The sequence below is a fragment of the Mammaliicoccus sp. FSL K6-3158 genome (assembly GCF_038005105.1).
GTDB classification, from domain to species: Bacteria; Bacillota; Bacilli; order Staphylococcales; family Staphylococcaceae; genus Mammaliicoccus; species Mammaliicoccus sciuri.
Genome location: NZ_JBBOSL010000001.1, coordinates 2,536,998 through 2,652,340, shown reverse-complemented (window position 1 = coordinate 2,652,340; position 115,343 = coordinate 2,536,998). Strand labels below are relative to the sequence as shown.

The window sequence follows — 115,343 nt, the reverse complement described above, 5'->3', positions numbered from 1 at the left end:
TTAGCTAATAAATATTTACTTGAAAATACAACTTCTACAAAAACAATTAATCGTTTCAAAGAAGTGTATGAAATCTTTAGTGAAGTTCTCGGTGTACCATTAGTAGGTAAACAACAAAATGAATTACTTGATGAAGAAATTGAAGCATTAATTGAAGAACGTAATGAAGCAAGAAAAGCTAAGAACTTCCAGAGAGCGGACGAAATTAGAGATGCACTAAAAGAACAAAATATTATTCTTGAAGACACAGCTCAAGGTGTGAGGTTTAGACGTGGATAAATTAACAATTAAAATGTTAAATCCGTTATCCTTAGCTTATATGGGTGATTCGATATTAGATACGTATGTCAGAAAGCATATTATCCTTAAAATAAAAGGTAAACCTAATCGATTACATCAATTGTCTAAACAATATGTTTCTGCAAAGGGACAAGCTTATGCACTTAATATTTTGATGGAAAATGAATTTTTTACAGAAGAAGAATTAGAAATTATACAACGAGGTCGTAACGCAAAAAGTTATACGAAAGCGAAGAATACGGATATACAAACGTATAGAAAAAGTTCAGCGATTGAAGCGGTCATTGGTTATTTATTCTTAATAGATGAAACAGAACGCTTAGAAGAACTCGTTAATAAAATGATTGAAATAACAGAAGAAAGGGTGGGAGCCAATGGATGAATCGATTATAGTTGGTAGACATGCGGTCAAAGAAGCGATAACTTCAGGTCATACGATTAATAAAGTATTAATTCAAGAAGGTATCAACAAGAAACAAATTGGTGAAATTTTGAAAATTGCAAAATCTGAAAAAATAGTCGTCCAAACTGTACCTAAATCAAAAATTGACTATTTAACAGATGTTCCACATCAAGGTATCGCTGCTCAAATTGCGCCATATCCATATAAAGAATTAGAAGATTTCATTTCAGAAACTAAAGATATTGACCATGTACCTTGTTTATTGATGTTAGATGGTTTAGAAGATCCCCATAATTTAGGTTCTATTATGAGAACAGCTGATGCAATAGGTATTGATGGCATTATTATTCCGAAGAGAAGGTCTGTACAGTTAAATGCAACAGTAGCAAAAGCTTCAACCGGTGCCATTCAACATGTTCCAGTTATTCGTGTGACGAATTTACCGCAAACAATTGAAAGACTTCAAGAAGTAGGGTATTGGGTCGCGGGTACAGATGCAAAGAATGCGACTGATTATAGACAAATGGATGCTGGAATGCCACTTGTTATCGTTATAGGCAGCGAAGGCGAAGGTATGAGTCGACTAGTGAAAGATAAGTGTGATTTTTATATTAAATTACCAATGGTTGGACACGTTAATAGCTTAAATGCTTCTGTTGCAGCGAGTCTGCTTATGTATGAAGTATATAGAAAAAGGCATCCAATAGGACAATCATAATGAAAGATATCTATTTAATTATTGATGGCTATAACTTAATAGGACAATCAAACGAATTGTCTTCCATTGCTCAAGTTTCTTTAGAAGAAGCGAGAGATAAATTGTTAATCACACTTATCAATTATAATACCCAACATGATGGCGAAATGATTGTTGTTTTTGATGCTTATGGTGTAGAAGGTACTGAATCAGTAGAATTTAAGCACGGTGTGAAAGTTGTTTATACGAAAGGAAAAGAAACAGCAGATAGTTATATTGAAAGATTAACGTATGAATTATATCGAAAGCATATTACGCATATTACAGTAGTCACAAGTGATATGAGTGAACAACATGCTATTTTTGGTTCTGGTGCGTATAGAATCTCATCTAGAGAAATGTGGTCAACAATTGCAAATCAAGAATCTGTTGTGACAAAGCACCTATCAGAAATTAAAACTAAGACACCTAGAAATAGATTGAACTTGCCAGATGAAGTGTTACAGCAATTTGAAAAATGGAGAAGAAATAATCGATAAATATGATTTTTTGGAGTTTGATTTATAAGGAACGCGCCCTGTAAAATATGCTCAAAACGATAACAAGGGATGAGCTTGATGAATGATTTGAATATGGACAAGCAGTTGTTAAAATGGATTGATGATATTCAGCGTGGTGACAAAGAAGCGTTTAATCAATTATTAAATGTTTTCGAAAGTGACATTCAGAAGCGGGTAAGCACATTGAGACTACCTTATAATGATAAAGAGGACATCGCACAAATTATAAGATTTAAGTTGTATAAGCAAGCACTCACATTTGATTGTGACAAGCATGATTCGTTTATACATTGTGTGAATGTCATTATTAAAAATGCTAAAATTGATTATATAAGAAGAGTTAAAAGTACAAAGTATCAAATATTAAAAGCGTCATTAAGTATTGATGAAACAAATAGTGATTCGGTTAATTTAATAGAATGTCTTAGAGATGGTCATGGCCAGGATTTTGAAGATCAAATGTTAACAGAATGTTCGCTATCCTATTTGATGGATTCTAATAAGCTATCACCTATTGAATCGGACATTCTAAAATTAACAGTACAAGGAAAAACAAAAAAAGAAATATCAAATGAACTAGATGTACCAGTAAAACATGTATATAACGCACAATACAGATTAAAAAAGAAACTGAACAAGGCTGAAATTACTTCAGCTTTGTTTGACAATTAGGTGTTTTGTTTTGTATATTAATCTAGGATTAGAATGAATTAGGTGATAAGATGAGAAAAGTCCCTTTAAATTGCGAGAAATGCGGAGCTAGAAATTATACAGTCCCTAAAAAAGATACAGATCAACGATTAGAGCTAAAAAAGTTTTGTAAAACTTGTAATACGCATACATTGCATAAAGAATCCATCTAAAAGGAGGAAAATCAATGGCTAAAAAAGAAAACTTCTTTCAAGGCGTAAAATCAGAAATGCAGAAAACAAGTTGGCCAACTGGCAAAGAACTTGTTAAATATACAACAATAGTAGTGTGTACAGTAATCTTTTTCTTAATCTTTTTCTATGCATTAGATTTAGGAATTACAGAATTAATTAATTTGATTAGATAGTAAGGAGTGGCAAAATGTCAGAAGAGATAGGCGCTAAACGATGGTATGCAGTGCACACTTATTCAGGTTATGAAAATAAAGTCAAAACAAACCTAGAAAAGCGTGTTGATACAATGAACATGCAAGAACAAATTTTTAGAGTTGTGATTCCAGAAGAGGAAGAAACATCTATTAAAGATGGTAAAGCGAAGACACAAATCAAGAAGACTTTCCCTGGATACGTATTAGTTGAGTTAATTATGACTGATGAATCATGGTATGTCGTAAGAAATACACCTGGTGTTACAGGTTTCGTCGGTTCTGCTGGTGCAGGATCTAAACCAAATCCATTATTACCAGATGAAGCGAAATTTATCCTTAAACAAATGGGTATGGCAGAAAAAACAGTCGACGTAGAAGTTGAATTAGGTGAACAAGTTCGCGTAACAAGTGGACCATTTAGTAACCAAGTTGGTGAAATCAAAGAAATCGATGTTGAGAAGTATAAATTAACAGTACTTGTTGACATGTTCGGTAGAGAAACACCAGTCGAAGTTGAATTCGATCAAATTGAAAAGTTGTAAAAAAACACTTGAAATTTCATGATTTCAATGTTATTATTTAAAGGTCGCGCTCGGACTATGCGCAACCATTTCGTCACGAAATGAAGAGTGGGAGGGTAAAATATCATTACCCCATGACCACATCACGATATCAAGGAGGTGCACATCGTGGCTAAAAAAGTAGTTAAAGTTGTTAAATTGCAAATTCCTGCAGGTAAAGCAAACCCAGCACCACCAGTTGGTCCTGCATTAGGTCAAGCCGGTGTGAATATTATGGGATTCTGTAAAGAATTCAACGCTCGTACACAAGAGCAAGCAGGTTTAATCATTCCAGTTGAAATTACAGTATTTGAAGACCGTTCATTTACTTTCATCACTAAGACACCACCTGCAGCAGTATTACTTAAAAAAGCAGCTAAAGTAGAAAAAGGTTCTGGTGAACCTAACAAAACTAAAGTTGCTACAGTAACTCAAGACCAAGTACGTGAAATTGCTAACACTAAAATGCCTGACTTAAACGCGGCATCTGAAGAAGCAGCTATGCGTATCGTTGAAGGTACTGCACGCAGCATGGGTATTGTCGTAGAATAATTGAGTTTTAAAGTTTAAGCAGGCGGCTATTTCGCTGTCTGCTATTGCATTGTCTTTATGATAATGCACGTGGGAGGTAACATTCCGCTAAAACCACTAAAGGAGGAAAACAAAATGGCTAAAAAAGGTAAAAAGTATCAAGAAGCAGTTGCTAAAATCGATCGTACTGCAACATACGCTGTTGAAGAAGCGATTAAATTAGCAAAAGAAACAAGTACTGTTAACTTTGATGCATCTGTAGAAGTTGCATTTCGTTTAGGCATTGATACACGTAAGAATGACCAACAAATCCGTGGCGCTGTAGTATTACCACACGGTACTGGTAAAACACAACGTGTATTAGTATTCGCTAAAGGCGATAAAATCAAAGAAGCAGAAGAAGCTGGAGCAGATTATGTAGGTGAAGAATACATTAACAAAATCAACCAAGGTTGGTTCGACTTTGATGTAATCGTTGCAACACCTGACATGATGGGTGAAGTTGGTAAACTTGGTCGTGTATTAGGACCTAAAGGTTTAATGCCAAACCCTAAAACTGGTACAGTAACAATGGATATCAAAAAAGCAGTAGAAGAAATTAAAGCAGGTAAAGTAGAATACCGTGCTGAAAAATCTGGTATTGTTCATGCATCTATTGGTAAAGTATCATTTGACGAGCAACAATTAGTTGATAACTTCAAAACAATTCAAGATACATTAACTAAAGCTAAACCAGCATCATCTAAAGGTACTTATTTCAAATCTGTTGCTGTTACAACAACAATGGGTCCTGGTATCAAAGTTGATACTTCAAGCTTTAAATTATAATATAAAAATATTGACTTCAACTCCAAAACGCGTTATAGTTTTGGATGTGTAATATTTAACCTAAGACAGTAGGAGTTCAATTTTGAACTTAAAAAGCGATCCTACCGAGGCTTAAATTGACTTGAACGTATAAAATTCAAGCACTTTTTGCCGTGGGTAAAAAGTGCTTTTTTGTTGAGAAACCTCATCATAAAAGCACGGACAATTAATATGGAGGTGTAGAGATGTCTAATTCAAAAATCGTTGAAGCTAAACAACAAAAAGTTGATTTAATTACTGAACAACTTAAAAATTCTGTTTCAACAATTATTGTTGACTACCGTGGTTTAACAGTTGCGCAAGTTACTGAATTACGTAAACAATTACGTGAAGCAGGTATCGAATATAAAGTTTACAAAAACACTTTAGTTCGTCGTGCTGCTGAAGCTGCTGGTATCGAAGGTTTAGAAGAAACATTAACTGGTCCTAACGCAATTGCTTTTTCAAACGAAGAAGTTGTTGAACCAGCTAAAATTCTTGCTGACTTCGCTAAAGAAAACGAAGCGTTAGAAATCAAAGCAGGTGTTATTGAAGGACAAGTTGTATCTGCAGAAGAAGTTAACACTATCGGTTCATTACCATCAAAAGACGGTCTTGTATCAATGTTACTATCTGTATTACAAGCTCCAGTTCGTAACTTTGCTTATGCAGTTAAAGCTGTTGGAGAACAAAAAGAAGAAAGTGCTGAATAATTCAGCAACAAATAAAACTATTTAATGGAGGATATATATCATGTCTAATGAAAAAATTATTGAAGCAATTAAAGAAATGTCAGTATTAGAATTAAATGACTTAGTAAAAGCTATCGAAGAAGAATTTGGTGTAACAGCAGCAGCTCCTGTAGCAGCAGCTGGCGCAGCTGGTGGAGACGCAGCAGCTGAAAAAACTGAATTCGACGTTGAATTAACTTCAGCTGGAGATTCAAAAATTAAAGTTGTTAAAGCGGTTAAAGAAGCAACTGGCTTAGGCTTAAAAGAAGCTAAAGAAATCGTAGACAACGCTCCTAAAGTTGTTAAAGAAGGTTTATCTAAAGAAGACGCTGAAGCTTTAAAAGAAAAATTAGAAGAAGTTGGCGCATCTGTAGAATTAAAATAATCTCTGTATTAAATCAAAAAACCCGTTATTATCATGATAACGGGTTTTTATTTACTCATTTAATCAATAAAGAGGTGGCGTAATGAGTCATTATTTTGATAACGATCCAAACGTGAAGTCGGAACGAGAAAGTTTCGATTATTTTTATCGCGATAACAAACTCTCTCTTCAGACAGATCATGGTGTTTTCTCAAAAGGGAAAATAGACTTTGGGTCTGATTTACTCGTAACAACTTTCTTAAATGCAAATCCCCCTGGTCCTAAAAAGAAAATATTGGATGTGGGCTGTGGTTATGGCCCGATAGGTTTAATGTGTGCGAAAGTACTTCCACATAGTGAAGTAACTATGGTAGATGTGAATGAACGCGCATTGGATTTGGCAAAAGATAATCAACAATCTAACAACATTCAAAATGCTCAGTTGAAAGCAAGTGACTGTTTAGATGATGTATTAGATTTAGAGTTTGATTTTGTATTAACAAACCCTCCGATAAGAGCAGGGAAGGAAATTGTTCATAAAATTCTTGAGCAAAGCATCGAAGTATTATCGAGTGGCGGACAGCTTTTAGTTGTTATTCAGAAGAAGCAAGGTATGCCTTCTGCAAAGAAAAAAATGCAAGATATTTTTGGTAATGCAGAAATAATCGAAAAAAGCAAGGGTTATTACATTTTAAAAAGTGTAAAAGCTTGATTTTGGTGTTTTGTTCTGATATAGTAATAGAATGTTAAAAATTATATTCAATAAGTGTGTACTTTTGCGTCGCCCTTAATTGAATGTTAGGAATAAGTCGTACGAAATAGAAAATGGAATCATTGACTTTCCGTTTTCTTTTTGTCTTATTATATTTATTTTGTAAGGCGCAAAGTTATATTCACAATATTTGAGGGGTGAATCTGTTGACAGGTCAACTTATCCAGTATGGAAGACATCGTGTTCGTAGAAGTTATGCGAGAATTTCCGAGATTTTAGAACTACCTAACTTAATAGAGATTCAAACGAAATCATATGAATGGTTTCTAAAAGAAGGTTTACTAGAAATGTTCCGCGACATTTCTCCAATTGATGATTTTACAGGTAACCTTTCTTTAGAGTTCGTAGATTACCGTCTAGGTGAACCAAAGTATGATTTAGAAGAATCTAAAAACCGTGATGCAACATATGCAGCACCATTACGCGTTAAAGTCCGTTTAATTAACAAAGAAACAGGCGAAGTGAAAGATCAAGAAGTATTCATGGGTGATTTCCCATTAATGACTGACACTGGTACTTTTGTAATAAACGGTGCAGAACGTGTTATTGTATCTCAACTTGTACGTTCACCATCCGTTTACTTCAACGAAAAAGTTGATAAAAACGGTAAAGTGAGTTTTGGAACTACTGTAATCCCTAACCGTGGTGCATGGTTAGAGTATGAAACAGATGCTAAAGATGTTCCTTACGTAAGAATAGACAGAACACGTAAATTACCAATTACAGTATTAATCCGTGCTTTAGGATTCTCATCAGATCAAGAAATCATTGATTTACTTGGTGACAATGAGTATTTAAGAAATGCGTTAGACAAAGATAATACTGAAACAACAGACCAAGCATTGCTTGAAATTTATGAGCGTTTACGTCCGGGAGAACCACCAACAGTAGAGAACGCTAAAAGTCTATTATATTCACGTTTCTTTGACCCAAAACGTTATGATTTAGCGGCAGTAGGTCGTTACAAAATGAATAAAAAATTACATCTTAAACATCGTTTGTTCAACCAAACTTTAGCTGAGCCTATCGTTGACGTTGAAACAGGTGAAATTGCGGCTGAAGAAGGTACTGTTTTAGACCGTCGTAATTTAGATAAAATCATCGATGTTTTAGAATCAAACGCTAATATTCATGTTTATGAACTTAATAGTGGTGTCTTAGATGAGCCAGTAGAAGTTCAAACAGTTAAAATTTATATTCCTGGTGATGAAGAAAAACGTACGACAACAGTGATTGGTAATGCATTCCCTGATGAAGCAGTGAAATGTATTACACCAGCAGATATTATTTCTTCACTATCATATTTCTTTAACTTGTTACATGGTGTAGGTTACACAGATGATATCGACCATTTAGGTAATCGTCGTCTACGTTCAGTAGGAGAATTACTACAGAACCAATTCAGAATTGGTTTATCACGTATGGAACGTGTTGTGCGTGAACGTATGTCAATTCAAGACACTGATTCAATCACACCTCAACAATTAATTAATATTCGTCCAGTAATTGCATCTATTAAAGAATTCTTTGGTAGCTCTCAATTATCTCAATTCATGGACCAAGCAAACCCATTAGCAGAGTTGACGCATAAACGTCGTCTATCAGCATTAGGACCGGGTGGTTTAACTCGTGAGCGTGCTGGTATGGAAGTACGTGACGTTCACTACTCTCACTATGGTCGTATGTGTCCAATTGAAACGCCTGAGGGACCAAACATTGGTTTAATCAACTCATTATCAAGTTATGCAAGAGTTAATGAATTTGGTTTCATTGAAACACCTTATCGTAAGGTAAACATCGAGACAAACCAAGTTACTGACAGAATCGACTACTTAACAGCTGACGAAGAAGACAGCTATGTAGTTGCACAAGCAAACTCTGTACTTGATGAAACAGGTAAATTCGTTGATGATGAAGTTCTTTGTCGTTTCCGTGGGGACAACACTACGAAACCTAAAGAACGCATGGACTACATGGATGTATCTCCTAAACAAGTTGTTTCTGCAGCGACAGCATGTATTCCATTCTTAGAAAACGATGACTCTAACCGTGCGCTTATGGGTGCAAACATGCAACGTCAAGCGGTACCTTTAATGAACCCAGAAGCACCATTTGTTGGTACTGGTATGGAACACGTAACTGCACGTGATTCAGGTGCAGCTGTTGTTGCTAAGTACAAAGGTAGAGTTGAGCACGTAGAAGCAAAAGAAATCCTTGTTAGACGTATTGTTGAAGAGAATGGTAAAGAGATCGAAACTGAATTAGATCGTTACCCATTATCAAAATTTAAACGTAGTAACTCAGGTACTTGTTACAATCAACGTCCAATCATTGCGAGTGGAGATATTGTTACTAAAGGTGAAATTTTAGCTGATGGTCCTTCAATGGAACTTGGTGAAATGGCACTTGGACGTAACGTAGTAGTTGGTTTCATGACTTGGGACGGTTATAACTATGAGGATGCTGTAATCATGAGTGAACGTCTTGTTAAAGATGATGTTTATACTTCAATTCACGTTGAAGAATATGAATCAGAAGCTCGTGACACTAAATTAGGACCTGAAGAAATCACACGTGATATTCCTAACGTTTCTGACAATGCACTTAAGAACTTAGATGATCGTGGTATCGTTTATGTTGGTGCTGAAGTTAAAGACGGAGATATCCTAGTTGGTAAAGTAACGCCTAAAGGTGTAACTGAATTAACAGCTGAAGAAAGATTATTACATGCAATCTTTGGTGAAAAAGCTCGTGAAGTTCGTGATACATCATTACGTGTACCTCATGGTGCAGGTGGTATTGTATTAGATGTTAAAGTATTTAACAGAGAAGAAGGCGATGATTCATTATCTCCAGGTGTAAACCAATTAGTACGTGTATACATCGTTCAAAAACGTAAAATACATGTCGGAGATAAAATGTGTGGTCGTCACGGTAACAAAGGTGTTATCTCACGTATCTTACCTGAAGAAGATATGCCTTACTTACCAGATGGAACACCAATTGACATCATGTTAAACCCATTAGGTGTACCTTCTCGTATGAATATCGGACAAGTATTAGAACTTCATCTTGGAATGGCAGCTAAGAATTTAGGTATTCATGTTGCTTCACCAGTATTTGATGGTGCAAACGATGATGATGTTTGGTCAACTATTGAAGAAGCAGGTATGGCTCGTGATGGTAAAACTGTACTATACGATGGTCGTACTGGTGAACCGTTTGATAACCGTGTATCTGTAGGTGTAATGTACATGCTTAAACTTGCACACATGGTAGACGATAAATTACATGCGCGTTCTACTGGACCATACTCACTTGTTACACAACAACCACTTGGCGGTAAAGCTCAGTTTGGTGGACAACGTTTCGGTGAGATGGAAGTATGGGCACTTGAAGCTTACGGTGCAGCATATACTTTACAAGAGATTTTAACTTATAAATCTGATGACACAGTAGGTCGTGTTAAAACTTACGAATCTATCGTAAAAGGAGAAAACATCCCTAAACCGGGAGTTCCTGAATCATTCCGCGTATTAATGAAAGAGTTACAAAGTTTAGGTCTAGACGTTAAAGTTATGGACGAACACGATAACGAAATCGAAATGCGTGATTTAGAAGATGAAGATATGATGGACAAGAAAGTTGATTTAGGTGTTTCACAAGATGCATCAATAGAAGGGCAACAAGTAACTGACTAAAAGTTAATAAAGCGCATTTGATTAAACATTTGCGCTTTACATTTGTTATACATTATCAATCAACCGGCACAACTAATTTAAATTGAAGGAGGTAGGCTCCTTGATTGATGTAAATAATTTCCATTACATGAAAATAGGACTTGCTTCACCTGAAAAGATCCGTTCTTGGTCATTTGGTGAAGTGAAAAAACCAGAAACAATTAACTACCGTACGTTAAAACCTGAAAGAGATGGTTTATTCTGTGAGAAAATTTTTGGTCCAACTAAGGACTGGGAATGTAGTTGTGGTAAATATAAAAGAGTACGCTATAAAGGCATGGTCTGTGACCGTTGTGGTGTAGAGGTTACTAAGTCAAAAGTGCGTCGTGAAAGAATGGGGCATATTGAATTAGCAGCACCAGTTTCACACATTTGGTACTTCAAAGGTATCCCAAGTCGTATGGGACTTTTACTTGATATGTCACCACGTTCACTTGAAGAAGTTATATACTTTGCTTCTTACACTGTAATTGATCCAGGTCCAACTGGATTAGAGAAGAAACAATTATTAACTGAAGGTGAATTCCGTGAGTATTATGATAAATATCCAGGTAAATTCACAGCAAAAATGGGTGCAGAAGCAATCCGTGACTTATTAAGCGATATCGATTTAGATAAAGAATTAAAAGAATTACGTGAAGAATTAGAATCAGCAACAGGACAAAGATTGACAAGAGCAATTAAACGTCTAGAAGTTGTTGAGTCATTCCGTCACTCAGGTAATGACCCATCTTGGATGATCTTAGATGTATTACCAATTATTCCACCTGAAATTCGTCCAATGGTTCAATTAGACGGTGGACGTTTCGCAACAAGTGATTTAAATGATTTATACCGTCGTGTTATCAACCGTAATAATCGTTTGAAACGTTTATTAGATTTAGGTGCACCTGGTATTATCGTTCAAAATGAAAAACGTATGTTACAAGAAGCTGTAGATGCTTTAATTGATAATGGTCGTCGTGGTCGTCCAGTTACTGGACCAGGTAACCGTCCATTAAAATCATTGTCACATATGTTAAAAGGTAAACAAGGTCGTTTCCGTCAAAACTTACTTGGTAAACGTGTTGACTATTCAGGTCGTTCAGTTATCGTAGTTGGACCAAACCTTAAAATGTATCAATGTGGTTTACCGAAAGAAATGGCGTTAGAATTGTTCAAACCTTTCATTATGAAAGAACTTGTTGAACGCGAAATTGCAACGAACATCAAGAATGCAAAAGGTAAAATAGAAAGAATGGAAGAAGAAGTTTGGGATGTACTAGAAGATGTTATTAAAGAACATCCAGTACTATTAAACCGTGCACCAACGCTTCACCGTTTAGGTATTCAAGCATTTGAACCTACACTAGTTGAAGGTCGTGCAATCAGACTTCATCCACTTGTAACAACTGCTTATAACGCTGACTTTGATGGTGACCAAATGGCTGTCCATGTTCCATTATCAAAAGAAGCACAAGCAGAAGCACGTATGTTAATGCTTGCAGCTCAAAACATCTTGAACCCTAAAGATGGTAAACCAGTCGTAACACCTTCTCAAGATATGGTATTAGGTAACTATTACTTAACACTTGAACGTAAAGGCGCTACAGGAGCTGGTGAAATCTTTAGTGAAACAGATGAAGTTATTAAAGCGTATGTAAATGGCTATGTTCATTTACACTCACGTATAGCTGTTCATGCAAGATCATTAAAGAACCCAACATTTACAGAAGAACAAAACAATAAATTACTTATCACATCTGTTGGTAAGATTATATTCAATGAAATTATGCCGGATTCATTCCCGTACATTAATGAACCAACGAATTTCAACTTAGAAAAATCAACACCTGACAAATACTTTATTGCACCTACTGATATTCCAGAAGGTGGATTAATCGAGTACTTACAAGATGTTGAACTTGTTAAACCATTTAACAAGAAATTCTTAGGTCAAATCATTGCGGAAATCTTTAATAAATTCCACATTACAGATACATCAGTAATGCTTGATAAGATGAAAGATTTAGGATTTAAATACTCATCTAAAGCTGGTATTACAGTTGGGGTTTCTGACATCGTGGTACTTCCTGATAAACAAGAAATTATTGGAGAAGCAGAAATCAAAGTAGATAAAGTACAAAAACAATTTACCCGTGGTTTAATTACTGAAAGCGAACGTTATGCTGCTGTAATTGAAATTTGGACAAAAGCTAAAGATGATATTCAAGCTAAATTAATGATGTCATTAGACAGCTTAAACCCAATCTTCATGATGAGTGACTCTGGTGCCCGTGGTAACGCATCAAACTTCACTCAATTAGCTGGTATGCGTGGTCTGATGGCTAACCCATCTGGTCGAATTATCGAGTTACCTATTAAATCATCATTCCGTGAAGGTTTAACAGTACTTGAATACTTCATCTCTACTCACGGTGCGCGTAAAGGTCTTGCCGATACAGCACTGAAAACTGCCGATTCAGGCTACTTAACACGTCGTCTAGTTGACGTAGCACAAGATGTTATCGTTAGAGAAGAAGACTGTGGAACTGACCGTGGATTACTTGTTTCAGATATTAGAGAAGGATCAGAGTTAATCGAACCATTCATTGAACGTATTGAAGGTCGTTACTCTAAAGAAACATTACGTCATCCTGAAACAGATGAAGTAATTATTAAAGTTAATGAATTAATAACTGCTGATATTGCTAAACAAATAGTTGATGCAGGTATTACTGAAATGCATATTCGCTCTGCATTTACATGTAACACTCGTCACGGTGTATGTGAAAAATGTTATGGTAAGAACTTAGCAACTGGTGAACAAGTTGAAGTTGGTGAAGCAGTTGGTACAATTGCTGCACAATCAATCGGTGAACCAGGTACTCAGCTTACAATGCGTACATTCCATACAGGTGGTGTAGCAGGTGCCGATATCACTCAAGGTTTACCTCGTATTCAAGAGCTATTTGAAGCACGTAACCCTAAAGGGCAAGCTGTTATTTCTGAAATTAATGGTGAAGTAACTGAAATTACGATCGTTAAAGATCGTCAACAAGAAATTAAAGTTAAAGGCGAAAATGAAATCCGTACTTATAACGCGCCAGGTACTGCTCGACTTAAAGTTGAAGAAGGTCAATACGTAGAACGTGGTGAAGTTATGACTGAAGGTTCAATCGAACCTAAAGGATTACTAGCTGTTGCAGGCTTAAATGCTACTCAAAAATACTTACTTAAAGAAGTACAAAAAGTTTACCGTATGCAAGGTGTTGAAATTTCAGATAAACACGTTGAAGTTATGGTTAGACAAATGCTTCGTAAAGTAAGAATTATTGAAGCAGGAGATACTAAATTATTACCAGGTGCATTAGTTGATATTCATACATTTACTGATGCAAACAGAGAAGTATTTGCGACGCGTAAACGTCCAGCAACTGCTAAACCTGTATTACTTGGTATTACGAAAGCATCTCTTGAGACTGAAAGTTTCTTATCAGCTGCTTCATTCCAAGAAACAACAAGAGTACTTACAGATGCTGCTATTAAAGGTAAGCGTGATGACTTACTTGGACTTAAAGAAAATGTTATCATCGGTAAATTGATCCCTGCCGGAACAGGCATGAGAAGATATACTGGTGTTGACTTTGAAAAAGTTGAAAAAGAAGTAGTACCTGAAGAACAAGTTGTGACTGACTAATATATATGGGCTGTTCTAGGTTCCTAGAACAGCTTGTATTTTATTATAAAAACACCTTAAAAATGATTGACTTTATAACTGTGCAATGTTATTATTGTTAAGGTTGATGAAAGCAGACGCTTTGGAGGATATGAAATGTCTAATGAAAAAGCCTTAAGCTTAAATCAAGACAGTTATGTCATTGGTTTAAAACAGACCACTAAAGCATTATTGAAGCATGATGTACGTCAAGTAATCATTGCTCAAGATGTCAATATTCATATTTTGTCGAAAGTGTTAACAATAGCATTTGAGACAGGCGTTCCGATAAGTTATAGTCCTAGTCGACAAGAACTTGGATCACGCTATGGAATAGAAGTTAATGCGACAGTTGTTGCATTGCTTAAATAAATGTGTAAGCTGTGCTTACTATTTTTATTTGACTTAAAATGAACCACCTGGATGTGTGGAATTAAGAAATGAAGAGAGGAGGACATTAAAGATGCCTACTATTAACCAATTAGTACGTAAACCTCGTACTAGTAAATCACAAAAATCAACTGCACCAGCATTAAACAGAGGTTACAATAGCATGAAGAAAAAAATGACTACTGTATACTCTCCTCAAAAACGTGGTGTATGTACTCGTGTAGGAACTATGACACCTAAAAAACCTAACTCAGCGTTACGTAAATATGCTCGTGTTCGTTTATCAAACAACATCGAAGTAAACGCGTATATCCCTGGTATTGGCCACAACTTACAAGAACACAGTGTTGTACTTATTCGTGGTGGACGTGTAAAAGACTTACCTGGTGTGCGTTACCATATCGTACGTGGTGCTTTAGACACTTCTGGTGTTGACGGTCGTATGCAAAGCCGTTCACTTTATGGTGCTAAAAAACCTAAAGCTGCTAAAAAATAATTTGACATTAAATTTCTGTAAATAACAGTTTTTTAAATGACGATAAATCAATTAAACTTTATAATGAGGAAGGAGGATTACGATTATGCCTCGTAAAGGTCCAGTTGCAAAAAGAGATGTTTTACCAGATCCAATTCACAACTCTAAATTAGTAACAAAATTAATCAACAAAATCATGCTTGATGGTAAACGTGGTACTGCTCAAAGAATTCTTTATTCTGCATTCGAACTTGTTCAAGAACGTTCAGGTAAAGATGCTATGGAAGTATTCGATGAAGCTATCAACAACATCATGCCTGTACTTGAAGTTAAAGCTCGCCGTGTAGGTGGTTCAAACTATCAAGTACCTGTAGAAGTACGTCCAGAACGTCGTACTACTTTAGGTTTACGTTGGTTAGTTAACTACGCGCGTCTTCGTGGTGAAAAAACTATGGAAGAGCGTTTAGCTAATGAAATCTTAGATGCTGCCAATAACACTGGTGGTGCTGTTAAGAAACGTGAAGACACTCACAAAATGGCAGAAGCTAACAAAGCGTTTGCTCATTACCGTTGGTAAGATAGAACTTAGAACCCTAAGCGTTAAAATTATAAAGAGGCTTATTTATAGGTCATCTATAGTTTTTTAAACACTTAGGGTATCAAAGTATCTATATAAACAACAACCAAATATCCAATGTTTTGGAAGGAGTAAGAATACTATGGCAAGAGATTTTTCTTTGAAAAACACTCGTAATATCGGTATCATGGCTCACATCGATGCTGGTAAAACTACTACTACTGAACGTATTCTTTATTACACAGGCCGTATCCATAAAATTGGTGAAACACATGAAGGTGCTTCACAAATGGACTGGATGGAACAAGAGCAAGAGCGTGGTATTACAATCACTTCTGCTGCGACTACTGCACAATGGGATGGTCACCGTGTAAACATCATCGATACACCAGGACACGTAGACTTCACAGTTGAAGTTGAACGTTCATTACGTGTACTTGATGGTGCTGTAACTGTTCTTGATGCGCAATCAGGTGTTGAACCTCAAACTGAAACAGTTTGGCGTCAAGCTACAACTTACGGAGTACCTCGTATTGTATTCATTAATAAAATGGACAAAATGGGTGCTAACTTTGAATATTCAGTTGGTACACTACATGAGCGTTTACAAGCAAATGCTCACCCAATTCAGTTACCAATTGGTGCGGAAGACGATTTCAACGCTATTATTGATTTAGTAGAAATGAAATGTTTCCAATACACTAATGACTTAGGTACTGAAATTGATGAAATTGAGATTCCAGAATCTCATAAGCAACAAGCTGAAGATGCTCGTGAAGCTTTAATTGAAGCTGTTGCTGAATCAAACGACGATTTAATGGAAAAATACTTAGGTGGAGAAGAAATCACAATTGATGAGCTTAAAGCGGCTATCCGTCAAGCTACTTGTGACGTTGAATTCTACCCAGTATTATGTGGTACAGCATTCAAAAACAAAGGTGTTCAATTAATGTTGAACGCTGTTATTGACTACTTACCATCACCATTAGATGTTAAACCTATTATCGGACATAGAGTTGATAACGAAGATGAAGAAGTAATTGCTAGACCTGATGACTCAGCGCCATTCGCTGCATTAGCGTTTAAAGTTATGACTGACCCATTCGTAGGTAAATTAACATTCTTCCGTGTTTATTCTGGTACAATGGAATCTGGTTCATACGTTAAAAACTCTACTAAAGGTAAACGTGAACGTGTAGGTCGTATCCTACAAATGCACGCTAACTCTCGTGAAGAGATTTCAACTGTATATTCTGGTGACATTGCAGGTGCTGTTGGTCTTAAAGACACTGCTACTGGTGATACTTTATGTGATGAAAAAGATAACATTATCTTAGAATCAATGGAATTCCCAGAGCCAGTTATTCACTTATCTGTTGAGCCTAAATCAAAAGCTGACCAAGATAAAATGACTAACGCATTAGTTAAATTACAAGAAGAAGATCCAACATTCCATGCACACACTGACCATGAAACTGGACAAGTTATCATCGGTGGTATGGGTGAATTACATCTTGATATTTTAGTAGACCGTATGAAACGTGAATTTAAAGTAGAATGTACTGTTGGTGCTCCAATGGTATCTTACCGTGAAACGTTCAAAGAATCTGCACAAGTTCAAGGTAAATTCTCTCGTCAATCAGGTGGACGTGGACAATATGGTGATGTTCATATTGAATTCACACCTAACGAACAAGGTGGCGGCTTCGAATTCGAAAACGCTATCGTCGGTGGTGTAGTTCCTCGTGAATACATTCCATCAGTTGAAGCTGGTCTTAAAGATGCTATGGAAAACGGTGTATTAGCTGGATATCCATTAGTTGATGTTAAAGCTAAACTATATGATGGTTCATATCATGATGTAGATTCATCTGAAATGGCCTTCAAAGTTGCTGCATCATTAGCACTTAAAGAAGCAGCTAAAAAATGTAACCCTGTAATCTTAGAGCCAATGATGAAAGTTGAAATCGTTATGCCTGAAGAATACATGGGAGACATCATGGGTGACGTAACAAGTCGTCGTGGACGTGTTGAAGGTATGGAAGCACGCGGTAACGCTCAAGTTGTTCGTGCATTTGTTCCACTTTCAGAAATGTTCGGTTACGCTACAAACTTACGTTCTAACACTCAAGGTCGTGGTACTTATACTATGGTATTTGACCACTACGAAGAAGTTCCTAAATCAATTTCTGAAGAAATTATCAAGAAAAATAAAGGTGAATAATACATTCGCTTTAATAAATTGATTTTTTCATCAAAATGATTTATAAATTAACTATAGGTTATCCTCATGATGGTGAGTAACCATCATGAGGCTTAAATAAAAAATAATTTTTAATATGAATAGGAGAGATTTCATAATGGCTAAAGAAAAATTTGATCGCTCAAAAACACATGCCAATATTGGTACTATCGGTCACGTTGACCATGGTAAAACTACTTTAACAGCTGCTATCGCAACTGTATTAGCAAAACGTTCTGGTGACGGAGAAGCTCGTTCTTACGACCAAATCGATAACGCTCCAGAAGAAAAAGAACGTGGTATTACAATCAATACTTCACATATCGAATACGAAACTGAAAAACGTCACTATGCGCACGTTGACTGCCCAGGACACGCTGACTATGTTAAAAACATGATCACTGGTGCTGCTCAAATGGACGGCGGTATCTTAGTAGTATCTGCTGCTGACGGTCCAATGCCTCAAACTCGTGAGCACATTCTTTTATCACGTAACGTAGGTGTTCCTGCATTAGTAGTATTCTTAAACAAAGTTGACATGGTTGACGATGAAGAATTATTAGAATTAGTTGAAATGGAAGTTCGTGACTTATTATCTGAATATGACTTCCCAGGCGACGACGTTCCTGTAATTGCTGGTTCAGCATTAAAAGCATTAGAAGGCGACGAAGCTTACGAAGACAAAATCATGGAATTAATGGATGCTGTTGATACATTCATCCCAACTCCAGAACGTGACTCTGACAAACCATTCATGATGCCAGTTGAGGACGTATTCTCAATCACTGGTCGTGGTACTGTTGCTACAGGCCGTGTTGAACGTGGTCAAATCACTGTTGGTGAAGAAGTTGAAATCATCGGTTTAACTGAAGAATCTTCTAAAACAACTGTAACTGGTGTTGAAATGTTCCGTAAATTATTAGACTTCGCTGAAGCTGGAGATAACATCGGTGCATTATTACGTGGTGTTGCTCGTGAAGACGTTAACCGTGGTCAAGTATTAGCTAAACCAGGTTCAATCACACCTCACACTAAATTCAAAGCTGAAGTTTATGTATTATCTAAAGACGAAGGTGGACGTCATACTCCATTCTTCACAAACTACCGCCCACAATTCTATTTCCGTACTACTGACGTAACTGGTGTAGTTAACTTACCAGAAGGTACTGAAATGGTTATGCCTGGCGACAACGTTGAAATGGACGTTGAATTAATTTCACCAATCGCTATTGAAGACGGTACTCGTTTCTCAATCCGTGAAGGTGGACGTACAGTTGGATCAGGCGTTGTTACAATCATCGAAGCTTAATTCGATATTGAACAAACTTGATTAAACAAATTTAAAGCCGAGACATTAAGTTGTCTCGGCTTTTTTTATGGTTTATTTTTCTAATTCATCACTATGTTCAATAATAGATAAGAATAATTTGACGCTATTTTGTAATGCTTGTTCATCTAAATCGAATTTTGGATGGTGATGCGGATAAGTCGCTTTAAGTACTTCATTACCTACACCAGTAAAGAAATATGTTCCTGGAACATGTTGTAAGAAATAACCAACATCTTCGCCACCTAAAGAAGGAGGGAAATCGAATGCTTCAGTAACTGAATCAATTTCTGATGCAAGTTTTTTAGCCCATTCTGTTTCTTTCTCATGATTAACTACAGGCGGATAACCGTCGTGATATTTCAAATGGCATTTAACACCATAGCTTGATTCGATACCGTTTAATATGCCGTTCAAACGTTCTTTAATTTGATCTTTAACGTATGGTAAATATGTTCTAATTGTTCCAGATAATTGAACTTTATCCGCGATAACATTGAACGCATTACCACCTTTAAATGTGCCGAACGTTACGACAGCCGATTCTAAAGGATCAACTGTTCTTGAAACGATACTTTGTGCTTGGACAATCAATGAAGATGCAGCAACGATAGGATCTTTAGCTAGTTGTGGCATAGCACCATGTCCACCTAATCCTTGTATATCAATTTCAAATGAATCAGCTGCAGCATACGCTGGTCCAGAACAAAATCCAACTTTATTTGCGTCAATATGACTTGCTGTATGTGTTCCGAAGACATAATCCACACCATCAAGTGCACCGGCTTCTACCATCGCTTTAGCGCCACCAGGAAGTGACTCTTCAGCATGTTGATGGATTAATACGACATTACCATGAATATCTTGCTCGTGCTTTTTAAGTATTTTTGCAGTGATGAGTAAACTTGCCGTATGCGCATCATGACCACAAGCATGCATCACACCATCGACCTTAGATTTATAAGGTACATCTTTCTCGTCTTGAATAGGTAATGCATCAAAATCAGCTCTTAATGCAATTGTTGGTCCTTCATGTCCACCGTTTATATAACCTAATAAGCCGTTACCACCGACATCTCTTTTAACTTCGATTCCAAGGTTTTCAAGATAATCAGCTATGTATTTCTTTGTATTTTCTTCTTGAAAAGAAAGTTCGGGATGTTGATGTAAATGTCTTCTAATTTCTATTAATTCATCCATATATTGATTAACTTCAGTCGTTAATGTCATGAATATCATTCCTTTCCATAAACTTAAATGTTGTGAGTAAGAAGATACGTACAGCGTTTATTAAGCCTTGCTCATCAATATCAAACTTAGGATGATGATGAGGGAAGTCAGCTTTGAAATGTTCGTTTCTCGTGCCTGTATAGAAAAATGCACCAGGAACACGCTGTTGATAATAAGAAAAATCTTCTCCACCCAAACTTGCTTCTAATTCTACGAGTTCTTCAACGCTATCAATCTCTTTGGTCGCTTCTAATATAAGATCAGTTTCCCGTTCCGTGTTAATTACAGGAGGATACCCTTTACTATATTTCAAGTCGTAAGTAACATCAGTAGAAGTCGCAATGCCTTCTAATACTTTCTTAAAGCCTTCTATGACGCTTGTCTGTGTGTCCGAGTCGAAAGTCCTAATCGTCCCACCAATTTTACATGTATCTGGTATGACGTTATTCGTTTCTCCAGCATTAAACATTGTAATGGATAGAACGGCAGGAGAAAGTGCACTTGTTTTACGTGAAACAATGTATTGTAAATCGTTACATAATTGTATACCTGCAGCGAGTGGATCAATCAATTGATCAGGATGTGCAGCATGTCCACCTCTACCTTTCAAAGTAATCCAAAAATCATCTGGGATACCTGTCGTTGTACCGTATTTATAGCCGATTTTACCAACATCTAAATGACTAGATACATGTTGTCCGATAATCGCATCAACACCTGTTAAACACCCATCAGCAATCATTTGAATGGCACCACCAGGATCGACTTCTTCAGCATGTTGATGAATAAAGACGACACGGCCATTAATTTCATCTTTATGTTCGGATAAAATTTTCGCAGTCATTAGCAATACAGCCGTATGGGCATCGTGACCACAAGCATGCATGACGCCATCAACAGTTGACTTGTAAGGTACTTCCTTTTCATCTTGGATAGGTAATGCATCAAAATCAGCTCTAATCGCTAATGTAGGACCTTCTTTATCTTTATTTAATGTACCTACAACACCACGTCCACCGACTCCTTCACGAACGTCAATACCTAATTCTCTTAAGTAATGTGCAATATAAGCAGGTGTCTTCACTTCTTCAAAAGATAATTCCGGATTCATATGTAAATATCTTCTGATTTCAATCATTTCATCATAATAGTCTTCAACTTTTTGTAATAAAATATTTTTCATTCTTATAGAACACCTTCTATCTCAAGTACTTGAATAAACATTTGTGTCGTCGTCTTCATCGCTTCTTCGTCTAAATCAAACATAGGATGATGATGAGGGGCAGTTGAGCCTTTATCTTCATTACCGCTACCTGTTAGGAAGAAACAACCTGGACGATTAAGTAAGTAGTATGAGAAATCTTCACCAATCATCATAGGAGGGATGTCTTCATAAGTTAAATCTAAGCGCTCAGCAGCTTCTTTAACCACTTCATATTGTTCTTTGTGGTTGACGACTGTAGGATAACCTCTACGGTATTCAAAGTCATAAGTCGCGTTATTTGCTAAACAAATCCCTTTTAAAATACGTTCAAGCTCAGCTTCTATTGTGTCTTTAACTTCTGGTTTAAACGTTCTAACTGTACCCGCTAAAGTAGCTGTATCACTTATAACATTAAAAGCAGTACCCGCATCTACTTTCCCAACTGTAATAACTCCTCTGTCAATTGGATCTATATTTCGAGAAATAATTTTTTGGATGCTAGAAATATATTCTGCAACGATTACAATTGGATCGATTGATGTATGAGGTTTAGCGCCGTGACCACCTTTACCTTGAATGGTTACTTCAAAGTAGTCAGGTGATGCCATCATTTCATTAGGACGTGTCTTAATTGAAGATGTTTCATGACCGCTCCAAAAATGGTTTCCATAAACTTTATCGACACCTTCTAATGCACCATCATCAACCATTGGGCTAGCACCGCCAGGACTTAATTCTTCTGCATATTGAAAAATAAAAACAACATTCCCTTTAAGCAAATGTTGATGTTCATGCAGTATTTCACAGAATGTTAAGAGTGTAGCGGTATGACCGTCATGACCACATGCATGCATAACACCATCCACAGTCGATTTATAAGGTACGTCTTTTTCATCTTGAATAGGTAAAGCATCAAAATCTGCGCGAAATGCAATCGTTTGACCAGGTTCGTTCCCTTTTAATTTAGCGACAATGCCACGTTCCCCGACTGGCGCTTTAATCTCTAATTTATCTAATTTCTTTAATTCAGATAAAATAAAATCATGAGTTTTCTCCTCATGATAGGATAGTTCAGGATTTTTGTGCATATGTCTTCTGATGTCTACAAGTCGATCGAATTTTTTATCTACTTCTTCTTTCCAATTAACCATTAATAAACCTTCTTTCAGTTCTTTAAAAATATAATATGATAATTGTAGCAAAATTTATAGAAAATTTAAACAATTCAATTTGAGATGATAACGCTTAATTCTTTGATTTTGATGTGTTATGATTGAGAAAAAGTGCTAAAGGAGAAGGTTTAAATGGTACAAACATTAGATTCATTCTTACAAACAAATCTAAATGAATTAAAAGACAATGGCCTATATAACGAGATTGATGTCGTTGAAGGTGCAAATGGTGCTGAGATCACTATTGGAGGTAAAAGTTACATTAACTTATCTTCAAATAACTATCTTGGATTAGCTACAGATGAAGATTTAATAAAAGCTGCTAAAGGTGCAATTGATTCTCACGGTGTAGGTGCTGGGGCAGTACGTACAATTAATGGTACGTTAGACTTGCATAGAGAACTTGAAGAAACTTTAGCTCAGTTCAAAGGTACTGAAAGTGCAATCGCATATCAATCAGGCTTTAACTGTAACATGGCTGCCATCTCAGCTGTTATGAATAAAAATGATGCAATCTTATCTGATGAATTAAACCATGCTTCAATTATTGATGGTTGTCGTTTATCTAAAGCGAAAATTATTCGTGTTAATCATTCAGATATGGATGATTTAAGAGCGAAAGCTAAAGAAGCGGTTGAATCAGGTCAATATAATAAAGTTATGTACATTACAGATGGCGTATTCTCAATGGATGGAGACGTAGCGAAATTACCTGAAATTGTAGAAATTGCTGAAGAATTTGGTTTAATCACATATGTTGATGACGCGCATGGTTCTGGTGTAATGGGTAAAGGTGCAGGAACAGTTAAACATTTCGGACTTCAAGACAAAATTGATTTCCAAATCGGAACACTTTCAAAAGCAATTGGTGTTGTAGGTGGTTATGTAGCTGGTACTAAAGATTTAATAGACTGGTTAAAAGTTGCTTCAAGACCATTCTTATTCTCAACTTCATTAGCACCTGGAGATACTAAAGCTATTACAGAATCAGTGAAAAAATTAATGGCTTCTACAGAATTACATGATAAATTATGGGATAATGCTAATTACTTAAAAGAAGGCTTAAAAGCAAAAGGCTTTGATATCGGTCATTCAGAAACACCAATTACACCTGTAATTATCGGTGAAGAGAAAAAAGCTCAAACATTTAGTAAGAGATTAATGGACGAAGGTGTGTATGCGAAAGCAATCGTATTCCCAACAGTTCCAAGAGGCACTGGCCGTGTAAGAAATATGCCAACAGCCGCTCATACTAAAGAGCAACTAGATCAAGCAATTGATATTTATGAAAAAATCGGTAAAGAATTAGGATTACTATAATTAATATTTCATCAAGCGCATGGGACAAATGAATACGTCCCATGCGCTTTTAATTTATAACGATTGAGGCGACAGTTTGTAACAGGACTTGCGGGTTTTGTAATTAAAGGTGCCGTTAGTAACAGAACTTGGTAATTTTGTAATTAAGGATGCCGTTAGTAACAAATCTCCATACTTTTGTAACGAAATGTACCGAAACTAACATTTTATTCTCGACTTATGTATTACAATACGATTGTTTTTTGTATAAGGTAACTTTATTTATCCATAGTATGTACTTCTGAAGTATACAAAACGGTAAAAATATAGTAAAATATCATTGAAGAAAGCGTTTTTGTATTTCTTGAGCGTACAAATGAACATTTCAACAATACAGGAGGATTTAAAATGAAAAAGATAATAATCACTGGTGCGTTAGGACAAATAGGGACAGAATTAGTTATAAAGCTAAGAAATAAATATGGTAATGAAAATGTATTAGCGACTGATATTAGAGAACCAGAAAGTGACAGCGAAATTAATAATGGACCATTTGAAATTTTAGATGTTACAGATCAAGAAAGATTTCATGAATTAGTTAAAAACTTCAATGCAGATACTTTAATGCATATGGCGGCATTACTTTCAGCAACTGCTGAAAAGAATCCACTATTCGCTTGGAATTTAAATATGGGTGGATTAGTAAATGCACTTGAAATAGCACGTGAATTCGATATGCAATTCTTCACACCAAGTTCAATCGGTGCGTTTGGACCAAATACACCTAAAGATATGACACCTCAAGTTACAATTCAAAGACCAACTTCAATGTATGGTGTAAATAAAGTAGCTGGGGAATTATTATGTGACTATTACTACACGAAATTTGGCGTAGATACTAGAAGTATGAGATTTCCTGGGTTAATCTCTTACGTTAAAGAACCAGGTGGCGGTACAACTGATTATGCAGTGGAAATTTATTTCAAAGCTATCAGAGAAGGAAGATACGATAGCTATATAGATAAAGGTACATTTATGGATATGATGTTCATGGATGATGCTATTGATGCAATTATTAAATTGATGGAAGCGGATAGTTCACGATTAATTAACCGTAATGCATACAATGTGAGCGCAATGAGTGTTGATCCTGAGACGATTAAAGCTGCTATCCAAAAACATATGCCTGATTTCGAATTAGGTTATGATGTGGATCCAGAAAGACAAGCAATTGCTGATAGCTGGCCAAATTCAATTGATTCAACTTGTGCTAAAGAAGAGTGGGATTTCTCACCAGCTTATGATTTAGAAAAAATGACATCATTAATGCTTAAAGCCATTGAAGAAAAAGATAATTTAGCTAAACAGTAATTTTATTGTGTATATTTTTTAAATTTTCCAAAAATTCATTGAATAACGCCTCTATGACTGATATACTTGATAACATTAATTATTAATTAGCCTAGGAGGAATCATTATGACAGAAACATTTTACGTAGAAAAGCGTGAACAGCTTAAAGAGAAACCGGATTTTTCAAATTTGGTCTTTGGCGAAATCTTTACTGATTATATGCTATCTATGTCATATAAACAGGGTGAAGGCTGGTCAGAGCCTAAAATAATTCCATATGGGCCGATTACGTTGTCACCAAGTGCACAAGGTCTTCATTATGGACAAACAGTGTTCGAAGGAATGAAAGCATATAAAGATGGTGATGAAGTTACGTTATTCAGACCTGACCAAAATTTCAAGCGAATTAATTTATCTTTAAAAAGACTTGAAATGCCTCAAATCGATGAAGAAAAAGTGTTGAACGGCTTATTACAACTTATTGATTTAGAGCGCGATTGGATCCCAAGTGGAGAAGGACAATCCTTATATGTTAGACCATTTGTATATGCAACTGAACCATACTTAGGTGTGCGTTCTTCTACGGACTACGAATTTTTAGTAATACTTTCTCCAGTAGGCGCTTATTACGGTGATGATCAAATGAAACCAACAAGTATATATGTTGAAGATGAATATGTACGTGCTGTAAGAGGTGGCGTTGGATTTGCTAAATGTGGTGGTAACTACGCAGCAAGTTTAATCGCGCAAACACGTGCTAATGAACTTGGATTTGATCAAGTATTATGGTTAGACGGCGTTGAACAAAAATACATCGAAGAAGTCGGAAGTATGAATATATTCTTCGTCATCGATGGCAAAGTTGTAACACCTGAGTTGAATGGTAGTATTTTACCAGGTATTACGCGTAAAACAGTTCTCGAACTTGCTCGAGAGTTAGGTTATGAAACTGAAGAGAAACGATTATCTATTGATGATATTATAAATGCCCATCATGACGGTCGTTTAACAGAAATTTTCGGGACAGGAACTGCAGCAGTTATTTCTCCAGTAGGATTCCTAAAATACGAAGAAGCTGAAATAACAATTAATAATAATGAAATCGGTCCCGTTACTCAAACGTTATTTGATGAATATACAGCAATCCAAACAGGTAAGAAAGAAGATAAATACGGTTGGAGAGTTGTCGTAGGACAAGAAAGCCACATTGAAATTGTGTAAATAAATTCAATAATAAGAAGAGAGTCTGAGACAGTATCTGTAGCAGACTCTTTTTTAAAGGAGTAAAGTGATGATTAAATGGTTATTATTTGATAAAGATGGGACATTGCTTAAGTTTGATGAAACATGGTCTGAGATATCACTTGTGATGATTGATCGCTTTGTTGAGAAATATCATATAGAGCAACAACAAGCATTACAAGAAGCGTTAGGATATGTAGATGGACAATTTCTATCAAGTGGTATATTAGCATCAGGAACATTAGCTGATATCGTACGTGTGTTTGCAAAATTTGCAGAAAATGCTGATCCAAAAGAAATTGAAGACTGGACAGTACAACTAAGCAAAGATTTAATCGAAGAGTACGAGCCAGAGACCATCGTTATAGAAGGAATGGTAGAAACATTAAAAGCATTTAAAGAGAAATCATACCAAATCGCAATTATAACAAGTGATGATATCGACGGGACAAATCGATTTATTCAAGATGCAGGTGTAAGTCATTTAATAGATGAAAAAATAACAGCATCTATTAACGGTTATCAAAAGCCAAATCCTAAAATGGTAGAAGAATTTTATGAAAAATGGAACGTATCACCAGATGAAATTGTGATTATAGGTGATACACCAACTGACATACAAATGGGTAAGAACGCTCACTTCAAGAAAGTTATTGGCGTTCTGAGTGGTACGGGTAATAAAGAAGATTTATCAGATGCAGACTTTATTTATCAAGATATTAATGAATTTTACGCACAAGAAGCGGAATGGAGTAAATAAAATAAAAGGCCATAAATATGCTTATAACAGCATGTTTATGGCCTTTTTATTATTTTACGCGTGTATAAAAAGGATTAACAAAGAACATTTAAAATTTAAGAGTAATAACATTTGACATATACCTATAGGGGGTATATTATAACAGTGAATCGTATTTGATTTTATTTTTTTAAAAATTTTATACCCCCATAGGGTATAATGAACTGAAAATTTTTCATAATATTTAAATAGAGGTATTAATAAAAGGAGGTGAAATCAATGTATAAAGAATTTATTAAAGTACATGGCATGAGTTGTGGACATTGTAAACAATCTATAGAAAATGCGCTTAATGAATTAGATGGTGTTAATTCTTCAGTAGTGAACTTATCTAAAGGAGAAGTTGAAATAAATTTTGATGAAAATAAAGTGAATTTTAATGGATTTAAAGAAGCAATCGAAAATCAAGGTTATGAAGTTAAAATGTAAATAGAAAAGGCGCATCGATTGATGTGCCTTCAATTAAAAATATAGGTAAAAATATGATTTAAAATTCATTAGCACTAAAACAAAATTATAAAAATACAAGATACTGAATTTGGAGGGAGAACGGATGATTAAACAAGCCGGATTTATTTTGTTATCTTCTAGTCTTGTTTTAGGAGCATGTTCCAATGGTGATAATAATGAACACAATGAACATATGACACATGATAGTGAAGACAATAAAATTCCTAAAGGTATGAATGTTTCAAAAAGTAGTAAATTTAAAAAAGGTGACAATATAACTATTAAAAGTGATCACATGCCGGGTATGAAAAATGCTAAAGGTACTGTTAAAGGCGTATATGATACCTATGCTTATGTTGTGAGTTATGAGCCTACAAATGGTGATAAACGAATTAAAAACCATAAATGGGTTGTTAATGAGGAAGTTGATAAAGCACCTAAAAATGGTTATAAAAAAGGTGATAGCGTCAAATTAAATGCTAATCATATGGCAGGGATGAAAGGTACAAAAGCTAAAATTGAAAAAGTTTATCAAACTGATGTATATGTTGTTGATTATAAATCTACAGAAGATGGAAAAAAAGTTAAAAATCATAAGTGGATGACTAGCGATGAATTAGATAAAGGATAGTATAAAGAAAGGAGCTCTTTAAATGGATACAAATAAGAAAAGTCATATGAATCACCATGAACATCATAATCATAAAGGTCATGAAGAACATAAAAATCATATGAATCATAATGAACATCATAGTCACGAAGGTCATGATCATCATGGTAACTTTAAGCAAAAATTCTTTATATCTCTTATTTTTGCAATACCGATTATAATTCTATCACCTATGATGGGGTTTGAGTTACCTTTTCAATTTACTTTTACTGGTTCAGATTGGATTGTTCTTATATTAGCAACAATATTATTCTTTTATGGTGGACAACCATTCTTAGCAGGAGCAAAAGATGAAATAAAAATCAAAAAACCTGGAATGATGACATTAGTTGCTTTAGGGATTACAGTTGCATATGTATATAGCCTGTATGCTTTCTATTTAAATCATTTTACGCATACAGAAATGCATACAATGGATTTCTTTTGGGAATTAGCAACACTTATTTTAATTATGTTACTAGGACATTGGATTGAAATGAATGCAGTAGGTAATGCAGGTAATGCACTCAAAAAAATGGCAGAGTTATTACCTAACAATGCAATTAAAATAACTAGTGATGGTGAGCGTCAAAAAGTTAAAATATCTGAAATTAATATTGAAGATATCGTTGAAGTAAAAGCTGGTGAGAGTATACCGACCGATGGGGTACTTATTAAAGGTGAAACATCTGTTGATGAATCTTTAGTTACAGGTGAATCAAAAAAAGTTCAAAAATCAAATGATGATTTAGTAATTGGTGGTTCTATAAATGGTTCTGGAACAATACAAATTAAAGTAACTGCTACAGGAAAGGATGGGTACCTTTCTCAGGTAATGAACCTTGTTAGTCAAGCACAACAAGACAAATCAAGAGCAGAGTTGTTATCTGACAAAGTTGCTGGTTATTTATTCTATTTTGCAATAACAGTTGGTTTAATAGCATTTATAGTGTGGATGATTTTAGGAAATGATATTGATTTCGCTTTAGAAAGATTAGTTACGGTTTTAGTTATAGCTTGTCCTCATGCTCTTGGTTTAGCTATACCATTAGTTACTGCTCGATCAACATCAATTGGAGCACATAATGGTCTTATTATCAAAAATAGAGAAGCTGTAGAAATAGCTCAAAATCTAGATTATGTGATGATGGATAAAACTGGTACATTAACTGAAGGTGTCTTTACAGTAAATCATTATGAAAGTTTTGTAGATCATTATAATGGTAATGAAATTTTAAGCCTATTTGCTGCTTTAGAGAATTCATCTAACCATCCTTTAGCTGTAGGTATTACTGAGTTTGCAAACAGTAAAGATTTAAAATTACCTCAAGCATTTAATGTTAATAATATTCCAGGAGTCGGATTAGAAGGTCAAATTGGTAATAAAAACTTTAAAATAACTAATGTCACTTATCTTGATAAATACAATTATAAATATGATAAAGAACTATTTATCAAATTAGCTAAAGAAGGCAATTCTATCAGTTATTTAATTGATGAAAATGACGTTATTGGCATTATCGCGCAAGGTGATAGAATTAAAGAAAGTTCTAAAAAAATGGTAACGCAATTAGTGAACAAAAATATAATACCTGTCATGTTGACAGGGGATAATAATGAAGTTGCACAATCTGTAGCTAAAGAATTAGGAATAAATCACATACATGCTCAGTTGATGCCAGAAAATAAAGAAAAAATTATCCAAGATTATCAAAGTAAAGGACGTAAAGTTATGATGGTTGGAGATGGAATTAATGATGCACCTAGTCTTATTAGAGCAGATATAGGGGTAGCGATTGGTGCTGGAACAGATGTCGCTATTGAATCTGGTGATATAATATTAGTTAAAAGTAATCCACTAGATATTATTAATTTTCTTTCTCTATCTAAAAATACAATGAGAAAAATGATACAGAATTTATGGTGGGGAGCAGGATATAATATACTTGCTGTTCCTTTAGCCGCTGGTATTTTAGCTTCAATTGGTATTATATTATCACCAGCAGTTGGGGCAATATTAATGTCTCTAAGTACAGTGATTGTAGCAATTAATGCGTTTACTCTAAAATTAAAATAAAAATACTTTAAAAGGCCATAAATATGCTGATAACAGCATGTTTATGGCCTTTTTATTATTTTACGCGTGTATCGATTGAACGGTGTGTCTCAATGACATGCGCAATTTTATCTATAATATGGTTAATGGAATCTGGATCTTCGTATAAGTCATAGTCGTTAATATTTACACGTACAACTGGACATTCTGTAAAACTATTAATCCAATTATCATAACGTGAGAATAATTTTTTCCAGTATGCTTCATCTGTTTCAATTTCCATTTGACGTCCACGTCTTTGGATACGTTGAATGACGTCATTATAGTCACATTCTAAATAGATTAATGCGTCTGGTTTAGGAAAGTAAGGCGTCATAACCATTGCTTCAAATAATTCTCTATACGTCGCATAATCTTCTTCAGTCATTGTGCCTTGTTCTTCGTGCATTTTAGCAAATATATCAACGTCTTCATATATTGAACGGTCTTGAATAAATCCGCCACCATATTCGAACATTCTTTTTTGTTCTTTAAAGCGTTCTGCTAAAAAGTAAATTTGTAGATGAAAGCTCCAACGTTCAAAGTCGTGATAAAATTTTTCTAAATAAGGGTTGTTATCGACTTTCTCAAAAGAAGTCTTGAAGTTTAGTCGCTCGCTAAGTGCTTGTGTTAAAGATGATTTTCCAACACCAACAGTACCAGCAATTGTGATGATAGCATCATTTGGTATGACTTTATTTGTCATGTATAATCTCTCCAATCAAAGGTTGTAATAAGTTTAAGACTTGTTGATAATCTGCGGTGTTATTCACGAAATCTAAATGAGAAGTATCGATTTGAATCGCATCAATTTCATTTTTTACTTCTTCATAAAATTGATTATAGTCACGTTTAAGTTGAGCTAAATAATCATTTTCAATTTGAGTTTCGTATGATCTATTTCGATGGGCAATTCGTTGTTGAAGTACTTCGAGGGATGCATCGAGAAAGATAATTTGGTCAGGCATGCGAATATCTTCAGTTAAGATATCATAAATTCTACTAAATTTATCAAATTCAGTAGAATTTAATGTGTTTTTAGCGAAAATCTTATTTTTAAAGATATGATAGTCGCTCACAATACCGTTAATATTTTCTAAATCGGTTAACTGTTTGTAACGATGACACAAGAAGAACATTTCGGTTTGAAAGCTCCATTTAGAAATATCGTCATAAAAATCACTTAAATATGGATTCTCATCAACAATTTCAAATTCTTCAGTGTAATGGAGCGCTTCAGCAAGCTTTTTCGTTAAAGAGCTTTTCCCGACGCCGATTGGTCCTTCAATTGCGATAAAGGTTTTTTTCATATATATCTCTCCAGATGTTAAAATAGACATACTTATTCTATCACAAATTAAACGGAGTGAAATGTAGCGTGCATGAAAAATATATGAAACTTGCAATTGAAGAAGCAAAAAAAGCTTGGGCAATGGATGAAGTACCGATTGGCGCAATAATTGTTTATAAAGATGAAGTAATTGGCATAGGACATAATTTAAGAGAACATGATCAAAGCCCTGTAGCGCACGCTGAAATGATTGCGATACAAGAAGCGGCCAAGTACCTTAATTCATGGCGTCTTGAAGAGACAACATTATATGCTACGTTAGAGCCTTGTGTTATGTGTTCAGGCGCTATTGTTATGAGTAGAATTCCTCATGTCGTATACGGCGCGACAGATTTAAAAGGCGGTTGTAGTGGTAGCTTAATGAATTTAATAGAAGATACACGCTTCAATCATCGAGCTACAGTTGAAAGAGGGATACTCGAACAAGAATGTGGTGACATGTTACGAACATTTTTTAAGGAAAAAAGGATTTTAAAAAAACAAATTAAGCAGAATAATACAGATTCATAGAGATTATTACTGTTATTTGTTAAAATTTATGTTGAATATAAAGAAAAGAGGTTACTTTCATGATTAAGTTAATCGCAACAGATATGGATGGTACTTTATTAAACGCTGCACATGAAGTTTCTAATGAAAATTATGAAGCAATAAAGTATGCACAATCTAAAGGGATAACTGTCGTTATAGCTACGGGTAGAGCATTTTATGAAGCAAACAGTCCAATTGAAAAAACAGATTTAACATTACCATATATTTGTTTAAATGGTGCAGAAGTAAGAGATGAAGAATTCAACATCGTTCATACATCTAAATTAACGCGTCCATTAATCAATAAAATTACAGGCGTCTTAAATAAAGAAGATATTTATTATCAAGTATATACAAACTTCGGTATATATACAGAAGACCCAGAAAAAGATTTAGAAATATACGTTGATATTGCTGAAAAAGCAGGTCAAAAAGCAGATGTTAAAAAAATTCGTGCCAACATTCAAAGTAGAATTGACAACGGTACTTTAAAAACTGTCGATAGTTACGATGAAATCGAAAATAGACCAGGCGAAATCATTTTGAAAATATTGGCCTTTGCGAGTGACTTAACTAAAATTGATAGAGCTAAAGCTGAAATTTCAGAATCAAAAAGTTTAGCTGTATCTTCTTCATCAAGAGGGAATATCGAAATTACGCATTCAGATGCTCAAAAAGGTATTGCTTTAGAAGAAATAGCAAATCAATTAAACATTCCAATGTCAGATGTAATGGCAATTGGTGATAATTTAAATGACGTTTCTATGTTAGAAAAAGCAGGATATGCAGTTGCCATGGAAAATGGTGCACCCGAAGTTAAAGAGATAGCAGATTATGTTACAGACACTAATGAACATAGTGGTGTAGGTAAAGCGATTATACATGCACTCAAAGATTATGACCGCTAAAACATCGTCCAAAAGAATGATTTTCCTATAAATTTGAATTCATAGTTTTTTTGTATGTTATAATGGTCGGTAATGATAATCATTAAAATTTTGAGGTGACAACATTGAAAGTATTACTTATTGTAGGTAGCGCAAAACAATATTCACATACACATGCACTAGCACAATTTGTTCGAGGTAATTTAGAAGAACAAGGTGCGGAAGTAACATTGTTTGATTTATATGATAAACAAATACCGTTTCTAGATGTATCAGGCAAGCATTTAAATGACGAACGCGTTAAAGATAATGTAAATGAATTACGTGAGAAAGCTGAAGACGCCGATGCAATTATTATCGGTACACCAAATTATCACGGTTCATATTCAGGTATACTGAAAAATGCATTAGATCATTTAACGATGGATCAATTTAAAATGAAACCTGTAGGCTTAATATGTAATAGTGGTGGTATGCGCAGTACAGAACCATTATCACATTTACGTATTATTATGAGAAACTTATTAGGTATTGCAGTGCCAGTCCAAATCTCAACACAAGATGCAGACTATGGTAAAACAGAAGACGGCACATATTATGTAGATGTAGATGATATTAAATTACGCGTTAAATTATTTACAGAACAAATCACAAAATTAATACAAAATAACCCGTGGATTGAAACAGAAGAAGTAAATTCATAATAAGAGGAGAGCAATAGCTTAGGCTGTTGCTCTTTTCTTTATAGAGAATGGTGGGAATATCGGGCTGGGGTGAGGAATATGGACCGATATGGAAAATTATCGGTCCAGAAACGAGAAATATGGACCGATAAGAAAAATTAGCGATCCAGAAACGGGAAATATGGACCGATAAAATAAAATATCGACCCGAAAACGGGATTTACAGGCCGATAAATAAAAATATCGACCCGAAAACGGAATACCAACTTATAACAACATCACAAACGACCATAATAATGTATAATTACCTTATTATAATAATATGGACTTTTGATAACTTGATGATTAAGCAATAATAGGGGGTATCACCATGGAATATTCAATAAAGAGAATACCTAACAATGAGGATTTACAAAAGTTATATTTAAGTGTCGGTTGGGATGTATATGTAAAGAATAATGAAGATATGACGGTGCTATTAAAAAATACTTGTTACTTTGTAACTGTATGGGATAATGATCAATTAGTTGGATTGACTAGAATTATAAGCGATGATCATTCAATTGCATATGTACAAGATATTCTTATAGATCCTGATTATCAAGGTAACGGAATAGGTAGCAAGCTTTTAAATATGATTAAAGAACGATTTAATCATGTCAGACAAGTTGTATTAATGACGGACACATCAGAAAAAACTATCAATTTTTATGAAAAGAATGAGTTACTGTCATTAGATAAATATGACTGTACTGCTTTCATGAAGATCAACCAATAGCCCTCCCGCATCCACAACCAAAAAACGGACCGACTTTTCTACGTCGGTCCGTTCTCTATTTAAATTACTTAGTATATTTTAATCTTGCGAATGCATCGTGTTGATGTATAGATTCTTCGTTTCTGCATTCGATTTCAAATCCTTGAATCCATTCTAATTCTACTAAATCAGCTGCTACCAATCTAATTAAATCTTCTACAAATCTTGGATTCTCATATGCTCTTTCTGTTACGGCTTTTTCGTCAGTTCGTTTCAAGATTGGATATAACATTGAACTTGCGTTAGCCTCCATACCGTCTAATACAATATCTTTATAGTTATCTGGTAGGCTTACTTCTGGATCTAAATCAATTAGGACTGTGATAATACCACGCTGATTATGAGCGGAGTATTCACTAATTTCTTTAGAACATGGGCATAACGTTGTTACAGGTACTTCTATACCTAAAGATTTCTTTGTTATTTTATCTTCTGAAACGGATAAGATATATCTAATATCTGCATGACCGACTGCCTTTTGGTTTGTAACTGGGCTAAAGCGGTTAAAGAACCATTTTGCTGTTACATCTACTGATGCAGTATTTTGAATCATTGCAGTTTGTAGTGTATTTAATAATGTTGTTAGATGATCGAAATCTAGTTTTACACCGTTATCATAATGTTTTTCAACACTTTCGATAATACGGCTCATATTAATACCTTTTTCGTCTTGATTTAAACTAGTTGAAAATTCGAAGTTTCCAACTGTTTGAAAATCATCAATTCTTACAGGGTAAATTAAGTTCTTGATACCAACATGTTCAATTTCGAACAGGAAATCTTTCTTAGAGCTTTGTAAATCAGGCATCTTTTCTTTTTCAGTTGGTTTCGTACCTTTAATAGGGTCAACTGAACCGAAATATTTCCAGCGCGCTTCACGTGTTGATAAATCTAATTGTGTCATTCACATTGCCTCCACTATCTATTCAATATGATATGTCCAGAAATGTTCTGTCTTCATCCACATATCTTTAGCCGCTTCACCTTCTTGAGTATTTGAAGCAAGGTTTTGTAACATTGGACCTGTTTGAGACGCATGAGCTTTAAGGACTTTCATCTTGCGTTCTTCGTATCCAGTAATATCTATATTAATATCCGGTTCGCCTAAATCGCTGTATGTGTCATTACTAAATGCCACAAGGTGTAATTTAGGTCTTGCTGATGCTTCCATACGACTGACTGTTCTTACAACAGATTCTGCAGTTGCTTCATGGTCGGGGTGAACGGAATAACCAGGATAGAATGAAATAATCAATGATGGGTTAAGTTCATCTATTAATGATTTTACCATATTATCTAATTCATCTTTAGGTTCAAATTCGATTGTTTTATCTCTATAGCCCATTTTTCTTAAATCCGTGATACCGATCGCTTCAGCTGCTGCATCTAATTCACGTTCTCTTATAAATGGTAAAGATTCACGTGTAGCAAAAGGTGGGTTACCTAGGTTACGGCCCATTTGTCCTAACGTTAAACACGCGTAAGTTACAGGTGTACCATTGTCCACGAACTTACTTAATGTACCAGATGTTCCAAATGCTTCGTCGTCTGGATGTGGAAAAATAACTAATACTTGTCTTTCGTCATTCATTGTATTCACCTCTTAATCCTTGAAAGGATTGCTACTAATTTCTAAAGTTGCAGCAAGTTGTCCTTCATAATTTAGTCCCGCTATTAATAGTTCGTTATTTTCAGTTACTTCATAATGTGTTAATCCTTGAACATAAACCCAACCATTGTTGTCTAATTTTAAACCAACACGATAAGGTTCTTTATTACCGCCCGTTAAATGTGCGTGTGTAAAAGTAACTTGAATATTTCTTAAAAATGTACCAGCATTAAATACTTTGCTATCAAAATGGTTTGCATAAGCACCATTTGTTGTTTCTACATGGAGATAAACTGGCTTATTTTCATATTCCGATATTAGTGATTGTACTTGATCTACTTGAATTAATTCCATGCCTTTCACTCCTCATAGTATATACTTTACTATTCTACTAAATTCTTGAGTAAATTTATATACATTCTGCTCACAAGTTATGATTTATTGTCTTGAAGTATGACGTCTCTCGTATGCTGATAAAGATTCATATTATCTTTTCGCTCTAACAACATATAACTGACAACATCAATCAAGAAATGTGCTGAAATTTGTGTGTTAATGAATTGTTTATCGTTCACTCTCGTTTGATCAATCGTCATGATGACAATGTCAGAATAAGCAGTCAGTTCACTGCCAGCATAGTTTGTAATCGCAATAACAGTTGCCCCTTGAGATTTAGCAATTTTAGCAGCATTAATCAGTTCTTCTGTCTTGCCACTATTAGAAAAAGCAATTAACGCATCATTTTGATTTAATAGCGAAGCACCAATTTTCATTTGATGCGCATCAGTTACAGAACTTCCAGCTATGCCCATTCTCATCGTTCGATAATAGAATTCAGTTGCTGTTAAACCAGAACTCCCTAAACCTGCAAAAAGCGTTTGACGACTATTAGTTAAAATATCAATCAGTTGATTAATTTTATCGTTAGATATAAATTCACCAGTTTGTTGTATAAGCGTTTGATGATATTCGTGGATTCTTTTAATGAGTGGAACGTTTTGAATATCCGTCTTCTCATAAGTTTGTTGAATATTGAACTTCATATCTTGAAAATGTTGATAGTTCAATTTATGACTAAATCTTGTAATGCTAGAAGTTGATACACCAATTGCATAAGCTAATGAAGTAATTGTTGAAAAATGATCGCCAACTGGATGATCGAGTATAAATCTAGCAATCTTTTCATCAGACTTTGTGAAAAGGTATGAAAATTGTTGAATACGATTTTCAAAATTCATGAAGGACACCTCAATTTATAGAATAAATAACATTATAATTGAAAATATTTTTCAAAACAAATAATAAAGTTGACTATAATTTTCATGGTGTTATATTTAGGGTAAATAAGGAGGTAGGTGTTCGAATGAGTAAAATTTTTGATAAAGCACAGCAATTCGGGAAATCATTTATGTTACCCATAGCAATTTTACCTGCAGCAGGGTTGTTATTAGGTATCGGGGGTGCTTTAAGTAATCCAAACACAATTAAAGCATATCCGATTTTAGACGTAGATTTATTACAGTACATATTTATTTTAATGTCATCAGCGGGGAATATCGTTTTTGCGAATTTACCAGTATTATTCGCAATCGGGGTTGCGATAGGCTTAGCAAGAAGTGATAAAGGTACAGCAGGTTTAGCAGCAATGTTAGGATTCTTAATTATGAATGCGACGATGAACGCATTATTAACGATTACGGATAATGTTGCAGCACCAGAAGAGTTAGCTAAAGCAGGACAAGGTATGGTACTAGGTATTCAAACTGTCGAAACAGGTGTATTCGGTGGGATTATCGTCGGTATTATGACTGCCATGCTACACAATAAATATAACAAAATCACATTGCCACCGTTCTTAGGATTCTTTGGTGGATCGAGATTCGTACCGATTGTAACGTCAATTGCGTCAATCGTACTAGGTGTTATTTTGTTCTTTGTTTGGCCAACGATTCAAGGTTGGATATTCAATGCGGGTGGTCTTGTTAATAAAACGGGTGTTATCGGGACGTTTATTTATGGATTTATATTACGTATGCTTGGGCCATTTGGCTTACACCATATATTCTACTTACCATTCTGGCAAACTGCACTTGGTGGTACGATGGAAATTAACGGGAAAATCATTCAAGGGACTCAAAATATCTTCTTTGCACAATTAGGAGATGCAGATTTAACACATTATTATTCAGGTATTTCTAGATACATGTCTGGTCGTTTTATTACAATGATGTTCGGGTTGCTTGGTGCAGCTTTAGCAATTTACCACACAGCTAAACCAGAGAAGAAAAAAGTAGTAGGGGGCTTAATGCTTTCTGCAGCATTAACATCATTCTTAACAGGTATTACAGAACCACTTGAATTTAGTTTCTTATTCATAGCACCAGTATTATATGTTATCCATGCAATATTTGATGGTTTAGCATTTATGATGGCTGACATATTTAACATCACTGTCGGTCAAACCTTTAGTGGCGGATTCATTGATTATATCCTCTTCGGTGTGTTACAAGGGAATAGTAAGACGAACTATTTATTAGTCATTCCTATCGGTATAGTTTGGTTCTTCTTATACTATGTAACATTTAGATTTTTAATTACGAAATTTAACTTTAAGACACCAGGACGTGAAGATAGTGAAGCTGTGCAAACTGTTGAAGCAAGTGAACGTGCCGAAACAATTATTAAAGGTTTAGGTGGAAAAGAAAACATAGATACAGTTGATTGTTGCGCAACAAGATTACGTGTAACGATTAATGATGAACATTTGTTCAATGAAGATCTCATTAAGACGACAGAATCTAGAGGGATCGTTAAAAAAGGAACGGGTATTCAAATCATTTATGGTCCGCATGTTACGACTATAAAAAATGAAGTAGAAGAAGCATTAGAAAATCAATAAGGAGTGTTTTTATAAATGTTACCACAAGGATTAATCGTGTCATGTCAGGCTTTACCGGATGAACCATTACATTCATCTTTTATCATGAGTAAGATGGCATTAGCTGCATCTCAAGCAGGTGCTAAAGGTATTAGAGCGAATACTAAAGAAGATATTATCGCTATTAAAGAAGAAATTGATTTACCTGTAATCGGAATTGTAAAACGTGATTATGAAGGTTCAAAGGTATTTATCACAGCAACTTCAAAAGAAGTCGATGAATTAATTGAAAGTGGTTGTGAAGTCATTGCGTTAGATGCGACTAAACAAGAAAGACCAAAAGAATCACTTGAAGAACTTGTATCATATATTAGAGAGAAAGCGCCAAATGTTGAAATTATGGCAGATGTCTCTGATTTAGAAGAAGCCATTCAGGCAGATAAATTAGGTTTCGACTATGTTGGTACAACTTTAAGAGGCTACACAGAATATACAAAAGGTCATGTATTATACGAAAATGATTTTCAATTTTTAAAAGATGTATTAGACAATGTTAACGCAAAAGTAATCGCAGAAGGAAACGTTATTACTCCTGAAATGTTTAAACGTGTAACAGAATTAGGTGTACATTGTACAGTCGTAGGTGGAGCTATTACGAGACCTTTAGAAATAGCCAAAAGATTTATAAAAGAAATAGAGGGATAATTATGCAAATCATAAATTTAGGATCTAAAGAGGAAGCATGTCACTATGTTGCGAATGAGTTATTAAAGCAAATTATTTCAAATAAAAAAAGTGTACTTGGATTAGCAACTGGTGGAACGATGGTTCGTGTATACGAACAACTTGTGAATCTGATTAGAATTAATGAAATTGATTTGAGTGAAATCACGACATTTAATTTAGATGAATATATTGGTATCGATTATGATCATCCAGAAAGTTACTACACATATATGCATGACGTGCTCTTTAATCATTTACCATCTTGGAACGAATCACGTATACATTTACCAAACGGTTCGGCAGAAGATTTAGAAGCAGAAACAAAACGTTATGAAGCATTATTAGATCAAGAAGGACCAATAGATGTTCAAATTCTAGGTATTGGAGAAAATGGCCATATTGGTTTCAATGAACCAGGAACTTCATTTGATAGTTTGACAAGTATTGTTGATTTAACAGAGTCTACAATAGAAGCGAATAGTAGATACTTTGAAACGATTGAAGAAGTCCCAGAGCAAGCAATTTCTATGGGTATTCAATCTATTATGAAAGCTAAACGTATTATACTATTAGCTTATGGACCGAAGAAAGCAGAAGCAATTAAACGATTACTAACTGGTGACATTACGACAGACTTACCTGCCTCTGTTTTGTATAATCATCCTAATGTGGAAGTTATACTAGATAATAATGCGTATTTAAGTGAAGAAGACGACATTTAGAGTAATAAGTCATAGTAAAAATTCACTTGAATGATGATACTCTTTAAAGTACAATTACAACTGAGATTAGCCTCAAGAAATGGCGGGTGGAATTATTGGAAACAATGCGCATTTCATTTAACGATGAAGCGGTTTTAGATTATTGTAATATAATGGGGTATCAGTACTATGAAGAAGTACCAGTTCAATATTTATTAAGCGTACTTCGAGAGTTTAATAGTTTTAAGCCATTTATGAGAAATGATACAAAACTTAAACAAATTAAAAGTGAGTTTGAACAGACAGAACGTATTATGACATTAGAAAATTACATCGCAGAATTAGAATGTTTAAATGAAACTAAAGAGGGAGATAATGCATTTTATCAATATCAAATGACATTATTTAAGAACCGTAAAGAAGTGGCGAAAGTCACAGCAGAATTTAGTATCATGAAATCATAATAGAAAAGCTGTACGCATGTGCGTATCGTATTGAATGAAGCCGAGACACGAAAAGTTGTCTCGGCTTTTGCTTATATTTGGGTGTTGGGTTTGAGAAGCCCATGTGGTGGACTCTTGTCGTTATTAGCAGTTTTGGCGAGAAGTGCAAATAGTGGGGCTGTTAAAAGCAGTTTTGGCTGAAGGTGCAAATACTGTGTGTCATATTTACAGTTCTGACGCGTTTTGTAATTAAGGAGGTCCATAGTGACACTTCGACCGAGTTTTGTAACTATGGCTATCCTTAGTAACACTTCAGCTGAGTTTTGTAACTATAGACGTCCTTAGTAACATTTCAGCTAACTTTTGTAATTAACGCCCTCGTTATGAACAAGTTTGGCGAGAAGTGTTCACAACACCCTCGTTATGAACAAGTTTAGCCAGAAGTGTTTATAAGAGACATCAAAATAGTACCACTTCCCTATCACTCCCACAAAAAAATGCCAACAAAGTCTAAGACGTTGTCGACATTATGAAGCTGTACGCACACGCGTACAGCTTTTTATTATACTTCTTCAGTATATACTTCTATTTTTTCGATACGGTTTGAAGCGCCGTGATCTACTGGACCTACGAAGTCGTTCATTTTCCAACCGTTTTTAATAGCTGATGCTACGAATGCTTTTGCATGTATGATTGCATCTTCTGGTGATTCGCCGTTTGCTAAGTTAGCTGTTGTTGCAGCTGCGAATGTACAACCTGCACCGTGGTTATAACTTGATTGGAATTTATCTGTTGATAATAGGACGTGCTTTTGTCCGTCATAATATAAGTCATAAGCTTTATCTGATTCTAAAGCTTTTCCACCTTTAATGACAACATATTGTGCACCAAGTTCGTGGATTTTTTCTGCTGCTTTTTTCATATCATCAATTGAGCTTAGTTTACCTAAACCTGAAAGTTGGCCAGCTTCAAATAAATTTGGTGTAACGACTGTTGCTTTTGGTAATAGTTCTTTAATCATTGCATCAGTATTTCCCGGGTTAAGTACTTCGTCTTCACCTTTACATACCATTACAGGGTCAACTACGAAAATTTCAGCGTCTGCTTCGTCATATGTTTGACGTGCACGTTTAATAATTTCTTCAGAACCAAGCATACCTGTTTTAATTGCATCTGGTCCGATTGAAATAGCTGTGTTTAATTGTTTATCTAGTAAATCAAGAGGTAATGGTGTTACGTCGTGTGACCATGTTTGTGGGTCCATTGTAACGACTGCTGTTAATGCAACCATTCCATATGTGTCATGCTCTTGGAATGTCTTTAAATCTGCTTGCATTCCAGCTCCAGCACTTGTGTCTGATCCTGCTATTGTTAAGACTTTTTTTAATGCCATTGATGATTCCTCCCAATAATTCATATATTTTATCATATCACGTTTTTTAATTGTAAAAAATAGTTATGACCTTTTCTTGAGTGCTATGTTATCATTTTTATTGAGGTGAATAATATGGATTGGCAACAAATATTTCATAAAATAAAATCCGAACATGATTTTTCTGAAATGGAGTCATTTTTAGAAGAAGCATATAGTAGTAAGACGATTTATCCTGATAGAGAAAATATTTATCAAGCATTTGATTTAACACCTTTAGATCATGTGAAAGTGGTTATTCTCGGGCAAGATCCTTATCATGGTCCGAATCAAGCGCATGGCTTAGCTTTTTCAGTACAACCAGACGCAAAATTCCCACCTTCATTAAGAAATATTTATAAAGAACTAGAAGACGATATAGGTTGTAAGAGAACGACACCTCACTTGCAAGATTGGGCTAAGGAAGGTGTATTACTTTTAAATACCGTCTTAACAGTAGAAGCACATCAAGCACATTCACATAAAAATATTGGCTGGGAAATATTTACTGATGAAATTATTAAACATGTTTCCAGTGAATTAGAAGATGTTGTGTTTATACTTTGGGGTAAACCTGCACAATCTAAGATCAAGCTTATTGATACAGAACGCCATCATATTATACAATCTGTACATCCAAGTCCATTATCGGCTTATAGAGGATTCTTTGGGTCTAAACCATTTAGTAAGACGAATGAATATCTTATTGCAAGTGGTAAAGAGTCCATTAATTGGTGTGGAGGTGACATTTAATGATAAGTAGATCACAATTAATTGCTGCAATAGAAGAAGAACTCGTTGCTGCTGACAATGCTTCAACAAATGAAGTCTTTAATCGCCACATGCACGCCATTCATACGTTAAGTGGATTGGTAGATAAAGAAGACGATTTAACGCACGATATTAAAGTAGAACAAAATATTTCTTCAACACCTAAACCAACACCAAAAGCAAAACCACAAATTTCAGATGAAGAAATTAGAAAAATGGGTGGTAAAGTGCGTAACGAACCATCTGTAAATAAAGCAGAAAATCAATTAACAACAGATGATGGCATAGGTAACGGAGATTCAATATTTGATTTTTAAATAAGAAAGGGAGATAACAAATGAAATTATTTATTATAATAGGTGCAATTAATGCAATCATCGCTGTAGCAGCAGGTGCATTTGGCGCACATGGTTTAGAAAATAAATTATCGGCTAAATACTTAGATATATGGGGTAAAGCAACAACATACCAAATGTATCATGCACTCGGTTTAATTTTAATTGGTATCATTATGGGCACAACATCTATTAGTTTAAACGTAGCTGGATGGTTGATGACATTTGGTATAGTATTCTTTAGTGGTTCATTATATATACTTGCTGTAACACAAATTAAAATACTTGGCGCTATTACACCAATAGGTGGCGTATTGTTTATAGCAAGTTGGTTATTACTCGTAATTGCTGTTTGGAAAATTTAATTAAAGGTTAATTACGTTTCACGAAATTTAAAAATAAGGGTGGAACATGTATGGCTAGGAAAAAGAAAGATTTATCAAGAGGAAATTTAGATCAGAACTTATCAGAAAAATTTGTATGGGCCATTGCTTACGGCTCAAGTATAGGTTGGGGTGCATTTATACTACCAGGTGACTGGATTAGTCAGGCTGGACCATTAGGTGCTTCAATCGGTATATTTATCGGGGCATTATTGATGATTGTTATTGCCGTTAGTTACGGTGCATTAGTTGAAAAGTTCCCAGTATCAGGTGGTGCTTTTGCATTCGGATACTTAGGATTCGGTAAATATGTATCATTCTTCTCATCATGGTTTTTAACATTTGGATATATTTGTATCGTTGCTTTAAACGCCTCTGCATTTAGTTTGCTTTTTAAATTTATTATGCCGGGATTTTTAGAACAAGGTAAATTATATACAGTAGCAGGTTGGGATGTGTACATAACTGAAATTATACTATCTTCACTTATATTGTTAATATTTGCTTGGATTAGTATAAAAGGTTCTAGTTTTTCAGGAAGTCTGCAATATATATTCTGTGTGATATTAGCAGTTGTTGTCATACTTTTATTTGCAGGATCATTTTTCACGCATGATTTTTCATTCTCAAATCTTAAGCCTGTTGTCAATAATGACATGGGATGGCTTGCCTCAATCGTTGTAATTCTGGCAGTTGCACCATGGGCATATGTAGGCTTTGATAATATTCCGCAAACGGCAGAAGAATTTAACTTCTCACCAAGTAAGACGTTCAAGTTAATCGTATTTAGTTTGATTGCTTCAGCACTTACTTATGTGATGATGATACTTTTAACAAGTTGGTTATTTAAAGATGCATCATCTGTAGGTGGAGATTTATGGGTGACAGGTTCAGTCGTTCAAGAAGCATTCTCGTTTGTTGGTTTAGCAGTATTAATCGTCGCAATATTGATGGGGATATTCACAGGATTGAACGGATTCTTTATGAGTTCAAGTAGATTGTTATTCTCTATGGGTAGAGCATCTGTTATGCCAAGCGTCTTTAAAAAGTTACACCCAAAATATAATACACCGTATATTAGTATTATATTTATTTTAGTATTGGCACTCGCTGCACCATGGTTAGGTAGAACAGCATTAACTTGGATTGTAGATATGTCATCAACAGGTGTTTCAATCGCTTATTTCATAACATGTTTATCAGCATTCAAATTATTTTCATACGATAAACGAAGCATGATGTATCATCCAAAATACAAAACATTTGCGATTATCGGTGCAATTATCGCTGGTATATTCTTAGGTTTATTACTTATCCCAGGATCACCAGCAAGTTTATCATTACCTTCTTATATCGCGTTGTTCATTTGGTTAGTGCTTGGTATTGTATTCTTTATGATAAGATACCCATCACTTAAGAAAATGACGAACGATGAATTAAACTATTTAGTATTAGATAAGACAAAAGAAGAAATGATAGACTTAGAAGCCAAAACAGAAGTGAAAAAATAAATAGATAGTAAACCAGACTAGCGAGAGACGTTAGTCTGGTTTTTTGTTGGTGATATTTTGTAATAAAACATTTTTATACTAAGCTTTTTGTAAAAATATTTGATTTTTGTTTTATAGAAGGTAGCATTCTGTACTTGAGATAGGTATAATGTTCATCAGTGTTTGAAAACGATTTCTAGATAAAAATATAAGGTTTTAGGGGGAACGATGATGTTACAGTTTGATGCTGTCACAACTTTAGCTATAGCATGTGTCTTACTTTTATTAGGTGAGGGTATTGTAAATAAAGTTTCTATATTGAGACGTCTATGTATTCCTGCGCCAGTAATAGGTGGCTTGTTATTTGCTATTGTAGTTGCTATTTTACAATCATTAAATGTCATTACAATTAAATTAGATTCTGATTTTCTACAGGACTTCTTTATGTTGGCATTCTTTACAACAATAGGTTTAGGTGCGTCATTAAAATTATTGAAACTTGGTGGAAAAGTACTGATTTTATATTTTGTTTTTTGTGGAATTTTAGCATTTTGTCAAAATGTAATCGGTGTTTCATTATCTAAAGTATTAAATATTCCACCACTACTTGGCTTAACTGCTGGATCAATGTCCATGGAAGGTGGTCATGGTAATGCAGCGGCATACGGTAAGACATTAGAATCATTAGGTGTAGACTCTGCGGTAACAGCGGCACTTGCAGCAGCGACATTAGGACTTGTTGCAGGTGGATTAATAGGTGGCCCTGTGGTTCGATATTTAATTAAAAAGTTTGATTTGAAACCTGGAGATGCTAAAGATACAGGTATAGATTTTAGCGAAGTGGGATATAACGAGAACTTACATAGTAGAATGAACCCTACAACAGTATTTATTGTTCAATTTACAATTATTGCAGTATGTATGGCGATTGGTACATATATTGGAGATGGATTTACGAATTTAACTGGAATAAATATTCCGGTTTATGTTGGCGCAATGTTTGTAGCAGTTATCATAAGAAACATCTCTGATTACGGAAACTTAAACATCATTGATATGAAAATTACTAACCAAGTAAGTGATGTTTCATTAAGTTTATTCTTATCAATCGCGTTAATGAGTATTAAATTAACAGAAATTTATCAATTGGCGCTACCGTTAACAATTATTGTATTAGTACAAATTGTATTTATCGTACTATTCTCAGTATTTGTCGTGTTTAGAGGACTAGGTAAAAATTATGATGCAGCAGTTATGATAGGCGGATTTATCGGACATGGACTAGGCGCAACACCAAATGCCATGGCTAACTTAGATGTTATAACTAAAAAATTCGGTGCATCACCAAAAGCGTATTTAGTAGTCCCAGTAGTTGGCGCCTTCCTAATAGATTTACTAGGCGTACCAATTGTTACATTATTCATCAATATATTTAGTTAAATATATTGATGACAATGAGATTGAGGCTGGGATATTATATTATGTCCCAGCCTTAATTAATATTCTGGACCGATAAAAAAATTTACCGGTCCAGAAATGCGGAATATGTACCGATAAAATAAAATATCGACCCGAAAACAAGATTTCCAGGCCGATAAAATAAAATATCGACCCGAAAACGAGATTTCCAGGCCGATAAAAATAAATATCGACCTGAAAATGAACATCAATAGCACTCAAAATATGAAGAGCCTGGAACTTCACTCAGTTCCAGGCTCTTTCTATATTATTTCAATTTAAAGAATGTATCTAATTCATCAATATTTAATATATTACCTACATAGAATGCTCCGAAGTCACCATATCTTGCTGATACTTCGTCGAAACGCATTTCATAGATTAATTTCTTGAATTGTAACATGTCATCACTGAATAATGTTACGCCCCATTCGTAATCGTCTAGTCCTACTGAACCTGTAATAAATTGTTTTACTTTACCTGCATAACTACGTCCGATTAAACCGTGTGAGCGCATTAAGCTACGTCTATGATCCATATCTAACATATACCAGTTGTCTTCGCCGTCACGTCTTTTATCCATTGGGTAGAAACATACGTATTCTGAACGTGGTACTTCTGGATATAATCTTGCTTTTACATGTGGGTTTTCGTATGGATCTTCGTTAGAGTCACCTGCAAGATAGTTTGAAAGTTCTACGATTGATACGTATGAATATGTTGGAATTAAGAAGTCACTGATATCTAACTTGTTAAATTCATTTTCTAAGGCGTTTAATTGTTTAACGTCTGGTCTTAAGAACCATAACATTAAATCTGCTTTTTGGCCTGTTATGTTATAGAAAGCATGAGAACCTTCTTTATTATTATGAACTGTTTCCAACGCTTCAAGGAAAGTCTTGAATTCGCTGATCATTGTGTTTCGATCTTCTTCAGGTACAGTTTTTAAGCTTGCCCAATCAATTGCATAAAATAAATGTAAGCTGTACCAACCATCTAATGTTTTTGCTGCTTCGTTCATTTTACTTTCGCTCCTTTTAGAAAAGATATCTTCATTACAAGTTTATCATACTAGATAAGGTTGAAAGGACTCAACTTTTTACATTGTTGTGAAAGAAAGAATACTTAAATGTATTAATTGATATTGATTATCGATTTCAATTATTAGATAATGAAAATAGGTTTCTTTATTAAAATAATTTTACAGGAGTATAAAGTTGTATAAATTAGAAAATGTTTCAAAAAAATATAATGACAATTTTGCTTTAAAAGATTTTTCTTTAACGATAGAACCAGGATCTGTTACAGGTATTGTCGGCAAAAGTGGTTCCGGAAAGTCGACGTTACTGAGATTACTGAATTTAATAGAACAACCAACAGAAGGGCGCATTGTTTTTGACGGGAAAGATACAGAAGCGTTATCAAAGCGTGTTGTAAGGAAGTATAAAGAAAAAATAGGCATGGTATTTCAAAATTATAATTTATTGAATAACCTTAACGTTCAGCAAAATATTGCTTTGCCTTTAAAAATTATTAATCAGCAAGATAAAGCAAAAGTAGATGAATTAATAGGGTTTGTTGGGTTAAATGATAAAAAGGATTATTATCCAGCACAATTATCCGGTGGAGAGAAACAACGTGTTGCATTAGCAAGAGCGCTCGTGAGAAACCCGGATATTTTATTGTGTGATGAGGCGACAAGTAGTTTAGATGAACATAACACGGAAATCATCATTAAGATGCTGAAGAAAGTGAATAAAGCATATAATATTACGATTATTTTTGTGACGCATGAATTGAGCGTTGTTAAACAATTATGTGAAGAAGTATGTGTTATGGAGGACGGTCAATTGTTAGAGGTTATGGATAATAAAGTAGTAAGTGTAGAAAGAAATACGAATTCTTATTTAGAGAATGTTAGGCAGAGTTTAGAAGAATGATATTTTTAGAAAAGATAAATTACTACTTACCAGAATTGATTCAGTCCTTACAAGAAACGTGCATCATGTTAGGTTATTCCATGCTCATCACTTTGCTAGTTGGACTACCTCTAGGCATCGCATTATTTTTATCAAACCCGAGTATTAAAGCTTTAAATATCAATTATTATTGGTCATTTAATTTCTTAATTACATTTATACGTTCATTCCCGTACTTACTATTTGTGATCAGTTTAATCCCGCTTACACGTATGATTTTAGGGAGTGCGTTCGGTCCATACCCATCGATTATCCCTTTAAGTATTGTAGGTATCGCGATATTTTCAAGGTTGGTTGAGCAAGTATTATTAGATATTCCTGGTGATATTAAAGTCTTGGCAGAATCTCTAGGTGCGACAACATATAAATATATTTGGAATTTCATATTAGTTGAATCACGTAGCGGCATTATATTGGCATATACAACGACGACAGTAAGCATGGTGTCTTATTCAACAGTCATGGGTATTGTTGGCGGTGGTGGAATAGGTGATTTCGCAATCAGATACGGTTACCAAAGTTATGAAAATGAAATCATGTATTTCTCAATCATCATCATCATTATTAGTGTATTTATCATACAAATGTTAGGAAACTTTATAGCTCGAAAAATAGATAAAAGAAAGTAGTGTAGAAATGAAAAAAAGTTTATTTGTTATGTTATTAATGTTAAGCATTATCATCGCAGGCTGTGGCGCGAATAAAAAAGATAACGAAGACAAAGTCATTAAAGTAGCTTCTCAAGCACCACCAATGACAGACGTCGTTAAAGAAGCAGCAAAAGAAGCTAAAAAGGACGGCTGGGAAATTAAACTTGTCCAAGTGAATGACAACGTTGCTTATAACGATATGGTAAGTAGTAAAGAAGCGGATGCAAGCTTTGCACAGCATAAACCATTTATGGAAAAATACAACTCAGAACGAAAAGCAAATTTAGTAGCGATTCAACCGATTTATGATGCAAAAGTTGGTTTTTATTCTAAAAAATATAAAGACATCAATGACATTCCAAAAGGTACAAAAGTAGCAATACCAAATGATATTTCAAATGAAGGTAGAGCATTAGCGATTCTTGAAGAACAAGGTCTTATTAAATTGAAAGACGGCGTTGGTGTAAATGGAACTACGAAAGATATCGTCGAAAATCCTAAAGATTTCAAATGGTTGAAAGTAGACTTGTTGAACTTAGCAGAAACGTACAGTGAAAAAGATGTATCACTTGTCTATAACTATCCAACTTACATTTCTAAAATTGGATTAAAACCAGCTGATGCGCTGTTCTTAGAGAAAAATATTGATTCACGATTCTCAATTCAACTTGTAGCAAGAGAAGATAATAAAGACTCAGAAAAGATTAAAGAATTACATAAAGTTATGAAAAGTGATGCAGTTAAAAAATATCTAAAAGAAAAACATGAAGATACGTTAATTCCATCATTTTAAAATAAAATAAGAGGTGTAGAAATGAAAAAATTATTAAGTTTTGTATTATGTTTAGCGTTATTGTTAGCAGCATGTGGTAATAAGAACGAAGCATCAAGTAGTAAAAGTGACAGTAAAGAACGAACATTTACGACTGAAAGCGGAGATAAAGTAAAAATCCCTAAAAATCCAAAGCGTATTCTATTACTGACAGCTAACTATGGTAACTTGAAAAAATTAGGTGTAGAACCAGTAGCGATCACAAGTGTATTCCCAGATTCTAAATATTTAGATATGAAAGACGTTAAGAAAATAGATCCAGAAGATGTTGAAGCGGCAGCAAAGCTTAAACCAGATTTAATCGTAACGTATAAAGAAAATAAAAATAATAATAAACTTTCAAAAATAGCACCAACCGTATCATTAAAAGTACAAGACACAGATTATAAACAAACGCATATCGAATACGGTAAATTAGTGAACAAAGAAGAAAAAGCTAAAAAACAAGCAGACGAACTATCAGATAAACTTTTAAAAGACGGTAAAGAAATTAAAAAGCATATCGGAGCAGATAAAACAGCTTCAATTATGGACGTACAAGCAAAAGATATTTATCAGTTCGGCGCAAGATTCGGTAGAGGTAGTGACGCACTATTCGATGGCTTCAAATTAAAAGAAGATCCAGAAGCTAAAAAAGCAATGCCAAAAGAAAAATTCATGAAAGTACCTCAAGAAAAATTTAACGATTATTCAGGAGACTACTTATTTATACCAACAAAAGACGGAAAAAAACCAAATAATGAATTTACAAATTCAACAATATGGAAAAATAACAAAGCAGTGAAAAACAATAACGTCATTTACTATACAAGTAATGAAGCAATCTACGGAGATTTAATCTCAGTAGAGAAACAAGCAGAAACATTTAAAAAAGAACTATTAAAAAAATAAAGTAATATAAAAAAAAGAAGCTCAACTCGAGCTTCTTTTTTGTTCTAATAAATTAACTTAATTCATTATCATTTAAATCAATTGCAAATATTTTTGTACTCAGGCTACTAAATAGAAAAAGCACAATTCCACTAATAATAAAAATAGTAGTGTAACTAAAGTAATTGAATATTTGACTATAGAATAGTATTCCTAATGGTAAAAGAACTTGTGATAGTACATTCAATAAATTAAATATTCTTCCTTGATATGCGCTTTCAATATTGATCGTTAACCAACTGGTTACTGGAATACTCGCAAATGATATAAAAATTCCTATAATAAAGTTAAATCCACAAAATAAAAGTATATATATAAAGCGATTAAATTCAATCATTAATAATGAACCTAAAAGAATTGTTAAAAAACTCATTCCAATTACACTCAAATATGAGAATTTCAAAGGATATTTTAAACTTTTAGAAATTGATAAAAATATACCTGATGCTATCAGTCCTAAAGAAAATATACTTTCAGTAAGTCCGAACTCTATATTTTTAAAATCTAATACATTTACTTGAATGTATGGAAGTCCGATTAGATAAGAACATAGGATGAAATTCACTATTCCCGCGAAAAAAAGTGAGAACATAATTTTCTTGTGTTTAAATGAATATTTTAATCCGTCTAAAAACATGCTTAAAATTCTCTCATCACCTGTGTTATCTGTGATTCTTCTATTTTTAATATGCAAATTCGTAATAAATAAGAGACAAATCATTTCGCAAATCAATTCAATAAATACTAAAGATTTTAAGCTAATTACAGTGAAGAATATGGCACCTAGTAATGGAGCCATAATATTGATTAATGCTAACAATACCTGTTGTAATGATTTTATACGCTGAACTTCATCTTCTTCAGTTATTAATATAATAGTAGATGAAATAGTGGTTGTGACAATATTATCTGTAATTTTTAGAAAGACAATAATCATTAATAATAGATAAAGATTGTGATGAGAGAAAGTGAAAAAATATAAAGATAGAGCTGTTATTGAAATAAATTGACCAATAATTAATATTTTCTTCTTAGATAGTTTATCTATTATTGGACCTAAAAAAGGCATTAAAGCCAGTGTTACAATAGGGCCAATAGCTTGGCTCCATCCAAACAAAATAATATTTTCAAATTCTTTCAAGATATATAATCCAATAATAAATATTAAAGTACTACTAAAAAAATTCCCCCAAAAAGTAATAGATAATATTTTGAAAATATTTTTATTCATATGTAAGTTCACCCCATACTTAATTTAAAATACTGATACTCATGGTTAAATGTCAGTATTTTGTCTTATGAATACCAATTCTTATAATGAATTCATAATACTTATATTCAGTATGTTTATATGTATATACAATTATAGAAATGGATAAATTGTTATATCTATAGTCGTCTATTTATCTTATGTTAATTATACTAAATTTTCAGAAAATATAATATATAAATTTAGTGGCATTTAATAATTTAAGTTTCTACTCGCTCATCACTCTTCATATTACATTCATACAATACTCATACTATCTTTACATAGGGTTAAAATATGATTGATACACTTCTTAATAGATTGCTTTTTAAATCACTATAGGGTTAATTAGGAGGAAGTGTACATGTATAATCAGTCAATAGCAAAGAGATTCATTAGTGGTACGGCTTGTATGATGTTATTGTTAGGGATTTCTACTTCTGGTACGGTTGAGGCGAGTGGTGCTGGTGGTTCGGGATCTGATTCGTCTGTTGTGAATCAACAATCTCATTCGGATATTAAAGTGATGTCACAGAAACCGGAAGTAGCGCCTGTACCTAAGAAAAATCAGCCGAATCGTATTATTACGAATTTTAATGGTGATACGAAAACAGAAATGGCTTTTAATTGGTATACGACAGATCAATTTAATGATGCTAAAGTTTGGGTGTCAGAGTCGGGTCAATTTGATGATGCACAAGCGTTTGATGCAACTTCTAAGCAAGTGGATTCTAAATATGTTGAACGAGATAAGAACGGCAATTTCATCTTTGCGGATGTAGAAAAAGATGATGAAGGTGAACCTGTAAAAGATGCTCAAGGTAAAGAGAAAATAAATGGATATTATACAGATGAACATGCACAAGGTGCTGAATGGACGCGCGGTGATAAACATGGGAAGTCTGAACTAATGACAGTTCCTGAATATAATTATAAAGCGAAAGCAACGGGATTAAAGCCGAATACTACATATTATTATCGAGTAGGTAGTGCAAGTGGTCCTCAAAGTGAAGTTGGACAATTTAAGACTTCTGGCAACAACGGAGATTCTTTCCAATTTGTACAGTATACAGATACACAAAATGCTTATTGGAATGAACACGTAAGAAACGAAGCACAATTTGGAGCAGATACGTTAAGCAATGCTATTCAAACAGCAGGTAATCCAAACTTCGCATTACACACAGGAGACTTTGTAGAAACTGCAGAAATTGAAGATGAGTGGTTAGATTTATATGATCAATCACGTCCATCATTTATGTCACTACCTGTAGCTTCTGCACCTGGTAACCATGACGAATATGCGTTAAGTGAAGATGATGAAAAATTACTGACAAAGTATAACGAACATGTCAATGTACCTAAAGAAAACAATGCGGTCAATGGTGGATCTTATTATTCGTTTGATTATAATGGTGCACATATGGTTGTCGCTAATACGAATGATAATAAGAAATCTAAAGATAATCCTGAAGAAAAAGCAATTGGCAAAGAGCAAATGGAATGGATTAAACAAGATATTAAAGATGCCAGAAAGAATGGCTCTAAATGGGTTATCTTAAACCTGCATAAACCAATGTATTCTAAATCGTATCATGCATTATCAGATGAAGATGTTGCTAAAATACGTGACGAACTGACTCAACAAATTGATGATTTAGATGTGGATTTAGTATTACAAGGTCATGACCATGTGCTTTCTCGTACGAAACCATTAGAACATACATCGACTAAAAATAGCTTTGTAAATGCTAAGAAAGAAGATGCCAAACAAATTAGAGGTCAAGATAACATCACATATTATGACAACCCAGAAGGTTCAGTCTATGTACTGCCTAATACAGGTGGTACAAAAGCGTATGACAGTATATACGACCGTCCTTTAGAACATATTAAGAAAGTTAGACCAGAGCTAGAAGATTTAACTCAAGAAGAATTAGATCATTATAATAGTTTATTTGCGATAGGTGAGCAACCTCATAAGACAGATGCTTTTAACGATAGTCATGAAAATAATCGTGATTCATCTGATCAGAACTTCTCAGTTTATGATGTATCTGAAGGTAAATTAGTCGTTAAAATTTATCAATTACATGGCGATATTAGTAAAGGTGAACAAAGAACAGTTAAATTAGTCGATGAATTCGGTATTAAAAAAGACTAATCATAGATTTTAAAGTTAAATAAATATCCATAAGGCGTCTCCTTCAAATATGATGATATGGAGGCGCCTATTTGTTAATAGAAGGAGCGGTTACTTTGCGACGTGTATTCAATTATTTAAGTGTGGCAGTAATGATGACCTTAATATTAAGCGGTTGTCAAAATAGTTCACAAGAAGAGACAAAGCAACATAGTGAAACGAAACATGCTGAAACTAAGCATATTCAACTTTCAGAGCAAGACAAAGATGAATTGAAACAAAAGTTACTAAAAATTGCTGACGAATATGGCCAAGATCAACATAAAGCAGTAACTAATCGTTATTTTAGTCGAAATGAACAAATGGAAGGTGATGGCTATGCGATTAGTGACGATGGTGAAATACAAATAACAGATCATGATAAACCAGGGAGGAAACATTTTAATATCCATAACGTTGTTGGATTAACGATTTATCAAGGCAAGCATAATCAAGGTGGTTATGATGAACGTGCACGAGATTTAAATAATATTCAAGGATACAGTAATGTCGCTAAAATGGATAAACCGATTACGAAATATTTGTTTGCAGATAACGGTAAAGTATACGAATATCAATTCAAGCCAAATAGTGAACCATCCCTATCAACAGGATTTGCAACTAAAGATTACAACGGCAAAGATCCAAATTTAAAACCAAACGAAAAATTTACAGTTTCAAAGGATAAAATTTTAAATAAAAAATGGAAAATGTTGCTTTCAGAATATAAATGATAATATTTTAAAAATATCCAATATAAATTCACAGTTTAGATACGTGAAAATTTATGAAAAAATGTTATAATTGTGAATGGAAAAATAATAGCAATCATATATAGGAGGCAATTATGTCTAATTTACTTAATGTTCTAAGCGACAAACTAACAGGTAAAAATGTACGTATCGTATTACCAGAAGGTGAAGATGCGCGCGTATTAACAGCAGCAGTTAAATTACAAGCTACAGATTTGGTTGCACCAATCGTACTTGGTAATGAAGAAAAAATTAAAGAAACTGCAGCTGGTGCAGACTTATCAATCGATGGTCTTACAATCATCAACCCAGAAACAAGTGAACTAAAAGCAGATTTAGTAGAAAAATTTGTTGAACGTCGTAAAGGTAAAGCAACTCAAGAACAAGCTGAAGAATTGTTAAATAACGTTAACTACTTCGGTACGATGTTAGTTTACACAAATCAAGCTGACGGATTAGTAAGTGGTGCAGCACATTCAACTGCAGATACTGTACGTCCAGCATTACAAATTATCAAAACTAAACCAGGCGTTACAAAAACATCTGGCGTATTCTTCATGACTAAAGGTGAAGAACAATATGTATTCGGTGATTGTGCAATTAACCCAGAACTTAATGCACAAGACCTAGCTGAGATTGCAATCGAAAGTGCTAAGACTGCTCAAGCATTTGGTATGTCTCCAAGAGTAGCAATGTTAAGCTTCTCAACTAAAGGTTCAGCTAAATCACCTGATACTGAAAAAGTATCTGAAGCAGTTTCTATTGCTCAAGAGAACTTAAAAGAAACAGATTTAAAAGATGTTGTATTAGATGGTGAATTCCAATTTGATGCAGCAATCGTACCAGAAGTTGCTGCTAAGAAAGCACCAAATTCTGAAATTCAAGGTGATGCAAATGTATTTATCTTCCCTAGCTTAGAAGCGGGTAATATTGGATACAAAATTGCACAACGTTTAGGTGGATTTGATGCAGTTGGTCCTGTATTACAAGGCTTAAACGCACCTGTTAACGATTTATCTCGTGGCTGTTCAGCTGAAGATGTATATAGTCTTTCAATCATTACAGCTGCTCAAACATTATAATCATGGCTAATTTGCAAGATTATTTTACACAAGAATGGCGATACATTGACCACACTTCAGGACTGCAGCCAATGCAGTCCTTTAGTTTCGATGATACATTTTGTGATCAAGTAGGAAATGATAAAAGTCCAAGTGTTGTTAGGACATGGATACACAATCACGTCGTGATATTAGGCATACATGATTCTAGATTACCTTATTTAAAAGATGGTATTGCCTATTTAAATGATATTAGAGGTTATAGTGCAATCGTTAGAAATTCTGGCGGATTAGGTGTTGTGCTAGATAAAGGTGTGCTTAATATATCTTTAATTTTTAAAGGTAAGCATGATGTATCCATTGATACAGGATATGAAGTGATGTTACGTCTTATTCGTGAAATGTTTAAAGAAGATACTAATGAAATTGAGAATAAAGAAATTACCGCATCATACTGCCCTGGTAGTTATGACTTAAGTATTCATAATCAAAAATTTGCTGGTATATCACAACGAAGAGTAAGAGGCGGTATAGCAGTTCAAATCTATTTATGTGTGGAAGGATCAGGCGCTGAACGTGCCGAAATGATGAAAGCATTCTATGAACATGCACTGAAAAACGAAAAGACAAAATTCATTTATCCGACTATCATACCTGAAAGCATGGCTTCATTGAACGAATTATTAGGCACTGAATATACAACTAACGACATATTATTTAAACTGTTAGGAAGTTTGAAAAATTTAGGTGCAACTTTGAATATGGATCCTGTCACAACAGAAGAATGGACATTGTACGATAAATATTTCGAACGAATGATTGAACGCAATGATAAAATGATTCGAAATATGGAAAAACGATAAAATGACATTCTCAAACAACTGTTAAGGTGGTATAATAATTTATTGCAAAATTAACAATTAAGAAAGGTGGGGGAACAAATGCGAAATAAATTTCAAGTCTGCGATGATTGTCAAGCCGTTAACTTGCCATCACTTTTGAAAAAAATTAAAAAATTAGACCCAGAAGCTGAAATAGAAGTAGCATGCCAATCATATTGTGGACCAGGTAGAAGAAAGACATTCGCATTCGTAAATAACCGCCCATGTGCCGCTTTAACAGAAGACGAATTAATGGAAAAAATCCAAAAACAACTTCAAAAGAAACGCGATCCAGAAGAAGAAGAAAGATTGCGACTTAGAAATGAAGAACGAAAACGTCGACAAAAAGAATTAGACGAGAAGTTAAATAAGAAGTTGAAAAAGACACAGTCATAATATAGATATTAGCTATAATCCCCTCACTACAACATGAAGTGGGGGCTTTTTTATACCATATTATATATTTGCTAACTTTTTTAATTCATCCACATCTAAAATTAAAGAAATTGTATTAATGGGTGGCGCATACGGTAACGGTAATTTAACGCCATCAGCAGAATTTAATATTTTTGCTGATCCAGAAGCGGCATATATTGTTTTTAAATCAGGTATACCAATCGTTATGATGGGTCTAGATGTAACAAACAAGACACTATGTACACCTGAAATTATAAAACGTATGGAATCAACAAATAATAAAGCTGGCCAATTGTTTAGTGATTTAATGAGTTTTACTTTAAAAACACAATACCAAGAATTTGGATTAGAAGCAGGTCCATTACACGATGCAACAACAATAGGCTATCTCGTAAATAAAGACTTATTTGAAGTTCAAGATATGTACGTAGAAATCGACATTAATCGCGGACCAAGTTATGGACGAACAGTATGTGACGAATCGGACGTACTCAAAAAAGAACATAACGTTAAAGTAGCCAAAAACGTCAAAGTCGACGAATTCTTCGATCTTGTATATGAATGTATACGTATGTATTAAAGTATAAGAACATTGATTTGAAGATGGTTTATTAAGGAATTAAAAATTTCTAGACGTCTTCATTCTTGTTTCTTAAATGCAATCATAATAATACTTGAAATTAAAGGGACTATGAGGATTCTTGATATCTCTAATTCTCGTTGAAGTATACTTTCGACTACGATAAATACTATCATTACTGAAAAATAATAAATTAAAAGAGTGTATAAGAGTTTCGTGATGCATCTCCTTTGAAATAGTTCAGTATTTAAAAGTTAGTTTAATAATAAAAAATCACTACAATTTGTTTTTTAACAATGCTTGTAGTGATTTTTTTATTACATTATATATATTTACACAAAATCAAGCTACATAACATTACAGAGCTTATGCATTAATTTTACTTACTTCTAATCATATTTATTTTCTCTCGTGCAGTTTTTGATTTTTCTATAGATAAAGAAGTTAACTTGATATATGACAACACTTAATATGAGTATCACAACAATAAAAAGAATCGTTCCTAAAAAGCCTGAGTAATTAAAAATAGGGAATTTTTTGAGTAGTAAACAAGCTATCAATAAATAATACAGTTTAAAATTATAAATATCTTATTTTGTTCGAAACATTTTTATTTCATGTGAAAAACCCCATTTTCATTTCAAGTTATATATAATTTTACCGTGTTTAAAGTGTGAAATAAATAGAACTTAAAAGAATTTAATATAAAAAGGCTATGTTCGTAAAAACACAGCCTTCAAATTATAAATTCATAAAATATCTGTTGGAGTGAGGAACTTTGCTTGAAGTCTCCGTGCGCCAGGCCCCATTTTAACCCTATAACGCACGATATCTGAGAGTCTTCGTGCGCTATGGCCTATTTTAAGGGTCTAACGCACGATATTTGAGAGTCTTCGTGCGCCAGGCCCCATTTTAACCCTATAACGCACGATATCTGGAATTCTTCGTGCACAAAGCCCCGTCAATCGACTCCTAAAACATCAGCTCACTCAAAATATTCCATTTAAGTTTAGATTCATAACTTTATTCCAATTTTCAAATGTGAGTTCTTCTTCTGTTACGTTGTATGTCATCCCAACTTTATTGACTAACATATCAATTTTGCCAAATTGTTCTATGACGTTATTGAGCATTTGATTTACCGATGTTGGATCGGTTATGTCTACTTTTAATGCAACTGTTTCAAAGTCTTCACTCTGTTTAATTTCTGAGAGTGTTTCTTTAATTGATGAGGCGTTATGATCTGCAATGATAATCTGAACGCCTGCTTGTGCTAATGCCATTGATTGACCTATTCCTATTTTGCCACCGCTAATGATTGCAACTTTATCTTGTAATTTGAAGTGCTCTAATATATTTGTGATAGCATATCACCTTTTTATTCATGATTGGACTGCATTATTGCTATCGTCGAGTTTATAAATTGTTTGAACATGGCTAAATTATGAAGAAATATTAAAGATAAATGAGTTTAAATCGCCGCTATATTTAGAAGCAGAATATTCTATTGGTACATGATCCTCTATATAACCCACACTATGGAAGTAGAAGAGTAAAGCATCTATCTCTACAGATAATAAATCACTTAGTGACATTATAAATTATTATGTAATTACATATTAAAGAGTTTGGTGGTTTACTCTTTTAATAGTGAGGGGATTATTATTTGATAAAAATGATTGTTAGTTTTTCATTTTTTATATTTTGACGTTCTGTATTTTAAATTTGTGTTAACATACTTAACAAATATTACATTTCTGTAGGGTCTTCGGGTATAATTAAGTATTCTGAATATTATAGTTTTTAATATATAAATGATATAATTATTTATAATGTGAGATATAAAGTTATTTAAAATGTGTACATTAGAACATTATTAAACGGGGATTTACAAACTTAGATTAATAGACATCATGAATTGACGATTGATGTGTAAGGTAGATAGAGGAGAGATATTTATGGCAAATGTAAGAAAAGCAACAATTGAAGATTATTCAGGTATTAAAAATGTAGCGTCTAAGGCTTGGTATGATACGTATACCAATATTTATACTGCGAGCACTGTGACGGCATTTTTAAATGCGTCTTATTCTAAAGAGATGCTTCAAAAGCGCATTAATGATTCTGATTTCTTTGTTGCAGAAGATGAAGATAAGATTGTAGGTTTTGCTAATTTTATCAAAGGTACTGAATTGTATTTATCTTCTCATTATGTTCTACCTGAAGCGCAACGTGAAGGGTATGGTAAAGCTTTATTACAGGCAGGTTTAGATCAATACAAAGATTCATATCATGAAGTTTATTTAGAAGTGGATGGAAAGAATGATATCGGTATAGCCTTTTATAAAAAGGAAGGTTTTGAAGTGATACGTGAATATGAAGAATTACTTTTTGGTGACACAATGCGCACGACGTTAATGAAAAAAACTTTTTAGGAGGTTGATTGTAATGGAACAATCACTAAATAAATGGATTTCGCAATTTTATGAAGCTTATGAGAATCAATCAATTATTCCAAATGGTGTTTTACCATCGAATATAACTGAACATGCCGCATATGATATTCAAGAAGGTGTGTTGCAGCGTAAGGAAGAAACTGAAATTCATAAAGGTTATAAAATTAGTTTAACGAGTCAAGAAACGAGAGATATCTTTTCTTCAACAACGCCATTATATGGTGCGATGGGAGAAACAACTATTTTGGATAAACATATTTATTTAAATGACTTAAATGAACCTTTAGCAGAGTTAGAATTAGTCTTTATTGTACAAGAAGAATTAACAGAAGAAGATAGCCTTGAGGATATCATGAATAAATGCTTGATTGCACCAGGGGTAGAGATTCCAGATTCACGTTTTAGTAATTGGTTCCCTAATTTATCTGTAACGGAAATTATTGCTGATAGCGCAGTAAGTGGTGGCGTTGTATACGGTGAACCTAAGAAATTAAGTTATGAAGATATAGATAACATTAAAGGGACATTATATTTAGATGGTAAAGAATTAGCTTCTGGATTTAGTACAGAAGTTGAGGGACATCCTGCTAAAGCTGTTAAGTGGTTGATTAATGAAATTAAAGAATATAATCGTTCATTAACACCTGGCATGTTTATTTCAAGCGGAACATTTATTTTGCCAAAACCTTTAACACAAGGAGAGTATAAAGCTGTATATGAAAATGTCGGCGAAATAGAGTTTATTGTAGAATAATTAGATGAAATGGAGGGAACAAAGTGACACAGGAAGCTTATGGAACAAAAAAATTACCTGAAGAGAAAGTTTTTAAAGACCCTGTTCATCGTTATATACATGTAAGAGACCAATTAATTTGGGATCTTATCAAAACGAAAGAATTTCAACGCTTAAGAAGAATTAAACAACTTGGAACACTCTATTTATCTTTCCATACAGCTGAGCATAGTCGCTTTGGACATTCTCTAGGTGTATATGAAATTGTACGACGTATGATAGATGAAGTATTTGAAGGGCGTGCACATTGGGATAATAAGGATAGACCACTCGCATTATGTGCAGCACTTTTACATGATTTAGGGCACGGTCCGTTTTCACATTGTTTTGAAAAAATCTTTCTAACGGATCATGAAAAATTCACACAGCTGATCATTAAAGGTGATACAGAAGTTAATGAAGTGTTGAGTAGAGTGTCGCCTGATTTTCCAGCTGAAGTAGCAGAAGTGATTAATAAGACACATGAAAATAAATTAGTCATATCGATGATTTCATCTCAAATAGATGCAGATCGCATGGATTATTTACAGCGAGATGCTTATTTTACAGGTGTTAGTTATGGTCAATTTGATATGGAACGCGTACTTAGATTGATGCGTCCGTCTAAAGATGAAGTGTTAATTAAAGAAAGTGGTATGCATGCAGTAGAAAACTTCTTAATGAGTCGTTATCAAATGTATTGGCAAATTTATTTTCACCCGGTAAGTCGAGGTGGAGAAGTATTGCTTAATCGCTGCTTTAAGCGTGCGAAAGTACTTTATGATCAAGGATATTCATTTAAAGAGCAACCAAAATATTTAATTCCATTTTTTGAAGAAGATGTTTCAATCGCTGATTATATTCGTCTAGATGAAGCGGTCGTGATGTATTATTTAGAAGAGTGGACTGAAGAAGATGACCCTATCTTGAGTGATTTGAGTAAAAGATTTGTTAATCGTGATTTGTTTAAATACTTACCATTTGATGGATCTATTATTACCATTGGTGAACTGACAGATCTATTTGAAAAAGGTGGCATTGATCCAGAATATTATTTCGTTTGTGACTCGTTCTCAGACTTACCATATGATTATGACCGACCAGGATCAAATAGACAGCCGATTCATCTATTACAGAAGACAGGTCGTATTAAAGAAATTAGTAGCCAATCAGTCATCATCCATAGTATTACAGGGATTAAACGTTTAGACTATAAACTGTATTATCCTAAAGAATTAATTATAGAAATGGAAGATGAAACGATTAAAGGCGATATTATCAATATATTAAATGAACTTGTGTAGATTACAAACTTGAATGTCAGTCTGATACTCTAGTATGATGTAATCATGAATTAAATGAGGTGAAACAAGTGGCTGAAAAGAAAGGATTTCAATTTAATATCATTAAAAATGATCCATTAGATGGGCATAAAGGTACAAATATAGGCTCTATAAGTTTAGACAACGTTGCGCCTGTATTTATCGATGTATCAGAACAAACTGCATTTATCGATATTGGTGCCATGCATGCTAGAGCTGAAGTAGAAAAGCGTGTGAAATGGGTTAAAGATATAGAAGAAGTCAAAGGTGAAGAAGCAAAAGAATATTGGCTTTGCTGGGTTACAACTGAACGTGGCGAGCAAGGACCATATTATGCAGGGCTAACAGGTTGCTATTTAATGGTCAATAAACCTAAGAAGCGTGGATATAAAAGTATGCCGGAGCACGTGAATATGATGGATAAATCTATGAAACATCAAGTAAAAATTGACCAAATTGGTGCTGAAAATAGAGCTGTTCTTAAGAAATTCCTTCAAGAACATAATTCTGAAATGTGGCATAACAGTAGTGATGAACTAAAATCATCTTTAGAGATAAATTAAATATGTCTATTTTGTGACTTAATTGTGAATTATCACAATTCAACTAAATAGCTATTGTCTTTTCACAATATCATAAGTAAAATAGTTGATAGCTACTATAGCTAGGACACTAAAAAAAGCAGGCGCTTTTCGCCCTGCTTTTTTTAATTTTAATAGTCAAATATGCTATAATGATATACGTTCTTAAACGGTGAGGTGGCCAATTATGAAAGAGAATATTAATATAAATATTAAACAAGTCGTGAAACAAAATGGCGAGAAAGAAACATTTCAAACAAAAACATCAGGTACATTTCATAGAAGAAATAGCGATATAATTAGATATAAAGAAACGATTGATGAACAAATCGTAAAAAATATGCTTAAAATAGAAGATGATGGCGTAAAAATCCACCGTACTGGCGCGGTCAAAACAGTCTTTCATTTTGTTGAAGGACAAGAAACGATTAGTTATTATGATACAGAAGCAGGACGCATGACCATGCACGTTAATACATTATCAATCAAACACTTTATAGACGATCAACAAGGTAAACTCAGGATACATTATCAGCTAAGTGATCAAACTGGATTACTTGGAACATACCAATTTCAAATTAATTATAAGGAGATAAATGAATGAACATTATTAACCAAGTTAAAGAAACGTTAATTGAAGAAATTAAAGCAAGTATCATTAAATCTGAACTTGTAGAAACAGTTCCAGAAATTAAAATCGAAACACCTAAAGACCCTGCAAATGGAGATTATTCTTCAAATATTGCGATGGTATTAACAAAATTAGCGCGTAAAAATCCTCGTGAAATTGCGAATCAAATCGTAGAAAATTTAGACACAAATAAAGCAAATGTTAAGAAAGTAGATATTGCAGGTCCTGGATTTATTAATTTCTACCTAGATCAACAATATTTAACCGAAATTATTAAGACAGCTTTAACAAAAGGTGAAACATTTGGTCAAACAGAAGAACGTAAAAACGAAAGTATCATCGTTGAGTATGTATCTGCAAACCCAACAGGAGATTTGCATATTGGACATGCACGTAATGCAGCAGTAGGTGATACGTTATCAAACGTGTTAAGCTCAGCTGGTTATGATGTAACACGTGAATATTATATTAACGATGCAGGTAAACAAATTGAAAATTTAGCGCACTCTATTGAAGCGCGTTATAATCAAGCGTTAGGTTTAGATGCTGAATTACCTGAAGATGGTTATTATGGTAAAGATATTATCGCAATCGGTAAAGACTTAGCTGAAAAACATCCTGAAATTAAAGATGAAGCTGAAGAAGAACGTATTAAAACATTCCGTAAACTTGGTTTAGATTATGAAATGGAAAAATTAAAACAAGACTTAGCAGATTTTAATATTCATTTTGATAATTGGTTCAGTGAAACATCATTATATGAAACAAACAAAATTTCAGCTGTCTTAGATAAAATGACAGAATTAGGCTATACTTATGAACAAGATGGCGCAACATGGTTAAAAACAACAGAATTTGGTGACGATAAAGACCGTGTGTTAATTAAACAAGACGGTACGTATACGTATTTCTTACCAGATATTGCTTATCATTACGATAAAGTAGAACGTGGTTTTGACAAATTAATTAATTTATTTGGTGCTGATCACCACGGTTATATTAATCGATTAAAAGCATCTCTAGAAACATTTGGCGTAGATTCAAAACGTCTTGAAATACAAATTATGCAAATGGTACGATTATTACAAGACGGCGTTGAAGTAAAAATGAGTAAACGTACAGGTAATGCTATTACATTACGTGACATTATGGATGAAGTAGGCATTGATGCTGCTCGTTACTTCTTAACGATGCGTAGTCCTGATACACACTTTGACTTTGATATGGAATTAGCTAAGAAAGAATCACAAGATAACCCAGTGTATTATGCACAGTATGCACATGCGCGTATATCATCTATTATTCGCCAAGCAGAAGAAAAAGGTATCACGATTGATCAAAACGTTGATTTATCTTTAATTACACATGAAAAAGCATTTGATTTATTGAAGAAAATCGCTGAATTTGAACCAACAATTGTTTCTGCTGCAGAATCACGCAGTCCACATCGTATTACGAATTATATTCAAGATTTGGCTGCACAGTTCCACAAGTTCTATAATGCAGAGAAAGTATTAACAGATGATGCAGAGAAGACTAAAGCGCATTTAGCTTTAATTGAAGCGGCACGTATTACACTTCGCAATGCGTTAGCATTAGTAGGTGTGTCAGCTCCAGAATCTATGTAATTTTAATCATTATTTTAATTGAGGTGCAGCTCAATCTTATTTGAGTTGCGCCTTTTTGTGTACCATTTTTTAAGTAAATATATGGAGGAGATTAAGTATGAAAATAAACAAAATATTTTATTTAATCTTTGCTGCTATGATCATAGTGACGGGTTGCCAAAGCGGAGATAAGACGGATAACAAAAAAGAAACGAAACAAGAAACAACTGATAAGAAAGAATATAAGCGTATTGTGTCGCTTATTCCAAGTAATACAGAAATATTATACGCGTTAGGACTTGGAGATAAAGTCGTTGGGGTATCAACTGTTGATGATTATCCTAAAGATGTGAAAGATAAAAAACAATTCGATGCCTTTAAACTCGATACAGAAGCATTATTAAAAGCAAAACCTGATTTAATTTTAGCGCATGAGTCGAACAAATCTACACAAGAAAAAGATTTAAAAAAATTAAGTGATGCAGGCGTGAAAGTTATCTACATAGATGATGCAAATTCAATTAATGAAATGTATGATACATTCAAGCAAGTTGGAAAAGTAACAGGTAAAGAAAAAGAAGCAGATAAATTAGTAAGTAAAGTGAAGAAAGAAATAGAAGATGTTGTTAAAGATGTACCAAAAGACCAACAAGGTAAAAAAGTGTTTATGGAAATTTCTTCTCAACCTGACATTTACACTTCAGGATCAAATACGTTTTATGATGATATGTTAACTTCTATCAAAGCTAAGAACCTTTATCATGATCAAGAAGGATGGATTAAAACCGATAAAGAAAGCATTCTTAAAAGAAATCCTGATGTGATGATTACAACTAGTGGACAGTCTGAAGCAGAATATCAAAAATTAAATAACAATAGAGATGGCTTTGACCAAGTTAATGCTGTTAAAGAGAAACACGTTCATGCACTAAATGCAGATATGATTTCTAGACCAGGACCAAGATTAGCGAAAGGGCTAAAAGAACTTTCTGAAAAAGTTTATGACTAATAATCATAAAGTTTATCGCCATGTTGTGATATGGTTTCTCGTTCTATTGTTTGCAATTGGTATTTCTTTATTCGTAGGATCTACGGGTATAACATGGAAATTTGATAATCAACTTGAATGGACAATCTTTTACAAGTTAAGAGTACCGCGGACACTTTTAGCATTAATTGCTGGTATGGGGCTAGTCATGAGTGGTCAAATCTATCAAACGATATTGAATAATCCACTCGCGGATAGTTTTACGTTAGGTTTAGCAAGCGGTGCAACATTCGGAAGTGCGCTTGCCGTATTTATAGGTGTTTCCATTTGGTTTGTGCCATTATTTTCTATATTCTTCAGTTTGTTAACGCTTATCGTTGTTGTACTCATTACAGAAACGATGGTCAAAACATTTCATGTAGCAACGATGATACTTTCAGGTATTTTTATTGGTGCGTTCTTTAGTTCGGCACTCTATATACTTTTATTGCTGAAACCGGATAAAGTAAATAGCATGGTGTCGTATATGTTTGGTAGCGTTTCATCTGCCGAAAAAATAACTGTAGAAATAACTGGTATTGTTTCTTTAATCTGTATCTTAATCTTGTTTATGATGAGTCATTATATTAAAATGATTCAATTAGGTGAAGATAAAGCGACAACACTTGGCGTGAATGTTCGATTGATATCATGGACATGTTTGCTATTAGCCGCTATAATGACAGCCGCTATTATAAGTTTCACGGGTATTATTGGATTTATTGGTATGATTGTACCTCAAGTTGTTAGAAGGGTGTACAAGGTACCTATTAACGTACAAATGTTTTTGAATTTATTAATCGGTGGTGCACTTTTATTAATTGCAGATACTGTTGGCAGAATTATCATAAGTCCGATACAAATTCCGGTTGGCATTATACTCTCAATTATTGCCATACCAATTATGATGTATTTAATGATTACAGAACAACGAAAAAAAGAAAGAACTTACTAAATATTTAAGGTAACAATCAGTATTAAATGACAATCAATAGCATACGGACACCAATCCTTTAAACATTATGATAGAGGGTTGGTGTTTTGTATGTAAAAATTGTATTGCTTTCTTTATGGAATAGTTTAAAATGTTTCTATGAAAGGGATGATGACATGTGTTCGTGTGATATTCAAGCGATTATTTTTGACTTAGAAGATACGCTTGTAGATCGTGAGAAATCGCGAATGAAGTTTTTGGAAGAACAATTTGAGAGATTTCATGAGTTAATGGTAACAGTCCAAAGACGTGATTTTGAAAAAGTATATTTAACGTTAAATCCCTATGGTATAGAAGATGTTGAATGGGTATATCAAGAACTTGTTAAGAGATTAAATATAGAAAGGATATCGTGGAAGACATTTTATAACGACTATAAAATACATCACTACAGATACCATTTTCCTTTCTATGATACATTGGTAGCATTGGATAAATTACGCAGCATGGGTTATAAATTAGGTGTTGTAGCGAATGGTAAGAGTGAAGAAATTACACACGTTATGAATGCAATCGGTATTTATCCATACATTCATTATGTTTCAACTTCTGATGAGGTGGGCGCTATGAAGCCAGACCCAATCATATTTGAAGATATATTGAAACATCTTGGCATAACGGCGCATCATGCATTATATGTTGGAGATTGTCCTTTAAATGATATCGCAGCAGCACATGCTATGGGCATGAAGACTGCATGGATGGCTAATTCAGTCATTGGTACACCAGAGGAGCACGAATTAGATTATACAATCGAAAGCTTAAGTGATCTCATAGAAGTTTGTAAACAAATCGAAAGAGGTGAAGCATGATGAATTTATTTTTAACGAAAGAAAATGTTGCCATACACTATAAAACAAAAGGTAGCGGCTATCCAATTATCTTGTTGCATGGTGTTTTTCAAGACATGGATGTCTTTGAACCACTTATTAAAAAGTTAAGTAAAAATTATCAGGTTATATCTATTGACTTAAGAGGTCATGGTTTAAGTGATACACCACATGATAGTAGAGTAGATGACTATATTTCAGATATTCAACAACTATTAAATGCATTATTCATTAATTCAGCATATGTGATTGGCATGGAACTTGGCGCAACAATTGCAACAGGTCTCACATATAAGAATCCTGACTTAATCAATGGCATGGTGTTAATTAATCCTACAGACAATCATTCAACGTTTCCAGATAATCGTATTTATGATAGACATGCTGATGAAATTAGAACGATGTCTGATGAAGACAAAGAAAAATATTTATTAAGATTCAGGTATAAAAATATTAAACAAGCTAAAAAGTTTGTAAAGTCACATATTCCTTCAAATGATCTTCAAACGATGGAAGAGGAAATTGCTGTTAAGCGTTCTTTTAAAGACTTTGATATTATATCGTTACTTCCAGATATTGAAACACGTACGCTCGTCATTTCTGGTCAATACGATGGCAAAATATTATATAGCGAAGGTAAAAGAATAAGTGAACTGTTACCGAATGCTGAATTCAAACTGTTTGAAGGTTCAGGAGAACTGCCTTTTATTGAGGAAAAAGAAAAATTCATTGGAGTATTGGAAGAATTTTTAAGTTAATCAAGCGATATTCCACGGTTTTGTTACATGATTGTAACAAAAGTGGTCATTTTGTAATCTGTATGTTATAATTAACGCAGTTCAATGCATAACATATAAGACACAGACTGAAGGAGAACCTCATATGAAAAAATGTCTCTTAATAATTGCAATGGTACTTATGGTTCTGCCATTTTCAACTTTTGCTGAGGCAAATGCTGCAACTAAAAATCAATTAAATATTAACGAAAGTAATGTGCAGACCTATAAAGACGGTACAGTAACAATCGAAGGTATTAAAATTGGTGATAAGATTTCTAAAATTAAATCAAAGTATCCTAATTTAATGTTCTCATATTCTGATGATAGTAACGATAGAGAAAATTATTACGAATTTGATACTAAAAATGGACATATGATTATTACTGCCAAAGTTAACGGTAATAAAGAAACTGTTAAACGTGTTACAATGATTTATGACAAATTAACAAATGTGAAGTTAGATTCGCTTGTCTCAATTCTAGGTGACAATACAACTAAACGTGTACAAAATAATAAGTATACAGGCGGTTATGCTTACGTAAATAATGGACAAGCACACTTCCAGCTTTCAAAAGCAACACCTGATAGTAAACAATTTAAAGTATATCGTATTGATATAGGTAAATACTAAATCAATAACGAATTTAATCCCCTGTTATGTTATATACATATTGCATAATAGGGGATTAATTTATACAATATTATAATGAAGGTGGTGTATTTATTTGCGTCCGAACAATAATGTATTGCTGGAAAATGTAAATGACTATTTACAGCATGTCGGTGTATTACCTAAACAAATTGATAAAGTTCAACATTCATTAAAGAAGGATATGAAAAAGTCAGATGAGAAAGATATAGACTATGCAGAATATCGACACAAATCTCACGCTGAAATACTTCAAATCATAGAGAGAAATATTGTGGTTGTAAATTATAATCCAATCATTTTTTATACACTACACTTCTTATTATTGGCATATTTATTTGATAAAAAGCTCATTCCGTTTAATGCTGTAACGGGATTGTATATATTTTATTTTGTGATCATACTATCGATTACACTTGTTATATATTTAATTATAAAAAAACATAGTTATCTCTATCCTAATCAGAAATTGATGATGACCAATATTTCCTTATTTAGTATAGGTATTGTTCTATGTATGCTTAAAATATTTAATGTTACGTTAGGAATGTATGTATTACCTTTACAAGTATTTCAAACCATATTTGGCGTCGGGATCATTCTCGTCATACTCGCAATATTTATGAAAAAGCTTGAAGTCGCTGCAATGGGATTAGCTGTTATTCAAAAAACAATTGCATCTGTAACGTTGAACGAAACAGTCATTATGATTGTTACATTTGCGAGTTGGACGATTATACTCGTTATTATCCTTTATTTTGTAATGATGTATTCAACAAGAAAATATGTATAACATAAATGCAGGAAATGATGTATTGGCTACAATCATTTTTTGCATTTATTTTTATGACATTAACTTAATATTATAAGTGTGAAAAATTGTTAAATGGGTATATTATTACTGTAAAGTAGGGAGGTACTCATTATGGGAGAATTATTAACAAGGGATGGGACTCATATAGTGTATGAAAAACACGGTAAAGGGAAACCATTAATTATGTTACATGCATTAAATATGAATTTAGCAACATTTAATTCAACAGTACAACTTCTGAAAGATCAATTTACAATATATACAATGGATTCTAGGGGACATGGTAAATCAGATAAACAACAAGAAATTTCTATCCAAAATCATATAGATGACATTGTAGATTTAATGGATGCTGAAGACATAGAATCAGCTTATATATTAGGACATGATATGGGTGGCGTCATTGCACAAGAATTTACAAACCAACATCCAGATAAAGTAGAAAAGTTAGTACTCGTATCTTCAATTTCCAATCAAGGTAAACAACCACTTATTAAATTAATTGCCAAACATAGAGATAAAGTCGCAGGATTTAGTAAAGAAGAAGCAATGTTAATATTGTTCAATGAAATATTTCATGATGTTAAATCGACTTTTAAATGGTATCAAGAAGTGAAAAAATATTATCGAATGACACCAGAAGAAGATGCAATTTCTGTTAGATCTATAAATGGTATAAATATCAAAATAGATCATATAGACATACCAACACTTATAGTGAAAGGTAAACATGATCCTTTTGATATTGATAATGATTCGGAAAATATAAAAAATGCTCAAACAGAAATATTTGAACATTCAGGGCATGCACCATTTATTGAAGAAAGTGAAAAATTCAAACAAGTCGTATCATCTTTTTTAAACCAACCAGTAAGAGATAAACAAGTTATATAATAAAGTGAGCTAGGGCATTTGATGATGTCTTAGCTTTTTTTTATTGGTAGGGAGAGGTGATTTGGGAATAGAGAGGTTTGGAGAGGAGGAGCGATTGAGAAGTCGTGGCTTAAGTGGTGAGTAAAGCCAAGAGATAGCTGAAGTCATGGCTTAAGTGGTGAATAAAGCCAAGAGATTACTAAAGTCATGGCTTAAGTCCTGAATAAAGCCAAGAGATAGCCCAAGTCATGGCTTAAGTCCTAAGTAAAGCCAAGAGATAGCCCAAGTCATGGCTTAAGTCCTGAGTAAAGCCAAGAACACCCCCATAACACACCCCTACACCCCTCAAAAAAGCGGAGACATCATAGAATGTCTCCGCTTCGTTCATATTAATCGTTAATTTCAGTCTTAGCGATTTCGTTATCGATTTTTTCAAGAACTTCTGAAATTGATTTACGTTGTTTTTTATTAACTAGAATTAAAACTGTACGCTCGTCATATTCATTTCTTCTTTTTGTAAAGTAGTCTTGTTGTGATAAGTTTTTAACTGCTTTTACAATTTGTGGTTGTTTGTAGTTTAACTTGCTAATGATTTTTTTAAGATGATATTCTTCATCGTCTGTTTCATTAATGTAAGTTAATACTGCGAATTCTTCAAAGCTAAGTGAAAAATCCTTTTTAATGATAGATTTTAATTTGTCCACATATGTTACAAGTGCTAATAAATCTGAACAATTTTCTATTTTAGAAATTGCCATTTTGAATCCCCCTAGAAGTGAGTATTTTGCTTCTGTAATTGAAATAATACAGTTAGGTGGTAAAGCCTCGCATTATCAACATGGAAGCGTTTTAAATTTTTAATTCATAATTACAGTTTATCAATTATTTACTTATTTTAGCCTAAAAATAACTGTATGTAAACTAATAAGAGTAGGATTTAATTAAATAATAATATAAATAATATAACTGTCACAAACGAAAGGTAGGTATAATATAATCTCAAAAAATTAAAGTGCATGGTTATTATTAATTCTTTCAATAAAATAAAATGAAAATTACGAAATATGCCGATATTAAATGGGAATATTATAAAATTAGCCATATAAAGAAGTCGTATTTTACATACGACTTCTAGAATATTATTTATTGATTGAAGTATATTGAATAATAACTTCTTCGATAATGTCTGATTCTAATTCTGCATATTTACTTAAGAACTCAGCAACGCTATATTCCTTGATATAGTCGTTTTTCTCTACTGTTTCTTTATCATTTTCATCTTGATATTCTAATAAATAGCAAAGTGCTTTTACGAGTTCAGAATGTTTCTTATTCGTTTTAGATAATGCTACTAGAGGTTTGACGATACGATCATTTGGTCCAACTTTACGTAATACGCCACGTCCAACTCTTGTTACATCATCAGATAAATATGGGTTTTGGAAACGACCAATTATTTTTTCAACATAGTAAGATTGGTCTTCTTTCGTAAATTCATCGAAGTTAGAAACAAGATATTCACTTGTTTCTTTTAATACTTCACGTAAACCTGCATTAATTTCTTCATCTTGAATAGCTTCAAGAATTGTATGGTAACCTTTGTATTGGCCAAAGTAAGCTAAATAAGCATGACCTGTATTAACTGTTAATAATTTTCTTTCGATATAAGGTGTTAAATCATCAACATAGTGTACATCTTGTAATTGTGTACCTTGCCATTTTGAAGCTTCTACAACCCATTCAAAGAAAGGTTCAACTAATACATCTAATGATCCTTCTTTTTGGCCTTGAGGTACAATACGATCAACTGCTGAGTTAGGGAAGCTAATGTCATCAGATAATGGACCTGTAATATCTAAAATGGCTTTTTTTAGTTGATCTGTTGCCATAATAGCATTTTCACAAGCAACGATATTTAATGGTTTACCAGCTTCACGTTCTTTTAAGAATGATGCAAATGATTTAGCGATAATAGGTAAGATGTTTACACCAACAGCTGTCGTAATGACATCTGCTTCTAAAATGGCTGCTTTTAATTTGTCTGTTTCAGTAATGCTATTGATACCTTTAACACCTGCAACAGGTTCTTTAGTATTTTCTTCATTTGCGATAATAACTTGATAAGCTTTTTCTTCATTAATTTGATTAATAATTATTTCGTTAACATCGACGAATGTTACTTCATAGCCATTATCATTTAATACTTTACCTATGAAGCCACGTCCGATGTTACCAGCACCAAAGTGAATGGCTTTCATTAAAGTTCAACCTCCTCAAAGATTGCAAGAATTTCATCTTTAGATTGTGCATTGATAACACGTTCAACATTTTCTTCTTCACTAAATACAATAGCGATTTGAGAAAGAATATCTAAATGCTCGCCATCTTTACCAGCAATACCAACAACTACTTTAGCTTCATTGCCGTCCCAATCTACGCCATCTGGAATATGAAGTAATACAAGACCTGATTTTAATACTTCAGTTTTAGCTTCATCTGTACCGTGTGGGATAGCTAAGAAGTTACCCATATATGTTGTAACGATTTGTTCACGTTCTTTCATTGCAGTAATATATTTGTCAGTTACAGCACCTTCTTCAACTAATGCTTGGCCAGCTTTTTCGATAGCTTCCTCTTGAGAATTTACTGAAAGATTCATAAAAATGTTTTCTGGATTAAATAATTTTGTCATTTTAATTCACTCCGTTTTCGTTAGTTTTTGTTTTAATTTATTTAAGAAAAATGATTTGAGTGTGTTCTCTATCTTTACTCTATCATTTAACAACTGATCAATATCATCCAAATGTTCTGTAATTAAGGATGACACTTCGCTCATAAGTTGTCCTTGTTCCGAATTTCTCGGAATAAACATACATACAAGCCAATTTACTTCTTGATGTTCATTTTCAATCGTTTTTAGCCTTAATGGTTTTGTTAACTCCGTAATAATCAATTGTGGCTTTTTGATTGATTCATCAGAAAGGTGAGGAATAGCAACTGGATAACCAGTTAATGCAAAGCCTTGTAAATTCATACGGCTGATAAGCTTTTCACTGAACGTATGTGTATTGTCAATCACACGATGCTTCGACAGTGTTTGAATGAGATATCGTTCTAACTGTGTTACTTTTTTCTTTTCAACGATCATATCTTGAATCAGTGATAAACTTTCTTCTATAAAAGTTACAGTGCGATCATAATCTTCATATGATAGTGGTTGTTCTTGATTCTGCATATTTTGAGGTTCATGGACAACAGATTGCTGTAATTTCAAAAAGTATTTCACATTTTCAGCGTCTTGCTTTGGTAATAAAGGATTTACTGTAATGTGTGGGTATTTCGTATCTACAGCTACAGTTGAAATCATGCCATCATACTTTGAAAAATCAATCGACTTTAAACTACTGACAGAAACTTCGGTAGTTTGCGTGATTTCAGAAAAATGCTGTTTCAAACGATTGGATAGAATACGGCTTGTACCAATTCCACTGCTACATACAACGAGAACATGTAATGAACGTCTTTGTTTTGCTTGTAACATGCCACCAAAGTGAAGTGCAATATATGCAACTTCGCTTTTTGGAAAATGATAATTCATGAATACAATCTTTAAACCTGATGAAACGGCTTCAAATAACTCTTGATCATAGGTTTCTATCATTTCGGTAAGCGGATTGTAGGTTTCAATGTTTGCCTCAAGTCTATTAATCGCAGGTTCTAAATGTAAATTTAATCCTTTGAATAGGGCTTCTTCATCTTTAAATGAAAATCCTTGATCTTTTACAAATTCTATAAGTTCGGTAACGCGCTGCTTATGAATATCATTGTTTTCATAAGTTGTTTCATGGCGACGTCTTGCACCTCTTAAATGCATTGTAATAAAAGCAATTTCAGAATGATTAAATGTCACATCATATATATCGCTTAATACATTTGTAAGTTTCTCTGATACTTTAAATTCATCCGTCGAAATCAATTCATTTAAAATATCATTCTCAATTTCTACATGTCCATCTTGCTTAATACGTTCAATTGCTAAAACGATATGAATCGTTAAAGTAAGGTAACTGGCTTCAGTTAATGTATAAGGTAATGTACCGAGTTCATCCATTAACAAGCGTTCAACATTAAACAATCTATCTATATCAACGATTCCTCGAAGATGTGTTTCGTTTAACGTATGATATACGAAATGATCTTCTACTACAGAGTACACGCTGTCACCATCTAATTTTTCTAACATGATTCTAGCAAGTAACTGTCTTTTGTTGACTTCTTCACCATTCAGAATCAAACCTTCACCACGTCTTCGCTCTAATGAAAGTTCAAATGTGTGTAATTCAGGTTCCAATTGTTCAATGATTTTGTTAAGTGTATGCGTAGATGAACCAATTTCATTCGCAAGACTATATAATTTCACTGGATCTTTAGATTGAATAAGGTTGTATAGAATAATAACTTTTCTTTCTTCATCAGATAAATCAATTGTATTTTGTTCAGTCAATGATTGTACAAAATTGTCAATGTCTTCTGGTTCTCCTTCAATACGTAATCCTAATTTAGGAACTCTTGTCAGAGATAAGTGATATTTATTTAGTGTATCTTCAACGCTTTTCATCTCTCTATGAACTGTTCGAGACGAAATACCAAGTGCTTGTGCAATATCATGAATTGTTAAAAAAGAGTGAAGACGCTCAGATAGTAATTTGAGAATACTCTTTTCCCGGTTACTGATCATCATCGTTCTTCACTCCTTTGTGTAAAATTATTTTTTCAGTTCGTTAATTAATTCTTCATATCTTGGTGAATTTAAGAAGTTATCTACTGAAATATGAATTGCTTTAGGATTTTTCTTAATTGCTCTATCTGTTAATGTTTTTTGCGTAATGACAACATCAGCATCGTCTGGTAATTGGTTAATAGCTGTATTTGTAACTTCAATATCAGTTAATTCAGCTTTTTTGAATTTATTTCTTAACATACCAGCACCCATAGCACTTGAGCCCATACCAGCATCACAAGCAAAGATAACTTTTTTAACATTAGAGAAATCATGTGCATCAATATTTTCTGTGTCATATTGATCTAACAGTTCTTCAGATTCGTCTTTTTCTTCTGTTTCTTCAGAAGCTTCACCTTTTTCTTGTTCTTTAGAACCAGTTAAAGCACCGCTAACAGAAGATTTTTTACCTTTACGAGCTTCCATATCAGCAGTAGCTGATTCAATGTCGCCTTCAGGGTCTTTAGTGAATTTTAAGATGATAGATGCGACTACAAATGAAACTAATGTTGCTAAGAAGATACCAAGTAACATAATTAAGTAACTTCCTTTAGGTGTAATAGCTATATAAGCTAAGATTGAACCTGGAGATGCTGGTCCAGTAGTACCGAAGTCGAACATACTAAATGTTGCAACACCAGTCATACCACCTAAAATAACGGCAACTAATAATAAAGGACGCATTAAAACATATGGGAAGTAAATTTCATGAATACCACCTAAGAAGTGGATGATACCAGCACCATATGAAGTTGCTTTTGCAGTACCTTTACCAAATACCATATAAGCTAATAGAATACCAAAACCTGGTCCAGGATTTGATTCTAAAGTATAAAGAATAGATTTACCAGCGTGAGCTACTTGTTCAGATGCAAGAGGTGTTAAGACACCGTGGTTAATTGCATTGTTCAAGAATACTGTTTTAGCTGGTTCAATAATAATACTTACTAATGGTAATAAGTGATGAGAAACTAAGAAGTCAACACCCATACCTAAGACTTTCATAAGTCCTTCAACTAATGGCGCTAATCCTTTGAAACCAACAATCGCCATGATGAAAGCTAGAATACCAGCTGAGAAGTTATTGAATAACATTTCAAAACCTTGTGGAGTTCTAGGAACTAAGAATTGGTCAACCTTTTTCATTAACCAACCAAGTAATGGACCCATAATCATTGCACCGATTAACATCGGCGTATCTGGGAATGCCGCGATAACACCCATAGTAGCTGTCGCACCAACGACACCACCACGTAAACCGTGAACTAAACGACCACCACTAAATGCAATAAGTAATGGAATTAAATATTTAATCATTGGATCAACCATTGAAGAAAGTTCTTCGTTAGGTAGCCAACCATCTTTAATAAACAGTGCTGTAATTAGCCCCCAAGCAATAAAAGCACCAATGTTTGGCATAATCATACTACTTAAAAATGAACCAAAAGCTTGAACCTTAGGACCAATGCCTTTTTTCTTTTCAGATTGTTCTGCCATATTGAACACACCTTCCCTTATATAAAAAGTATTTTGTAACTTAATCATACGAAGATGTATGTACATATACAATGATTAGTAAATGCAACTTTGTCACATCCATTTTGACATGCGTGTCATAAACATTTATTTGGGGGATTAAAATAGCCTATACACACTTGTAATGTAATTATACACTTTCGGGGATATGCTTCATACTGTTATGGAATATAAAATAGAAAATAAAGGTGAAATAGAAGAAGGGGAAGGAAGAAGAGGAGGTTTCTGGACCGATTCGTGGGAATTACCGGTCCAGAAACGGAAAATATGGACCGATAAAAACAAATATCGACCCGAAAAACGAATTTGCAGGCCGATAAAATAAATTATCGACCCGAAAAACGAATTTGCAGGCCGATAAAATAAATTATCGACCCGAAAAACGAATTTGCAGGCCGATAAATAAAAATAGCGACCCGAAAAAAGGATTTGCAGGCCGATAAATAAAAATAGCGACCCGAAAACGAGATTTACAGGCCGATAAAATAAATTATCGACCCGAAAATCTACCTAATACATATTCACTAAGGCTAGTTTCATTTCATTTATGGTGTAAATAATGTACCATCTGGTAATCTACTTTGCGTCCATTCGTGAGGTCTATACTGTATTGGATAAGAATCGACTAAATCTAAATTTATTTCTACCCCTATACCGTTTTTATCAATTGGATAAATATATCCATTACTTGGTTCAGGAATATGTGTAAATAATTTTCTCGTATTTTCTTTTATATCCACATGTTCTTGAATAGCTGCATTTTGCAAGTGAATATTTAAGTGTGTGTTTACTGCAATACCTATTGGCGAAATATCAGGTGGTGTATGCCATGCAACTCTTATACCCATTTCTTCACAGAAATGAGCTAATTTAATAGCAGGAGTAATTCCACCAATCTGAGATACATGACATCTAATAAAATCAATTTGTCTATTAACTATGAGATGTTTCCACTCCATTGGGTTATTGAAGAGTTCACCAGTTGCAATTGGTGTAGTACTTTGGCTTCTTAATTGTGTTAGCCATTCGTTTTGATCTGGTGGCAAAATGTCCTCTATATAATAAGGATCATACATTTCAAGTTGCTTTGCAAAATGAATAGCTTGATTAGGATATAATCTTTCATGTACATCGTGCAATATTTCTATATCATTTCCGTATTTGTTTCGTATTTGTTTAAACATTTCTAAAGTAGTTTGCATATATTGTTTTTGATCATAATAATTACCTTCTGTGTTATTTTTAGGCATATTAATTTTAGAAGCTATACCACCGTAAAATCCTAATTGACATCTTATGTGAGTATAACCATCATTTTTTAGAGTATCAATTTCATTGAATAAATCTTCAAGGCTTTCTCCAGAAGCATGTGAATAGGCAGGGATAGCATCTCTAGATTTCCCTCCAAGAATCTGGTATAAAGGCATCTTAGATAACTTTCCTTTTATATCCCATAAAGCCATGTCAATTCCTGAAATAGCATTATTTAATATTGGGCCGTTTCTCCAATAAGCATTTACATTCATTAATTTCCATAAATCTTCAATGTTATTTCCATCTTTTCCAACAAGAATTGGTTTTAAGTATTCTTCAATAATTGTTTTAACAGCTAATGGACGTTGTTGAAAAGTAGCACAACCAAAACCTGAAACTGATTTGTTCGTTTCGACATATACAACTACTAAATTATGTCTATCCGGTTTTACGGTGTAACATTTTATATCTTCTATAATTGTAGGTTCCATTATTTGTCCTCATTTCTTTTTAATATTAAATTAATTGAAACATTTGAATCTAGGCAAAGTCAATTTGGACTAAATATATGTGGAATAGACTAAATAAATCAGTCCAATTTTAAAATATATATCATCTAAAACGTTGATAAATCAATGATTGTAAATATCTATATATAATTTTGGTTGGTTTTTTATGTTTAATATTTTGTGTTATATTTTTGTAAACGCATACAGAAGCGGGAGGGATATTATTGGTTAAAAAGGATATAGTAATAGACGATATAATAAAAAATCTTGGTGGTAAAGATAATATTATAAATGCATGGCATTGTATGACAAGGCTAAGATTTGATATTAAGAATGAGGAATTAATTGATAAAAATAGTATCGACAATCTTTCAGGAGTGCTAGGATCTCAAAATCAAAATGGTCAATTTCAAATTATAATTGGTACTGAGGTAGAGTCTTACTTTAATATTTTATCTAAGAAACTGAATTTAAGTACAGAAAATAACGATGTGTCGGATGATGATAAGAAAAGTATCGGGAAGTTATTTATGGACATTTTATCAGGTGTATTTGGACCTATAGTTCCAGCAATTGCCGGTGCAGGTATGATAAAAGGTCTAATTGCGGGACTAGTAGCACTTGAAGTTATCTCAGAAAAAAGTGATACAATTAAAGTGTTAGATATGTTAGCGAGTGGTGTGTTTACATTTTTACCATTCTTTATTGCAGCTTCTGCAGCAAAAATATTCAAAACAAATACATATTTAGCGATAGCTATTGCAGCATCTATGATGTTTCCTACTATGACAGAAGCAGCAGATGCAGGTAATGTTTCTGCATTTCATTTATTTGGATTTATACCTATTCCAGTTTTTAATTATGCTGGTACTGTTATACCTATTATTTTTTCAGTATGGATACTAAGTTATATTTATAATTGGGTTAATAATATATTGCCGAAAGTACTGAGAACGGTCTTTACACCTACATTTTCACTTTTTATAGCTGGATTAATTGCACTTACTATTATTGGGCCAATTGGTATTTTCCTTGGAAATGGTCTTGCATTCTTGATAGAACAGTTATTTAATATTTCTCCAATTCTAGCAGGGGTAATAGTTGGAGCAATACGTCCGATAGCTGTATTGACTGGGTTACATCATGCAATGACGCCTATAGCACTTCAAAATTTTGCGAATCAAGGTTATGATATGCTAATGCCAATGATGTTCATGGCTAATATGGCAATTGCTGGTACTACTTTAGCAATGTATAGAAAAACAAAGTCATCTAAAGAAAAGTCTATAATTGTTTCTTCTGCAATTTCAGCTTTTTTAGGAATAACTGAACCTGCATTATTTGGTGTGATTACTAAATATAAACGAGCACTTGTAGCAGTTACCTTAGGAAGTGCAATTGCATCAGCATTTATTAGCTTTTTTGGAGTTAGAATTTATGGCTATATTTTATCAAGTATATTTAGCTTACCAGCTTACATAGGCAAATATTTTATTTTTGCAATAATAGGTATTGTAATCGCTATAGCAGTTGCTTACTTTAGTGGGATGCTAATGGTAAAACGAAGTCCTGAATTAGAAAAGGATAAAAAAGTTACAGAATAATACTTATGTATAGGATACAATAAAGTAAGGATAATCTAGTCATATCTTAATCACCTAAAATAGAGGGCGTTTATCATTATGAAGAAAAAAGAATTTATATTAAATGATATATTGAGTAAAATTTATCAACAACACTTTATTAACGGAAAATTACCTACACAACGTAATTTAGCAAAAGACTATCAAGTTTCTCGATATACTATTCAAACAGTAATAGATCAATTAGCTGATATAGGAGTTATAAAATCAGTTCAAGGATCTGGCATATTTATTAAGAAAAATGTTCGCCAAAATCCATTGATATATAATTCGATTACTGCAACTCCATATTCTAGATTAACATCTAAACCAATATATTTAAGGAAAGTTAAAGCTACGGATAAAGATAGAAGAATGTTTGAATTAGAAAAATCAGAAGAAGTTTGGGAGTTTCAAAGAATAAGAATTGCTAACTATCAAATTGTGCAGATTGAAACTTCTAGGTTACCATATAGAGCATTTTTTGATTTAAGTGTAGAAGATTTAAAAGATTCAATTCAAGAATTCGTTCAGAAAAAAGGTTACAAAATTTCTCACAATATAACGACTTATAAACCGACAATTGTTGATAAAAATCAAGCTGAATTGTTAAGCTGTAAAAAAGGAATTCCAGCAATGTATATTCAAAATAGGAGTTTATTAAATAATGGCGTTATATATGAGTATAGCGAGGTAATAGCGTTAGATTACTCTTGTACATATTTAACTCCGTTTAATAAAGAAGTACATCAATCTCGTAAACAAGATTAAGATATATAAAAACAGAGGACTTGAAAATCTCAAGTCCTCTGTTTCTTTATTTTTCTTTCGTTGTATCTGTACCGAAGTATTTATCTGATAGGTCAGATAGTGTGCCGTCTTTTTTAAGTTTTTTAACGCCTTTATCGATGTCTTCTTTTAGATCTTTATTTTCTTTTGTGAATGGGAAACTTGTTCCGACTACATTAAATGGTTTACCTACAAATTTAATTTCTTTTCCGCGTTTGTTTTTATCTGCAGCTGATACTGAGTCTGAATTGACATAGCCGTCTAATCTTTGGTTTTCTAAATCAAGTAGGGCGCCTTCACGGTTTTCGTAAGTTTTAGTTTTGAATCCGTAATTATTTTCTTTATTAAAGTTCTCTAATGCTTCTGTGTGATTTGAACCTAACACGCCTGCAACTTTTTTACCTTTTAAATCTTTATAGCTATTAATATCTTTATTTTTAGATGATGTAATGATTTGGCTACCGATATATGAGTATGCATCTGTGAAGAGATATTTCTCTTTACGCTCATCTGTTGTTGCCACAGCATTTGCTATTGTATCAATTCTTCCTGATTCTAATTGTCCCATAAGTCCTGAGAAGTCAGCTTTTACCCATTTAACTTTATAACCAGCTTCGTGAGCGATTTTTTCAAATGCTTCGATGTCGTAACCAACTAATTTACCATCTTTTTCATATGAATTTGGATAGCTTTGTCCTGTAGTACCAGCGACAATTGTACCTTTATCTTTTTTGCCTGAATCGTTTGAACAGCCTGCCAACACGATGAGGCCAATTAGTAAAAATGTTAATATTTTTTTCATATTTTATATTTCTCCTTTAAATATATAGTTTTGTAACATTTTAGTATCTTTAATTTCATAGAAATCATGAATATTTTCCCAATGTTTATAAGATGCATGTTTGAGTTTAGTAAGATGTTCGTCTTTCGTTAATGGTTTATATGGACTACCTTTAGGTGCATTCACTCTTTGTTTAAACTGTTCACCCGTCACTAAAGTTATTTCAACGATTGTAAATCGATTTTTCGGTAGGGCATGTGGACTTGGTTGAATGTCATCATCATAGTGTCTAACGATTTTCTCCATAAGTTGATTAACGTCATGACTAATAGGTTTATTTAAAAATTGATCCACTGTTAATTCTTGATTCAGTAATAAAAGTGCTGATACATATTCAGCACTAAAAGCACCTTCTAAGCCAGTTTCTGGTGATTTAAACTTCAATGCTGCATCACCGTTCGTAGGAAAAGTAATTTTGACAGATTCTACTTTTTCCGGGGAAATATGATGTGTTTGTTTAATAGTATTAATAGCATCGATTAAATGGTAATTTGCTGAGCAACATGGATAAAGTTTGTACCACATTCCTGGATGTGTAATTGACCATTGATCGCCGAAATTTTCAATAATTTGCGTAAATGAACGATTTGATGTACCAAATAATTCATAAAAAGTAGGCATCATATTTTTATTACCTTCAAGTACACGTTTCTGTGAGATACGTGCTGCTAAATAGGCTTTTTGAGATGCAAGTCCAACATGGAATGGTTTAACGTCAGAACCGAATTGGTTACGTAAACCACTTGCTTGTGTAACAGCTATTCCAATAGCATTCGCAAATGAAGGAGCATCTAAATTTAAATAGTAACAACATGCAGCAGTTGCACTTAATAAGCCGATTGTTGATGTTGAGTGCCAACCTTGTTCGTAGTGACAAGCACCAATTGTTTCGCCAATTTGAGTCGCCATTTCGACACCGATAATATAACTATCAATAAAGTGTTTGAAAGTTTGCGTATCGTTTTCTACAACTGCTAATAAACTCGGTAGTATAACAGCTGTAGGATGACCTCTCATACTTGAGTGAACATCATCAAAGTCTAATATATGTGCAATAAAACCGTTCACTAAAGCAGCATTTGAATGTGACAATTGAGCTTCATATCCTATGATAGATGTATTGCCTGATCCTTCTTCTTCTTGAATGAAACTTATTAAATCATTGACTTTATGATGATTGTTAGCACTGTAAGTTGTTGCTATAAAGTCAAGTATGCCAGTGATGGCGTTATCTCTTTCAATAGTAGAAATATGTTTCGACTGACGATAAATCCTTTCAACTAATGCTTCCGTATCTGTCATTGTAGAACCTCTTCATCTTGTTCAGTTTCAATTTTATTGATGAATGATTGTGTTCTAGAATTGTGAGACTGATTAAACACTTCGTCAGTTGTTCCACTTTCAATAATGTTTCCATCTTCCATAAAAATGATTTTATCTGCAACATCTTTTGCAAATGACATTTCATGCGTTACGAGAATCATTGTTTTCTGCATTGAAGCAATGTCTTTAATGATTTTTAGAACACCTGAAACAAGTTCAGGGTCAAGCGCAGATGTTGGCTCATCAAAAAGTAATAATTCTGGGTCCATAGCTAATGCTCTCGCTATACCAACACGTTGTTGTTGACCTCCAGATAAAGTTGCAGGATATTTATCTTTGAATTTTAGTAAACCGACTTGGTCTAAATATTTTTCGCCAATTGAATATGCCTCATCTTTAGGTAACTTTTTAGTCGTAATAAGTCCTTGTGTTACATTTTCTATAACGGATTTATTTTTAAAAAGATTATAATGCTGAAATACCATTGTTGATTTTTGAATAAGTTGTTGAACCTGTCTCTTTTTATAATTTTCGGCATCTACTGTTACATCATCTATTGAAATAATGCCTTCATCTGGTACTTCTAACCAGTTCAAGCATCTTAACAAAGTGGACTTTCCTGATCCAGACGGTCCAATAATCGCAAGGACTTCACCTTTATTAAGTTCTATATCTATACCTTTTAATACAGGTGTTTTGTGGAAAGATTTTTTAATACCTCGTATTGAAATCATGAATGTCACCTAACTTTCATAAGGTTTGTTGAGTTTTTTCTCTAATAAACTTTGCAAGTATGTATATATAATCGTAATTAACCAATATACAATTGCGACAGCTAAGAATGTTTCTAAATATTTATATGAAGCGGCAGATAATAATTTACTTTTAGCGAATATTTCAGTAACACCTAATGTAAATACAAGTGATGTTTCTTTAATTAACCCGATAAAAATATTACCTGATGCTGGTATGGCATTACGTGTTGCTTGTGGCAGTATAATTTTAAGATAAGTTTGGAATTTGTTGAGTCCGATAGAATGGGCTGCTTCAAATTGACCTTTATCTACTGATGTAATAGCCGCTCTAAAAATTTCTGCTAAGTAAGCTGCATTTTTAATACTTAAACCTATAACAGCTGCTGTTAAAGCATCAACAACTCTCATACCTGGAATAAGTTGTGGTAGTCCGTAATAAATTAAGAACAGTTGTACTAAACTCGGAATGGCTCTAAAGAACGAAATATATAGTAGGGCGAGTTCTTTAAGTACGGGTAATTTAGTACGTAAAATCAACGCAATAAATAATCCACCTAATATTGAAATGACTAGTGAAATTACAGCTAGTGACAATGTAATAGGTAAATAGGGCATTAATTTTGGAAATGTTTGTAGAAAATATATTGGATCAAATTTCAATTGTTTCACCTTCTTCGAATATGACTTGATTAAATTTTTCTTTAAGTTCTTCAGTGCCTTTAAATTTGTCTTGGTTAAGGACTTTCACTAAATATTGCGTAATATGTCCTTTTTTTAAGTCTTGCTTACCAAATTTTTGGTAGCCTTTTTTGACGTACATATCTATTAACCATGGATGATGATCAGCAGTTCCGAGTGAAACGGCTGGAACGTTTAAATGATTCAGTAAGTAATCATTTTCTACATAATTTAAAAGTTTTGACCCGAATTTTTTGTTTTTATATTTAGGTGATGTTGCGAACCACCATATATGAGGGAAATAGTATGGTCCAGGATTGTCACTCCATGGCATCCTTAATGAAAGTGTACTGACAATTTCATCACCAGATTCAAGTATGAAACAAATATTTTCTTCTAAATTTTTACGTATTAAAGCTTCGGTTGGGTTAGCAGACTGAAAGTTAATACCTAGTGCTCGAATGGGCTCGTAGGCTTCGTACATCAAATTGATTAAGTCATAAATATCATCTTCAGTTGCACGTCTAACGATTGTTTCCATTGCGCACCTCTATTCATTTTCTAAGCCTAATTTTTGTCGTAATGTGCCTTCTGAATATGTTTCTTTATATAAATTTCTTTCTTGTAAAATTGGTATAACGTTATTGATAAATAATTCAAATTGTGAAGGTAGAATAGGTGGCATAATGTTGAAACCATCTGCAGCAGAAGATTTAAACCATTCTTCCATCTTATCTGCTAATTGTTCTGGTGTACCGACAAAGATATGGTGACCTCTAGAACCAGCAACTTTTTTATAAACTTCTTCTAAAGTTAAATCGTTTTTAATCGCTTCTTTAAGAATTATTTCAAATCGACTTTGAACACCGTTACCTGTTGATAGATCTAAATCAGCAAACTTAGTATCTAAGTCATACTGTGATAAATCGATATTTCCAACATAAGGTGCCAATATACTTAATCCAACTTCAGGTAAGATTAAGTCTTGAATTTCTTGATAATTTTGATGCGCTTCTTCTTCAGTGTCACCTAAAATAGGGAATAAACCTGGCATGATATATACTTCTTCAGGATTACGATTTTGTTTAGATACTTTCTCTTTTAACTGTTTATAAAAGTTCTGAGCATCTTCAATTTGAGTTTGTGCTGTAAAAATAACATCAGCTACTTTTGAAGCTAAATCTGTTCCTGTAGGGGAAGAACCAGCTTGTATTAATAATGGTCTTCCTTGTGGAGAACGTTCAATATTTAAAGGACCTCTAACTTTGAAATGTTTTCCTTCATGATCAATCGTATGTAATTTTGAAGCATCAATAAAAGTTCCAGTTTCTTTGTCGCGAACTAAAGCACCTTTATCCCATGAGCGCCATAACTTATTCGTTACTTCAACAAATTCATTTGCTCGTTCATAACGTAATTCATGTTCCATTAACTTAGTACCATTAAAATTTTCAGCAGTAGAAGTTATTGAAGAAGTTACAATATTCCAAGCAGCTCTTCCATGACTTAAGTGGTCTAAAGAACTAAATTGACGTGCAATATGGAAAGGTTCACTGTATGTAGTAGAGGCAGTAGCAGCTAATCCGATATTAGTCGTTGCTGTAGAAAGAACAGATAAAAGTGTAAACGGCTCAAATCTACTTAATATATTTGGATGTGAACTTTCAGATACGAATAAGCTATCAGCAAGAAAGACTAAATCGAATAAACCTTTCTCTGCTAATTGCGCAGTATTTATTAAATGAGTTAAATCCATAGGACCCTTTTCAATAGCATTTTCATGGCGCCAACTCGCCACATGATGACCATATCCCGCTAAAAAGAGACCCAGTTTTATATGTTTATGTGTTGTCATAATATCCTCCCAAACATTTTAATCCGATAGTTTTAATAAGATATAAAGAATACCACTTAATTTTAACAATTGTCAATAAAATCTGATAATTTTATTAGGGATTGATATTAAAATAATGTACTATTTGTGAACATTTGTAAGATGATATAAAAAATTGAACGTCATACTTGTTAAATCGGGTTTTTGTAAGAGTGATTTGATTAATAATATTATTAAAATATATTAAAATAGGGTAGAGGGATTGAGGGAGTTATGTTGGCGGAGATTTCTGGGCCGATAAAATAAATTACCGGTCCGAAAATGAGATTACCAGTCCGATAAATAAAATTATCGACCCGAAAACGGGATTACCAGTCCGATAAATAAAATTATCGACCCGAAAACGGGATTTGCAGTCCGATAAATAAAAATAGCGACCCGAAAATGAGATTACCAGGCCGATAAAAATAATTATCGACCCGAAAACAATGTTTCGGGTCGCTCAATCTTTAAGATTCAATCAATTTTTCGTTATGTAAATTAATATAATATACTTCGTTATCTGTCCATTCATCAAATTCATAAATAAAGTTCTTTCTTAATACTTCAAATTCAAATCCTAATTTTTTAATGAGTTTCTTAGAAGGTTCGTTATCTATATTAATATGTGCTTCTATTCGATGAAGGTTTAATGTTTTATAACATTGACTGATGACTTCTTTCATAGCTTCATATGCATAACCTTGATTCCAAAATTGGTTGTGCAAGAAATAGCCACATTCTCCCCATTGGAAGTCTGATCTGCTTAATACTTTAATATCCAACATGCCTACATGTTTGCCATTTTCTAAAAATATTCCAAATATAAACGTATCGTCTTGTTTAATGAGCGTTTGTTGTTTATCAACAAGTTCTATAAACCAAGTTTCGTCGCATTCTTCCATATTGATTTTCCCTTTGTCATGTTTATATTGCGAAGGGTAGCGATTTTCAAAGCCTTCAATCCAACCTTTGTGGTCATCATAGTTTAAAGGTCGAATCGTCAACCTATTTGTACGGAAAGTTAATTCTTTATCTGTATACATTAAAAATCCCCTTTGTAAAAATATGTGTAATTAATCATATTATATACTTTAATTTCCTAAGTTTATAGAGGAAGCTTACAATAACGATGCATGCTATTCATGAATTATTAGAGGTAATGAATACTATCCGATATAATTTGGTTATATAACGTCGAGTAAATATTATAGTAATAAATTATGATTAACCATGTAAGGAGGGAATGGAATGATAGATGATTTAAATAAAGCATTAGATTATATTGAAGATAATTTAACAAATGACTTATCTATTGAAAATATTGCTAAATATGTAGGTATATCGGATTATCACTTTCGGAAAATATTTCAGGCAATATCTGGTATGCCCTTGAGTGAATATATTAAAAAGCGTAAATTGTCATCAGCTAATGTTGATTTAAAAAATGGTGAATCTGTTACTGAAGTATCCTTTAAATATGGTTATCATTCAGTAGATGGATTTAGTCGCGCATTTAAAAATTGGACAGGTTCTTTGCCATCAAATGCGATTCATCTTGCAAGTATAAAATCATTCCCTAAACTTACTTTTACGCTAAGTATAAGAGGAGGTATAGATATGGAATACAGAATTGAAAATAAACCTGCTATTAAATTTGTCGGGGTTTCAACAAAGATACCTATGCAATTTGAAGGTGTAAATCAAAGTATTGTAGAGCTTGCAAATAGTATTTCAAACGAACAAAAATCATATATGCATACACTTAATAATATTGAACCAAAAGAAGTATTAAATATTTCTTATGATGCTGATGCATATTTTGAAAAAGAAGAAGGATACTTAACTCATATGATTGGTGTAATTACTGATAAAGTAGAAATAAATCGTGAGTTATTAGATGTTTTTGAAGTTGAAGCACATACTTGGGCTGTATTTCCTAATGAAGGACATTTCCCAACTACAATGCAAAATACTATGGCAAGCATTTATGCAGAATGGCTACCATCCTCTGGGTATGAATTAGAAGATGTACCAAATTTCTCATTTACAAAAATGAATAGCCAGGAAGAAACAGCTTACAGTGAAATTTGGATAGCAGTTAGAAGTATAGAAAAAGTCTAGGGTGCCATACCCTAGACTTTTTCTCATCAATAAGCTTTCTCTATATCATCTAATTGTTTAATTGTTGAACTAATGCCACCAGAACCGAAGAACCATGTGTTGGAATCAAATTTCAGTATATCTTTATTTTTGATGGCACTAATATTTTTAATAACTGGATTTTTAAGTTCTTGTGGTAATCCTTTAGAATCATCATCTGTTCTATTTATATAGAAGATTTTGTCTGGATTCTTTTCAGCGATATATTCGTATGACACTAACTGTCCACTTGAGTTTGCAGGCATGTCTGGATCAATATGTTTGATACCTAAATCACCACTTAAAAAGCCACCATATCTACCAGTTTTACCGTATGTCTTAATGCCTTTTTGGTCAATATTCGCAAACATAACGGTATCGTCATTCACTTTACTTTTTACAGATTTAACTTTTTGGTCGAGTTTCTTTACGAGTGATTGAGTTTCATTTTCTTTATCGAATATTTTCCCGATATTTTGTGCATTTTCTTTAATAGATTCTATATAACGATCATCATCAGGACTCACGTAAAGTACTTTTGCATTTGGCGCTGCTTTTTTAAATTCTTTTAAGTTTTTAGTATAAGCTTGCCTAAATGATATTAAAATTAAATCCGGATCCTCTTCTGCAATTTTTTCAAAATTAGGTCTACCAGGATTTCCTAAATTGGTATATTTATCATTTTTAAACTCTGATAAATAACTTGGTAAGAAATCACCATTTGGACCTTTAGGAATAGCCGTTATATGTTTTTGTAATTTCAAATCTTTCATAATATCTAAAGCACCATAATCCATGACAATAACTTTTTTAGGATTCTTAGGTATTGTTACAGTTTCAGTTTTTTTCTTACCTCTATTGTGATCTTTATTCTTTTCTTTGTATTCAAAAGTCTTCTTAATTGTGACAGTATCTTTATGACTGACTTTATCTTTACTATTACTACATGCAGATAATAATAAAAGTACACAAACGATGACGGTAATATACTTTTTCATGATAGCCTCCTATTTTATAATTGATAACATTTCTCAATTATACAAAATAATTTAAGAATAACAAGTGCTTATTTTTAAAATTTGGAGATGTTTTAATAAACATAGGACGGGAATATAAATAATACAAAATAGGAATGGGAGGATTTATTCATGACAGTCGTAAAAAGTTATATCAATGATGAAACATTGGAAAATGACATTAACAAGCTGAAAGAACTAAATATTAACCCAACAGATATTTTTGTACTATCACATGACGATGACAGAACAGCACGAATCGTTGAGCATACAGACTATGACAATATAGATTACAACAACAAAGACTTAGGTCGAACATTTGATAAACAAGGTGACGAACTAAGAGCTAAATTAATAGAAATAGGTTTGTCCAAAGAACAAGCAGAAGATTACGAAGAAAAAATGGACGAAGGAAAAGTATTCCTAATTTCCAAAGATGATAAAGCAAAAGAAGTATTGGAATAAAGTATATATATTAAATCCCAACTCGAAAATATCGGGTTGGGAATTTTTAATGTCCGTATAATTACTTATTCCACCCATAGGATAATTTGTATATAATTAAAGTAAGTCATGATATGGTGGTATGCAATATGAAGAAAAACTATATATTTATTATTTTATTTACCTTTTTTAGCATTATTGGCAGTAAATTATTTACTTTTGCGCTTTCATTTCATGTTTTAAAGATAACAGGGAGTGTACAAGCTTTTTCTAATATTATGATTATATATTCGCTCATATTTATATTGGGCAGTACGTCTATTGGATATTATATAGATAAGATTAATAAAAAATCATTTATTATATCTATGCAGTGCATTTCGATTTTATCAATTATAAGTATTTTCTTAATACCAAATAGTTTAAACCAACTTCTATACATATACATAATTGTAATCATTTTGACAGTTACAGATATGGCTGTTTCACTCACTTTTAACAGTGGCTTGTTAAGTTTAGTTAGTGAACGTTTCATTGATCAAACAGTTTCATATAGAAACGTCATTCAGAATGTATTACAAATAGGTGCTCCAATTTTAGGTGGAATAGTATACGCTTATTTCGATATTAAGACTTTTATGATTATTATGTTTGTAACTGAGCTCATTTCATTAATAATAGTGCTTAATATTGCGTTTAATAAAGTTCCAGCAAAAAAAGTCTATGAAGAAGTTAAGGATACATTCTTTAACAGTTATAAAGTCGTATTTAAATTTTTGAAATCAAATAAAGACATATTTTTAATTCTATTATCAGGATCTATCATTAACTTTATGTTTGGTTTCGTTACGGTAGGTATTCCAGGAAGTTTTGTCACTATATTTAATATGAATTCTAAACAGTTAGGAATCATTGAAACAGGATTTCCTTTAGCAGGTATATTGTTTGGTTTGATTTATCCTAAATTGAAGAATAAAGGAACACTTGTAGCAAATATGCAAGTTGCCATGATTATTTTAGCTGTGGGAATACTCATTTTATGTATTCCGTTTATAACAGATTTTTATAAATTATCGATACTTGTAATATATTTTATAAGTATATTTATTATTGGAAGCGGTGTTGTACTGAGTAATGTACCGATAAACATTTATGTACAAAAAAATGTACCAGAGCAAATAAAAGGTAAATATTTAGCATTGTCACAAACAATGTCACAAGTAATGATGCCTTTTGGAATTTTAGTAGCAGGTATACTCTTTGACATTAATTCAGCATTCTATATTATTTCGTTCAGTATTACAGCAATATTATGCTTTATCTTGGCATATCTTTACACATTTATCAAAAAACATGACGGTGTAATTTGAGACATTATTGACGAAGCAAAAGAAGTATTAGAATAAAGTATATATTAAACCCCAACTCTAAAATATCGGGTTGGGGTTTTTGAATTTATTGAAATGATTACTATTAAACAAAAGTAATAAAAACAAATAAATGTTTTATTTAATATCCCTTGTAATTGAATTTTAAAAGTGTAGGATGAAGGTGTATCATCTTATGATACATAATCTATATAAAGGGAGAGTAATCGAATGAACAAATTTTTAAAAGTTTTTGTTTCAACCGGTTTAGCAGTAGCGACAGTATTTACGGTAGGCGCAGCGGGTAACGGTCATTCCGTTGATGCGGCGAGCAACAGTAATATGGATAGCCAAGCTTCTCAACCTTATACTTCTTATTACAATGGATATGTGAGTTATGATCCTGGATTTTTCATAACGGATACATTCAAAAAAGGATTTGAGTCAGGTAATTTCACGTTAAATGGATATGAAACACCTGCACATGAAGATTATGCTAAAGAACATCAAGATGAGGCTAAAAATATAAATTTATATGATCAAAATTTAAATGTATATAGTAACTACGGTTTAGATGCTAATACACAACCAACAAATGCAAATCAATTTAATTTATCGATAGATGATGTTGTTGATTCTTACGGTACAGATTTCAGTAAATCAGGTAGTCTGAGAAGTGTTGAAGGTCAATATTCTTGGAGTTTAAATGGTTATAAAATTGCCTTTACTTCTAACGAAACAGGTACTGTAACGAGAATTGATTTCTATACGATTGTTGAATAATGCTATAGATTATTAAATTGTTCTATACGATATTGAAGTTCATCAAAGTCTATTATACGGGCTTGTCGGTGAACTTCTTTTTGGTTGTAATAAAGTAATACGACAGGTGAAGTGAATAAATTTAATTGTCCGACAGCTTCTGGCATTTGGTTAGCAACAATTTCGTATGCTGGAATGTCATAGTCTTCCACCATTTTTTGTACGATTGGATGATCCGCTTTACATACCGAACAATTCTCGCTAGATACGTAGATTAGTGTGAATGTATGTGCATCAATCTGTTTATTTAATTCATCAAAAGTTGTGATGATTTTCATGAAATTTAGCTCCTATCATTTAATTATAATGGCAAATATTATACCATTATATTAGAAAAGGAGGAAAAAATATGTTTGGTAACAAAGATAATGATTCAAAAGATAATAATCGATTTTTTGTTAAATCGGTAGATAATGTTAAAGGATTAGGTCGCATTTCGATTCTTGTTGATCGTGAAACAGGTGTTAATTATATCAATGCTTGGGTAGGTACAGGCAGTGGTTTAACACCATTGTTAGACGAGAATGGAAAACCTGTAATAGATAAAGTTTAATAAAATATGCATAAATGACAAAGGAGTATTTAAATGTCTAGAAGATTTCTAAAAATGATGATAACAGTCGTGACGATGATGCTTATCATTAATGTATCATCTGAAAAAGTAGAAGCGGCCCAAGAAGAGGGTACGATGGGTCATGGTTATAAGAAATACATAGAAAATGAAAATCAAAATACTTTTAGAAACAAACAAGAAATAGAGGAATCTTCGACAGTAGCTAAAGATGATTCAATACTTGATTTATCAGAATGGCAAGGAGAATTAACATCAGCACAAGTTAAAAAGCTTAAAGCCAATTATGATTTTATTATTTTAAGAGTACAATATGGTTCAGACTATAAAGATGCAGCATTTGATACAAATTCAAAATTACTTTCTGCCAATAATATGAAGTATGGTGTTTATACATATAGTATGTATGAAAATGTAAGTGAAGCAAGAACAGAAGCGAAATCGCTATATAATAGAGCACCTAATGCAAGTTTTTATATCAATGATTATGAGGAAGAATCAGTTGCTTCAGGAGATACAAATGCAAGTACACTCGCTTGGTTGAATGAAATGAGGAAGTATTCAGGTGATAAGAAAGTATTACTATACTCTTATGAAGACTTTATGGTTAATCATACAGCGAATGCTGTCGGCTCTTATGATGGTTATTGGTTAGCTTCATATCAAGAAACACAACCTGAAAGAGAACATGTATTATGGCAATATACAGATAGTTACTATTCATCAGAACTTGATCAAAATGTCGATGCCAATGTACTAGGACCAAATGTGCAAACAAGCTGGTTTATAAATTAATGAGCATTATGATATCTCTTTTGTAAAGTGAACGGTATAATCACTTGAAGAAAAGAAGGTGAATATAATGAGCATATTAAATGAATACTTTATCTTATTTGATGAAGCAAGATACAGTGAAGAAAGTTTTCATAAATTAAATGAACTATTTCATGATGATATAGAATTTGTATTAAATAAGAAGACTTTTAAAGGTAAAGAAGCTTGGAAGCAGTTTGTTAAAAGTGTTTATACAACAAATAAAGATTTAAAACATATGCATAACGATTGGACACAAAACGAAGATGGTAGCTATGAAACAGATTGGGCAATTTGTGGTAACCGATATGAAACAGGTGTTTATACACAAGAAGGCAAAGATATCGCAAGATTAGATGAGAACGGTAAAATTACCTACTTAGAAAACCAACCTAAAGATGATCAATTGTTTTCAAATCAATCATAAAAAATTAGAACAGTTCCTAAAATTATTTTGGGAACTGTTCTTTTTCCATTATGGATACATTTCTGATTATGTCTTCTGTCATTAAGATTCATTTTTCTTATGTTCAATAATCTCTGTGTCACGATTGCTAGCGATGTTTCGAGCGCGCTTCATAGCATCTTCTTTCTTATCAAAGGTTTCGCTAGCTTGTTTAGCACCATCAGTTTTTAACTTCCATTGATTGTCTTCATAATAGACATGTATATCTTTATCGTTTAACTGAGGATTGGCAGAACTGTCTTGTTTATGTTGTGTAATTTTCTTATCTTTCAATTCATTTAATTCTTCTTTAGTAGCGTTCTTGTACCAGTCTTCTGCTTGTTTCGTTGCAATTGGAATGGCATCTTCTTCTTTGTACCCGTTGGTTAACATTGCGTTGCCAATATCAATAGCTTTCTTTCTTTCAAGTTGATCAAAGTTTTTCCAAGTTTGAGGATATTCGTCCATAGTCCATGGCATGTTTCATCATCCTTTCATAATATACACCCTTATTGAATACCACTATTTTGATTTATCAAACGGGTACAATTGTGCAGTGTATAAATTATTTACGGTATTTATTAATAAAGTTTCGTGTTTCACCTGTTATAAGTGGACCTCCTGTGTAAATATCACGGGTATTTTGATTTTTTAATCTCATATCAGGACGAATGCCGTGTGCATGTATACCGATGACATGGTTATCATGATTAAATACTGGAGATCCTGAAAATCCTATTGTTCGATGCATGTGTCCGATATATTCGATATGTTCATGAGTTGGTTTGAGATAGAATCCTTCTGATTGGTACATATATTGACCATCAAATGGTTCTTCATTTGGATAGCCTGTCATAGATAGTGTTGATTTAGGTTTCAAATGATGAATTTCACGTTCGGATGCTATAGTTAAAGGTTTAATTTTAGGTGTTAATGATTTTTCAGTAATGAGCACTGCGACGTCTCTTTCGTTTGATTTATAAAATTGATTAATCTTGAATTTCATCGGTGTGTATTGGTTAGATTTAGCTGGAAAGAAATAAAATTGTTTCTTTTCTTTGTTTCCGTCATCATCACTTACGACATGTGAAGTTGTGATAACTGTATGATCATCGATGACAAATCCTGTCGCGCCATTTCCTGACTTGCCAGTTTCATCAGATGTGACTTTACCAACTGCTTGACTGATACGTTTATCTTTTGAATGAAATGGTTTAATTTTAAGGTAATCATTTGGAATTTGTGAACCTAATTTAAAAGCTTCTTGATAATCATGATGCGTTGCTTTTGTAAATGTATCTTTATAAGACGCAGGGACATCAGGTGGTATAAATAAATAATTGAACGTCGAAATTATGAGTATTAAATATAATTTAAGGTATAACAGCATTTAATCACAATCTTTCTCAAAATTGAATCATAACTATGTTATACCCTTATATTTCAATTATAAAAATCCAACAACAATAAACGTGATTACTGACAACACAACTGACGTTATAAGCATTGCTATCATTGGTTTGAATGCTTTTGTTTTTAAGTCACTGAAAGATACATTTAAACCGATACCGACCATTGCCATAATTAATATAAGCGTTGTAAATGTACTGATTACATTTAATACTGCTTCAGGAATAGGAATGAATGTATTCACGGCGCTCATGATTAAAAATCCAATTAAAAAGTACGGAAAGTCTATTTTTTGTGAAACTTTATGTGATCTCTTTCTATTAACGATGATTAAGAAAATAATACTTAATGGTATTAATAGAAATACTCTGCCCAGCTTAGTTAATAGGCCTATTCCTAGTGATGACTGGCCACCAACATCTGCTGCTAAAATAACGTGCGCAATTTCATGTAAGCTTGCACCTGACCAAATACCATAAAATTCAGCGTTCATTGGAAAAATAGCGAATAATAATGTGTAAGCTAAAGAGAATATTGTACCCATTATGGCCACTAAACCTACACTAATTCCAACATCACTGTCTTTAGATTTAAGTATAGGTGATATCGCGGCAATCGCAGCTGCACCACAAACGCCAGTTCCAACACCTAATAACAAGACTAAATTGTTATCTCCTTTAACGATTTTATTTAAAAATAAAATAAACAATATCGCAAAAGCGACGACACCAACATCTAGTAATAACAATGTGCTACCTTGGTTAATAATTGTCCACAAATTTAACTTAAGCCCATATAGAATAATTGCAAATCTTAATAATTTTTTTGATGAAAATGCAATTCCCGATTCGATTTGCGTAGGGTATCCCCTGAAATGTCTATATAAAATAGCTGTAATAATCGCAATTGCGAGCGCCCCGACTTTGTTAAATACAGGTAAATACGATAAAAGTATACTGACAATAGCAACTAAAAAAGTAAATCCAATACCGAGTAAAAAACGTTTATTAAATTTTTCCCACATAATGCTCACCTCAACGTAAGTTTAATCGCAAGATGAATATTTGTGAAATGCTATTTTTAAATATATAATATAACAAAAATGATATGAGGTGGTTGCAATGGAAGATAAATTACAAATCTTAAAAGTTATTGTAGAAGAAGGAGGGTTTACGAATGCTGCAGAAAAGTTATATAAATCACAGCCATCCATAAGTAGAGATATCAAGACACTAGAAGAGAAATATCAAATCAAAATTTTTGAAAATACGAGAAAGCATATTATCTTAACAGAAGAAGGAAGAGAGTTATATAACTACGCATGCCAATTAGCTATATTAGATGAGCAACTGCAAACAAAAATTAATCAGCATAAAGAAGATGTGAAAGGGAAGTTTGTCATAGGGACGAGTCACACATTCGGCCAATCGATGTTATTAGACTTAACAATCTATCTACAAACGAAATATCCTAAACTGAATATTCATATATATGTCTATAACTCAGCTGATATATTAAGTAAGTTGAAAGATTACTCACTTGATCTAGGCATTATCGAAAAGCCAGTACTGGACGACAAAATCAATAGTGAAGTCCTAACAAGAGATAAATTATTACTCGTGAAAAATAAACAAACAAACCAAAATTTAAATCAATTAAGATGTTACGTTAGAGAAACAGGATCAGGAATAAGATATTATCAAGATATGCTATTACAGCAATTGAATTTAACATCTCGTAAAGTAGTCATTAATGATAACCAATTAATTTTAGAACTCGTTAAACAAAATATGGGCTATACGATATTATCCAATTTCTCTATAAAATCATTTGATGAAGATTATATCGTCACAAACGACCTAGATTTAAATCGGAATTTCTTTGTAGTGTCTAACAAATCAAGATACAAGACAAATAAATATAATACGATTGTAAATGAAATTAAGAATTATGAGTTTAGATAATAAATAAGCCTATCACTTAACTGATTAAGTCAGTTTTAAAGTGATAGGCTTGTTTTTGTTTTGAGTATTTTAATACATCCAAATTTGGATACTAGCTTAACGTAAAACCATAACGCACGAAGACTGAAAGATATCGTGCGCTAAGGTGCAAAATCAGGGTGTAACGCACGAAGACTGAAAGATATCGTGCGCTAAGGTGCAAAATCAGGGTGTAACGCACGAAGACTGAAAGATATCGTGCGCTAAGGTATAAAAACAGGGTGTAACGCACGAAGACTGAAAGATATCGTGCGCTAAGGTATAAAAACAGGGTGTAACGCACGAAGACTAAGAGATATCGTGCGCACCCCTATATTATGGCCCAATCTCTTAATGATACCCAAGTAATCTAGAAATTTTGTTAGCACATGTTTTTAATTCTTCTACAAAGAACTCTTTCTTATCTAATTCTGTTGTAGGGAATGATAGACTGATAGCGCCTTGGACTTCGTTTCGATAGTTTACGAAGTAAGTACTTACGCAATATATGCCTTTTTCATTTTCTTCGTTATCAACGGAATAACCTTGTTCTCGGATGACTGCTATTTCATCGATGAATTGATCATAGTCTGTGATTGTATTTTCGGTTAATTTAACAATATTCGATTGATTCCATATTTCTTGGATTCTTTCATTCTCATACGTCGAAAGTATAGATTTACCTACTGCTGTGCAATACATAGGTGCTCGTTTCCCGATTTTAGATGCCATCGATCGATTGTTATTGCTTGGTATAAATTTATCTATATATACCACTTCGTTATTGTCTTCCACTACTAAATGACATGTTTCCCCAACTGTTGTCATCAGCTGACTAATCATACTTTTAGCTACATTTAAAAAATCAATATTTTGTACACGTTTATTCCCAAGTTGGAACATTTTAAAAGTTATTTCATATTGATTGGTCAATGCGTTTTGTTGTACATAGCCGTTGCTAATCAATGAATTAACAAGTCTATGTACAGTTGCTTTAGATAATTGAATTTCATCTACTAAGTCTTTTAATGATATTTGTTCTTTTTCGGATATGATTTCTAAAATGCTTAATGCGCGGTCAATGGATTGAACGTTAGAAGCCATAATCATCACCTCTTTGATAAAAATATAGCATAAATTAATCTATGAATTAAGTAACATAGATGAAAAAAATAATTGACAACGTTTTCACAAACGTTATAATAACACTAAATATTACTATACAATACATTGTATCACAATGTGGAACGGAGGGCTATTTTGAAAAAATATAAAATTTTAAACCAGCTACATGAAAATTACCTCGTTGCAGTTGTTAGAGGAAATGACGAGGATGAAACAAAGAAAATTGTTGATGAAATCATTGAAGGTGGATTTAAAAATATAGAAATTACGTTTACTGTACCGAATGCTGAAGAAGTGATTAATCAAGTACATAAACAATATGGTGATGATATCGTACTTGGTGCAGGTACAGTGTTAGATGCTGCTACAGCACAAATTGCGATTAATAAAGGGGCTCAATATATTGTAAGTCCACATTTAGACACCAATATATCTAAATTATGTAATATATATTCCATTCCATATTTACCAGGTTGTAGTAGTGCAACAGAAATTATAGAAGCATTACGCTATGGTTCGGATTTAATCAAACTGTTCCCAGGAGGACAATTAGGCGCTGGATTTATTAAAGATATAAAAGGTCCAGTACCCAATGTTGAACTCATGCCTTCTGGAGGCGTGAATTTAGATAACATATCAGATTGGATTGAAAAAGGTTCATTCGCTGTAGGTATTGGTGGCGACTTAACGAAAGAATTTACAGGAAATAATTTTGAAGTTATTTCAGAAAAAGCTCAAAAGTATGTAGAAGCTGTTAGAAATCGATGAAAGTGAGTGGTAGAAATGAGGCTTTTCACAATTGGTGATTCCATGATAGCCATGAATCCTAGTAATAAAGGACCTTTGAAATTTAATCATACATTCCAAAGAACAATTGGAGGCGCGGAATTAAATGTAGCAATTGGTGCGAGTAGATTAGGGTTAGAAACAACTTTTTATTCAAAAGTTGGTAAAGATGAATTTGGTCAACATATTATCAATAATTTACGTGGAGAAGGTATTGATACAGATCATATCGAACAAGTATCAGGAAAAAACACGTCTGTTTATTTTAAACAAATAAATGCAGATGGAAGCGGTGCTTCATTTTATTATCGAGACAATGCACCCATTAAAGACTTAACAGAAGAAGATGTCGCAAATATTAACTTTGATGATATTGATTATTTCCACGTCAGTGGTGTTTTTGTCGCATTATTACATCATAAAATTGAACTGATTCAAGCGATGATGAAAAAAGCGCAAAAAGCAAATACAACTGTAACTTTAGATCCTAATATTAGACTAAAAACTTGGACTAAAGAGACAGCAAGTGAAAGTCTAGGCGCATTATTACCTTATACAGATATTCTGTTAACAAGCGATGAAGAACTAGAAATTCTTAAAATAGCGACACCATTTGAAAATATTGAAGATTTATTAAAAGAACAAGACTTACAAGAAATTATTATCAAACGTGGACATTTACCAACACAATATGTAAGCAATGAAGAACAATTTGAAACAGAAGTCTTTCCAGTAAGTCCAATCGATACAGTAGGCGCTGGAGATGGCTTTTCAAGTGGATACTTGTTCGCTTTAAGTAAAGGATATACAGCAAAAGAACGCGTAAGATTCGCAAATGCAGTTGGTGGAATGGTTACAGAAGTAATAGGCGATAACGAAGGATTGCCATATTTAGAACAAGTAGAAAGTTTCTTGAGTGGTAAAGAACTTATAAATAGATAGAAAAGAGTGTGTATACATGAAAGCAGCTAGAGTAATCGGAAAAAATGAACTTGTTGTAGAAACTTTAGATAAACCTAAGATAAACGAAGAACAAAATATTTTAGTAAAAACTAAAAAGGTTGGCATATGCGGTTCAGATAGACATATTTTACATGGAACTAACCCATTAGCAACTATTCCTAGAGTGGTTGGACATGAAGTAGTAGGCGTTGTAGACGAGGTTTATGGAGAGTCTGAATTACAAGTAGGCGATCACGTTGTCGTTGAACCTATTAGACCTTGTGGAGAATGTTATGCATGTAAGCAAGACAGACCAAATGTATGTGAGAATTTAGTCGTCTTTGGTGTTCATGAAGATGGTGGTATGAGAGAGTACTTCGCAATTAATGAGAAGCAACTTCATAAAGTCAATTTAGATATTCCTTTTGAAATGAGTGTTCTGATTGAACCACTTACAATTGGTGCTCAAGCAACTAGTAGAGGGAATCTTCAAGATGGAGATACTCTACTTATACAGGGTGCAGGTCCTATTGGATTATGCATATTACGATACGCTAAGTTGAAAGATGTGAAAGTAATCATTTCAGATTTAGATCAATCAAGATTGGATTATGCAAAACAACAAGGTGCAGATATTACTATTAATGTGGCTGAGAAAGATTTACTTGAAGAAGTTAGATCCATCACGAATGGAGAAGGCGTCAATGTGTCGATAGATGCCGTTTGTATGCCTCAAACATTTGAAACAAGTGTTCAAGTAACATCTGCAGCAGGAAGAGTGGTCGTATTAGGATTTGATGAAAGACCAGCTAATATTTCACAAATGCCTATTACAAAAAATGAACTGACAATCGTTGGTTCAAGATTACAAACTTATAAATTTGCAGAGGTAATAGAGAATATTGAAAAAGGTAAATTTGATGATTTTGATTTAGTTACACATCAATTTGATTTAAATGAAGCAAAAGAAGCGTTTCAATATATAGATGAACATCCAGAACAAGTTAAGAAGGCTATTATTAATTTCAATTAGGAGATGGATAAAATGGAAATGACATTTCGTTGGTACGGAAGAAACAATGACACAATTACATTAGAAGATATTAAACAAATACCTAATACAACTGGGATTGTATGGGCACTTCATGAAAAGCCAGTTGGTGCTATTTGGGAAAAAGAAGAAATTAAAGATGAAGTTGAATATATTGAATCACATGGATTTAATGCAAAAGTTGTTGAAAGTGTAAATGTTCATGAATCAATTAAATTAGGTAATAGTGAACGTGATGAATTAATTGAAAACTATAAACAAACAATTGAGAATTTAGCTGAATATGGTGTGGAAGTTATTTGTTATAACTTCATGCCAATATTTGATTGGACTAGAACAGATATGTTCCATCCATTAGAAGATGGTTCTACAGCACTTTATTTTGATTATGAAAAAGTGAAAAATTTAGATCCGAAAGAATTAATAGAAACTGTTTCAAATGCGAGTAAAAATCTAACAATGCCAGGTTGGGAACCAGAAAAATTAGATCAAATTTCAGAACTATTTGAAGCATATAAAGATATAGATGAAGAAAAATTATGGGATAACTTTGCTTACTTTATAAATGCAATCATTCCAACTGCAGAACGTTGTGGGATTAAAATGGCAATTCACCCAGATGATCCACCGTATTCTATTTTTAACTTACCAAGAATTATAACTGGCGCAGATAGTTACGAGAGAATGTTTGAAATCAATAATAGCCCAAATAATGCGATTACGTTATGTACAGGTTCTATGGGTGCTAGTAAAGATAATGATATGGCAGAAATTGCTTTGAAATATCATGAGCATGCACCATTTATGCATATTAGAAATGTTCATATCTATGAAAATGGCAGTTTTGTTGAAACTTCTCATTTTACAGAAGACGGTAATATTGATATTTCACAAATTATGAAACATTTATCAGATGCAGATTATAAAGGGTATATTCGACCAGATCATGGCAGACATTTATGGAACGAAGAATGCCGTCCAGGATACGGATTATATGATAGAGCATTAGGTATTATGTACTTAAATGGATTATGGGATGCATATCAACTTGAAAAGGAGTCTGGTAAAAATGTTTAGTAAACATGAAAGTTTAAAAGATAAAGTTGTTGTAATTACAGGTGGCAGCGGAGTTCTTTGTAGAAAAATTGCGAAAGAATTAGGCAAACAAGGCATGCAAATCGCCATTTTAAATCGTACTTATGATAAAGGTGCAGAAGTTGTTAAAGAAATAGAAGCTGAAGGTGGTATGGCTCGTAACTATTCAGTTGATGTGACAAATGAAGAATCGCTTACAAAAGCTAAAGATGAAATTATAGAAGCATTTGGAAAAATTGACTATTTAATTAATGGTGCAGGTGGTAATAACCCTGACGCTATTACAGATTCAGAATCATATAATGCTGAAGATAAAAAGAACTTTTTCGATTTAGAACAAAGTGGATTTGAACATGTATTTAATAATAATTTTATTGGTTCTTTTGTTGCTGCTAAAGTATTCGGTAAAGAATTACTGAAGTCAGAGCATGCCAGTATTATTAATTTTTCTTCTATGAGCAGTTATGCACCAATGACTAAAGTCCCAGCATATAGTGCAGCAAAAGCTGCCATTAATAATTTTACGCAGTGGTTGGCAGTTTATTTTGCAGAGGAAGATATTAGAGTCAATGCGATAGCACCAGGATTTTTCTTAACAGAACAAAATAGAGACTTATTATTAAATGAAGACGGAAGTCTGACGGCACGTTCAGAAAAAATATTAAGCCAAACACCACTTGGAGAATTTGGAAAACCAGAAGCACTTATCGGTACGATTTTATGGTTATTAGATAAAGAATATTCATCATTTGTAAATGGCATTACTGTACCAGTTGATGGCGGGTTTATGGCATACTCAGGCGTTTAATAAACATATAAAGGGGATTGAAGCATGGGAAAAATAGGTAGAAATGGCAAGATTATTTTAATATTTCTATTTTTAGCGGGTGTTATCAATTATTTAGATCGTTCTGCACTTTCAGTAGCAGCACCATTTATACAAGAGGATTTAAAATTAACACCAGGTCAAATGGGTATTATTTTTAGTAGTTTTTCAATTGGTTATGCAATTTTCAACTTTGTCGGTGGTGTAGCTTCTGATAAATTTGGTGCAAAAATCACATTGTTTGTTGCAATGATTGTTTGGTCATTATTTAGTGGTGCGATCGTTTTAGTAGTCGGATTTGTAAGTTTATTTATTGTCCGAATATTGTTTGGAATGGGTGAAGGTCCATTAAGTGCAACAATTAATAAGATGGTCAATAACTGGTATCCACCTTCAAAACGTGCAACAGCTGTAGGACTAGCAAACAGTGGTACACCTCTTGGTGGTGCTATTTCAGGTCCGATAGTTGGATATATCGCTTTACATTTAGGTTGGAGAGTATCTTTCGTAGCTATTATGGTCATTGGTTTAATTTGGGCTATATCTTGGTGGTTCTTTGCGAAAGAAAAACCAGATTATATTGAAGAAACTAAAATTGATGAAAAAGCAGATATAGCACCAGTTACTACATTTAAATTAGGATATTATTTAAAGAATCCAACTGTGCTCTTTACAGCATTTGCTTTCTTTGCTTATAACTATATTTTATTCTTCTTCTTAACATGGTTCCCAAGTTATTTAGTTGATGCTCGAAACTTAAGTATAGAAAACATGAGTTTAATTACTGTCATACCATGGGTTTTAGGGTTTTTAGGATTAGCAATGAGTGGTATAGTATCAGACTTTGTCTATAAACATACTGTTCAAAAAGGTGTGCTTTTCTCTAGAAAAGTTGTCCTAGTTGTTTGTTTATTCCTTTCAGCTGTGTGTATCGGTATTTCGGGAATAGTCACAACAACTGCGGGTGCTGTAACGTTAGTTGCCTTATCTGTTTTATTCTTATATTTAACAGGCGCAATTTATTGGGCGATTGTACAGGATGTTGTAGATAGTAATAATGTTGGATCTGTTGGTGGTTTTATGCATTTATTAGCAAATACTGCTGGTATTGTTGGTCCAACTATTACAGGTTATATTATTCAAACAACAGGAACATACACAGCTGCCTTTCTACTTGCAGGTGGATTAGCAGTGATAGCTTCTATCGCCGTTATATTCTTTGTTAAACCAATTGTAAAACCTGAAAGCGTATAAAATCGAGTAAAGGATGGGTGAAATAATGGAAGGATTACATCAAATTATTTCTTCTGTGAAAAAAGATGAATTACCAGAATCAGAAATCATAAAAGTATATAAAAAATCTCTATTTAAAGAAAAGAATACAAGTATTATCATGATTAAAGCTGAAAACGAAAAGTATTTATTAGCAGTTGGTAATGATCATTTATTTCAAGATATTAATGGTGAAGAATATGGTAATGATGCTAAATTGTGCCCATTAACTCATGAAAATAGATTAGTGTTAAATCAATATTTTGAATTTACAAAACCGCGAGCATTTGGTCAGAATGAAACAACGATAGGTTTAGGTGATAGATTAGGTCTTGCGACACCTGGCCATGTTGAAGCAGTACGAACTTCTAAAATGAGACCTGTTTTTGCACAACAAAGTATTCGAGAATTAGATTTAACAAATCGAAAAATGGAAGATGTTATCGACTCAGCAGCTTACAGTGTTATACAAGCAGGTTATACAGATGGTTACGGTGCAGATGGTGATCATCTTAAAGAAGAAAGGGATATTAAACATGAATTAGAGCTCGGTATTTCGATGTTAACTTTAGATTGTTCTGATTACATTAGAAATGATGTTGATTTAGACAATCATGATGAAGTAGAAGCTGCCTATCAACCGTTTAATCAAGAGATAAAGCAATACTATGAAGATAAGTACTTAGGTAAGTCTTATCAAATCGAACATAATGATTTGGTGTTTGATAAACATGAACTTATGAAAGTTGTTGTCGTTTATCATAAAGCAATCGAATACATGGTTTATATATACAAAACTTACATCGAGCCTTTAGATAGAGATATTGATTTTGAAATTTCTATTGATGAAACAATGACTATTACAACACCTTTTGATCACCTTTTCGTATCAAAGGAATTATATGATCAAGACGTGCAAGTGACGAGTTTAGCACCAAGGTTTTGTGGAGAATTTCAAAAAGGTATAGATTATATTGGTGATATTGCTCAGTTTGAACAAGAGCTTGAAGTACATGCTCATATTGCAGATTATTTTAAATATAAATTAAGCATTCACTCAGGTAGTGATAAATTTTCTGTATTTCCTTTAATAAGTGAAAAGACGCATAAACGTTTCCATATAAAAACAGCAGGTACTAACTGGTTAGAAGCTGTGCGCTTAATAGCCATACATGAACCGAATCTATATAGGAATATACATCAATATGCTTTGGATCATTTTGCGGAAACGCAAAAATATTATCACATCACGCCTAATATTGAAGATATAAAGCCAATTGAGCAATTAACTGAAACGCAATATCAATCTTATTTAGAAGATGATAATGCGAGACAACTCCTACATGTCTCATATGGGTTACTTCTGACTGTTAAAAATGATAATGGTCACTATATTTTTAAAGATGATATATATGCCGTTTTAGTAAAATATGAAGATGAATATGCTGAATTGCTTAAAAATCATATTGGTAAACATTTGGAACTATTGAACTTTAATTCAAAATAAAAATGAAAGAAAGTGTATAATATGAAATCAATTGTTTGTGAAGAACCTGGGAAAATGATTATTCAAGAAACTAAAGAACAAATCTTCATAGAAGATGATCATATATTAATTAATGTAAAACATATTGGAATATGTGGAACAGATATTCATGCATATGGTGGTAATCAGCCATTTTTTGAATATCCTAGAATATTAGGACATGAATTGTCAGGGATCGTTAAAGAGATTGGGAAAAATGTTGAAGATATTTCGAAAGATGATAAAGTCACAATCATACCTTATGTCCATTGTGGAAAATGTTTAGCTTGTCGTAATAATAAGACGAATTGTTGCCAGAACATAGAAGTAATCGGTGTACATAGTGATGGAGGTATGACAGAATATTTATCAGTACCAGCTCAAAATGTGATTAAAGTTAATGATTTACCGATTCATATGTCTGCTATGATTGAACCTTTAAGTATTGGTGCACATGGCGTTAATAGAGCAGATGTTCAATCAGGTGAAACAGTATTGGTTGTTGGAGCTGGTCCGATAGGTTTAGGCGTTGCTCGTTTCTCTAAATTAAAAGGTGCGAAGGTTATTGTAGTTGATCTTAGTGCTGAAAGATTAGAATTTTGTAAAGAATGGTCGGAGTGTGATGAAACTATAGTAGTTAGTCCTTCCATTATTGATGACATTCTTTCAGTAAATGATAATGAATATCCAACAGTTGTGTTTGATGCAACTGGTAACAAGAAGTCTATGGAACAAGCATTTAATTACGTTAATCATGGCGGTAAAATAGTCTATGTCGGTTTAGTTAAAGACACGATTGAATTTGTAGACCCAGATTTTCATGCTAAAGAAATAACACTTATGGGAAGTAGAAATGCGACATTAGATGATTTTGAATTTGTAATTGAGCAAATTAGACAAGGTAAAATACAAGAAAGCTATTTTACTAAACATATTAAATTCGGAGATGTCCCAGAATTTTTTGAGCAAGAGCAGTTTCAAACGAACAAAACACTTATAGAACTATAATTTTAAACTCATTTTAGCAATTATGTTAAAGTGAGTTTTTTTGTGCGCAATTTTAATTGGTATGCAGACTTTTTACAGATGTAGAAGTTTAAAAGAAGTTAATTCATTACTTTAGTAACGCGATAGTTTATAATGAATGATATTTTAATGTCTATTGTAATGGACAAACAAAAGTAAAACGCTTACATATATTTGTTTTATGATAAAGCTACAGGGAGGTTGTAAAAGTCATGGAAGGTGATAATCAAGAGAAGTTAATTCATTACTTATTAAATGCGCATTCGTTTGTCGATTCAAATCGATTGGCTAAACATCTAAATGTTTCTACTAAAACGATTTATCGACTTGTTAAACGTATAAATGATTATTATAAAGAGCCTCTTATTATATCTGAAAAAGGTAAGGGCTATCGTATTGATGATAAAGAATATATTGAACAGCATGAAATAGGGCAACTTCATCAAAATGATTTGTTTTCTCCTATTGAAAGACGAAATATGATGACAAAAGATTTATTATTAATCTCCCCTAAATCGATATCTATCTTTAATATTATCGAACGTTATTATATTTCTGAGAGTGTTCTGAACACAGATGAGAAAAAAATTGAAGAGATGTTAAAACGTTTTAATTTAAATTTAGAAAGAAAGAATCGTCATTTATTTATAAACGGTGATGAAAGTGATATTCGAAATGCATTGTTAGAACTCATTGGAGATGGGCAACTGTCTAATTTCTCGGCATATAATGTTATCGATCAAAATGAGGATAAAGATGCACATTTTGTTCAAGAACAAATAAATAAGATTGAGAATTATAAAGATATGATTATTCCTTATCCTTATAATGTGAACATTTTCTCTCATTTATATATTTTAATTATGCGCTTTAGAAAAAGAGGTGTGATCAAACAAGACAAAGATAGAAAGACACCTGAATTGATAAAGTTAAAAAATGAGTATCAATCATTTTATAGAATGAGTGACATGGTCATTGGCAATGTTGAACAATATCTTCATACTCAATTACCTGAAAATGAACGAATTTATTTGTTTGAATATCTTATTTCTTCAAGATTTGAAACGCAAAATGTTCAGCATAATCAAGAAGACATGCAATATTCACAAGAAGTCATTGATATAACAAATGCATTGATAGATGGTGCGAGTCATGAATTAAATCATTCATTTAAAAATATTGATTTAGAGCAGCAACTTCTTAAACATATTAAACCGATGCTTAATCGAATTGAACATGGGTTAAATGTCAGAAATGCTTTAATAGAACAAATTAAAATTGAATATCCACATGTATTTACAGTTATTCGACAGATTTCAGAGCAAATTTCTAAAACGTATCATATTAAAAAAATGAATGACGATGAAATAGGCTTTTTAACACTGTATTTTGCGAAAGAACTTGAGAGAAATCCGAAGAAAATACAAACGTTGATTACTTGTACAACTGGCATAGGTACTTCTGAATTATTGAAAACTAAAATAGACAGAAATGTACCTGAAATTGAGATTGTAGATGTTAAATCTTCTTTTGATTTACAAGATGATGACTTGCATAAAGTAGATTTGATTATTTCAACTGTTCATATACCTGAAGTAAAGCAAATTCCAATCGTGGTCATCAGCGCAATGTTTAATAAGAATGATCAAATTAAATTACGAAAGATGATAGAAATGTTAGGTGATCACAATGAATGAATCGTTATTTTATGAAATTAATACAACTAACGCAATGTATCAAGATGTCATAGAAGAAATAGGTAGTCAGTTAAAGAAGAATCAATACATTCAGTCTGAAAGTGTTTTTATTGAAGAGGTACATGAGCGAGAACATCATGGGAATATTGAAATTTTCCCAGAAGTGATTTTACCGCACATTCAAAGTGAGAACATATTAAAGACTAAAATATTTTTAATTAAAAGTGAGACAAATATTATCAATTGGCATGACCAGTCATTGAAATTGATTATTTTGCTAAATCTTAAACCACAAGAAGATCAAGCAGTATTGCAAGACATTAAAGCATTTATGAGAAATTTAGCAGATGAAGACTTTGTAGAATCATTAATATAATTGGAGGAATGAAATATGAATATCGTGAGTATTTGTGCTTGTACAGTAGGTATTGCACACACATATATCGCAGCTGAAAAGTTAGAAAAAGCAGCTGAAAAGAAAGGTCATAATATTAAAATCGAAACACAAGGCACAATTGGTGTAGAAAATGAATTGTCACCTGAAGATATAAAACAAGCTGATATCGTGTTGCTTGCTGTAGATGTAAAGGTAAGCGCTAAAGAAAGATTTGAAGGTAAAAAAGTCATCGAAATACCGACAGATGTCGCAATAAAATCTCCAAATAAATTAATAGAAAAAATCGAACAAATTTCACAACAATAAAGGAGATGCTATATGAATTTAATAGATGTATTAGATGAGAACACAATCTTAACAGAACTTGAGACAAATAATAGAGAAGAAACTTTAGAAACACTCGTTCATTTATTTGATAAAGAACAATATATAGACAATTCAGAAGCATTTTTAGAAGCGGTTTATAAAAGAGAGTCAGAAGGCGTAACAGGTATTGGTAACTTTGTGGCGATTCCACATGGGAAAAGTAGTAGCGTTAACAAAGTTGGTATTGCAATTGGCGTCTTAAAAGATGAAGTAGAGTGGCCATCTTTAGATGATACAGGTGCGAAAGTCGTTATTTTACTTGCAGTCGGTGAAGATAACGACAATTCTAAAGAACATTTGAAACTCTTATCATTAATCGCAAGAAAGTTGAGTAATGATGAAGTGATTGAACAATTATTAAATTCTAAAAATAAAACAGAAGTTGTAGCAATTTTATCTAACTAACAAAGGGGGAGATAACGTGAAAACATTTTTTAATCAGTTGAATTTAAAAGGTCATTTACTTACGGCAATATCTTATTTAATTCCAGTTGTATGTGGAGCGGGATTCATGATTGCAATTGGAATGGCGTTAGGCGGAGATTCATCAACAGATTTAACGAAGACTGGCTATTCATTCTGGGATGTACTTGCAACACTTGGTGGAGCTGGACTGGGCATGTTACCAGTCGTTATTGCAACAGGTATCGCTTATTCAATTGCTGATAAGCCGGGTATAGCACCTGGACTCGTTATTGGTTTAACAGCTAATGCAGTTGGATCAGGTTTTATCGGAGGTTTAATAGGTGGCTTCTTGGCAGGTTATCTTGTTGTATTAATTATTAAATATATCAAAATGCCAAATTGGGCAAAAGGCTTAATGCCCATGCTTGTAATTCCATTTATCGCTTCACTTATAGGTGGGCTTATTATGGTCTATGTAATCGGCGCGCCAATTACACAATTTACGCATATTTTAACGGAGTATTTGCAATCACTCAGCGGTACTTCTAAATTAATTTATGGCATTATCATCGGAGTATTAGCAAGTGTCGATTATGGTGGTCCAATTAATAAGACAGTATTTGCATTTGTTTTAACTTTACAAGCACAAGGTATTCATGAACCTATAACAGCATTGATTGTCGTTAACACAGCTACACCAATTGGATTCGCATTTGCATATTGGATTGGAAGATTAATGCGTAAAAATATTTATAAAAAAGTAGAAGTAGAAACATTAAAAACAGCATTCCCAATGGGAATTATTGAAATTGTAGAAGGCGTCTTACCGATTGTTTTAAATGACATTATTAGATGTGTTATTGCTACAGGAATCGGAGGTGCAGTAGGTGGCGCGATTTCAATGGTGATGAACGCTGACTCGAAAGTACCGTTTGGTGGCATGTTGGCAATTCCAACAATGTCTCAGCCATTAGGTTTCGTCATCGCTATCGTAGCAAATGTTATTGTTACGGCTCTAGTACTTGTGCTACTTAAAAAACCTGTAAATGAATCAGAAGAAATGGTCGATGAAATCGAAGAAGATGACATAGAATTAGGCGATATTAAAGTATACTAATGGAGGTTTAACATATGGAGAATGTAAAGTTTTCACCATCATTAATGACGATGGACTTAGATAAATTTAGCGAGCAGATTACATTTTTGAATCAGCACGTAGAATCTTATCATATAGATATTATGGACGGTCATTATGTCCCTAATATTACACTTTCACCTTGGTTTATTGAACAAGTTAAGAAAATTTCTGACGTACCCATTTCTGCACATTTAATGGTCACGGAGCCGTCATTTTGGGTGGATGAATTATTAAAAGTAGATACAGATTATATATGTATACATGCAGAAGTCGTCAATGGTGTCGCTTACCGATTGATTCATAAGATTCATGATCAAGGTAAAAAAGTAGGGATCGTATTAAATCCAGAAACACCCATTGAAGTGATTAAACCATATATTCAATATTTAGATAAGATCACAATTATGACCGTTGACCCAGGGTTTGCTGGAGAAAAATTTATCGATGAAACATTAGATAAAATAGTAGAATTAAGAAAGTTAAGAGATGAACATCAATACAAATATTTAATTGAAATGGATGGTTCTTCAAATAAGAAGACATTTAGTAAAATTCAAAAAGCCAATCCAGATATTTATATATTGGGAAGAAGCGGGCTATTCGGTTTAGATGAACGTATTGACGAAGCATGGCACAAAATGATATCAGACTTTAATAATGCCTTAACTGAAGTATAACTAATAATACCGCCACCTGAGTTGGACGACAACTCAGGTGGCGGTTAAATTATATTTAAACTATTTAATTATATCTATTAATTCTTTCTTAGATGCTGACCTTGCTGGTATCCAACCAAATACAATACCAATTAATGTTGAAACGCCGACAGCTAGTAAAATAGATCCTAGGCTCACAACACTTTGAACCATATCAGGCGTAACGGCTTCTACAAGTTTAGAAATCAAGATACCTATGATTAATCCTATAATGCCACCGATTAGACATAGTACGATACTTTCTATTAAGAATTGTATTTCAATGTCTCGACCCTTAGCCCCAAATGCACGTCTTATCGCAATTTCTTCTGTACGTTCAGCGACTGAAATATACATAACATTCATCACACCTATACCCGCAATGAATAATGAAATACCTGCTACTGCTGCAACAAAGTACGTAATGGCATCGAATACTTGTGTAATACTTTTCATGACTTCTTCCATATCTGAATACTGATAACTACCTTCGCTCATGCCTGAACCTCTTTTATTTAAGAGCTTAGCTGCCTTATTAGCGATTTCTTTTTTGTTATCATCGTTATCTACTTTTAATTCTAGTTGTGGAAGTTCCTGACTTAAGTCGCCCATATATCGATTGAATGTTTCGCTAGGCATATTGACTGTATTTTCATACAAAGGATTATTGACAATACCTACAATTTTAAATCCTTGGTCATCTATAAATAACGTCTTACCAATCGCGTCACCTTTGAACGCTTTTTTAGCGATCGTTTGATCGATTGTGACGACTTTTTCTTTCAATTCATTATCTGATTGTGTGAACCCTTTACCTTCAGATGCATTGTCGACATGGTCTTTTTTGAAGATATTGATGTCAGATTGCTTTTGTGAATTGGTCATTTTTGCCCCATAACTTTGACTGTCATCTTCTTTAATTGTAGCGTCTGTGACACCGTCTATTTGTTTGACGAGCTCAATATCTTGTTTGTCGAATGGATTTTCTTTAGAGCCTTCCATATTTTCAGGCATGAAGCTAATCATAGCTTGTCCTTTACTCGCACCCGTATCAGCAAATTCATCAGATGCCGTCTTTTTAAAACCATTACCTAAAGACATAATGGTAATGACTGCAGCTATACCAATAATAATACCAATCATCGTAAAGATGTTACGGCGTTTATTCTTCATGATAGATTTGAGAGAGACTGATATGATATTCGGTAAGTTCTTCATTCTATCACCTCTTCTCGCTGAACACGACCATCTAATATGTGTATCACGCGATCAGCTTGTTCAGCTACTTTACGATCATGCGTAACAATAATCATCGTTGTATTTTGTTCGCGATTAAGTCGCACAAATAAATCCATAATATCTTTAGAAGTTTGAGAATCAAGTGCACCTGTTGGTTCATCAGCGATAATGAATTTAGGTTTGTTGACAATCGAGCGTGCGATGGCGACACGTTGTTGTTGACCACCTGATAACTTATTCGGTACAAGATGTTTTTTATCTGCTATTCCAACGTCTTTTAAGACAGATTCAACACGTTGTTTACGTTCTTTTGAAGACATACCTGAATATAATAGAGGGATACTAACATTCTCCATGATCGTATTATTTTGTATTAATTTAAAATTTTGAAAGACAAAACCGACTGTTTTATTTCTAATAAAGGCAAGCTTATTATCTGAAACTTGTTGATAATTCTCATCATCAAACAGATATTCACCTGTGTACCCTCTATCTATAAACCCTAAAATATTAATTAGTGTACTTTTCCCAGAACCTGAAGGGCCCATAATCGCGATAAATTCACCTGTATCAATAGATATATTAATATCTTTCAATATATGATTTGTTTCTTCTCCGTTTTTAAAGTGTCGATTCACATTAACTAAATTAATCATGATGCTATCTCAACCTTTTCACCATTA

Annotated in this window: 122 protein-coding genes and 1 other annotated feature (2 of these 123 cut by a window edge); of the genes, 87 read left to right on the top strand and 35 right to left on the bottom strand. The window is 33.2% G+C overall.

Annotated elements, in window-relative coordinates; translation table 11 throughout:
* From cysS to tuf, 20 genes are all read left to right on the top strand, one after another.
* Positions 1-279, top strand: the final stretch of a protein-coding gene (cysS, locus tag MHH94_RS13425; protein ID WP_232157366.1) for a cysteine--tRNA ligase. 1,125 nt of this gene lie to the left of the window's left edge; only the last 279 of its 1,404 coding nucleotides appear in the window; its start codon lies beyond the left edge, outside the window; the stop codon is at positions 277-279.
* A 13-nt stretch (positions 280-292) separates the two neighbouring features.
* On the top strand, positions 293-682 hold the full coding sequence (locus MHH94_RS13420; protein WP_037589958.1) for a Mini-ribonuclease 3: 390 nt from the start codon (positions 293-295) through the stop codon (positions 680-682).
* A complete protein-coding gene (gene rlmB, locus MHH94_RS13415) occupies positions 675-1,421 on the top strand; it encodes a 23S rRNA (guanosine(2251)-2'-O)-methyltransferase RlmB (RefSeq protein ID WP_048541344.1) in 747 nt (248 codons plus the stop codon). The genes MHH94_RS13420 and rlmB overlap by 8 nt, the downstream gene beginning before the upstream one ends.
* Positions 1,421-1,939, top strand: a complete 519-nt coding sequence (locus MHH94_RS13410; RefSeq protein WP_025904854.1) for an NYN domain-containing protein — start codon at positions 1,421-1,423, stop codon at positions 1,937-1,939. Before rlmB ends, MHH94_RS13410 begins: the two co-directional genes overlap by 1 nt.
* A gap of 78 nt (positions 1,940-2,017) precedes the next feature.
* Positions 2,018-2,632, top strand: a complete 615-nt coding sequence (locus tag MHH94_RS13405; protein WP_058590879.1) for a sigma-70 family RNA polymerase sigma factor — start codon at positions 2,018-2,020, stop codon at positions 2,630-2,632.
* Positions 2,633-2,682: 50 nt separating this feature from the next.
* Positions 2,683-2,823 (top strand): 50S ribosomal protein L33, encoded by a 141-nt coding sequence (gene rpmG, locus MHH94_RS13400; protein WP_075577615.1) that lies wholly within the window; start codon positions 2,683-2,685, stop codon positions 2,821-2,823.
* Between the two features lie 14 nt (positions 2,824-2,837).
* Positions 2,838-3,017 (top strand): preprotein translocase subunit SecE, encoded by a 180-nt coding sequence (secE, locus tag MHH94_RS13395; protein ID WP_025904856.1) that lies wholly within the window; start codon positions 2,838-2,840, stop codon positions 3,015-3,017.
* Positions 3,018-3,031: 14 nt separating this feature from the next.
* Positions 3,032-3,580 (top strand): transcription termination/antitermination protein NusG, encoded by a 549-nt coding sequence (gene nusG, locus MHH94_RS13390; protein ID WP_058590878.1) that lies wholly within the window; start codon positions 3,032-3,034, stop codon positions 3,578-3,580.
* Between the two features lie 147 nt (positions 3,581-3,727).
* Positions 3,728-4,150 carry a 50S ribosomal protein L11 gene (gene rplK / locus MHH94_RS13385; protein ID WP_025904858.1) on the top strand — a complete coding sequence of 141 codons (423 nt, stop codon included), beginning with the start codon at positions 3,728-3,730 and terminating at the stop codon, positions 4,148-4,150.
* 114 nt (positions 4,151-4,264) lie between these two features.
* Positions 4,265-4,957, top strand: coding sequence for a 50S ribosomal protein L1 (gene rplA / locus MHH94_RS13380; protein ID WP_037589918.1), 693 nt, complete (start codon positions 4,265-4,267; stop codon positions 4,955-4,957).
* Positions 4,958-4,998: 41 nt separating this feature from the next.
* Positions 4,999-5,139, top strand: a sequence feature (ribosomal protein L10 leader region).
* Between the two features lie 42 nt (positions 5,140-5,181).
* Positions 5,182-5,688 (top strand): 50S ribosomal protein L10, encoded by a 507-nt coding sequence (gene rplJ / locus MHH94_RS13375; RefSeq protein WP_025904860.1) that lies wholly within the window; start codon positions 5,182-5,184, stop codon positions 5,686-5,688.
* 40 nt (positions 5,689-5,728) lie between these two features.
* Positions 5,729-6,091: a 50S ribosomal protein L7/L12 gene (gene rplL, locus MHH94_RS13370; protein WP_153653597.1), complete on the top strand. Its 363-nt coding sequence runs from the start codon at positions 5,729-5,731 to the stop codon at positions 6,089-6,091.
* Positions 6,092-6,173: 82 nt separating this feature from the next.
* Complete coding sequence (locus tag MHH94_RS13365) at positions 6,174-6,782, top strand: class I SAM-dependent methyltransferase (RefSeq protein WP_048541351.1); 609 nt, start codon at positions 6,174-6,176, stop codon at positions 6,780-6,782.
* A gap of 206 nt (positions 6,783-6,988) precedes the next feature.
* On the top strand, positions 6,989-10,543 hold the full coding sequence (rpoB, locus tag MHH94_RS13360) for a DNA-directed RNA polymerase subunit beta (RefSeq protein WP_048541353.1): 3,555 nt from the start codon (positions 6,989-6,991) through the stop codon (positions 10,541-10,543).
* A gap of 100 nt (positions 10,544-10,643) precedes the next feature.
* A complete protein-coding gene (gene rpoC / locus MHH94_RS13355) occupies positions 10,644-14,261 on the top strand; it encodes a DNA-directed RNA polymerase subunit beta' (protein WP_048541354.1) in 3,618 nt (1,205 codons plus the stop codon).
* Positions 14,262-14,396: 135 nt separating this feature from the next.
* A complete protein-coding gene (locus tag MHH94_RS13350; protein ID WP_048541356.1) occupies positions 14,397-14,651 on the top strand; it encodes a ribosomal L7Ae/L30e/S12e/Gadd45 family protein in 255 nt (84 codons plus the stop codon).
* 91 nt (positions 14,652-14,742) lie between these two features.
* Complete coding sequence (gene rpsL / locus MHH94_RS13345; protein ID WP_025904866.1) at positions 14,743-15,165, top strand: 30S ribosomal protein S12; 423 nt, start codon at positions 14,743-14,745, stop codon at positions 15,163-15,165.
* Between the two features lie 85 nt (positions 15,166-15,250).
* Complete coding sequence (gene rpsG, locus MHH94_RS13340; protein ID WP_025904867.1) at positions 15,251-15,721, top strand: 30S ribosomal protein S7; 471 nt, start codon at positions 15,251-15,253, stop codon at positions 15,719-15,721.
* Positions 15,722-15,863: 142 nt separating this feature from the next.
* Complete coding sequence (gene fusA, locus MHH94_RS13335) at positions 15,864-17,945, top strand: elongation factor G (protein ID WP_048541359.1); 2,082 nt, start codon at positions 15,864-15,866, stop codon at positions 17,943-17,945.
* 136 nt (positions 17,946-18,081) lie between these two features.
* Positions 18,082-19,272, top strand: coding sequence for an elongation factor Tu (tuf, locus tag MHH94_RS13330; RefSeq protein WP_048541361.1), 1,191 nt, complete (start codon positions 18,082-18,084; stop codon positions 19,270-19,272).
* 72 nt (positions 19,273-19,344) lie between these two features.
* Here tuf and MHH94_RS13325 read toward each other — a convergent pair whose 3' ends face one another.
* The 3 genes from MHH94_RS13325 to MHH94_RS13315 are packed head-to-tail and all read right to left on the bottom strand — an operon-like array spanning position 19,345 to position 22,875.
* Positions 19,345-20,520, bottom strand: coding sequence for a M20 metallopeptidase family protein (locus tag MHH94_RS13325; protein ID WP_058590877.1), 1,176 nt, complete (start codon positions 20,518-20,520; stop codon positions 19,345-19,347).
* Positions 20,504-21,703: an amidohydrolase gene (locus tag MHH94_RS13320; RefSeq protein ID WP_058610903.1), complete on the bottom strand. Its 1,200-nt coding sequence runs from the start codon at positions 21,701-21,703 to the stop codon at positions 20,504-20,506. Before MHH94_RS13320 ends, MHH94_RS13325 begins: the two co-directional genes overlap by 17 nt.
* A gap of 2 nt (positions 21,704-21,705) precedes the next feature.
* Positions 21,706-22,875, bottom strand: coding sequence for an amidohydrolase (locus tag MHH94_RS13315; protein WP_058590875.1), 1,170 nt, complete (start codon positions 22,873-22,875; stop codon positions 21,706-21,708).
* Between the two features lie 153 nt (positions 22,876-23,028).
* On the opposite strand from MHH94_RS13315, the gene MHH94_RS13310 reads away from it, so the two are divergent.
* From MHH94_RS13310 to MHH94_RS13280, 7 genes are all read left to right on the top strand, one after another.
* Positions 23,029-24,216 carry a glycine C-acetyltransferase gene (locus MHH94_RS13310; protein ID WP_078355013.1) on the top strand — a complete coding sequence of 396 codons (1,188 nt, stop codon included), beginning with the start codon at positions 23,029-23,031 and terminating at the stop codon, positions 24,214-24,216.
* A gap of 387 nt (positions 24,217-24,603) precedes the next feature.
* Positions 24,604-25,566, top strand: coding sequence for an L-threonine 3-dehydrogenase (locus MHH94_RS13305; RefSeq protein WP_048541369.1), 963 nt, complete (start codon positions 24,604-24,606; stop codon positions 25,564-25,566).
* A gap of 106 nt (positions 25,567-25,672) precedes the next feature.
* Positions 25,673-26,767 carry a branched-chain amino acid aminotransferase gene (locus MHH94_RS13300; protein WP_058590874.1) on the top strand — a complete coding sequence of 365 codons (1,095 nt, stop codon included), beginning with the start codon at positions 25,673-25,675 and terminating at the stop codon, positions 26,765-26,767.
* A 70-nt stretch (positions 26,768-26,837) separates the two neighbouring features.
* On the top strand, positions 26,838-27,548 hold the full coding sequence (locus tag MHH94_RS13295) for an HAD family hydrolase (RefSeq protein WP_119650020.1): 711 nt from the start codon (positions 26,838-26,840) through the stop codon (positions 27,546-27,548).
* Positions 27,549-27,806: 258 nt separating this feature from the next.
* Complete coding sequence (gene copZ / locus MHH94_RS13290; RefSeq protein ID WP_058590872.1) at positions 27,807-28,016, top strand: copper chaperone CopZ; 210 nt, start codon at positions 27,807-27,809, stop codon at positions 28,014-28,016.
* A 124-nt stretch (positions 28,017-28,140) separates the two neighbouring features.
* Positions 28,141-28,668, top strand: coding sequence for a YdhK family protein (locus tag MHH94_RS13285; RefSeq protein WP_325888493.1), 528 nt, complete (start codon positions 28,141-28,143; stop codon positions 28,666-28,668).
* 22 nt (positions 28,669-28,690) lie between these two features.
* Positions 28,691-30,763 (top strand): heavy metal translocating P-type ATPase, encoded by a 2,073-nt coding sequence (locus tag MHH94_RS13280; RefSeq protein WP_078355015.1) that lies wholly within the window; start codon positions 28,691-28,693, stop codon positions 30,761-30,763.
* A 55-nt stretch (positions 30,764-30,818) separates the two neighbouring features.
* On the opposite strand, the gene MHH94_RS13275 is transcribed toward MHH94_RS13280, so the two are convergent.
* Both MHH94_RS13275 and MHH94_RS13270 read right to left on the bottom strand, forming a co-directional pair.
* Positions 30,819-31,487: a deoxynucleoside kinase gene (locus tag MHH94_RS13275; protein WP_048541382.1), complete on the bottom strand. Its 669-nt coding sequence runs from the start codon at positions 31,485-31,487 to the stop codon at positions 30,819-30,821.
* Positions 31,477-32,091 carry a deoxynucleoside kinase gene (locus tag MHH94_RS13270; protein WP_078355016.1) on the bottom strand — a complete coding sequence of 205 codons (615 nt, stop codon included), beginning with the start codon at positions 32,089-32,091 and terminating at the stop codon, positions 31,477-31,479. The genes MHH94_RS13275 and MHH94_RS13270 overlap by 11 nt, the downstream gene beginning before the upstream one ends.
* Positions 32,092-32,159: 68 nt before the next feature.
* Between MHH94_RS13270 and tadA the strand changes: the two genes are divergently transcribed.
* The 4 genes from tadA to MHH94_RS13250 all read left to right on the top strand — a co-directional run bounded on the left by tadA (position 32,160) and on the right by MHH94_RS13250 (position 35,011).
* Positions 32,160-32,642 carry a tRNA adenosine(34) deaminase TadA gene (gene tadA / locus MHH94_RS13265; protein ID WP_340841415.1) on the top strand — a complete coding sequence of 161 codons (483 nt, stop codon included), beginning with the start codon at positions 32,160-32,162 and terminating at the stop codon, positions 32,640-32,642.
* A gap of 59 nt (positions 32,643-32,701) precedes the next feature.
* Positions 32,702-33,571, top strand: coding sequence for a Cof-type HAD-IIB family hydrolase (locus MHH94_RS13260; RefSeq protein ID WP_048541384.1), 870 nt, complete (start codon positions 32,702-32,704; stop codon positions 33,569-33,571).
* Between the two features lie 104 nt (positions 33,572-33,675).
* The gene (locus MHH94_RS13255; RefSeq protein ID WP_048541386.1) at positions 33,676-34,254 is read left to right on the top strand and encodes an NADPH-dependent FMN reductase; all 579 of its coding nucleotides are present in this window, start codon (positions 33,676-33,678) and stop codon (positions 34,252-34,254) included.
* Positions 34,255-34,603: 349 nt separating this feature from the next.
* The gene (locus MHH94_RS13250) at positions 34,604-35,011 is read left to right on the top strand and encodes a GNAT family N-acetyltransferase (protein ID WP_048541388.1); all 408 of its coding nucleotides are present in this window, start codon (positions 34,604-34,606) and stop codon (positions 35,009-35,011) included.
* 64 nt (positions 35,012-35,075) lie between these two features.
* On the opposite strand, the gene folE2 is transcribed toward MHH94_RS13250, so the two are convergent.
* From folE2 to MHH94_RS13230, 4 genes are all read right to left on the bottom strand, one after another.
* Entirely contained in the window at positions 35,076-35,954 is an 879-nt protein-coding gene (gene folE2 / locus MHH94_RS13245; RefSeq protein WP_048541390.1) for a GTP cyclohydrolase FolE2, read from the bottom strand.
* An 18-nt stretch (positions 35,955-35,972) separates the two neighbouring features.
* Complete coding sequence (bshB2, locus tag MHH94_RS13240) at positions 35,973-36,641, bottom strand: bacillithiol biosynthesis deacetylase BshB2 (RefSeq protein WP_037589936.1); 669 nt, start codon at positions 36,639-36,641, stop codon at positions 35,973-35,975.
* Positions 36,642-36,653: 12 nt separating this feature from the next.
* Complete coding sequence (locus tag MHH94_RS13235; RefSeq protein WP_025904884.1) at positions 36,654-37,013, bottom strand: YojF family protein; 360 nt, start codon at positions 37,011-37,013, stop codon at positions 36,654-36,656.
* A 77-nt stretch (positions 37,014-37,090) separates the two neighbouring features.
* Positions 37,091-37,897 (bottom strand): MurR/RpiR family transcriptional regulator, encoded by an 807-nt coding sequence (locus MHH94_RS13230; RefSeq protein WP_078355017.1) that lies wholly within the window; start codon positions 37,895-37,897, stop codon positions 37,091-37,093.
* A 125-nt stretch (positions 37,898-38,022) separates the two neighbouring features.
* On the opposite strand from MHH94_RS13230, the gene MHH94_RS13225 reads away from it, so the two are divergent.
* The 4 genes from MHH94_RS13225 (at position 38,023) to MHH94_RS13210 (ending at position 41,428) form a co-directional block, all read left to right on the top strand.
* Positions 38,023-39,558, top strand: coding sequence for a PTS transporter subunit EIIC (locus tag MHH94_RS13225; protein ID WP_048541395.1), 1,536 nt, complete (start codon positions 38,023-38,025; stop codon positions 39,556-39,558).
* Between the two features lie 15 nt (positions 39,559-39,573).
* Positions 39,574-40,242, top strand: a complete 669-nt coding sequence (locus MHH94_RS13220; protein WP_048541398.1) for an N-acetylmannosamine-6-phosphate 2-epimerase — start codon at positions 39,574-39,576, stop codon at positions 40,240-40,242.
* Positions 40,243-40,244: 2 nt separating this feature from the next.
* Complete coding sequence (gene nagB / locus MHH94_RS13215) at positions 40,245-40,985, top strand: glucosamine-6-phosphate deaminase (protein WP_048541400.1); 741 nt, start codon at positions 40,245-40,247, stop codon at positions 40,983-40,985.
* Between the two features lie 104 nt (positions 40,986-41,089).
* Entirely contained in the window at positions 41,090-41,428 is a 339-nt protein-coding gene (locus MHH94_RS13210) for a hypothetical protein (RefSeq protein WP_228065195.1), read from the top strand.
* A gap of 541 nt (positions 41,429-41,969) precedes the next feature.
* Here MHH94_RS13210 and thiD read toward each other — a convergent pair.
* The gene (thiD, locus tag MHH94_RS13205) at positions 41,970-42,800 is read right to left on the bottom strand and encodes a bifunctional hydroxymethylpyrimidine kinase/phosphomethylpyrimidine kinase (protein ID WP_048541403.1); all 831 of its coding nucleotides are present in this window, start codon (positions 42,798-42,800) and stop codon (positions 41,970-41,972) included.
* A 114-nt stretch (positions 42,801-42,914) separates the two neighbouring features.
* Here thiD and MHH94_RS13200 point away from each other — a divergent pair, with 114 nt between their 5' ends.
* The 5 genes from MHH94_RS13200 to gltS all read left to right on the top strand — a co-directional run bounded on the left by MHH94_RS13200 (position 42,915) and on the right by gltS (position 47,237).
* A complete protein-coding gene (locus MHH94_RS13200; protein WP_048541405.1) occupies positions 42,915-43,571 on the top strand; it encodes a uracil-DNA glycosylase in 657 nt (218 codons plus the stop codon).
* Positions 43,571-43,906, top strand: coding sequence for a DUF5327 family protein (locus MHH94_RS13195; RefSeq protein ID WP_048541406.1), 336 nt, complete (start codon positions 43,571-43,573; stop codon positions 43,904-43,906). Before MHH94_RS13200 ends, MHH94_RS13195 begins: the two co-directional genes overlap by 1 nt.
* Before the next feature lie 20 nt (positions 43,907-43,926).
* Entirely contained in the window at positions 43,927-44,289 is a 363-nt protein-coding gene (locus MHH94_RS13190; RefSeq protein WP_058590865.1) for a DUF423 domain-containing protein, read from the top strand.
* A gap of 50 nt (positions 44,290-44,339) precedes the next feature.
* Positions 44,340-45,818, top strand: a complete 1,479-nt coding sequence (locus MHH94_RS13185; protein WP_049319463.1) for an APC family permease — start codon at positions 44,340-44,342, stop codon at positions 45,816-45,818.
* 210 nt (positions 45,819-46,028) lie between these two features.
* Entirely contained in the window at positions 46,029-47,237 is a 1,209-nt protein-coding gene (gltS, locus tag MHH94_RS13180; RefSeq protein ID WP_025904895.1) for a sodium/glutamate symporter, read from the top strand.
* A gap of 286 nt (positions 47,238-47,523) precedes the next feature.
* On the opposite strand, the gene hemQ is transcribed toward gltS, so the two are convergent.
* On the bottom strand, positions 47,524-48,276 hold the full coding sequence (gene hemQ, locus MHH94_RS13175) for a hydrogen peroxide-dependent heme synthase (protein ID WP_037589946.1): 753 nt from the start codon (positions 48,274-48,276) through the stop codon (positions 47,524-47,526).
* 196 nt (positions 48,277-48,472) lie between these two features.
* On the opposite strand from hemQ, the gene MHH94_RS13170 reads away from it, so the two are divergent.
* Genes MHH94_RS13170 through MHH94_RS13155 form a run of 4 tightly spaced genes read left to right on the top strand, consistent with a single transcriptional unit; the run spans position 48,473 to position 51,607 of the window.
* Positions 48,473-49,195, top strand: coding sequence for an ATP-binding cassette domain-containing protein (locus MHH94_RS13170; RefSeq protein WP_048541415.1), 723 nt, complete (start codon positions 48,473-48,475; stop codon positions 49,193-49,195).
* Positions 49,192-49,863 (top strand): methionine ABC transporter permease, encoded by a 672-nt coding sequence (locus tag MHH94_RS13165; protein ID WP_058590863.1) that lies wholly within the window; start codon positions 49,192-49,194, stop codon positions 49,861-49,863. Before MHH94_RS13170 ends, MHH94_RS13165 begins: the two co-directional genes overlap by 4 nt.
* Positions 49,864-49,870: 7 nt before the next feature.
* Positions 49,871-50,677, top strand: a complete 807-nt coding sequence (locus tag MHH94_RS13160) for a MetQ/NlpA family ABC transporter substrate-binding protein (RefSeq protein ID WP_025904899.1) — start codon at positions 49,871-49,873, stop codon at positions 50,675-50,677.
* Between the two features lie 21 nt (positions 50,678-50,698).
* Complete coding sequence (locus MHH94_RS13155; protein WP_058590862.1) at positions 50,699-51,607, top strand: ABC transporter substrate-binding protein; 909 nt, start codon at positions 50,699-50,701, stop codon at positions 51,605-51,607.
* 52 nt (positions 51,608-51,659) lie between these two features.
* Here the strand turns inward: MHH94_RS13155 and MHH94_RS13150 are convergent, their stop codons facing one another.
* Positions 51,660-52,877 (bottom strand): MFS transporter, encoded by a 1,218-nt coding sequence (locus MHH94_RS13150; RefSeq protein ID WP_078355020.1) that lies wholly within the window; start codon positions 52,875-52,877, stop codon positions 51,660-51,662.
* Positions 52,878-53,259: 382 nt separating this feature from the next.
* Here MHH94_RS13150 and MHH94_RS13145 point away from each other — a divergent pair, with 382 nt between their 5' ends.
* The 6 genes from MHH94_RS13145 to MHH94_RS13120 all read left to right on the top strand — a co-directional run bounded on the left by MHH94_RS13145 (position 53,260) and on the right by MHH94_RS13120 (position 58,768).
* Positions 53,260-55,059, top strand: a complete 1,800-nt coding sequence (locus MHH94_RS13145) for a purple acid phosphatase family protein (RefSeq protein WP_078355021.1) — start codon at positions 53,260-53,262, stop codon at positions 55,057-55,059.
* A gap of 71 nt (positions 55,060-55,130) precedes the next feature.
* The gene (locus tag MHH94_RS13140; RefSeq protein ID WP_058590860.1) at positions 55,131-55,811 is read left to right on the top strand and encodes a hypothetical protein; all 681 of its coding nucleotides are present in this window, start codon (positions 55,131-55,133) and stop codon (positions 55,809-55,811) included.
* Between the two features lie 113 nt (positions 55,812-55,924).
* Positions 55,925-56,911 carry a phosphate acetyltransferase gene (gene pta / locus MHH94_RS13135; RefSeq protein ID WP_025904903.1) on the top strand — a complete coding sequence of 329 codons (987 nt, stop codon included), beginning with the start codon at positions 55,925-55,927 and terminating at the stop codon, positions 56,909-56,911.
* A 2-nt stretch (positions 56,912-56,913) separates the two neighbouring features.
* Positions 56,914-57,753 (top strand): lipoate--protein ligase family protein, encoded by an 840-nt coding sequence (locus MHH94_RS13130; RefSeq protein ID WP_106417633.1) that lies wholly within the window; start codon positions 56,914-56,916, stop codon positions 57,751-57,753.
* Between the two features lie 78 nt (positions 57,754-57,831).
* A complete protein-coding gene (locus MHH94_RS13125; protein ID WP_025904905.1) occupies positions 57,832-58,167 on the top strand; it encodes a DUF1450 domain-containing protein in 336 nt (111 codons plus the stop codon).
* A 52-nt stretch (positions 58,168-58,219) separates the two neighbouring features.
* On the top strand, positions 58,220-58,768 hold the full coding sequence (locus MHH94_RS13120; RefSeq protein WP_325878633.1) for a nucleoside hydrolase: 549 nt from the start codon (positions 58,220-58,222) through the stop codon (positions 58,766-58,768).
* Between the two features lie 989 nt (positions 58,769-59,757).
* Here MHH94_RS13120 and MHH94_RS13115 read toward each other — a convergent pair.
* Positions 59,758-60,051 (bottom strand): SDR family NAD(P)-dependent oxidoreductase, encoded by a 294-nt coding sequence (locus MHH94_RS13115; protein WP_232157349.1) that lies wholly within the window; start codon positions 60,049-60,051, stop codon positions 59,758-59,760.
* Between the two features lie 675 nt (positions 60,052-60,726).
* Here MHH94_RS13115 and MHH94_RS13110 point away from each other — a divergent pair.
* The 13 genes from MHH94_RS13110 (at position 60,727) to MHH94_RS13050 (ending at position 72,124) form a co-directional block, all read left to right on the top strand.
* Positions 60,727-61,203 carry a GNAT family N-acetyltransferase gene (locus MHH94_RS13110; RefSeq protein WP_048541439.1) on the top strand — a complete coding sequence of 159 codons (477 nt, stop codon included), beginning with the start codon at positions 60,727-60,729 and terminating at the stop codon, positions 61,201-61,203.
* A gap of 13 nt (positions 61,204-61,216) precedes the next feature.
* Complete coding sequence (locus tag MHH94_RS13105) at positions 61,217-61,978, top strand: 2-keto-4-pentenoate hydratase (RefSeq protein ID WP_025904912.1); 762 nt, start codon at positions 61,217-61,219, stop codon at positions 61,976-61,978.
* Between the two features lie 23 nt (positions 61,979-62,001).
* Positions 62,002-63,300, top strand: a complete 1,299-nt coding sequence (locus MHH94_RS13100) for an HD domain-containing protein (protein WP_048541443.1) — start codon at positions 62,002-62,004, stop codon at positions 63,298-63,300.
* 68 nt (positions 63,301-63,368) lie between these two features.
* Entirely contained in the window at positions 63,369-63,881 is a 513-nt protein-coding gene (locus tag MHH94_RS13095) for a YwhD family protein (RefSeq protein ID WP_208182684.1), read from the top strand.
* Between the two features lie 205 nt (positions 63,882-64,086).
* The gene (locus MHH94_RS13090) at positions 64,087-64,503 is read left to right on the top strand and encodes a DUF1934 domain-containing protein (protein ID WP_153653609.1); all 417 of its coding nucleotides are present in this window, start codon (positions 64,087-64,089) and stop codon (positions 64,501-64,503) included.
* Positions 64,500-66,158, top strand: coding sequence for an arginine--tRNA ligase (argS, locus tag MHH94_RS13085; protein ID WP_058590852.1), 1,659 nt, complete (start codon positions 64,500-64,502; stop codon positions 66,156-66,158). Before MHH94_RS13090 ends, argS begins: the two co-directional genes overlap by 4 nt.
* A 97-nt stretch (positions 66,159-66,255) precedes the next feature.
* Positions 66,256-67,146 (top strand): ABC transporter substrate-binding protein, encoded by an 891-nt coding sequence (locus MHH94_RS13080; protein ID WP_153653611.1) that lies wholly within the window; start codon positions 66,256-66,258, stop codon positions 67,144-67,146.
* Positions 67,139-68,119 (top strand): FecCD family ABC transporter permease, encoded by a 981-nt coding sequence (locus tag MHH94_RS13075; RefSeq protein ID WP_107603288.1) that lies wholly within the window; start codon positions 67,139-67,141, stop codon positions 68,117-68,119. The genes MHH94_RS13080 and MHH94_RS13075 overlap by 8 nt, the downstream gene beginning before the upstream one ends.
* Positions 68,120-68,205: 86 nt before the next feature.
* Positions 68,206-68,970: an HAD family hydrolase gene (locus MHH94_RS13070; protein ID WP_232182379.1), complete on the top strand. Its 765-nt coding sequence runs from the start codon at positions 68,206-68,208 to the stop codon at positions 68,968-68,970.
* On the top strand, positions 68,967-69,746 hold the full coding sequence (locus tag MHH94_RS13065; RefSeq protein WP_078355030.1) for an alpha/beta fold hydrolase: 780 nt from the start codon (positions 68,967-68,969) through the stop codon (positions 69,744-69,746). Before MHH94_RS13070 ends, MHH94_RS13065 begins: the two co-directional genes overlap by 4 nt.
* Before the next feature lie 124 nt (positions 69,747-69,870).
* On the top strand, positions 69,871-70,398 hold the full coding sequence (locus MHH94_RS13060) for an SA0570 family protein (protein ID WP_058590847.1): 528 nt from the start codon (positions 69,871-69,873) through the stop codon (positions 70,396-70,398).
* Positions 70,399-70,492: 94 nt separating this feature from the next.
* Positions 70,493-71,209, top strand: a complete 717-nt coding sequence (locus MHH94_RS13055; protein ID WP_048541459.1) for a hypothetical protein — start codon at positions 70,493-70,495, stop codon at positions 71,207-71,209.
* A gap of 132 nt (positions 71,210-71,341) precedes the next feature.
* Positions 71,342-72,124: an alpha/beta fold hydrolase gene (locus MHH94_RS13050; protein ID WP_058590846.1), complete on the top strand. Its 783-nt coding sequence runs from the start codon at positions 71,342-71,344 to the stop codon at positions 72,122-72,124.
* A 368-nt stretch (positions 72,125-72,492) separates the two neighbouring features.
* Here the strand turns inward: MHH94_RS13050 and sarA are convergent, their stop codons facing one another.
* The 6 genes from sarA to MHH94_RS13020 form a co-directional block, all read right to left on the bottom strand.
* Positions 72,493-72,861 carry a global transcriptional regulator SarA gene (sarA, locus tag MHH94_RS13045; protein WP_048541463.1) on the bottom strand — a complete coding sequence of 123 codons (369 nt, stop codon included), beginning with the start codon at positions 72,859-72,861 and terminating at the stop codon, positions 72,493-72,495.
* A gap of 381 nt (positions 72,862-73,242) precedes the next feature.
* The gene (locus MHH94_RS13040; protein WP_340841401.1) at positions 73,243-74,361 is read right to left on the bottom strand and encodes a mannitol-1-phosphate 5-dehydrogenase; all 1,119 of its coding nucleotides are present in this window, start codon (positions 74,359-74,361) and stop codon (positions 73,243-73,245) included.
* Positions 74,361-74,795, bottom strand: coding sequence for a PTS sugar transporter subunit IIA (locus MHH94_RS13035; RefSeq protein WP_025905499.1), 435 nt, complete (start codon positions 74,793-74,795; stop codon positions 74,361-74,363). The genes MHH94_RS13040 and MHH94_RS13035 overlap by 1 nt, the downstream gene beginning before the upstream one ends.
* A 6-nt stretch (positions 74,796-74,801) precedes the next feature.
* Entirely contained in the window at positions 74,802-76,844 is a 2,043-nt protein-coding gene (locus tag MHH94_RS13030) for a BglG family transcription antiterminator (RefSeq protein ID WP_078355033.1), read from the bottom strand.
* A gap of 24 nt (positions 76,845-76,868) precedes the next feature.
* Positions 76,869-78,380: a PTS mannitol transporter subunit IICB gene (locus MHH94_RS13025; protein ID WP_048541469.1), complete on the bottom strand. Its 1,512-nt coding sequence runs from the start codon at positions 78,378-78,380 to the stop codon at positions 76,869-76,871.
* 584 nt (positions 78,381-78,964) lie between these two features.
* Positions 78,965-80,164, bottom strand: coding sequence for an enolase C-terminal domain-like protein (locus MHH94_RS13020; RefSeq protein ID WP_048541471.1), 1,200 nt, complete (start codon positions 80,162-80,164; stop codon positions 78,965-78,967).
* Between the two features lie 242 nt (positions 80,165-80,406).
* Between MHH94_RS13020 and MHH94_RS13015 the strand changes: the two genes are divergently transcribed.
* Both MHH94_RS13015 and MHH94_RS13010 read left to right on the top strand, forming a co-directional pair.
* Entirely contained in the window at positions 80,407-81,786 is a 1,380-nt protein-coding gene (locus MHH94_RS13015; protein WP_078355035.1) for a PTS transporter subunit EIIC, read from the top strand.
* 78 nt (positions 81,787-81,864) lie between these two features.
* Positions 81,865-82,575 carry a GntR family transcriptional regulator gene (locus tag MHH94_RS13010; RefSeq protein WP_058590842.1) on the top strand — a complete coding sequence of 237 codons (711 nt, stop codon included), beginning with the start codon at positions 81,865-81,867 and terminating at the stop codon, positions 82,573-82,575.
* A 46-nt stretch (positions 82,576-82,621) separates the two neighbouring features.
* Here MHH94_RS13010 and MHH94_RS13005 read toward each other — a convergent pair whose 3' ends face one another.
* The 7 genes from MHH94_RS13005 to MHH94_RS12975 form a co-directional block, all read right to left on the bottom strand.
* Positions 82,622-83,395 carry a transporter substrate-binding domain-containing protein gene (locus MHH94_RS13005; protein ID WP_048541474.1) on the bottom strand — a complete coding sequence of 258 codons (774 nt, stop codon included), beginning with the start codon at positions 83,393-83,395 and terminating at the stop codon, positions 82,622-82,624.
* Positions 83,396-83,398: 3 nt separating this feature from the next.
* Positions 83,399-84,736 (bottom strand): MmgE/PrpD family protein, encoded by a 1,338-nt coding sequence (locus tag MHH94_RS13000; protein ID WP_232179353.1) that lies wholly within the window; start codon positions 84,734-84,736, stop codon positions 83,399-83,401.
* Positions 84,733-85,491, bottom strand: coding sequence for an amino acid ABC transporter ATP-binding protein (locus tag MHH94_RS12995; RefSeq protein WP_048541478.1), 759 nt, complete (start codon positions 85,489-85,491; stop codon positions 84,733-84,735). The genes MHH94_RS13000 and MHH94_RS12995 overlap by 4 nt, the downstream gene beginning before the upstream one ends.
* A gap of 9 nt (positions 85,492-85,500) precedes the next feature.
* Positions 85,501-86,127, bottom strand: coding sequence for an amino acid ABC transporter permease (locus MHH94_RS12990; protein ID WP_199186572.1), 627 nt, complete (start codon positions 86,125-86,127; stop codon positions 85,501-85,503).
* A gap of 34 nt (positions 86,128-86,161) precedes the next feature.
* A complete protein-coding gene (locus tag MHH94_RS12985) occupies positions 86,162-86,731 on the bottom strand; it encodes a GNAT family N-acetyltransferase (protein ID WP_340841394.1) in 570 nt (189 codons plus the stop codon).
* A 9-nt stretch (positions 86,732-86,740) separates the two neighbouring features.
* On the bottom strand, positions 86,741-88,048 hold the full coding sequence (locus MHH94_RS12980) for an LLM class flavin-dependent oxidoreductase (RefSeq protein ID WP_325888922.1): 1,308 nt from the start codon (positions 88,046-88,048) through the stop codon (positions 86,741-86,743).
* Positions 88,049-88,533: 485 nt separating this feature from the next.
* Entirely contained in the window at positions 88,534-89,109 is a 576-nt protein-coding gene (locus tag MHH94_RS12975; RefSeq protein WP_088592545.1) for a GNAT family N-acetyltransferase, read from the bottom strand.
* Positions 89,110-89,314: 205 nt separating this feature from the next.
* Here MHH94_RS12975 and MHH94_RS12970 point away from each other — a divergent pair, with 205 nt between their 5' ends.
* Positions 89,315-90,187, top strand: coding sequence for an AraC family transcriptional regulator (locus MHH94_RS12970; protein ID WP_058590836.1), 873 nt, complete (start codon positions 89,315-89,317; stop codon positions 90,185-90,187).
* Positions 90,188-90,213: 26 nt separating this feature from the next.
* On the opposite strand, the gene MHH94_RS12965 is transcribed toward MHH94_RS12970, so the two are convergent.
* Entirely contained in the window at positions 90,214-91,203 is a 990-nt protein-coding gene (locus MHH94_RS12965; protein ID WP_058590835.1) for a siderophore ABC transporter substrate-binding protein, read from the bottom strand.
* A 150-nt stretch (positions 91,204-91,353) separates the two neighbouring features.
* Here MHH94_RS12965 and MHH94_RS12960 point away from each other — a divergent pair, with 150 nt between their 5' ends.
* From MHH94_RS12960 to isaB, 3 genes are all read left to right on the top strand, one after another.
* Positions 91,354-91,686: a general stress protein gene (locus MHH94_RS12960; RefSeq protein WP_048541491.1), complete on the top strand. Its 333-nt coding sequence runs from the start codon at positions 91,354-91,356 to the stop codon at positions 91,684-91,686.
* A gap of 128 nt (positions 91,687-91,814) precedes the next feature.
* Positions 91,815-93,035, top strand: a complete 1,221-nt coding sequence (locus MHH94_RS12955; protein ID WP_058590834.1) for an MFS transporter — start codon at positions 91,815-91,817, stop codon at positions 93,033-93,035.
* A 228-nt stretch (positions 93,036-93,263) separates the two neighbouring features.
* Positions 93,264-93,815, top strand: coding sequence for an immunodominant staphylococcal antigen IsaB family protein (isaB, locus tag MHH94_RS12950; protein WP_325888898.1), 552 nt, complete (start codon positions 93,264-93,266; stop codon positions 93,813-93,815).
* A 2-nt stretch (positions 93,816-93,817) separates the two neighbouring features.
* Here the strand turns inward: isaB and MHH94_RS12945 are convergent, their stop codons facing one another.
* Positions 93,818-94,132, bottom strand: coding sequence for a thioredoxin family protein (locus MHH94_RS12945; protein ID WP_058590832.1), 315 nt, complete (start codon positions 94,130-94,132; stop codon positions 93,818-93,820).
* 71 nt (positions 94,133-94,203) lie between these two features.
* On the opposite strand from MHH94_RS12945, the gene MHH94_RS12940 reads away from it, so the two are divergent.
* The 3 genes from MHH94_RS12940 to MHH94_RS12930 all read left to right on the top strand — a co-directional run bounded on the left by MHH94_RS12940 (position 94,204) and on the right by MHH94_RS12930 (position 95,665).
* On the top strand, positions 94,204-94,407 hold the full coding sequence (locus MHH94_RS12940; RefSeq protein WP_048541500.1) for a DUF6440 family protein: 204 nt from the start codon (positions 94,204-94,206) through the stop codon (positions 94,405-94,407).
* A gap of 33 nt (positions 94,408-94,440) precedes the next feature.
* Positions 94,441-95,220: a GH25 family lysozyme gene (locus MHH94_RS12935; RefSeq protein ID WP_232182385.1), complete on the top strand. Its 780-nt coding sequence runs from the start codon at positions 94,441-94,443 to the stop codon at positions 95,218-95,220.
* 67 nt (positions 95,221-95,287) lie between these two features.
* Positions 95,288-95,665 carry a nuclear transport factor 2 family protein gene (locus tag MHH94_RS12930; RefSeq protein ID WP_340841386.1) on the top strand — a complete coding sequence of 126 codons (378 nt, stop codon included), beginning with the start codon at positions 95,288-95,290 and terminating at the stop codon, positions 95,663-95,665.
* Between the two features lie 81 nt (positions 95,666-95,746).
* Here the strand turns inward: MHH94_RS12930 and MHH94_RS12925 are convergent, their stop codons facing one another.
* The 3 genes from MHH94_RS12925 to MHH94_RS12915 all read right to left on the bottom strand — a co-directional run bounded on the left by MHH94_RS12925 (position 95,747) and on the right by MHH94_RS12915 (position 98,117).
* Complete coding sequence (locus tag MHH94_RS12925) at positions 95,747-96,163, bottom strand: DUF2188 domain-containing protein (RefSeq protein ID WP_078355042.1); 417 nt, start codon at positions 96,161-96,163, stop codon at positions 95,747-95,749.
* 85 nt (positions 96,164-96,248) lie between these two features.
* Positions 96,249-97,073, bottom strand: a complete 825-nt coding sequence (locus MHH94_RS12920; RefSeq protein ID WP_340841384.1) for a trypsin-like serine peptidase — start codon at positions 97,071-97,073, stop codon at positions 96,249-96,251.
* Between the two features lie 57 nt (positions 97,074-97,130).
* The gene (locus MHH94_RS12915) at positions 97,131-98,117 is read right to left on the bottom strand and encodes a YeiH family protein (RefSeq protein WP_152291873.1); all 987 of its coding nucleotides are present in this window, start codon (positions 98,115-98,117) and stop codon (positions 97,131-97,133) included.
* A gap of 97 nt (positions 98,118-98,214) precedes the next feature.
* On the opposite strand from MHH94_RS12915, the gene MHH94_RS12910 reads away from it, so the two are divergent.
* The gene (locus MHH94_RS12910) at positions 98,215-99,057 is read left to right on the top strand and encodes a LysR family transcriptional regulator (RefSeq protein WP_075577640.1); all 843 of its coding nucleotides are present in this window, start codon (positions 98,215-98,217) and stop codon (positions 99,055-99,057) included.
* 369 nt (positions 99,058-99,426) lie between these two features.
* On the opposite strand, the gene MHH94_RS12905 is transcribed toward MHH94_RS12910, so the two are convergent.
* Positions 99,427-100,179: an IclR family transcriptional regulator gene (locus tag MHH94_RS12905; RefSeq protein WP_058590826.1), complete on the bottom strand. Its 753-nt coding sequence runs from the start codon at positions 100,177-100,179 to the stop codon at positions 99,427-99,429.
* Positions 100,180-100,335: 156 nt separating this feature from the next.
* Here MHH94_RS12905 and MHH94_RS12900 point away from each other — a divergent pair, with 156 nt between their 5' ends.
* The 14 genes from MHH94_RS12900 (at position 100,336) to alsE (ending at position 113,403) form a co-directional block, all read left to right on the top strand.
* Positions 100,336-100,968 (top strand): bifunctional 2-keto-4-hydroxyglutarate aldolase/2-keto-3-deoxy-6-phosphogluconate aldolase, encoded by a 633-nt coding sequence (locus MHH94_RS12900; protein WP_107603355.1) that lies wholly within the window; start codon positions 100,336-100,338, stop codon positions 100,966-100,968.
* A 15-nt stretch (positions 100,969-100,983) separates the two neighbouring features.
* Positions 100,984-101,928: a sugar kinase gene (locus MHH94_RS12895; RefSeq protein WP_058590824.1), complete on the top strand. Its 945-nt coding sequence runs from the start codon at positions 100,984-100,986 to the stop codon at positions 101,926-101,928.
* Positions 101,929-101,944: 16 nt separating this feature from the next.
* The gene (locus MHH94_RS12890) at positions 101,945-102,961 is read left to right on the top strand and encodes a zinc-binding alcohol dehydrogenase family protein (RefSeq protein ID WP_217843913.1); all 1,017 of its coding nucleotides are present in this window, start codon (positions 101,945-101,947) and stop codon (positions 102,959-102,961) included.
* 12 nt (positions 102,962-102,973) lie between these two features.
* On the top strand, positions 102,974-104,056 hold the full coding sequence (gene uxuA / locus MHH94_RS12885; protein WP_107603357.1) for a mannonate dehydratase: 1,083 nt from the start codon (positions 102,974-102,976) through the stop codon (positions 104,054-104,056).
* The gene (locus MHH94_RS12880; protein WP_058590821.1) at positions 104,049-104,882 is read left to right on the top strand and encodes an SDR family oxidoreductase; all 834 of its coding nucleotides are present in this window, start codon (positions 104,049-104,051) and stop codon (positions 104,880-104,882) included. Before uxuA ends, MHH94_RS12880 begins: the two co-directional genes overlap by 8 nt.
* 24 nt (positions 104,883-104,906) lie before the next feature.
* Positions 104,907-106,154: an MFS transporter gene (locus MHH94_RS12875; protein ID WP_048541526.1), complete on the top strand. Its 1,248-nt coding sequence runs from the start codon at positions 104,907-104,909 to the stop codon at positions 106,152-106,154.
* Positions 106,155-106,179: 25 nt separating this feature from the next.
* On the top strand, positions 106,180-107,679 hold the full coding sequence (locus tag MHH94_RS12870) for a tagaturonate epimerase family protein (protein ID WP_078355044.1): 1,500 nt from the start codon (positions 106,180-106,182) through the stop codon (positions 107,677-107,679).
* A 21-nt stretch (positions 107,680-107,700) separates the two neighbouring features.
* Entirely contained in the window at positions 107,701-108,705 is a 1,005-nt protein-coding gene (locus tag MHH94_RS12865) for a zinc-binding alcohol dehydrogenase family protein (RefSeq protein WP_048541530.1), read from the top strand.
* 230 nt (positions 108,706-108,935) lie between these two features.
* The gene (locus MHH94_RS12860) at positions 108,936-110,420 is read left to right on the top strand and encodes a BglG family transcription antiterminator (protein ID WP_243554382.1); all 1,485 of its coding nucleotides are present in this window, start codon (positions 108,936-108,938) and stop codon (positions 110,418-110,420) included.
* Positions 110,413-110,796, top strand: a complete 384-nt coding sequence (locus MHH94_RS12855; protein ID WP_058590818.1) for a PTS sugar transporter subunit IIA — start codon at positions 110,413-110,415, stop codon at positions 110,794-110,796. Before MHH94_RS12860 ends, MHH94_RS12855 begins: the two co-directional genes overlap by 8 nt.
* A 15-nt stretch (positions 110,797-110,811) precedes the next feature.
* Complete coding sequence (locus MHH94_RS12850; RefSeq protein ID WP_037590079.1) at positions 110,812-111,123, top strand: PTS fructose transporter subunit IIB; 312 nt, start codon at positions 110,812-110,814, stop codon at positions 111,121-111,123.
* A gap of 12 nt (positions 111,124-111,135) precedes the next feature.
* Complete coding sequence (locus MHH94_RS12845; RefSeq protein WP_048541537.1) at positions 111,136-111,588, top strand: PTS sugar transporter subunit IIA; 453 nt, start codon at positions 111,136-111,138, stop codon at positions 111,586-111,588.
* A 16-nt stretch (positions 111,589-111,604) separates the two neighbouring features.
* Positions 111,605-112,705: a PTS fructose transporter subunit IIC gene (locus MHH94_RS12840; protein ID WP_048541539.1), complete on the top strand. Its 1,101-nt coding sequence runs from the start codon at positions 111,605-111,607 to the stop codon at positions 112,703-112,705.
* Between the two features lie 14 nt (positions 112,706-112,719).
* Entirely contained in the window at positions 112,720-113,403 is a 684-nt protein-coding gene (alsE, locus tag MHH94_RS12835) for a D-allulose 6-phosphate 3-epimerase (RefSeq protein WP_325888894.1), read from the top strand.
* Between the two features lie 60 nt (positions 113,404-113,463).
* Here alsE and MHH94_RS12830 read toward each other — a convergent pair whose 3' ends face one another.
* The 3 genes in view from MHH94_RS12830 to MHH94_RS12820 are tightly spaced (each overlapping or abutting the next) and all read right to left on the bottom strand, a layout consistent with a single transcriptional unit that may run on beyond the window.
* Positions 113,464-114,639, bottom strand: coding sequence for an ABC transporter permease (locus MHH94_RS12830; RefSeq protein ID WP_325888893.1), 1,176 nt, complete (start codon positions 114,637-114,639; stop codon positions 113,464-113,466).
* Entirely contained in the window at positions 114,636-115,316 is a 681-nt protein-coding gene (locus MHH94_RS12825) for an ABC transporter ATP-binding protein (RefSeq protein ID WP_049319519.1), read from the bottom strand. The genes MHH94_RS12830 and MHH94_RS12825 overlap by 4 nt, the downstream gene beginning before the upstream one ends.
* Positions 115,313-115,343: the 3' end of an efflux RND transporter periplasmic adaptor subunit gene (locus MHH94_RS12820; protein ID WP_325888891.1), read on the bottom strand. 1,061 nt of this gene lie beyond the right edge of the window; 31 of the gene's 1,092 nt are visible here — the last part of the coding sequence; its start codon lies off the right edge, out of view; it ends in the stop codon at positions 115,313-115,315. Before MHH94_RS12820 ends, MHH94_RS12825 begins: the two co-directional genes overlap by 4 nt.

Coding starts and splice junctions, on each gene's coding strand:
- MHH94_RS13420 (WP_037589958.1), top strand. CDS start 293: ATGTTAAATCCGTTATCCTTAGCTTATATGGGTGATTCGATATTAGAT.
- rlmB (WP_048541344.1), top strand. CDS start 675: ATGGATGAATCGATTATAGTTGGTAGACATGCGGTCAAAGAAGCGATA.
- MHH94_RS13410 (WP_025904854.1), top strand. CDS start 1,421: ATGAAAGATATCTATTTAATTATTGATGGCTATAACTTAATAGGACAA.
- MHH94_RS13405 (WP_058590879.1), top strand. CDS start 2,018: ATGAATGATTTGAATATGGACAAGCAGTTGTTAAAATGGATTGATGAT.
- rpmG (WP_075577615.1), top strand. CDS start 2,683: ATGAGAAAAGTCCCTTTAAATTGCGAGAAATGCGGAGCTAGAAATTAT.
- secE (WP_025904856.1), top strand. CDS start 2,838: ATGGCTAAAAAAGAAAACTTCTTTCAAGGCGTAAAATCAGAAATGCAG.
- nusG (WP_058590878.1), top strand. CDS start 3,032: ATGTCAGAAGAGATAGGCGCTAAACGATGGTATGCAGTGCACACTTAT.
- rplA (WP_037589918.1), top strand. CDS start 4,265: ATGGCTAAAAAAGGTAAAAAGTATCAAGAAGCAGTTGCTAAAATCGAT.
- rplJ (WP_025904860.1), top strand. CDS start 5,182: ATGTCTAATTCAAAAATCGTTGAAGCTAAACAACAAAAAGTTGATTTA.
- rplL (WP_153653597.1), top strand. CDS start 5,729: ATGTCTAATGAAAAAATTATTGAAGCAATTAAAGAAATGTCAGTATTA.
- MHH94_RS13365 (WP_048541351.1), top strand. CDS start 6,174: ATGAGTCATTATTTTGATAACGATCCAAACGTGAAGTCGGAACGAGAA.
- MHH94_RS13350 (WP_048541356.1), top strand. CDS start 14,397: ATGTCTAATGAAAAAGCCTTAAGCTTAAATCAAGACAGTTATGTCATT.
- rpsL (WP_025904866.1), top strand. CDS start 14,743: ATGCCTACTATTAACCAATTAGTACGTAAACCTCGTACTAGTAAATCA.
- rpsG (WP_025904867.1), top strand. CDS start 15,251: ATGCCTCGTAAAGGTCCAGTTGCAAAAAGAGATGTTTTACCAGATCCA.
- fusA (WP_048541359.1), top strand. CDS start 15,864: ATGGCAAGAGATTTTTCTTTGAAAAACACTCGTAATATCGGTATCATG.
- tuf (WP_048541361.1), top strand. CDS start 18,082: ATGGCTAAAGAAAAATTTGATCGCTCAAAAACACATGCCAATATTGGT.
- MHH94_RS13325 (WP_058590877.1), bottom strand. CDS start 20,520: ATGACATTAACGACTGAAGTTAATCAATATATGGATGAATTAATAGAA.
- MHH94_RS13320 (WP_058610903.1), bottom strand. CDS start 21,703: ATGAAAAATATTTTATTACAAAAAGTTGAAGACTATTATGATGAAATG.
- MHH94_RS13315 (WP_058590875.1), bottom strand. CDS start 22,875: ATGGTTAATTGGAAAGAAGAAGTAGATAAAAAATTCGATCGACTTGTA.
- MHH94_RS13310 (WP_078355013.1), top strand. CDS start 23,029: ATGGTACAAACATTAGATTCATTCTTACAAACAAATCTAAATGAATTA.
- MHH94_RS13305 (WP_048541369.1), top strand. CDS start 24,604: ATGAAAAAGATAATAATCACTGGTGCGTTAGGACAAATAGGGACAGAA.
- MHH94_RS13300 (WP_058590874.1), top strand. CDS start 25,673: ATGACAGAAACATTTTACGTAGAAAAGCGTGAACAGCTTAAAGAGAAA.
- MHH94_RS13295 (WP_119650020.1), top strand. CDS start 26,838: ATGATTAAATGGTTATTATTTGATAAAGATGGGACATTGCTTAAGTTT.
- copZ (WP_058590872.1), top strand. CDS start 27,807: ATGTATAAAGAATTTATTAAAGTACATGGCATGAGTTGTGGACATTGT.
- MHH94_RS13285 (WP_325888493.1), top strand. CDS start 28,141: ATGATTAAACAAGCCGGATTTATTTTGTTATCTTCTAGTCTTGTTTTA.
- MHH94_RS13280 (WP_078355015.1), top strand. CDS start 28,691: ATGGATACAAATAAGAAAAGTCATATGAATCACCATGAACATCATAAT.
- MHH94_RS13275 (WP_048541382.1), bottom strand. CDS start 31,487: ATGACAAATAAAGTCATACCAAATGATGCTATCATCACAATTGCTGGT.
- MHH94_RS13270 (WP_078355016.1), bottom strand. CDS start 32,091: ATGAAAAAAACCTTTATCGCAATTGAAGGACCAATCGGCGTCGGGAAA.
- MHH94_RS13260 (WP_048541384.1), top strand. CDS start 32,702: ATGATTAAGTTAATCGCAACAGATATGGATGGTACTTTATTAAACGCT.
- MHH94_RS13250 (WP_048541388.1), top strand. CDS start 34,604: ATGGAATATTCAATAAAGAGAATACCTAACAATGAGGATTTACAAAAG.
- folE2 (WP_048541390.1), bottom strand. CDS start 35,954: ATGACACAATTAGATTTATCAACACGTGAAGCGCGCTGGAAATATTTC.
- bshB2 (WP_037589936.1), bottom strand. CDS start 36,641: ATGAATGACGAAAGACAAGTATTAGTTATTTTTCCACATCCAGACGAC.
- MHH94_RS13235 (WP_025904884.1), bottom strand. CDS start 37,013: ATGGAATTAATTCAAGTAGATCAAGTACAATCACTAATATCGGAATAT.
- MHH94_RS13230 (WP_078355017.1), bottom strand. CDS start 37,897: ATGAATTTTGAAAATCGTATTCAACAATTTTCATACCTTTTCACAAAG.
- MHH94_RS13225 (WP_048541395.1), top strand. CDS start 38,023: ATGAGTAAAATTTTTGATAAAGCACAGCAATTCGGGAAATCATTTATG.
- MHH94_RS13220 (WP_048541398.1), top strand. CDS start 39,574: ATGTTACCACAAGGATTAATCGTGTCATGTCAGGCTTTACCGGATGAA.
- nagB (WP_048541400.1), top strand. CDS start 40,245: ATGCAAATCATAAATTTAGGATCTAAAGAGGAAGCATGTCACTATGTT.
- MHH94_RS13210 (WP_228065195.1), top strand. CDS start 41,090: ATGCGCATTTCATTTAACGATGAAGCGGTTTTAGATTATTGTAATATA.
- thiD (WP_048541403.1), bottom strand. CDS start 42,800: ATGGCATTAAAAAAAGTCTTAACAATAGCAGGATCAGACACAAGTGCT.
- MHH94_RS13200 (WP_048541405.1), top strand. CDS start 42,915: ATGGATTGGCAACAAATATTTCATAAAATAAAATCCGAACATGATTTT.
- MHH94_RS13195 (WP_048541406.1), top strand. CDS start 43,571: ATGATAAGTAGATCACAATTAATTGCTGCAATAGAAGAAGAACTCGTT.
- MHH94_RS13190 (WP_058590865.1), top strand. CDS start 43,927: ATGAAATTATTTATTATAATAGGTGCAATTAATGCAATCATCGCTGTA.
- MHH94_RS13185 (WP_049319463.1), top strand. CDS start 44,340: ATGGCTAGGAAAAAGAAAGATTTATCAAGAGGAAATTTAGATCAGAAC.
- gltS (WP_025904895.1), top strand. CDS start 46,029: ATGTTACAGTTTGATGCTGTCACAACTTTAGCTATAGCATGTGTCTTA.
- hemQ (WP_037589946.1), bottom strand. CDS start 48,276: ATGAACGAAGCAGCAAAAACATTAGATGGTTGGTACAGCTTACATTTA.
- MHH94_RS13165 (WP_058590863.1), top strand. CDS start 49,192: ATGATATTTTTAGAAAAGATAAATTACTACTTACCAGAATTGATTCAG.
- MHH94_RS13160 (WP_025904899.1), top strand. CDS start 49,871: ATGAAAAAAAGTTTATTTGTTATGTTATTAATGTTAAGCATTATCATC.
- MHH94_RS13155 (WP_058590862.1), top strand. CDS start 50,699: ATGAAAAAATTATTAAGTTTTGTATTATGTTTAGCGTTATTGTTAGCA.
- MHH94_RS13150 (WP_078355020.1), bottom strand. CDS start 52,877: ATGAATAAAAATATTTTCAAAATATTATCTATTACTTTTTGGGGGAAT.
- MHH94_RS13145 (WP_078355021.1), top strand. CDS start 53,260: ATGTATAATCAGTCAATAGCAAAGAGATTCATTAGTGGTACGGCTTGT.
- pta (WP_025904903.1), top strand. CDS start 55,925: ATGTCTAATTTACTTAATGTTCTAAGCGACAAACTAACAGGTAAAAAT.
- MHH94_RS13130 (WP_106417633.1), top strand. CDS start 56,914: ATGGCTAATTTGCAAGATTATTTTACACAAGAATGGCGATACATTGAC.
- MHH94_RS13125 (WP_025904905.1), top strand. CDS start 57,832: ATGCGAAATAAATTTCAAGTCTGCGATGATTGTCAAGCCGTTAACTTG.
- MHH94_RS13115 (WP_232157349.1), bottom strand. CDS start 60,051: ATGGCATTAGCACAAGCAGGCGTTCAGATTATCATTGCAGATCATAAC.
- MHH94_RS13110 (WP_048541439.1), top strand. CDS start 60,727: ATGGCAAATGTAAGAAAAGCAACAATTGAAGATTATTCAGGTATTAAA.
- MHH94_RS13105 (WP_025904912.1), top strand. CDS start 61,217: ATGGAACAATCACTAAATAAATGGATTTCGCAATTTTATGAAGCTTAT.
- MHH94_RS13090 (WP_153653609.1), top strand. CDS start 64,087: ATGAAAGAGAATATTAATATAAATATTAAACAAGTCGTGAAACAAAAT.
- argS (WP_058590852.1), top strand. CDS start 64,500: ATGAACATTATTAACCAAGTTAAAGAAACGTTAATTGAAGAAATTAAA.
- MHH94_RS13080 (WP_153653611.1), top strand. CDS start 66,256: ATGAAAATAAACAAAATATTTTATTTAATCTTTGCTGCTATGATCATA.
- MHH94_RS13075 (WP_107603288.1), top strand. CDS start 67,139: ATGACTAATAATCATAAAGTTTATCGCCATGTTGTGATATGGTTTCTC.
- MHH94_RS13065 (WP_078355030.1), top strand. CDS start 68,967: ATGATGAATTTATTTTTAACGAAAGAAAATGTTGCCATACACTATAAA.
- MHH94_RS13060 (WP_058590847.1), top strand. CDS start 69,871: ATGAAAAAATGTCTCTTAATAATTGCAATGGTACTTATGGTTCTGCCA.
- MHH94_RS13050 (WP_058590846.1), top strand. CDS start 71,342: ATGGGAGAATTATTAACAAGGGATGGGACTCATATAGTGTATGAAAAA.
- sarA (WP_048541463.1), bottom strand. CDS start 72,861: ATGGCAATTTCTAAAATAGAAAATTGTTCAGATTTATTAGCACTTGTA.
- MHH94_RS13040 (WP_340841401.1), bottom strand. CDS start 74,361: ATGAAAGCCATTCACTTTGGTGCTGGTAACATCGGACGTGGCTTCATA.
- MHH94_RS13035 (WP_025905499.1), bottom strand. CDS start 74,795: ATGACAAAATTATTTAATCCAGAAAACATTTTTATGAATCTTTCAGTA.
- MHH94_RS13030 (WP_078355033.1), bottom strand. CDS start 76,844: ATGATGATCAGTAACCGGGAAAAGAGTATTCTCAAATTACTATCTGAG.
- MHH94_RS13025 (WP_048541469.1), bottom strand. CDS start 78,380: ATGGCAGAACAATCTGAAAAGAAAAAAGGCATTGGTCCTAAGGTTCAA.
- MHH94_RS13020 (WP_048541471.1), bottom strand. CDS start 80,164: ATGGAACCTACAATTATAGAAGATATAAAATGTTACACCGTAAAACCG.
- MHH94_RS13010 (WP_058590842.1), top strand. CDS start 81,865: ATGAAGAAAAAAGAATTTATATTAAATGATATATTGAGTAAAATTTAT.
- MHH94_RS13005 (WP_048541474.1), bottom strand. CDS start 83,395: ATGAAAAAAATATTAACATTTTTACTAATTGGCCTCATCGTGTTGGCA.
- MHH94_RS13000 (WP_232179353.1), bottom strand. CDS start 84,736: ATGACAGATACGGAAGCATTAGTTGAAAGGATTTATCGTCAGTCGAAA.
- MHH94_RS12995 (WP_048541478.1), bottom strand. CDS start 85,491: ATGATTTCAATACGAGGTATTAAAAAATCTTTCCACAAAACACCTGTA.
- MHH94_RS12990 (WP_199186572.1), bottom strand. CDS start 86,127: ATGCCCTATTTACCTATTACATTGTCACTAGCTGTAATTTCACTAGTC.
- MHH94_RS12985 (WP_340841394.1), bottom strand. CDS start 86,731: ATGGAAACAATCGTTAGACGTGCAACTGAAGATGATATTTATGACTTA.
- MHH94_RS12975 (WP_088592545.1), bottom strand. CDS start 89,109: ATGTATACAGATAAAGAATTAACTTTCCGTACAAATAGGTTGACGATT.
- MHH94_RS12970 (WP_058590836.1), top strand. CDS start 89,315: ATGATAGATGATTTAAATAAAGCATTAGATTATATTGAAGATAATTTA.
- MHH94_RS12965 (WP_058590835.1), bottom strand. CDS start 91,203: ATGAAAAAGTATATTACCGTCATCGTTTGTGTACTTTTATTATTATCT.
- MHH94_RS12960 (WP_048541491.1), top strand. CDS start 91,354: ATGACAGTCGTAAAAAGTTATATCAATGATGAAACATTGGAAAATGAC.
- MHH94_RS12955 (WP_058590834.1), top strand. CDS start 91,815: ATGAAGAAAAACTATATATTTATTATTTTATTTACCTTTTTTAGCATT.
- isaB (WP_325888898.1), top strand. CDS start 93,264: ATGAACAAATTTTTAAAAGTTTTTGTTTCAACCGGTTTAGCAGTAGCG.
- MHH94_RS12945 (WP_058590832.1), bottom strand. CDS start 94,132: ATGAAAATCATCACAACTTTTGATGAATTAAATAAACAGATTGATGCA.
- MHH94_RS12940 (WP_048541500.1), top strand. CDS start 94,204: ATGTTTGGTAACAAAGATAATGATTCAAAAGATAATAATCGATTTTTT.
- MHH94_RS12935 (WP_232182385.1), top strand. CDS start 94,441: ATGTCTAGAAGATTTCTAAAAATGATGATAACAGTCGTGACGATGATG.
- MHH94_RS12930 (WP_340841386.1), top strand. CDS start 95,288: ATGAGCATATTAAATGAATACTTTATCTTATTTGATGAAGCAAGATAC.
- MHH94_RS12925 (WP_078355042.1), bottom strand. CDS start 96,163: ATGCCATGGACTATGGACGAATATCCTCAAACTTGGAAAAACTTTGAT.
- MHH94_RS12920 (WP_340841384.1), bottom strand. CDS start 97,073: ATGCTGTTATACCTTAAATTATATTTAATACTCATAATTTCGACGTTC.
- MHH94_RS12915 (WP_152291873.1), bottom strand. CDS start 98,117: ATGTGGGAAAAATTTAATAAACGTTTTTTACTCGGTATTGGATTTACT.
- MHH94_RS12910 (WP_075577640.1), top strand. CDS start 98,215: ATGGAAGATAAATTACAAATCTTAAAAGTTATTGTAGAAGAAGGAGGG.
- MHH94_RS12905 (WP_058590826.1), bottom strand. CDS start 100,179: ATGGCTTCTAACGTTCAATCCATTGACCGCGCATTAAGCATTTTAGAA.
- MHH94_RS12895 (WP_058590824.1), top strand. CDS start 100,984: ATGAGGCTTTTCACAATTGGTGATTCCATGATAGCCATGAATCCTAGT.
- MHH94_RS12890 (WP_217843913.1), top strand. CDS start 101,945: ATGAAAGCAGCTAGAGTAATCGGAAAAAATGAACTTGTTGTAGAAACT.
- uxuA (WP_107603357.1), top strand. CDS start 102,974: ATGGAAATGACATTTCGTTGGTACGGAAGAAACAATGACACAATTACA.
- MHH94_RS12880 (WP_058590821.1), top strand. CDS start 104,049: ATGTTTAGTAAACATGAAAGTTTAAAAGATAAAGTTGTTGTAATTACA.
- MHH94_RS12875 (WP_048541526.1), top strand. CDS start 104,907: ATGGGAAAAATAGGTAGAAATGGCAAGATTATTTTAATATTTCTATTT.
- MHH94_RS12870 (WP_078355044.1), top strand. CDS start 106,180: ATGGAAGGATTACATCAAATTATTTCTTCTGTGAAAAAAGATGAATTA.
- MHH94_RS12865 (WP_048541530.1), top strand. CDS start 107,701: ATGAAATCAATTGTTTGTGAAGAACCTGGGAAAATGATTATTCAAGAA.
- MHH94_RS12860 (WP_243554382.1), top strand. CDS start 108,936: ATGGAAGGTGATAATCAAGAGAAGTTAATTCATTACTTATTAAATGCG.
- MHH94_RS12855 (WP_058590818.1), top strand. CDS start 110,413: ATGAATGAATCGTTATTTTATGAAATTAATACAACTAACGCAATGTAT.
- MHH94_RS12850 (WP_037590079.1), top strand. CDS start 110,812: ATGAATATCGTGAGTATTTGTGCTTGTACAGTAGGTATTGCACACACA.
- MHH94_RS12845 (WP_048541537.1), top strand. CDS start 111,136: ATGAATTTAATAGATGTATTAGATGAGAACACAATCTTAACAGAACTT.
- alsE (WP_325888894.1), top strand. CDS start 112,720: ATGGAGAATGTAAAGTTTTCACCATCATTAATGACGATGGACTTAGAT.
- MHH94_RS12830 (WP_325888893.1), bottom strand. CDS start 114,639: ATGAAGAACTTACCGAATATCATATCAGTCTCTCTCAAATCTATCATG.
- MHH94_RS12825 (WP_049319519.1), bottom strand. CDS start 115,316: ATGATTAATTTAGTTAATGTGAATCGACACTTTAAAAACGGAGAAGAA.